At 38.6% G+C, this 115,343-nt stretch carries 108 protein-coding genes, 1 tRNA gene and 1 pseudogene (2 of these 110 only partly in view); 54 read left to right on the top strand and 56 right to left on the bottom strand.

Translation table 11 applies throughout. From position 1 onward, the window contains the following. The 3 genes from secDF to ACY2A0_RS01140 form a co-directional block, all read right to left on the bottom strand. A protein-coding gene (gene secDF, locus ACY2A0_RS01150; RefSeq protein WP_461787806.1) for a protein translocase subunit SecDF crosses the window boundary here: on the bottom strand, positions 1 to 944 show its 5' end (the start). Its footprint begins 2,014 nt before the window's first position; 944 of the gene's 2,958 nt are visible here — the first part of the coding sequence; it begins with the start codon at positions 942 to 944; its stop codon lies beyond the left edge, outside the window. Between the two features lie 183 nt (positions 945 to 1,127). Further along, positions 1,128 to 1,616, bottom strand: a complete 489-nt coding sequence (locus ACY2A0_RS01145) for a dihydrofolate reductase (protein ID WP_461787805.1) — start codon at positions 1,614 to 1,616, stop codon at positions 1,128 to 1,130. Between the two features lie 83 nt (positions 1,617 to 1,699). Next, complete coding sequence (locus ACY2A0_RS01140) at positions 1,700 to 2,494, bottom strand: thymidylate synthase (RefSeq protein ID WP_461787804.1); 795 nt, start codon at positions 2,492 to 2,494, stop codon at positions 1,700 to 1,702. 158 nt (positions 2,495 to 2,652) lie between these two features. Between ACY2A0_RS01140 and ACY2A0_RS01135 the strand changes: the two genes are divergently transcribed. From ACY2A0_RS01135 to ACY2A0_RS01120, 4 genes are all read left to right on the top strand, one after another. Further along, positions 2,653 to 3,243, top strand: coding sequence for a DUF1287 domain-containing protein (locus ACY2A0_RS01135; RefSeq protein WP_461787803.1), 591 nt, complete (start codon positions 2,653 to 2,655; stop codon positions 3,241 to 3,243). A gap of 158 nt (positions 3,244 to 3,401) precedes the next feature. Next, on the top strand, positions 3,402 to 4,205 hold the full coding sequence (ispE, locus tag ACY2A0_RS01130; RefSeq protein WP_461787802.1) for a 4-(cytidine 5'-diphospho)-2-C-methyl-D-erythritol kinase: 804 nt from the start codon (positions 3,402 to 3,404) through the stop codon (positions 4,203 to 4,205). Positions 4,206 to 4,270: 65 nt separating this feature from the next. Then, on the top strand, positions 4,271 to 4,690 hold the full coding sequence (locus ACY2A0_RS01125; protein WP_461787801.1) for an OsmC family protein: 420 nt from the start codon (positions 4,271 to 4,273) through the stop codon (positions 4,688 to 4,690). Between the two features lie 83 nt (positions 4,691 to 4,773). Then, positions 4,774 to 5,940 (top strand): O-succinylhomoserine sulfhydrylase, encoded by a 1,167-nt coding sequence (locus ACY2A0_RS01120; protein ID WP_461787800.1) that lies wholly within the window; start codon positions 4,774 to 4,776, stop codon positions 5,938 to 5,940. 412 nt (positions 5,941 to 6,352) lie between these two features. Here the strand turns inward: ACY2A0_RS01120 and ACY2A0_RS01115 are convergent, their stop codons facing one another. Then, a complete protein-coding gene (locus tag ACY2A0_RS01115; protein WP_461787799.1) occupies positions 6,353 to 7,180 on the bottom strand; it encodes a CvfB family protein in 828 nt (275 codons plus the stop codon). Positions 7,181 to 7,304: 124 nt separating this feature from the next. Between ACY2A0_RS01115 and ACY2A0_RS01110 the strand changes: the two genes are divergently transcribed. From ACY2A0_RS01110 to ACY2A0_RS01080, 7 genes are all read left to right on the top strand, one after another. After that, complete coding sequence (locus ACY2A0_RS01110) at positions 7,305 to 7,850, top strand: RNA polymerase sigma-70 factor (protein WP_461787798.1); 546 nt, start codon at positions 7,305 to 7,307, stop codon at positions 7,848 to 7,850. Positions 7,851 to 7,916: 66 nt separating this feature from the next. Further along, positions 7,917 to 9,065 (top strand): FecR family protein, encoded by a 1,149-nt coding sequence (locus ACY2A0_RS01105; RefSeq protein WP_461787797.1) that lies wholly within the window; start codon positions 7,917 to 7,919, stop codon positions 9,063 to 9,065. 145 nt (positions 9,066 to 9,210) lie between these two features. After that, entirely contained in the window at positions 9,211 to 12,471 is a 3,261-nt protein-coding gene (locus ACY2A0_RS01100; protein WP_461787796.1) for a SusC/RagA family TonB-linked outer membrane protein, read from the top strand. A 13-nt stretch (positions 12,472 to 12,484) separates the two neighbouring features. Next, positions 12,485 to 13,891 (top strand): RagB/SusD family nutrient uptake outer membrane protein, encoded by a 1,407-nt coding sequence (locus tag ACY2A0_RS01095; RefSeq protein WP_461787795.1) that lies wholly within the window; start codon positions 12,485 to 12,487, stop codon positions 13,889 to 13,891. 7 nt (positions 13,892 to 13,898) lie between these two features. Next, positions 13,899 to 14,366, top strand: coding sequence for a hypothetical protein (locus ACY2A0_RS01090; RefSeq protein WP_461787794.1), 468 nt, complete (start codon positions 13,899 to 13,901; stop codon positions 14,364 to 14,366). Between the two features lie 7 nt (positions 14,367 to 14,373). After that, positions 14,374 to 17,187, top strand: a complete 2,814-nt coding sequence (locus ACY2A0_RS01085; RefSeq protein WP_461787793.1) for a M16 family metallopeptidase — start codon at positions 14,374 to 14,376, stop codon at positions 17,185 to 17,187. A gap of 1 nt (position 17,188) precedes the next feature. After that, positions 17,189 to 18,955, top strand: a complete 1,767-nt coding sequence (locus tag ACY2A0_RS01080) for a Kelch repeat-containing protein (RefSeq protein ID WP_461787792.1) — start codon at positions 17,189 to 17,191, stop codon at positions 18,953 to 18,955. A gap of 66 nt (positions 18,956 to 19,021) precedes the next feature. Here the strand turns inward: ACY2A0_RS01080 and mgtE are convergent, their stop codons facing one another. Then, on the bottom strand, positions 19,022 to 20,395 hold the full coding sequence (mgtE, locus tag ACY2A0_RS01075; protein WP_461787791.1) for a magnesium transporter: 1,374 nt from the start codon (positions 20,393 to 20,395) through the stop codon (positions 19,022 to 19,024). 199 nt (positions 20,396 to 20,594) lie between these two features. Here mgtE and ACY2A0_RS01070 point away from each other — a divergent pair. Next, positions 20,595 to 20,666: transfer RNA gene (locus tag ACY2A0_RS01070), tRNA-Arg, on the top strand. Positions 20,667 to 20,702: 36 nt separating this feature from the next. On the opposite strand, the gene ACY2A0_RS01065 is transcribed toward ACY2A0_RS01070, so the two are convergent. The 9 genes from ACY2A0_RS01065 to ACY2A0_RS01025 all read right to left on the bottom strand — a co-directional run bounded on the left by ACY2A0_RS01065 (position 20,703) and on the right by ACY2A0_RS01025 (position 28,467). After that, positions 20,703 to 20,891 (bottom strand): hypothetical protein, encoded by a 189-nt coding sequence (locus ACY2A0_RS01065; protein ID WP_461787790.1) that lies wholly within the window; start codon positions 20,889 to 20,891, stop codon positions 20,703 to 20,705. 83 nt (positions 20,892 to 20,974) lie between these two features. Further along, positions 20,975 to 21,772: a tRNA pseudouridine synthase A gene (locus ACY2A0_RS01060; RefSeq protein ID WP_461787789.1), complete on the bottom strand. Its 798-nt coding sequence runs from the start codon at positions 21,770 to 21,772 to the stop codon at positions 20,975 to 20,977. A gap of 2 nt (positions 21,773 to 21,774) precedes the next feature. Further along, on the bottom strand, positions 21,775 to 22,236 hold the full coding sequence (locus tag ACY2A0_RS01055; protein ID WP_461787788.1) for a DinB family protein: 462 nt from the start codon (positions 22,234 to 22,236) through the stop codon (positions 21,775 to 21,777). A 38-nt stretch (positions 22,237 to 22,274) separates the two neighbouring features. Continuing rightward, positions 22,275 to 23,099, bottom strand: a complete 825-nt coding sequence (locus ACY2A0_RS01050) for a ThuA domain-containing protein (RefSeq protein ID WP_461787787.1) — start codon at positions 23,097 to 23,099, stop codon at positions 22,275 to 22,277. A gap of 64 nt (positions 23,100 to 23,163) precedes the next feature. Continuing rightward, positions 23,164 to 25,587, bottom strand: a complete 2,424-nt coding sequence (locus tag ACY2A0_RS01045; protein WP_461787786.1) for a S9 family peptidase — start codon at positions 25,585 to 25,587, stop codon at positions 23,164 to 23,166. Positions 25,588 to 25,716: 129 nt separating this feature from the next. Further along, a complete protein-coding gene (locus tag ACY2A0_RS01040; protein ID WP_461787785.1) occupies positions 25,717 to 26,010 on the bottom strand; it encodes a hypothetical protein in 294 nt (97 codons plus the stop codon). Between the two features lie 143 nt (positions 26,011 to 26,153). Then, the gene (locus ACY2A0_RS01035) at positions 26,154 to 26,561 is read right to left on the bottom strand and encodes a hypothetical protein (protein WP_461787784.1); all 408 of its coding nucleotides are present in this window, start codon (positions 26,559 to 26,561) and stop codon (positions 26,154 to 26,156) included. Then, complete coding sequence (locus tag ACY2A0_RS01030) at positions 26,558 to 27,916, bottom strand: hypothetical protein (protein WP_461787783.1); 1,359 nt, start codon at positions 27,914 to 27,916, stop codon at positions 26,558 to 26,560. The genes ACY2A0_RS01035 and ACY2A0_RS01030 overlap by 4 nt, the downstream gene beginning before the upstream one ends. Before the next feature lie 2 nt (positions 27,917 to 27,918). Continuing rightward, a complete protein-coding gene (locus ACY2A0_RS01025; protein ID WP_461787782.1) occupies positions 27,919 to 28,467 on the bottom strand; it encodes an RNA polymerase sigma factor in 549 nt (182 codons plus the stop codon). Positions 28,468 to 28,632: 165 nt separating this feature from the next. Here ACY2A0_RS01025 and ACY2A0_RS01020 point away from each other — a divergent pair, with 165 nt between their 5' ends. From ACY2A0_RS01020 to ACY2A0_RS01010, 3 genes are all read left to right on the top strand, one after another. Then, positions 28,633 to 29,943, top strand: coding sequence for a DEAD/DEAH box helicase (locus ACY2A0_RS01020; protein WP_461787781.1), 1,311 nt, complete (start codon positions 28,633 to 28,635; stop codon positions 29,941 to 29,943). A gap of 30 nt (positions 29,944 to 29,973) precedes the next feature. Then, the gene (locus tag ACY2A0_RS01015) at positions 29,974 to 30,177 is read left to right on the top strand and encodes a hypothetical protein (protein WP_461787780.1); all 204 of its coding nucleotides are present in this window, start codon (positions 29,974 to 29,976) and stop codon (positions 30,175 to 30,177) included. A 163-nt stretch (positions 30,178 to 30,340) separates the two neighbouring features. Continuing rightward, positions 30,341 to 30,535 carry a PIN domain-containing protein gene (locus ACY2A0_RS01010; protein ID WP_461787779.1) on the top strand — a complete coding sequence of 65 codons (195 nt, stop codon included), beginning with the start codon at positions 30,341 to 30,343 and terminating at the stop codon, positions 30,533 to 30,535. 15 nt (positions 30,536 to 30,550) lie between these two features. Here the strand turns inward: ACY2A0_RS01010 and ACY2A0_RS01005 are convergent, their stop codons facing one another. The 3 genes from ACY2A0_RS01005 to ACY2A0_RS00995 all read right to left on the bottom strand — a co-directional run bounded on the left by ACY2A0_RS01005 (position 30,551) and on the right by ACY2A0_RS00995 (position 32,512). Beyond that, positions 30,551 to 31,159, bottom strand: coding sequence for an alpha-ketoglutarate-dependent dioxygenase AlkB family protein (locus ACY2A0_RS01005; protein WP_461787778.1), 609 nt, complete (start codon positions 31,157 to 31,159; stop codon positions 30,551 to 30,553). 51 nt (positions 31,160 to 31,210) lie between these two features. Further along, positions 31,211 to 31,558 (bottom strand): four helix bundle protein, encoded by a 348-nt coding sequence (locus ACY2A0_RS01000; RefSeq protein WP_461787777.1) that lies wholly within the window; start codon positions 31,556 to 31,558, stop codon positions 31,211 to 31,213. A gap of 108 nt (positions 31,559 to 31,666) precedes the next feature. Beyond that, positions 31,667 to 32,512, bottom strand: a complete 846-nt coding sequence (locus ACY2A0_RS00995; RefSeq protein ID WP_461787776.1) for a bifunctional helix-turn-helix domain-containing protein/methylated-DNA--[protein]-cysteine S-methyltransferase — start codon at positions 32,510 to 32,512, stop codon at positions 31,667 to 31,669. 256 nt (positions 32,513 to 32,768) lie between these two features. On the opposite strand from ACY2A0_RS00995, the gene ACY2A0_RS00990 reads away from it, so the two are divergent. The 3 genes from ACY2A0_RS00990 (at position 32,769) to ACY2A0_RS00980 (ending at position 34,528) form a co-directional block, all read left to right on the top strand. After that, on the top strand, positions 32,769 to 33,323 hold the full coding sequence (locus tag ACY2A0_RS00990) for a hypothetical protein (protein WP_461787775.1): 555 nt from the start codon (positions 32,769 to 32,771) through the stop codon (positions 33,321 to 33,323). An 81-nt stretch (positions 33,324 to 33,404) separates the two neighbouring features. Beyond that, a complete protein-coding gene (locus ACY2A0_RS00985; protein ID WP_461787774.1) occupies positions 33,405 to 33,983 on the top strand; it encodes a nitroreductase family protein in 579 nt (192 codons plus the stop codon). A 101-nt stretch (positions 33,984 to 34,084) separates the two neighbouring features. Continuing rightward, positions 34,085 to 34,528 carry a 3-oxoacyl-ACP synthase gene (locus ACY2A0_RS00980; protein ID WP_461787773.1) on the top strand — a complete coding sequence of 148 codons (444 nt, stop codon included), beginning with the start codon at positions 34,085 to 34,087 and terminating at the stop codon, positions 34,526 to 34,528. Positions 34,529 to 34,571: 43 nt separating this feature from the next. On the opposite strand, the gene ACY2A0_RS00975 is transcribed toward ACY2A0_RS00980, so the two are convergent. Both ACY2A0_RS00975 and ACY2A0_RS00970 read right to left on the bottom strand, forming a co-directional pair. Next, the gene (locus tag ACY2A0_RS00975; protein ID WP_461787772.1) at positions 34,572 to 35,429 is read right to left on the bottom strand and encodes a polysaccharide deacetylase family protein; all 858 of its coding nucleotides are present in this window, start codon (positions 35,427 to 35,429) and stop codon (positions 34,572 to 34,574) included. Between the two features lie 6 nt (positions 35,430 to 35,435). Next, positions 35,436 to 36,323 (bottom strand): polysaccharide deacetylase family protein, encoded by an 888-nt coding sequence (locus ACY2A0_RS00970; protein ID WP_461787771.1) that lies wholly within the window; start codon positions 36,321 to 36,323, stop codon positions 35,436 to 35,438. A 198-nt stretch (positions 36,324 to 36,521) separates the two neighbouring features. Here ACY2A0_RS00970 and ACY2A0_RS00965 point away from each other — a divergent pair, with 198 nt between their 5' ends. Continuing rightward, a complete protein-coding gene (locus tag ACY2A0_RS00965) occupies positions 36,522 to 39,026 on the top strand; it encodes a S9 family peptidase (RefSeq protein ID WP_461787770.1) in 2,505 nt (834 codons plus the stop codon). Between the two features lie 184 nt (positions 39,027 to 39,210). On the opposite strand, the gene ACY2A0_RS00960 is transcribed toward ACY2A0_RS00965, so the two are convergent. The 5 genes from ACY2A0_RS00960 to ACY2A0_RS00940 form a co-directional block, all read right to left on the bottom strand. Beyond that, entirely contained in the window at positions 39,211 to 39,417 is a 207-nt protein-coding gene (locus ACY2A0_RS00960; RefSeq protein ID WP_461787769.1) for a hypothetical protein, read from the bottom strand. A gap of 644 nt (positions 39,418 to 40,061) precedes the next feature. Continuing rightward, positions 40,062 to 40,856, bottom strand: a complete 795-nt coding sequence (locus ACY2A0_RS00955; protein ID WP_461787768.1) for a hypothetical protein — start codon at positions 40,854 to 40,856, stop codon at positions 40,062 to 40,064. Positions 40,857 to 40,893: 37 nt separating this feature from the next. Further along, complete coding sequence (locus ACY2A0_RS00950) at positions 40,894 to 41,652, bottom strand: hypothetical protein (RefSeq protein ID WP_461787767.1); 759 nt, start codon at positions 41,650 to 41,652, stop codon at positions 40,894 to 40,896. 183 nt (positions 41,653 to 41,835) lie between these two features. After that, entirely contained in the window at positions 41,836 to 42,243 is a 408-nt protein-coding gene (locus ACY2A0_RS00945) for a hypothetical protein (RefSeq protein ID WP_461787766.1), read from the bottom strand. Positions 42,244 to 42,547: 304 nt separating this feature from the next. After that, positions 42,548 to 43,129, bottom strand: a complete 582-nt coding sequence (locus ACY2A0_RS00940; protein ID WP_461787765.1) for an MltR family transcriptional regulator — start codon at positions 43,127 to 43,129, stop codon at positions 42,548 to 42,550. A 223-nt stretch (positions 43,130 to 43,352) separates the two neighbouring features. On the opposite strand from ACY2A0_RS00940, the gene ACY2A0_RS00935 reads away from it, so the two are divergent. Beyond that, positions 43,353 to 44,423, top strand: a complete 1,071-nt coding sequence (locus ACY2A0_RS00935) for an IS110 family RNA-guided transposase (protein WP_461791193.1) — start codon at positions 43,353 to 43,355, stop codon at positions 44,421 to 44,423. A 324-nt stretch (positions 44,424 to 44,747) separates the two neighbouring features. On the opposite strand, the gene ACY2A0_RS00930 is transcribed toward ACY2A0_RS00935, so the two are convergent. From ACY2A0_RS00930 to ACY2A0_RS00870, 13 genes are all read right to left on the bottom strand, one after another. Then, entirely contained in the window at positions 44,748 to 45,761 is a 1,014-nt protein-coding gene (locus tag ACY2A0_RS00930; protein WP_461787764.1) for a hypothetical protein, read from the bottom strand. 954 nt (positions 45,762 to 46,715) lie between these two features. Continuing rightward, positions 46,716 to 47,195: a hypothetical protein gene (locus ACY2A0_RS00925; RefSeq protein WP_461787763.1), complete on the bottom strand. Its 480-nt coding sequence runs from the start codon at positions 47,193 to 47,195 to the stop codon at positions 46,716 to 46,718. 2,645 nt (positions 47,196 to 49,840) lie between these two features. Beyond that, positions 49,841 to 50,581: a hypothetical protein gene (locus tag ACY2A0_RS00920; protein WP_461791206.1), complete on the bottom strand. Its 741-nt coding sequence runs from the start codon at positions 50,579 to 50,581 to the stop codon at positions 49,841 to 49,843. 223 nt (positions 50,582 to 50,804) lie between these two features. Then, complete coding sequence (locus ACY2A0_RS00915; RefSeq protein WP_461791205.1) at positions 50,805 to 51,965, bottom strand: tetratricopeptide repeat protein; 1,161 nt, start codon at positions 51,963 to 51,965, stop codon at positions 50,805 to 50,807. A 77-nt stretch (positions 51,966 to 52,042) separates the two neighbouring features. After that, positions 52,043 to 52,624, bottom strand: coding sequence for a hypothetical protein (locus tag ACY2A0_RS00910; protein WP_461787760.1), 582 nt, complete (start codon positions 52,622 to 52,624; stop codon positions 52,043 to 52,045). Between the two features lie 196 nt (positions 52,625 to 52,820). Further along, positions 52,821 to 53,261: a hypothetical protein gene (locus tag ACY2A0_RS00905; protein ID WP_461791204.1), complete on the bottom strand. Its 441-nt coding sequence runs from the start codon at positions 53,259 to 53,261 to the stop codon at positions 52,821 to 52,823. A gap of 53 nt (positions 53,262 to 53,314) precedes the next feature. Next, complete coding sequence (locus ACY2A0_RS00900; protein WP_461791203.1) at positions 53,315 to 54,091, bottom strand: DUF6624 domain-containing protein; 777 nt, start codon at positions 54,089 to 54,091, stop codon at positions 53,315 to 53,317. 94 nt (positions 54,092 to 54,185) lie between these two features. Further along, on the bottom strand, positions 54,186 to 54,701 hold the full coding sequence (locus ACY2A0_RS00895; protein WP_461787758.1) for a WapI family immunity protein: 516 nt from the start codon (positions 54,699 to 54,701) through the stop codon (positions 54,186 to 54,188). 170 nt (positions 54,702 to 54,871) lie between these two features. Beyond that, positions 54,872 to 55,540, bottom strand: a complete 669-nt coding sequence (locus ACY2A0_RS00890) for a hypothetical protein (protein WP_461787757.1) — start codon at positions 55,538 to 55,540, stop codon at positions 54,872 to 54,874. A 225-nt stretch (positions 55,541 to 55,765) separates the two neighbouring features. Next, positions 55,766 to 56,371 carry a hypothetical protein gene (locus tag ACY2A0_RS00885; RefSeq protein WP_461787756.1) on the bottom strand — a complete coding sequence of 202 codons (606 nt, stop codon included), beginning with the start codon at positions 56,369 to 56,371 and terminating at the stop codon, positions 55,766 to 55,768. 63 nt (positions 56,372 to 56,434) lie between these two features. After that, complete coding sequence (locus ACY2A0_RS00880; RefSeq protein ID WP_461787755.1) at positions 56,435 to 57,025, bottom strand: hypothetical protein; 591 nt, start codon at positions 57,023 to 57,025, stop codon at positions 56,435 to 56,437. A gap of 146 nt (positions 57,026 to 57,171) precedes the next feature. Further along, positions 57,172 to 57,858 (bottom strand): DUF6843 domain-containing protein, encoded by a 687-nt coding sequence (locus ACY2A0_RS00875; protein WP_461787754.1) that lies wholly within the window; start codon positions 57,856 to 57,858, stop codon positions 57,172 to 57,174. Between the two features lie 290 nt (positions 57,859 to 58,148). Then, on the bottom strand, positions 58,149 to 58,478 hold the full coding sequence (locus ACY2A0_RS00870) for a winged helix-turn-helix transcriptional regulator (RefSeq protein ID WP_461787753.1): 330 nt from the start codon (positions 58,476 to 58,478) through the stop codon (positions 58,149 to 58,151). Between the two features lie 131 nt (positions 58,479 to 58,609). On the opposite strand from ACY2A0_RS00870, the gene ACY2A0_RS00865 reads away from it, so the two are divergent. After that, positions 58,610 to 58,972, top strand: coding sequence for a DoxX family protein (locus ACY2A0_RS00865; protein WP_461787752.1), 363 nt, complete (start codon positions 58,610 to 58,612; stop codon positions 58,970 to 58,972). Between the two features lie 90 nt (positions 58,973 to 59,062). Here the strand turns inward: ACY2A0_RS00865 and ACY2A0_RS00860 are convergent, their stop codons facing one another. Both ACY2A0_RS00860 and ACY2A0_RS00855 read right to left on the bottom strand, forming a co-directional pair. Beyond that, entirely contained in the window at positions 59,063 to 60,220 is a 1,158-nt protein-coding gene (locus ACY2A0_RS00860) for an alpha/beta hydrolase-fold protein (protein ID WP_461787751.1), read from the bottom strand. A gap of 291 nt (positions 60,221 to 60,511) precedes the next feature. Continuing rightward, positions 60,512 to 61,450 carry a manganese catalase family protein gene (locus ACY2A0_RS00855; RefSeq protein ID WP_461787750.1) on the bottom strand — a complete coding sequence of 313 codons (939 nt, stop codon included), beginning with the start codon at positions 61,448 to 61,450 and terminating at the stop codon, positions 60,512 to 60,514. Positions 61,451 to 61,726: 276 nt separating this feature from the next. Here ACY2A0_RS00855 and ACY2A0_RS00850 point away from each other — a divergent pair, with 276 nt between their 5' ends. After that, positions 61,727 to 62,878, top strand: a complete 1,152-nt coding sequence (locus ACY2A0_RS00850; RefSeq protein ID WP_461787749.1) for a zinc-dependent alcohol dehydrogenase — start codon at positions 61,727 to 61,729, stop codon at positions 62,876 to 62,878. A 4-nt stretch (positions 62,879 to 62,882) separates the two neighbouring features. Next, positions 62,883 to 63,368, top strand: a complete 486-nt coding sequence (locus ACY2A0_RS00845) for a hypothetical protein (RefSeq protein ID WP_461787748.1) — start codon at positions 62,883 to 62,885, stop codon at positions 63,366 to 63,368. A gap of 223 nt (positions 63,369 to 63,591) precedes the next feature. Here the strand turns inward: ACY2A0_RS00845 and ACY2A0_RS00840 are convergent, their stop codons facing one another. After that, complete coding sequence (locus ACY2A0_RS00840) at positions 63,592 to 65,022, bottom strand: amino acid permease (protein WP_461787747.1); 1,431 nt, start codon at positions 65,020 to 65,022, stop codon at positions 63,592 to 63,594. Positions 65,023 to 65,141: 119 nt separating this feature from the next. Next, entirely contained in the window at positions 65,142 to 67,385 is a 2,244-nt protein-coding gene (locus ACY2A0_RS00835; protein ID WP_461791202.1) for a sodium-translocating pyrophosphatase, read from the bottom strand. A gap of 235 nt (positions 67,386 to 67,620) precedes the next feature. Between ACY2A0_RS00835 and ACY2A0_RS00830 the strand changes: the two genes are divergently transcribed. The 5 genes and pseudogenes from ACY2A0_RS00830 (at position 67,621) to ACY2A0_RS00810 (ending at position 73,955) form a co-directional block, all read left to right on the top strand. Continuing rightward, on the top strand, positions 67,621 to 69,063 hold the full coding sequence (locus tag ACY2A0_RS00830; RefSeq protein WP_461787745.1) for an APC family permease: 1,443 nt from the start codon (positions 67,621 to 67,623) through the stop codon (positions 69,061 to 69,063). 279 nt (positions 69,064 to 69,342) lie between these two features. After that, a complete protein-coding gene (gene mnmL / locus ACY2A0_RS00825; RefSeq protein ID WP_461787744.1) occupies positions 69,343 to 70,290 on the top strand; it encodes a tRNA modification radical SAM protein MnmL/YtqA in 948 nt (315 codons plus the stop codon). A 343-nt stretch (positions 70,291 to 70,633) separates the two neighbouring features. After that, positions 70,634 to 71,987 (top strand): annotated as a pseudogene (locus ACY2A0_RS00820) (ammonium transporter). A gap of 265 nt (positions 71,988 to 72,252) precedes the next feature. Then, entirely contained in the window at positions 72,253 to 73,296 is a 1,044-nt protein-coding gene (locus tag ACY2A0_RS00815; protein ID WP_461787743.1) for an outer membrane beta-barrel protein, read from the top strand. Between the two features lie 80 nt (positions 73,297 to 73,376). Then, positions 73,377 to 73,955 carry a DUF4468 domain-containing protein gene (locus tag ACY2A0_RS00810; RefSeq protein WP_461787742.1) on the top strand — a complete coding sequence of 193 codons (579 nt, stop codon included), beginning with the start codon at positions 73,377 to 73,379 and terminating at the stop codon, positions 73,953 to 73,955. 197 nt (positions 73,956 to 74,152) lie between these two features. Here the strand turns inward: ACY2A0_RS00810 and ACY2A0_RS00805 are convergent, their stop codons facing one another. Then, positions 74,153 to 74,626, bottom strand: coding sequence for a ribonuclease H-like YkuK family protein (locus ACY2A0_RS00805; protein ID WP_461787741.1), 474 nt, complete (start codon positions 74,624 to 74,626; stop codon positions 74,153 to 74,155). 217 nt (positions 74,627 to 74,843) lie between these two features. Here ACY2A0_RS00805 and ACY2A0_RS00800 point away from each other — a divergent pair, with 217 nt between their 5' ends. Continuing rightward, the gene (locus ACY2A0_RS00800) at positions 74,844 to 76,151 is read left to right on the top strand and encodes a DEAD/DEAH box helicase (protein ID WP_461787740.1); all 1,308 of its coding nucleotides are present in this window, start codon (positions 74,844 to 74,846) and stop codon (positions 76,149 to 76,151) included. A gap of 166 nt (positions 76,152 to 76,317) precedes the next feature. After that, positions 76,318 to 76,545 (top strand): DUF1456 family protein, encoded by a 228-nt coding sequence (locus ACY2A0_RS00795; protein ID WP_461787739.1) that lies wholly within the window; start codon positions 76,318 to 76,320, stop codon positions 76,543 to 76,545. On the opposite strand, the gene ACY2A0_RS00790 is transcribed toward ACY2A0_RS00795, so the two are convergent. The 4 genes from ACY2A0_RS00790 to clpB form a co-directional block, all read right to left on the bottom strand. Further along, on the bottom strand, positions 76,546 to 76,932 hold the full coding sequence (locus tag ACY2A0_RS00790) for a response regulator transcription factor (protein WP_461787738.1): 387 nt from the start codon (positions 76,930 to 76,932) through the stop codon (positions 76,546 to 76,548). A 249-nt stretch (positions 76,933 to 77,181) separates the two neighbouring features. Then, positions 77,182 to 77,541 carry a DUF2200 domain-containing protein gene (locus tag ACY2A0_RS00785; RefSeq protein ID WP_461787737.1) on the bottom strand — a complete coding sequence of 120 codons (360 nt, stop codon included), beginning with the start codon at positions 77,539 to 77,541 and terminating at the stop codon, positions 77,182 to 77,184. A gap of 227 nt (positions 77,542 to 77,768) precedes the next feature. Further along, positions 77,769 to 78,371 carry an outer membrane beta-barrel protein gene (locus tag ACY2A0_RS00780; RefSeq protein WP_461787736.1) on the bottom strand — a complete coding sequence of 201 codons (603 nt, stop codon included), beginning with the start codon at positions 78,369 to 78,371 and terminating at the stop codon, positions 77,769 to 77,771. A gap of 402 nt (positions 78,372 to 78,773) precedes the next feature. Next, on the bottom strand, positions 78,774 to 81,371 hold the full coding sequence (gene clpB / locus ACY2A0_RS00775) for an ATP-dependent chaperone ClpB (RefSeq protein WP_461787735.1): 2,598 nt from the start codon (positions 81,369 to 81,371) through the stop codon (positions 78,774 to 78,776). A gap of 276 nt (positions 81,372 to 81,647) precedes the next feature. Between clpB and ACY2A0_RS00770 the strand changes: the two genes are divergently transcribed. After that, positions 81,648 to 82,859 carry an MFS transporter gene (locus tag ACY2A0_RS00770; protein WP_461787734.1) on the top strand — a complete coding sequence of 404 codons (1,212 nt, stop codon included), beginning with the start codon at positions 81,648 to 81,650 and terminating at the stop codon, positions 82,857 to 82,859. Between the two features lie 253 nt (positions 82,860 to 83,112). Here ACY2A0_RS00770 and ACY2A0_RS00765 read toward each other — a convergent pair whose 3' ends face one another. Beyond that, a complete protein-coding gene (locus tag ACY2A0_RS00765; protein WP_461787733.1) occupies positions 83,113 to 83,511 on the bottom strand; it encodes an SRPBCC family protein in 399 nt (132 codons plus the stop codon). Between the two features lie 27 nt (positions 83,512 to 83,538). After that, on the bottom strand, positions 83,539 to 84,192 hold the full coding sequence (gene pyrE / locus ACY2A0_RS00760) for an orotate phosphoribosyltransferase (RefSeq protein WP_461787732.1): 654 nt from the start codon (positions 84,190 to 84,192) through the stop codon (positions 83,539 to 83,541). Between pyrE and ACY2A0_RS00755 the strand changes: the two genes are divergently transcribed. Next, the gene (locus tag ACY2A0_RS00755) at positions 84,191 to 84,802 is read left to right on the top strand and encodes an NUDIX hydrolase (protein WP_461787731.1); all 612 of its coding nucleotides are present in this window, start codon (positions 84,191 to 84,193) and stop codon (positions 84,800 to 84,802) included. The two genes, pyrE and ACY2A0_RS00755, sit on opposite strands and share 2 nt — an antisense overlap. Positions 84,803 to 84,805: 3 nt before the next feature. Continuing rightward, a complete protein-coding gene (locus ACY2A0_RS00750) occupies positions 84,806 to 85,234 on the top strand; it encodes a hypothetical protein (protein WP_461787730.1) in 429 nt (142 codons plus the stop codon). Here ACY2A0_RS00750 and coaD read toward each other — a convergent pair whose 3' ends face one another. From coaD to ACY2A0_RS00735, 3 genes are read right to left on the bottom strand one after another with little or no spacing between them, the layout of a single operon-like run. After that, complete coding sequence (coaD, locus tag ACY2A0_RS00745) at positions 85,235 to 85,696, bottom strand: pantetheine-phosphate adenylyltransferase (RefSeq protein ID WP_461787729.1); 462 nt, start codon at positions 85,694 to 85,696, stop codon at positions 85,235 to 85,237. 59 nt (positions 85,697 to 85,755) lie between these two features. Further along, positions 85,756 to 86,295, bottom strand: coding sequence for an RsmD family RNA methyltransferase (locus tag ACY2A0_RS00740; RefSeq protein ID WP_461787728.1), 540 nt, complete (start codon positions 86,293 to 86,295; stop codon positions 85,756 to 85,758). Next, positions 86,286 to 87,110 carry a DUF3822 family protein gene (locus ACY2A0_RS00735; protein ID WP_461787727.1) on the bottom strand — a complete coding sequence of 275 codons (825 nt, stop codon included), beginning with the start codon at positions 87,108 to 87,110 and terminating at the stop codon, positions 86,286 to 86,288. The genes ACY2A0_RS00740 and ACY2A0_RS00735 overlap by 10 nt, the downstream gene beginning before the upstream one ends. 149 nt (positions 87,111 to 87,259) lie before the next feature. Here ACY2A0_RS00735 and ACY2A0_RS00730 point away from each other — a divergent pair, with 149 nt between their 5' ends. After that, positions 87,260 to 88,708: an ATP-dependent DNA helicase gene (locus tag ACY2A0_RS00730; protein WP_461787726.1), complete on the top strand. Its 1,449-nt coding sequence runs from the start codon at positions 87,260 to 87,262 to the stop codon at positions 88,706 to 88,708. Positions 88,709 to 88,712: 4 nt separating this feature from the next. Here ACY2A0_RS00730 and ACY2A0_RS00725 read toward each other — a convergent pair whose 3' ends face one another. Both ACY2A0_RS00725 and ACY2A0_RS00720 read right to left on the bottom strand, forming a co-directional pair. Then, positions 88,713 to 89,456 carry a LytR/AlgR family response regulator transcription factor gene (locus ACY2A0_RS00725; protein ID WP_461787725.1) on the bottom strand — a complete coding sequence of 248 codons (744 nt, stop codon included), beginning with the start codon at positions 89,454 to 89,456 and terminating at the stop codon, positions 88,713 to 88,715. After that, the gene (locus ACY2A0_RS00720) at positions 89,453 to 90,520 is read right to left on the bottom strand and encodes a sensor histidine kinase (RefSeq protein WP_461787724.1); all 1,068 of its coding nucleotides are present in this window, start codon (positions 90,518 to 90,520) and stop codon (positions 89,453 to 89,455) included. The genes ACY2A0_RS00725 and ACY2A0_RS00720 overlap by 4 nt, the downstream gene beginning before the upstream one ends. A gap of 175 nt (positions 90,521 to 90,695) precedes the next feature. On the opposite strand from ACY2A0_RS00720, the gene ACY2A0_RS00715 reads away from it, so the two are divergent. From ACY2A0_RS00715 to ACY2A0_RS00675, 9 genes are all read left to right on the top strand, one after another. Continuing rightward, on the top strand, positions 90,696 to 91,205 hold the full coding sequence (locus ACY2A0_RS00715; RefSeq protein ID WP_461787723.1) for a very short patch repair endonuclease: 510 nt from the start codon (positions 90,696 to 90,698) through the stop codon (positions 91,203 to 91,205). Between the two features lie 183 nt (positions 91,206 to 91,388). Next, positions 91,389 to 91,826, top strand: coding sequence for an RrF2 family transcriptional regulator (locus tag ACY2A0_RS00710; RefSeq protein ID WP_461787722.1), 438 nt, complete (start codon positions 91,389 to 91,391; stop codon positions 91,824 to 91,826). A 270-nt stretch (positions 91,827 to 92,096) separates the two neighbouring features. Further along, positions 92,097 to 94,190 carry a HEPN domain-containing protein gene (locus ACY2A0_RS00705; RefSeq protein ID WP_461791201.1) on the top strand — a complete coding sequence of 698 codons (2,094 nt, stop codon included), beginning with the start codon at positions 92,097 to 92,099 and terminating at the stop codon, positions 94,188 to 94,190. Positions 94,191 to 94,386: 196 nt separating this feature from the next. After that, positions 94,387 to 95,154: a uroporphyrinogen-III C-methyltransferase gene (cobA, locus tag ACY2A0_RS00700; RefSeq protein WP_461787720.1), complete on the top strand. Its 768-nt coding sequence runs from the start codon at positions 94,387 to 94,389 to the stop codon at positions 95,152 to 95,154. Between the two features lie 13 nt (positions 95,155 to 95,167). Beyond that, positions 95,168 to 96,649, top strand: coding sequence for a TSUP family transporter (locus ACY2A0_RS00695; RefSeq protein WP_461787719.1), 1,482 nt, complete (start codon positions 95,168 to 95,170; stop codon positions 96,647 to 96,649). A gap of 4 nt (positions 96,650 to 96,653) precedes the next feature. Beyond that, positions 96,654 to 97,355 carry a phosphoadenylyl-sulfate reductase gene (locus tag ACY2A0_RS00690; protein ID WP_461787718.1) on the top strand — a complete coding sequence of 234 codons (702 nt, stop codon included), beginning with the start codon at positions 96,654 to 96,656 and terminating at the stop codon, positions 97,353 to 97,355. 564 nt (positions 97,356 to 97,919) lie between these two features. Then, positions 97,920 to 98,867, top strand: coding sequence for a sulfate adenylyltransferase subunit CysD (gene cysD, locus ACY2A0_RS00685; protein ID WP_461791022.1), 948 nt, complete (start codon positions 97,920 to 97,922; stop codon positions 98,865 to 98,867). 147 nt (positions 98,868 to 99,014) lie between these two features. Beyond that, positions 99,015 to 100,262, top strand: a complete 1,248-nt coding sequence (locus ACY2A0_RS00680) for a sulfate adenylyltransferase subunit 1 (RefSeq protein WP_461787717.1) — start codon at positions 99,015 to 99,017, stop codon at positions 100,260 to 100,262. 139 nt (positions 100,263 to 100,401) lie between these two features. After that, positions 100,402 to 100,626: a hypothetical protein gene (locus ACY2A0_RS00675; protein WP_461787716.1), complete on the top strand. Its 225-nt coding sequence runs from the start codon at positions 100,402 to 100,404 to the stop codon at positions 100,624 to 100,626. A gap of 58 nt (positions 100,627 to 100,684) precedes the next feature. Here ACY2A0_RS00675 and ACY2A0_RS00670 read toward each other — a convergent pair whose 3' ends face one another. The 3 genes from ACY2A0_RS00670 to ACY2A0_RS00660 all read right to left on the bottom strand — a co-directional run bounded on the left by ACY2A0_RS00670 (position 100,685) and on the right by ACY2A0_RS00660 (position 102,910). Continuing rightward, positions 100,685 to 101,110 (bottom strand): DUF983 domain-containing protein, encoded by a 426-nt coding sequence (locus ACY2A0_RS00670; protein ID WP_461787715.1) that lies wholly within the window; start codon positions 101,108 to 101,110, stop codon positions 100,685 to 100,687. Then, on the bottom strand, positions 101,097 to 101,987 hold the full coding sequence (locus ACY2A0_RS00665) for a helix-turn-helix transcriptional regulator (protein WP_461787714.1): 891 nt from the start codon (positions 101,985 to 101,987) through the stop codon (positions 101,097 to 101,099). Before ACY2A0_RS00665 ends, ACY2A0_RS00670 begins: the two co-directional genes overlap by 14 nt. A gap of 302 nt (positions 101,988 to 102,289) precedes the next feature. Beyond that, a complete protein-coding gene (locus ACY2A0_RS00660; RefSeq protein WP_461787713.1) occupies positions 102,290 to 102,910 on the bottom strand; it encodes a phosphatase PAP2 family protein in 621 nt (206 codons plus the stop codon). Positions 102,911 to 103,018: 108 nt separating this feature from the next. Between ACY2A0_RS00660 and ACY2A0_RS00655 the strand changes: the two genes are divergently transcribed. The 11 genes from ACY2A0_RS00655 to ACY2A0_RS00605 all read left to right on the top strand — a co-directional run. Beyond that, a complete protein-coding gene (locus ACY2A0_RS00655) occupies positions 103,019 to 103,822 on the top strand; it encodes a HipA family kinase (RefSeq protein ID WP_461787712.1) in 804 nt (267 codons plus the stop codon). After that, on the top strand, positions 103,800 to 104,183 hold the full coding sequence (locus ACY2A0_RS00650; RefSeq protein ID WP_461787711.1) for a DUF3037 domain-containing protein: 384 nt from the start codon (positions 103,800 to 103,802) through the stop codon (positions 104,181 to 104,183). The genes ACY2A0_RS00655 and ACY2A0_RS00650 overlap by 23 nt, the downstream gene beginning before the upstream one ends. A 477-nt stretch (positions 104,184 to 104,660) precedes the next feature. Continuing rightward, a complete protein-coding gene (locus ACY2A0_RS00645; protein ID WP_461787710.1) occupies positions 104,661 to 106,232 on the top strand; it encodes a sodium:solute symporter family protein in 1,572 nt (523 codons plus the stop codon). A 28-nt stretch (positions 106,233 to 106,260) separates the two neighbouring features. After that, positions 106,261 to 107,199 carry a dihydrodipicolinate synthase family protein gene (locus tag ACY2A0_RS00640; protein ID WP_461787709.1) on the top strand — a complete coding sequence of 313 codons (939 nt, stop codon included), beginning with the start codon at positions 106,261 to 106,263 and terminating at the stop codon, positions 107,197 to 107,199. 81 nt (positions 107,200 to 107,280) lie between these two features. Next, positions 107,281 to 109,248: an FG-GAP repeat domain-containing protein gene (locus ACY2A0_RS00635; RefSeq protein ID WP_461787708.1), complete on the top strand. Its 1,968-nt coding sequence runs from the start codon at positions 107,281 to 107,283 to the stop codon at positions 109,246 to 109,248. Between the two features lie 144 nt (positions 109,249 to 109,392). Then, positions 109,393 to 110,070, top strand: coding sequence for a hypothetical protein (locus ACY2A0_RS00630; protein ID WP_461787707.1), 678 nt, complete (start codon positions 109,393 to 109,395; stop codon positions 110,068 to 110,070). A 28-nt stretch (positions 110,071 to 110,098) separates the two neighbouring features. After that, positions 110,099 to 111,964, top strand: coding sequence for a T9SS type A sorting domain-containing protein (locus ACY2A0_RS00625; protein ID WP_461787706.1), 1,866 nt, complete (start codon positions 110,099 to 110,101; stop codon positions 111,962 to 111,964). Positions 111,965 to 112,062: 98 nt separating this feature from the next. After that, the gene (locus ACY2A0_RS00620; RefSeq protein ID WP_461787705.1) at positions 112,063 to 112,422 is read left to right on the top strand and encodes a hypothetical protein; all 360 of its coding nucleotides are present in this window, start codon (positions 112,063 to 112,065) and stop codon (positions 112,420 to 112,422) included. 260 nt (positions 112,423 to 112,682) lie between these two features. Continuing rightward, a complete protein-coding gene (locus tag ACY2A0_RS00615; RefSeq protein ID WP_461787704.1) occupies positions 112,683 to 114,119 on the top strand; it encodes a sialate O-acetylesterase in 1,437 nt (478 codons plus the stop codon). A 24-nt stretch (positions 114,120 to 114,143) separates the two neighbouring features. After that, positions 114,144 to 115,010, top strand: a complete 867-nt coding sequence (locus tag ACY2A0_RS00610) for an alpha/beta hydrolase fold domain-containing protein (RefSeq protein WP_461787703.1) — start codon at positions 114,144 to 114,146, stop codon at positions 115,008 to 115,010. 29 nt (positions 115,011 to 115,039) lie between these two features. Beyond that, a protein-coding gene (locus ACY2A0_RS00605) for an FG-GAP repeat domain-containing protein (RefSeq protein ID WP_461787702.1) crosses the window boundary here: on the top strand, positions 115,040 to 115,343 show its 5' end (the start). 1,700 nt of this gene lie beyond the right edge of the window; only the first 304 of its 2,004 coding nucleotides appear in the window; it begins with the start codon at positions 115,040 to 115,042; its stop codon lies beyond the right edge, outside the window.

The following is a 115,343-nucleotide window of genomic DNA, read 5'->3' as shown; positions in this document are numbered from 1 at the left end:
TCCATGCCAACTGGTAAACCTAAAACAGCAAATAAAGGATTATTTTTTTGCGCCTCAGCAGCTTTTGCATCTTTAGAAGTGTCGGCAGGTTTAGCTGTAGTACCTTTTGTTAAACCAGCTAATTTACCGCCTTTAGCAGTTGTATCAGTCACTGCCGCTTTAGCAACAGTATCTTTTAAAGTTGAAGCAAGGGTTTTATTGATGTTATCCAACACAGGATAAACTTCCTGAGATTGGTAAACTTGCCAAAATTGCAATTCAGCAGAACCTTGTAATAATTTACGAACACGTTCTTTATCCTGAATACCTGGCATCTCGATGAAGATCCTGTTAGAACCTTCTTGTTTCTGCATGTTAGGACTCACAACACCAAAACCATCAATACGACTACGTAAGATGATGAAAGATCTGTCGATGGCGCTAGTAGCCTCTTTGCTTAAATAAGATTTAACTTCAGAGTTGCTTGCAGTTGCTTTTAACTGTGCCGAGTTATCCTGATTAGCGAAGAAATCAGCCAACTTTCCATTAGGAACAAGTTTTTCATATTCGTTTACAAACAATGAGATGAAATCTTTTCCACCTGCATTCATTTGCGTTTGCGCATTTGACAAGGCTTTATTGAAATTCTCGTCAGAAGTATTGTTAGCTAATGATTTAGTCAACTCCGCCAAAGAAATTTCCATGGTAACGTTCATACCACCTTTAAGGTCAAGACCTAAATTGATTTCTTTGCCTTTTACTTGCTGATAGGTAAGGCCCAAAAGAGGATATACCTTTTCGGTAGCCATCGAGTCTAAGTATGCTTTTTCTTTAGCTTCATCGCCTTTTGCAAATTCCTTAGCCTTTTTCTCTACGTTGTAAGTAATGATGTTGAAAGAAAGTGAATACAGACAGACAATACCCAAAAGTATCGCCATAAATTTTATAAAACCTTTACCTTGCATTGTTTGTTTAAATCTATTTTATAATAAGCTGTTTTTTAACAAGTCGGCAAATCTAATTATTTTTTTAAATAATAGAACTGCTAAATGTAATTTTATTGGGATGTGGAAATTATATTAAGCCACAGGGGCACAAATGATTTTAATTGCAGTGCCTATAGTTCATCTCATGTATTTGCGGCAACCTTAGCGCCGCTCCAAAGTTGAAAAAGTATAAGCGAATTTGTTTTTTTCGTCGGGCAAATGATCTTCTTTCCATATTTCTACCCAAGTTTCGTTGTCCAATTCTGGGAAAAAAGCATCTGCGTCAAATTCTTGGTGTACACGGGTCAATTCAATTTTATCGCAAAGCGAGGTAGCTTGCCTGTAAATCTCAGCTCCACCAATAATGAATGCCTGTTCTTCGTTTTGGCACAATTCCAATGCTTGATCTAAAGAGTTCACCACTTCCACGCCATCCAATTTTAAGTCTGTTTGTCTGGTGATAACGATGTTTCTTCTGTTTGGCAATGGTTTTCCAATAGAATCGTAAGTTTTACGTCCCATGATGATGGTATGCCCAGAAGTAATATTTTTGAAATGCTTTAAATCGGCAGGTAAGTGCCAAAGTAACTGGTTATCCTTGCCAATGGCGTTATTTTCTGCTATGGCGACAACTATGGTGGTTTGGTTCATTCTTTCAGAGTTGCGTCATTGCGAGGCACGAAGCAATCTTAAAGCGCAAGAGATTGCTTCGTGCCTCGCAATGACGATATAATTTATACCGCTACTATCCCTTTAATATGTGGATGCGCTTCGTAGTTTAACAATTCGAAATCTTCAAATTTGAAATCGAAAATATCTTTCACCTCAGGATTGATTTTCATGGTTGGCAATGGTTTAGGATCTCTGCTCAACTGTAATTTTACCTGCTCTAAATGGTTGTTATAAATGTGGGCGTCGCCAAAAGTGTGAATGAAATCGCCAGCTTCTAAGCCACAAACCTGTGCCACCATCATCGTTAACAAAGCATAAGAAGCAATATTAAAAGGTACGCCTAAAAATATATCCGCACTGCGTTGGTACAGCTGGCAGCTTAACTTGCCATCGGCTACGTAAAACTGAAAAAAGGCATGACATGGAGGGAGTGCCATGTTCTCAATTTCAGCTACGTTCCAAGCAGACACGATAATTCTCCTAGAATCCGGATTATTTTTAATGGTGTTGATGATTTGAGTAATTTGGTCAATATGGCCACCATTTGGGGTTGGCCAGCTGCGCCATTGCGAGCCGTATACAGGTCCCAAATTTCCATTTTCATCGGCCCATTCATCCCAGATACGAACGCCGTTATCTTTTAGGTACTTAATGTTGGTATCGCCCTGCAAAAACCAGATCAACTCATGGATGATAGATTTCAAATGCAGTTTTTTAGTGGTCACCATCGGGAAACCCTCTTGCAAATTGAAACGCATTTGATAACCAAATACGCTGATGGTACCCGTTCCCGTTCTATCGTGTTTTTGTGTGCCGTTATCAAGCACATGTTGCATCAAATCTAAATACTGTTTCATAACCCCAAACCCCTAAAGGGGCTTTTAAAAAGTGAAACACAAATCTAGCTATTAAAAATCAACCTCGTATTTATGTTTTTCAACAGTGTTGATGATTGTTAGAATTCTATGATCAAAATCGAGATTTTATCTTCAAAATCAACTAGATTTGCTAAACCATGATGTTCAGAAAAATAGTACGTTTCGTTGTTTTAAGTAGTTTGTTTTTCACGGCAAGCTTTGCTCAAACTGTTACGCCACAAAAGCTTTCGGATGCAGGTATTGCAATTGTTAACCCAGCTATAGTTTACGATCCAGCTTATGTAAAATTGAAGTATCCTGGAGGAGATGTGCCTGCAAATACTGGCGTTTGCACCGATGTAGTGATACGTGCTTACCGTAAATTAGGTGTCGATTTACAGCAAGAAGTACACGAAGATATGAAGGCTAATTTTGGTTTGTATCCAAAAAACTGGGGACGCAAAACTACAGATAAAAACATAGACCACAGACGGGTACCTAATTTAATGGTTTTCTTTAAGCGCAAAGGCAAAGTAAAACCGATTACTAAAAATGCAGCAGATTACCAACCGGGAGATATCGTATGTTGGGATTTAAACGGCAGGCAGTTGCACATTGGTTTGGTGGTTGACAAAAAATCTAGTGATGGCAAGCGTTATCTTCTTGTGCATAATATTGGAGGAGGGCAGGTTGCTGAAGATATTTTATTCGCTTGGAAAATTATTGGGCACTATAGTTATAGGTTATAGTGATTTACGAGTCACGATTTTAGATTTGTAAGTCTGAAAGTTTGGTGCTCTTCGTATCTTCGTTGCCATAGACATAAAAATTCAAAACTTAATGCTCTTTGTGTCTTTGTGTTTAAATTAAATCTAAAATCGTACTTCTACAATCTAAAATCAAAAAGATGTTAACATTTGCAAATGCAAAAATAAATCTGGGCTTATTCCTTACAGAAAAACGTGCTGACGGTTATCACAACTTGCAGACTGTTTTTTATCCCATCAGGATTAATGATGTGGTAGAGTTGGTAGATGCAGAGGAAACTTCGATGTTGATTAAAGGTGTTGATATTCCAGGTGATGCTGGTGATAATATCTGTATCAAGGCATTTAAAATCCTACAGAAAGAATTTGATTTGCCTAACCAACAAATTGTACTGCTTAAAAATATACCAGTTGGTGCAGGTTTAGGAGGTGGAAGTTCGGACGCTGCTTTTTTGGTCAAACTCGTTAATCAGAAATTCAATTTAGGTTTATCCGCAGAACAAATGGAAGCCTATGTAAGGCCTCTTGGTGCTGATTGCGCATTTTTTGTGAAAAACAAACCTACTTATGCTTTTGCCAAAGGCGATGAATTTGAAGAGCTATCCGTTGACTTATCGGCGTATTACTTGGTGTTGGTTAAGCCGCCTGTACATGTTTCTACTGCACAGGCTTACAGCAAAGTAAATGTAAAGCAACCTTCTACTTCTTTAAAAGATTTGATACATTTGCCCTTACAAGATTGGCAAGCTCATATTTTCAATGATTTCGAGCCATCAGTGTTCCAACAATATCCACAAATTGAACAAATAAAGACAAAGCTTTACCAAGCAGGAGCTAAATTTGCGCTGATGAGTGGGAGCGGATCATCTGTTTTTGGAATTTTTGAGAATGAGGTGAAATTGCCGGAATTAGAAAAAGATAATTTAGTTTTTTATAATTTATAAGGTATTGGACATGAGATTTAGGGCATAAGGTCTCACATCTCACATCTCAATACCCAATACTAGATATGGAAATCAACCTAATCCGCAAAAGCGGGAAATTTAATTTTGAAGCTACAAATAGTGGAGGTTTTTCGGTAGAAATAGACGCCAACCCTGCCATCGGCGGAACCGGAAAGGGTTTTAGACCTATGGAAACCCTTCTTGTTGGCTTAGGCGGTTGCAGCGGCATTGATATGGTAAATATCCTTACTAAGCAAAAGGAAGATTTAAAAGACATCAAAATCAATATCAAAGCCACACGAAGAGAAGATGAAACTCCAGCAATTTTCGAAAATATTGATATTCAATTCAACCTTTTTGGCGACTTAAGCGTAGCGAAGGTTGAACGTGCTTTACAAATGACTTTTGATAAATACTGCTCTGTTTCTAATATTTTGGGCAGATCAGCAACTATAAAATTTACATATACTATTAGTAACAAGTAATAAGTATCGAGTATCAAGATTAAAAACTTGTACTCGTTATACTGTCTTAATAATCAATACTTAAATCTAGATACTTCAATATAATGTCTGATAATTTCGAAACCATCGCTATACGCACTCAAACCGAAAGGAGTTTACATAAAGAACACTCTGCACCAATTTATTTAACTTCTAGTTATAAGTTTGATGATGCGGAAGAGATGCGTGCTTTATTTGCCAACGAAAAGGAAGGCAATGTCTACAGCCGTTATTCTAATCCAAATACTTCGGAATTTATTGAGAAGATGGCACTATTGGAAGGTGCGGAAGATGGATTTGCTACTGCAACAGGTATGGCTGCAATTTTTACCACTTTTGCGGCCTTTCTAAAAAATGGCGATCATATCGTTTCTAGTCGCTCAGTTTTTGGCTCAACTCACCAATTGCTTACCAATGTATTTGCTAAGTGGGGAGTAACCTTTGATTATGCAGATTTGGATAAGCCACAGGACTGGGAAGCGTTAATAAAATCGAACACTAAGATCATTTTCGTTGAAACGCCGTCAAATCCTGGTATTGATATTATTGACTTAGCGTTTTTAGCCGGATTAGCAAAAAAACACAATGCTTTGCTGGTGGTAGATAATTGCTTTGCTACACCTTATTTGCAGCAACCAATTAGGTTAGGTGCTGATATCTCTATCCATTCAGCTACAAAATACATTGATGGACAAGGACGTGCACTTGGAGGCATGATTTTAGGAAGCAAGGCATTAATTGCTGAAGTGGTTGCTTTTGCCCGCCACAGCGGTCCGGCACTTTCTCCTTTTAATGCTTGGATTTTATCGAAGAGCTTGGAAACTTTGGCTGTACGTATGGATCGCCATTGTGAAAACGCCCTTAAAGTGGCCGAATATTTAGAGAAACATCCTAAAATTAAATTGGTGAAGTATCCATTTTTAGCTTCGCATCCACAGCATGAAATTGCCAAAAAGCAAATGAAACAAGGTGGAGGTATCGTTACGATTGTAGTTGAAGGTGGGGTAGAAGGTGCAAGAAAATTTATGGATGGCTTGAAGATGTTCTCTATTTCTGCGAATTTAGCCGATACTAGATCTATCGCAACACATCCTGCTACAAGTACACACAGTAAACTTACCGAAGAAGAACGAAATATTGTAGGTATTGAACAGGGTTCTATCCGTTTGTCAATTGGTTTAGAACATATTGATGATATTTTGAAAGATATTGAGCAGGCGTTAGGCAGCTAACGGTTTTCAGTAGGCAGTTTTCAGTTAACAGTTTTCAGTTTTCGATTAACAGTTTTCAGTTAACAGTTGGCATTAAGTGAAAAAAAAAGGAGCGGATCAGAATTTGCTCCTTTTTATTTTGCAGGCCTCGTCATTGCTAGGCTCGAAGCAATCTAAGTTATTTCTAATTTCATAATAACCCGAGTTAGATTATTAAATGATTGCTAATTAGCTTTAAATACTTATAATGATCGCGAACATTCGGGACAGTATGACGAAACGCCAATTCGCCGTCACCCTGTCCCGAACCTTCGGGATCAGGGTCAGTTAGCTAGAAAATAATTTATAGTATTGTAAATCAAATAGATAATAATCGAACTCAGGTTAATAGATTGTTTCATACTCGCAGCAACAACGTGCAATGACCGGTTTGCTATTTCACCAACTTAATCTGATAATCAGAAAGAGTAATTAAACGCTCTTTATACAAGCCGCCAATGGCTTTTTTAAATGCGCTTTTGCTCACTTGAAATCGGTTATATATTTCATCAGGAGAGCTCTTATCACCTAAGTTGATTTCGCCAACTACTTTTAGTTCTTCTAAAATGTAATCTTTAGTTTCTAAGATGTGGCCAAAACCCGATGGCTGCAAGGTTAAATCTATTTTACCGTCAACTCTAATTGTTTTGATCCAACCAGTAGTTCTTTGTCCAGGTTCAATATTTGAGAAAACCTCATTATGATAAAGTAAGCCAATAAACTCATTGTTGATGATGGCATTATAACCTAAATCAGATTTGTCTATAATTAATAAATCAACAGCATCACCTTCTTCAAAATCAAAGTTTTGGTGGTCCACAAACTGATCTACTTTTGACGACGCTAAAAGCTTGTTGGAAAATTCATCTAAATAAACAAATACTACATAACTCTCTCCAAGTTCCATTGGTTTTTTTTGCTCTCTTTTTGGAACGAAAATATCTTTGTCTGTACCAATGTCCAAAAAAGCACCGTCATCATTTACAGCTACTACTTGTAAATAAGCAAACTCATCCGCCGTAGCAAACACCTCTTTCAAAGTTGCGATGGTATTACCGTCTTTGTTAAGGTAAATAAAGGCATCCACTTCATCTCCCAAAGCCAAATCATTGCTTAACTCTTGAATTGGAAGTAATACTTCTGTAGTGCCATCAGTTAAGCTTAAACCCTGACTATTTTTTGCTGCCACCCGTAATTGATTGTATTTGCCTATTGCTATCATTTTATTTTGCTAATAATGCACAAAGATAGAAAGATTAAAATAAGTGGCTATGCATTACAACCTATTGTTTTACTGACGGATTAACTTTAAATTTGAATTTGAATCTGCTGTAAGATAAAATTTCTTGATAAAATTAGTAGAAGGCCAAGTTACATTTGAGCAGTTGTTTAAAGACAATTATGCTAAACTATGTTATTTTGCGACACAGCTATTAAATGATGCTGTAGTTGCTAATGATGTGGTGCAGGAAACTTTTATCATGTACTGGAACCTTAAAGAAGAAGAGAAACAAAAAGTTGGTTCGGTTAAAGGATTTTTGTATCAAAGCGTTAAAAATGGCTGTTTAAATAAGCTCAGAAGGGAAAAAATTGAGCAGGCGTATTTACAGTTGCAACAAACAGAACCGATTGAAGAAGCAGTAGCACTTAATTTAATGATCAAATCGGAAGTGCTGTCAGAAATCAATAAAATCTTATCTTCTTTGCCGAAAGGCTGCCAACAGGTATTTAAAATGGGCTATCTTGATGGCTTAAAAAATCAAGAAATTGCCGATGTTTTAGGAATTAGCATCAATACGGTAAAAACACAAAAGAAACGAGGTTTACAATTGTTAAGAACGAGATTGAACCCTGATTTTTTTGCCATTACTTTAATGTTTTTATTGAAATAATATAAATTTTTAAAAAAAATCCAATTTCTCGTCACCCCTTTTTCTGTTTGAAGTTTCTTTAAGGATATGACACCTCAAAAAGACTTCGAATATATTGCATCGCTGATTGTGAAATTTTTGAAAAATGAAATCAACGATCAGGAAAATAATGAGTTGCAAGCTTGGCTAGCAGAAAGCGATGCTAACAAATCCCTTCTAGAGAGTTTTAGAGATACGCAAAATATTCAAGTAGGAATTAACTCGTTAAATCAGGTAGATGTAAATGCACAATGGAAGAACTTTCAACAGCTTACGCAGGTTAAAACAAAATCTTTGTTTAGGCTGTGGCTGCCTTACGCCGCTGCGGTTATAGTTAGTTTTTCTTTCTTGGGGGTCTATCTTTATCAGCGCAATTATCACACAATTTCTGATCAGGAAACCGCCTACGACGTAGCTCCTGGAGATAAAAAAGCCATTCTTGAACTTTCAGACGGACTTATAGTTCATTTAGATGGTAAGTCGATTGCCGAACGTGAAGCGGGTAACTTTGATGTTAAGCAGGGAACAATCTACTTCAATGCTAAGCGTAAAAAGTTGCACGAAAATGGCGTCAATTCGCTCCGTACACCAAGAGCGGGAGAATACCAAATAGTACTGCCTGATGGCACTAAGGTTTGGTTAAATGCTTCCTCATATCTTCGCTTTCCGGAGAATTTTGATGGAGATGAACGACGAGTTGAGTTAAAAGGCGAAGCTTATTTTGAGGTGGCTCACTTACCTGCCAAACCGTTTATTGTGGCGTTTAATGATACACAGGTTAAGGTTTTTGGTACGCATTTTAACATCAATACTTATGGTAAAACCAGCACCACTACATTGATTGAAGGATCGGTTAGCGTTACAGATGGCAAAGGTGAAAAATTCCTGAAACCTGGTCAGGAGGCATTCGTTAATGCAGGGGAAATTTCCATACAGCAAACAGAAGTATATAAATCAATTGCTTGGAAAGAAGGCGTTTTCTATTTCAAGGAAGATCAAATTAAAGACGTACTAGACCAAATCGCCAGATGGTACGACGTCCAAATTGCCTATGAAGGCCATGTTAGCGCTCAAAGTATAACAGGAAGCATCCGCAGGCAAGCCACTTTAAATCAGGTGCTGGAAATGCTGAGCACCGTAACCCACGCTAAATTTAACCTAAAAGATAAAATCGTAACTGTAAACTTTAACCAATAGCTATGTAACCAAACACTAACACCAAACAAAAAATAGCCATAAAAAAATCCGAAAGCACGCCAATGCTTCCGGATCATCGCATGGTTATTAACACCTTGATGAGCTCAGAATTCATTCAAAATTTAAAACCAATACATACAAACATATGAAACAATTCCTTCCCGACAAAAGTTCGGGAACAAGCAAACTATTTAATAGAAAAATACTATTAATTATGAGATTAACTGTATGCCTAATTATACTTTGCGTATTTGGCGTAAAAGCGGCTGGTTATGCGCAAAAAGTAAGCATAAACGCTAAAAATGAAAGTTTAGCGCAGGTATCGGAAATCATTAAAAAACAAACTGGCTTTTTCTTCCTATACGATGCTAATGAAGCATTGAAACGTGGAAAAATTACGGTGAGTGCGAAAGATAAGGACTTGAAAGACGTCCTTCAAGAAATTTCTGATCAGCTGCATTTAAGCTACAAAATTATTGACAAAACCATCATTTTATCCGAAACAAAAGTTAATGCCAATCAGGAAGAGATTACCGTCAAAGGACAAGTGAAGTCTGGTGAGGGTATCGGAAAAGATCCACAGCCGCTTCCTGGTGTGGTTATCAGAGTTAAAGGAACCAGTAAGGCTGTAAATTCTGATGCGGATGGATATTACACTATCAAAGTGCCTTCAAATGGCACGCTCGTATTTTCTATTATTGGCTACGGAACAAAAGAAGTTGCGGTTGCGGGTAATAAAATGATAGATGTAGTTTTAACAGAAACTGCCAGCAATTTACAGGAAGTAATTATTACTGCTTACGGAACCAAAGAAACTAAAGAGAGTCAGGTAGGTAGTGCACAACAATTAACAGCAAGGCAAATTGAGCGTAGGCCGTTAAATCGTATTGATCAATTGCTTGACGGTGTGGTGCCGGGCGTTATGGTGCAAATGCAAGATCAAACCACTGCAAGTGCAAGGCCACGTTATCAAACACGCATCAGAGGCGAGGGGTCTATCGGAGCATCTGCAGATCCGTTGTGGGTAATTGATGGAATTCCAATGAACACCGGTGACCAAAATAATTCAATGACTGGCAGAAATACAAGCATTAGCCCTCTGAGCTTTCTCAATCCGAATGATATCGAAACAATCACGATTTTAAAAGATGCTACTGCAACCTCAATCTATGGTGCAAATGGTTCAAATGGGGTGGTACTTATTACTACTTTCAGAGGAAAAGACGAAAAAAGCAGGGTGAACTATGGTTTCAGATCGGGTGTTAACTTGTTGAATGATAATAAATTCAAAGTATTATCGGTATCAGAGTATAAAACGTTACTTGCTGAAGCCAAGGCGAATAATCCATCGGCAACATATCCAGCGCCGAACGGAAGCGAAACTGATTGGTATAATGTTTTTTTCAGAAATGGAATAACCTCGCAACATGATTTATCTTTCACTGGAGGTACATCCAAAACTAAATTTTACGTTTCCGGCTCCTATTTCAACGAAAAGCCAATCATGTTGGCCAATCAAACTCAGCGTTTTACGAGCAGAATCAATTTAGACCAAAATATCAATAAAAGCATCGACCTGTTTTTTAGAATGGGCAATTCATACGTAATCGACAAACTTTTCAATCCAGGCGATGATTATTATACTAACCGCCCAATTGATGGCCCGTATGCTGCCGATGGAAGTTTTATCCTTAAGCCGTACAACTCATTGGCCGAGGCGAAGTTGAACGACGACATGCAAAAAAATATGGCCATGTACGCCAACTTGGGCGGAACGGTTAAAATTTTGCCGGGACTAAGCTACACTACTACAAACGGTATCGAATACATTTCTACTAACGAAGTTTCTTATGCTTCTATGTTTACGTTTAGTGGAAGCTTAAATCCAGATGGCGGTGGTGCAGCCTATCGAAGCGGTAGTAACGATTTTACCTGGAACTCTCAGCACAGATTTAATTACGAGAAGGATTTTGGAAAACATTCTGTATCTGCGCTACTTGGTGGCGAAGCAATGGATAAAAACAGGCGTTCGGTAAGTGCTACAGGCTGGGGCTTTGCTAATGATAAAATTAAAGAAGTAAGTTACGCCGTAAACATCAACGGAGCAAGTTCAGCTGCTGAGCAAAGCTCATTGTCTTATTACGGACAGGCCAAATACTCTTGGGACAGAAAGTACCACGTGGTGGGGAGCTTCCGCAGAGATGCCAATTCAGATTTTGGTACCGATGTACGTTGGGCCACATTTAGTTCTATAGGTGCCTCTTGGACCATCAGCAACGAAGCTTTTTGGAAAGTAAAAGCCATTGATTTTGCTAAACTTAAATTCAGCTTTGGTACTAATGGTAACTCACGTATTGGCGCTTATAAATCAAAAGGCGTGTACGGTTTTAATACCGAGTATCGCTATAATGGATCGGCAGGCGCAATCATGGTTTCAGGTGAAAATCCGCTATTATCTTGGGAAACTACCTATTTGTATAATGCCGGGATTAGCTTAGGCTTGTTTAAGCGTATTTCTATCGACGTGGAGGCTTACTATAATAAAACCGTAGATGCACTGGATGACGTTTACTCTACTAGTACCACAGGGTTTGAAAAAATTACTCAAAACATAGGGAAATTGCGAAATAGGGGACTAGAAATTGCCTTAAAAACTCAGAATATCCTTCGCAGAGATTTCTCATGGACAACCAACTTGAATTTTGCTATCAATAGAAACAAAGTACTTGAGCTTTACAATAATACCGAAACTCGTTATGACACTAGGATACTTAAAGTAGGAGAGGACGTAAGAACCAATTACTTAATTAGATGGGCAGGCGTTGATCCAAGAGATGGCGGGCCGCTATGGTATGATGCAAGAGGTAATTTAACTAAAACCTTCAGTTTAGATAACCGAGTGATAATGGGAAGCCAAAATCCCGATTTTTTTGGAGGCATGACCAATACCGTGGAGTACAAAAACTTTGCACTTAATGTGCTTTTTCAGTACACGGTAGGAGGATATCTATTTAGCAATTTACAAAGAGCTGCCGAATCTGACGGAAGGAACTTAGCTGCCGAAAATCAGTCTAGAAATCAATTAGACAGGTGGCGGGAGCCCGGTGACTTAACACTAACACCTAAGCTTATGTTAAATGAAAATGCCGACAATGGTCGTAACTCTACTAGATTTTTACATAACAGATCAGCATTTAGGATTTCAAACGTGAGTTTAAATTACAGGTTTTCACCAGAGTTGAGCAAGAAACTGTCATTACAAAATGTCAATGTATATGCTCAAGCAGATAACGTTGCATTTTGGACACCTTACAAAACTAAGAAAGGTTTTAATGGATATAGAAACTCTTTTAACCCTTATCCTCAGCCGCTGATACTTTCTTTAGGTCTTAATGTTAGTTTTTAATTAGAGAATAGAAATGAAAAAAATAAAATATATCCTTCTCATGATATTGGCCATAACGCTTGGGTCATGTAAGAAATTTTTGGAAAAGGAACCTATTGGCAGAGTTGGCAAACAAGTGTTGTTTGAAGATATTCAAGGTGCTAGGGTAGGGCTTACTGGAGCATACACTAGTATGTTAACTTACTATAGAAATGAGTTTGGCATGTTTGGCGATGTAGCTTCGGACAACGTAATTAATGTTCCAGCAACGGGAGATAATTCGGTAATGTTAGAAGTGTTTAATTTTACAGCAACACCCGATGATATTTTAGTAACTCCAAGAAAAATTTGGGTGTCAATTTTCGAAACGCTTAACAACGTAAATAATTTATTAAATGCTATTCCAGCGTTAAAGGATAAGTTTCCTGGCAATTTAGCGGAAATAGAACGAATTGAAGGTCAGGCATTAGTGCTAAGGGCGCTTTGCCACTTTGATTTAAGTAGGGTGTATGCGCAGCCTTATAACTTTACTGCTGACGCCTCTCACTTAGGCGTACCAGTATTAACTAAAACTCCGGCACCAGCTACTGCAGTACCACGAGCTACCATGAAGCAAACCTACGATCAGATACTGGCCGATTTAAACAATGCACTGCCTTATTTGAGCAAGTACAACAACGCAACAGATCAAGCATTAATCAGTTACCAGGCAGCCCTTGGCTTACTTTCTCGAGTATATCTCTATAAAGGCGATTGGGCAAATTGTGTAAAATCTGCAGACCTTGTGATAGCCGATACTCGATATCAGTTGGCTTCAGCCGCAGAGTATCCAAATGTATTTGTCAATTATCCGGATAAAGATGCTGCGGTAAAAAAGGAATTATTGTTCTTTCTTAATGGTGCCGGAACAAAACTTTCTGGCTCTAGAGAAATCTTAAACGTGTTTTCTGGCGGAAATGTTCAATATGTAAGATCTCCGAAATTAACAAATAAGCTTGATGATAATGACGTTAGAAAAACGAGTACATTTTCTAACGGGATTACTAAGAAATACAGTAGCAATCTAACTATCAAAGTTATTCGTTTAGCCGAAGTTTATTTGAACAGAGCTGAAGCCAATTGGAACCTACAAAAGTATAACGAAGCCAAAGCTGACATCGAAGTAATTTCTAGTCGTGCACATGCTGCACCAGTGACCATCACTTACACTGATCCAACTGATTTGTATGAAAAAATTGCGGATGAGAGAAATAGGGAGCTTTGTTTCGAAGGCCATCGTTTTTTCGATATCGTAAGGAGGAAAGAAAATCTGCAAAGAGGAACTGGTTGTAACTCCGTTGTTTGCGGAATCAATTATCCTGATTACAGGTTTGCACTTCCTATCAGTACAAGAGAATTGGATGCCAATCCAGCAATGCAGCAAAACCCAGGATATAAATAGTAAAGAAATGAAAAGGAACTTAAAATATATAGGAATCGTATCAGTATTAATAATGATTGCGATATTTTCGGCTTGTAAAGATGAGTTCGAGCCTTATGATCATCCGTTTTTTCACATCAATGTTGGAAATAGCTCCAGCGTTGTAGTTGCTACCGACAGAAACGATCAGGTTGACTACAAAGTGTTCTTCAGTACAAAACTGCAATTTGAGCCAGTAGAGCTTAAATACGAAGTAATTATTGGCGATGGCCTACAATCGGGTCGTGATTTTTTGCTAATTACCCAAGGTAATACGTTAAACTTTGCTAACGGTATTTTTGAGCGACCAATCACAATTAAATGGATTGCAGCCCCAGTTGATCCCACCAAAAATAACACGATTATCATACGTTTATTGAGTAACAGTAAAAATTATACGATAGGCTTGCCGGGACCAGATCAGTTGCAGAAGGAATTAATAATTACCAAAAAATAATAGCGTAATGAAAATAATAAGAATAAGTACGGCTGCCATTTTAATGACTTTTTGTTATTTAATAAGTTTTGGTCAGCCACTTAAGCAAAGTCCTAAATTGGTGAAAGGCCAGCTTAGCAACGGCTTTACGTATTACATATATCAAAGTGATAAAGATCCAGGCACTTCAACTTTAAGGTTGTTTTTAAACGCCGGTTCTTTACAAGAAGAAGAGAGTCAGCTTGGCTTAGCGCATTTTATAGAGCACATGGCTTTTAACGGCACTAAACATTATTCAAAAAATGATGTAATTACTTTCTTAGAATCTAAAGGTGTAAAGTTTGGCGCTGATTTAAATGCACATACCAGTTTTGACGAAACCATATACAAAATTAGTATCAATACTAAAGATGAAAAAAATCTAGAGAAGTCGATCGATATCATGGCTGATTGGGCTTTTGGAGTGACATTTGACCAAGCAGAGATTGACAAGGAAAGAGGTGTGGTAATCGAAGAGTGGCGCAGCAAACAAGGCGCTGAAAACAGATTGAGAGATCAATATTTGCCCGTTTTGTTTAACAAATCAAGGTACGCTGATCGATTACCTATTGGTAAAGTAGATGTCCTGAAGAACTTTAAGCGACAAACTATTGTAGATTTTTACGAAAAGTGGTATCGACCAGATCTCATGGCCATTGCCATCGTAACGGATATTGATCCTAAAAAAGTGGAGCAGTATATCAAGACCGAATTCAACCAATATAAAGCAAAAAGCAAAGCACCGCGTGTATTTTACGATTTGCCGTCGCACCGAGATACGCTTTTCTCTATTCTTACTGATAAGGAAGCCAGATCCATTGACTTCAGTTTTTACCACAAAATTAAATCATCTGGCGGTGTAAAAACAGAACAAGATTTCCAGCAACAGCAAATTAGAAGCTTTTTCAATGGATTAGCTAAAAATAGGTTCAGCCGCGTAGCCCAATTGCAGGATAATTACAAAGAGGGTAGTTTTTCTATAAGTAATATCGTGTTAAAAAACGCTATGCTAGCCGGCGGTGCGTCGTTATATCATGATCAAGTTACTGAAGGTATTGAAAGTTATCTGGTTGAACTTCAGCGTATTTTGCGCTATGGGTTTACTGCAGAGGAAATTAAAAAATACAAAGCAGAATATGTTGCAGCAATTAAGCGTGGTGCTAAAGAAGAAAAAAGCCAAGCAGAAACTTACCTGAATGAAATGTACGGTGATTTCTACCAAGGCAGTGTGATGATGGAAAAAAGCCAGCGTAATACTTTGGCTTTGAAATATGCACAGCGTATAGACTCAGTTACGCTACATCAGTTTTTAAAGTCAAAACTAACACCTAATAACATGGTGGTTTTGCTCACTGCGCCTGAAAAGGATAAGGCATTGTTGCCTAGCGAAAGCCAAGTTAAAGCCATGTTTGCCAGTGTTGCTAAGAAGCAAATTTCACCGTGGACTGATGCCGTTGAAATACCTAACAAGTTATTGGAGAAAGAGCCTATGACCGGTAAAGTTATCAGCGAAGAACAATTAGCAGCAATTGGGGTAACTAAATGGAATTTATCCAATGGTACTACCGTATACCTTAAGCAAACCAAGGAAAAGAAAGATTATCTGACGATTTCTGGCTTTAGGGCAGGTGGAATGTATGCTTTAGATTCAACCCAATACGTAACTGCACAATTTGTGAAAGCGGTTACAGGTTTAAGCGGAGCAGGCAAATTCAGTAGAAAAGCACTTACAGAATACCTTACAGGAAATTCTGCTTCAGCGGTATTGGTGCTTTCTAATAATAGGGAGGGTGTAGTAACCAATGCTGATTGGAAAGATGCAAAAACTATGTTTCAATTGATGTATTTAAAGTGGATGTTTCCTAATGCGGATAAAGTGACATTTGATCAAGCGAAGCGCAAGGCGTTGGAAAGTATCGAGAATGCTAAACTTTCACCTAGTTACGCTTACAATCAGGCAATTTCAGAGTTGTTAAAGGGAGAAGAAGACTTTAGTTCATCCATCACCGCGGAGAGGATTAACAAGGAATTGAGCTTTGATGATATTATTCCAGTATTTAAAAGCCGCTTCGGATCCGCCAAAGATTTTCAGTTTGTAGTAGTGGGAGATTTTAATTTGGACAGCATTAAACCAATGATAGCCCAATACATTGGGGGTTTACCAGGCGGAAACTATTCGAAGGAATTTAAGTATAATGGTCCTAACGGAGGTGATAAAGCCAAAGACATTCTAATGTATGCCGGCAAGGCGCCTAAAAGCACTGTAAATATTTTTTATCAAAGTAATGATGTTACTTACGATTACCCTGATATCATCCTGCAAACCTTGCTACAGGAAGTGCTAAAAGTAAAGTTAAGGCTTAATCTTCGCGAAGAAAACTCAGGTGTGTACGGTGTTGGTGTTTCTGTTTCAGCAACTAAAATTCCATCTCCTTTAATTCGTTCGCGTATTAGTTTTAGCTGCGCTCCCGAAGCTGCCGACTTTCTAACTAAACAAGTTCAAATAGAACTGGATAAAGTAGCTAATAATCCAAACTATTTCCTTGATGATTTGAATAATATCAAGCTGCAACAGATAGATGCGTACAAAAAGCAATACGACAAAAATTTGTTTTGGAGTTCCGCACTTCGCAACCAGTTTTATTTTGGCTTTAAAGATTTTAGCTATTTCAATCGTTACGAAGAAATGGTGAATGGCATTACTCCTGCTCAAATAGCAGCGTATGCAAGAAAATACATTATTAATCAACCTGGCATAAAAGCGGTATTGATGCCAGAAAATTTTAAGACTTTAAATAAATAACATGAATACTGTTTTTAACAAATTAGGTGCATGTTTACTACTAATTGTAGTGACTCTTGCCAATTGTAAAAAAGATCCGGTAATGTATAGCAAAGGTATCGAGTCTTTTGCATTCAACATAGAAAACGCCCAAGGAGTTCCGCAAAGTTTTGAGGGAGTAATTGATAACGGAACGATTACGGTTACTGTACCAACCGATGTTGATGTGACCAATTTGAAAGCTATTTTTAAAACGGATAACGCTAGAACAATAGTTCAGGTTGGACAGGAAGTGCAGGAATCTGGTATTTCGGTGCAAGATTTTACCAGTTCAAAAAAATACACTGTTAAGGCTGAGGATAAGACGACTAAAACTTACACCGTAACTGTAATTAAAAAAATAACCATACTAAGTTTTGGATTTTTTAAAGAAGATAACCCATCTCTTCCAGCGGATTATATCGGTGTAATTAAAGGCTTTAACATTGAAGTTGCTCTACCGGAGTCAGTTTCTTTTTTAGGACTTAAGGCTATGTTTGTAACTACGAATGGTGCAACGCTCAAAGTAGCTGGCGTAGATCAGCAAAGCAAGGTTACACCAAATAATTTTGATAGCCAAGTTATATACACCTTGAATGAGCCATCCCTAACTACACCTTATGAGTTTAAAGTGAATGTTTCATTTTTAGGTAAACAATGGGAACTTTTCGGTGATAACCTCACTGTCCCAACAGCAGCTGCTCCTAAAATGGCCATTAACCCATTAAATAGTAACCCTTATTTTGTTTACCAACGTACAGGTAAAGATGAAAGCGGTGCAACAATCGCTACCGATAATAGAAAAGTAGCCGTAATGGGATACGTTAGCGGACAGTGGCAAAATTTAGGCGATAAACTTGGAGTGTCGGATTTTAGAGCAGATGTGCAAAGTATTGCGTTTAACAATGCTGGAGAATTATACATCGGTTACAAAGATTACTTCAATGCAGACCAAAGAGCTACTGTTAAAAAATATAGCGGTAGTGCCTGGACAAGCGTTAGTGCAGACAGATTTACGCCAATGAAGATTGATTATTTCAACATGGTGATTGCCGATGACAATACACCAATGATTGCTATGGCCAAACAAAGCAATAGCAACGAATATGCTTCTATACCACAGCGAGGTGTTTTTGTGATGGGTTATAAAAATAACGCTTGGAGTGATGTTACGGGAACCTTAACGGGTAAAACGATGTTCCAAAATCATATTGTTAAAGGTTTAGATGGAAATATTTATTTAGGCTTGATGGAAAGAACAACAGGTTCAAACAGACCATCGCTTTATAAATTAGTTAACAACACATGGACTGCCGTTGGGCCAACTTCATTTTCAGCACCTGATGGTTTGGTGGGCTTCCAATCAGTTTCTGTAGCAGTTGATAGAACTGGACAGGCTTATTTGGCTTTCCAAGTGGGTTCAGGAGCTAATAGAATGAACCATGTGATGAAATACAATGCGACGGCTAACGCCTGGCAAGAAATAGGGAACGGAGTGCTTAGCGGGGCAGTATCTGACACCTTTGCTCTAACCATCGATAAAGATGATAATTTGTATTTCGCTTATGCAAATGCAACTTCTTTGGTAATCAAAAGCTTGAATAAGCAAACCAACAATTGGAATACCGAACGTAAAATCATCAACGAAAAAATTTCCGCTTTTGACATCCAGTCGGCACCGAATGGAAAAATATATGTAGTGGCAAGTTTAAGTTCGAGTCTTAAAACAGTGGTTTACAAATACGAATAGTTAATAATTAGCGCAATATCGGAGGTCAGTAGCAATACTGGCCTTTTTTATTTTAACGTTAGAAAATTACAATAGCACGCCTCTCAAAAATAGCAATGCAAAAGAGAAATAAATGATGAGTCCAGTTACATCTACAAGGGTTGCAACAAAGGGCGTAGATGAAGCGGCCGGGTCAGCACCTAAGCGCTTAAGTAACAAAGGTAGCATAGAGCCCATTAGTGTGCCCCACAATACCACTCCAATTAACGAGCAGCCTACTACTAAACCGATAAGCACGTAATGTTCGCTAAATCCAGGCATTAAAATGTGCCAAGCACCAATTACGCAGAAACTCAGCAAACATAGGGTTGTACCCAAAAATATACCCGAAAAAATTTCTCGTCTCATCACGTTCCACCAATCTTTAATGGTAACCTCGCCAAGTGCCATCGCCTGAATAATTAGCGTTGCAGCCTGTGAACCGCTGTTTCCTCCACTAGATATAATCAGTGGAATAAAGGTGGCCAAAATAACCACTTTAGCAATTTGACTTTCGAAGTTGGACATGGCGGTGATCGTGAGCAGCTCGCCAAAAAACAGCACAATTAGCCAAACAACACGCTTTTTATAAAGTTCGAAAACAGGAACATCCAGGTAAGGTTCATCAAGTGCTTGCGTACCACCCATTTTGTGCATGTCTTCGGTGTATTCTTCATGGGCAATCCACAAAATATCATCTACGGTTACAATGCCTAAAAGGATATTTTTATCATCAACTACAGGTAAAGCCACGCGATTGTTCATTTTGAAAACGTTAATTGCTTCCTCCTGCGGGTCGGTAACATTCAAAGAAATCAGTCGGTTATCTGTTAAATCACCAATTTTTGCCTCGGGGTCAGAAAGAAGAATTTCTCTTATTCTGATGTCATCCAAAAGCACGCCATCTTTGTCAATAACGTAAATCACGTCAATGGTTTCTGAGTTTTTTCCGTATCTTCTGATGTGATTAAGTACCCGGCCAACTGTCCAGTCTGTTTTTACCGCAATGAAATCTGGGGTCATCATCCTACCTACGCTATCTTCTGCGTAACCCAATAAATTCAAAGCCTCTATACGATCGTTATCGGGTAGCAGTACCAGTAATTTCTTTACTGCATCGCCCTTTAATTCCCCAAAAAGTGCTGTTCTATCATCAGGCGGTAGTTGCCTAATAATTTCAGTAAGTTTATTTGCTTGCAGCTTTTTAATGATACGTTCTTGAGTAGGAAAATCAAGAATTCGAAATACGTTAACTGCACGTTTGCTCGATAAGGTTTCTATGAATTTAACTGCATATTGGGGAAGTTCATCAATTAGCTCTTCCACGTCCGAAATGTTAAGCTCATTGAGGTAGGCTTTCAGCTGCCTATCATTTTCGTTTTCCAACAAATCTAATACTTCTTCTACCTGCAGTTCTTCCATAAGCCTCGGTTTTGTACGTTATACTTCGTGGGCGTGTAAAGTTGCGTTTTTTATTTTAAAACTTTGGTGTTTTACACAAATTAGCTGCTGTTTAATCAAGTTTTTATAGTTATTTAATTGTTGCTTAGCTGCTCAGCCCACTAAGTTTAAACTATTGCCTTTGTCAAACGATAGGAATAACTATATTTGCCGATATTTTGTTTCCGTAGTTCAATGGATAGAATGTCAGATTCCGGTTCTGATGATGTGGGTTCGACTCCCGCCGGGAACACAAAAAAGCCTTGGATCTATCTTCAAGGCTTTTTATTTATTGATCTTTTGGAGCTTTTTTAATGGGGTGAACCGGTTGTTCGCTTTGTTCGCGTTGCTTGGCCGGATTTTTGGATTTCACCTGTTTAATTTTCCCTTTTTCAATATCGTCTTTTACGCTATTTACGGGCTTACTTCCTTTATCAGTGTCCTTGTCGTTTCCTTTTGTAGTTCCAGTGATGTTCATTTCGTTAGATTTTGGTATAATACATCAACAAAAGAACTAGGCTTTAGGTTCTTCAGAAGCTAACATTTTTTATAAATCGACCTTTAAATTTCAATCCAGCTACTTTTTGCAAAGTTGTTGAATTCAGTTCGGCAAGGTAAATTAAGATAAGGGTAAGTTACTTTTGATAGGTATAAACCAATGCCAGAAGCGGCGTGGAAATCTCGCGGTATTTCTTTAGAGATCAAATGATGTTCAAATTCATCTACACTCATTTGATGTGTGCCAATTCGCAATATATTTCCCATCAATAGCCTGATCATCTTGCTTAAGAAGCGATTAGACGAAATGTGGAAGCGAAAATGCTCTTCGTTGGCAGCGCAGTATAATTTTGCATCCATCACGTTGCATATCGTATGTTCATTCTTATCCGGGGTAGTACAAAATGCTCTGTAATCTTTATATTTTGGCAGTAAAGCTACTGCCTTTTTCATTTCGAGCAAGTCTAGTTTATCCACTTGATGGAAAGAACTTAGTTGACCTAAGAATGGATTTTTATAGGTATGCCAAAAATAATCATATTGTCGTTGGACTGCGTCAAAACGAGCATGTTGTTTGCCGTCCATTGGTATTACGTCAAAAATGGCGATGTTGTGCGGCAATACTTTGTTAAGGATGAAAATAAGATCATCACGAAGCGGTACGTCAATATCCGCATGAAAAAAGTACTGACTTGCGTGCACCTTACTATCCGTACGACCGCAACCTACTATACCAGTTGGAGTTTTTAGCAGTCCGCTTAAGCTAGTCTCAATAATTTCTTGAACGCTATTTGCTTTCGGATGTCGCTGCCAGCCTCCGTAAGTGTGGCCGTTGTAACCGATGTGAAAAAAATATCGCAATGTTAAACGAATTTTTTCATCATTAAACTACAGCCATAATGCAAGCCATCATGAGAAACGATGAACTTTATAGCGTCTTCCACTTTTTCTAACCTGTAACCTTTGTAGGTGCTGATAGTGTAAGGCGTATAATTGTTAAATTTTTGCGCAGCTAAATCTTCCTCCAACTGATCGATGGTGCTTAAAAGATAGCCTTTAATTTGATCAATTTCCTCTGCGGTAATGAAGCTCTCAGGTTTTGAGCCATTTTTATATTTGTCGATCAAGCTTGGATCAATTACAAAATCATTATTGGATAATTTGTAGCAGAGAACTTGCTGGCTTACGACCAAATGCCCCATTTGCCAAGCTAAATTGTTGTTAAAGCCTGTAGGTATTTTGTTCATTTGCTCGGTAGTTAAATTTTCAACCAAACTTAGCAATGCCTTGCGACTAGCTCTTATTACTTCAAATATTTTATCCATAGGTGCAAATATACTTTTCTCAACGTTTATAGCACTAGTTATTTTTTAGTCTTACCTAGCCACAACAGCGCATTAATAATCAGTTGATTTTGGATGTCATTTTCGAACGTTTTGGATAGTGAATTAACAGCTTTACCGTATTTGTGTTCATAATCCATGTCATTATGACCCATGTTCACATAAACCATTTTGTAGTTTCTGTTTGTCCATACCACTGGATAAAATCCGCTATGCCAAATTTCATGCGCTTTTGGTCCAGTGCCCAAAGGGAAACTTGTGCTGTCTATACTTAAAAGGATTTCAATATCAGGATTTTTGCGTAAGTCTCGTTCCCATCGGTACCATTCGTTTGGTTGCGATGTAAAGATTTTTGGAAGCTTTTTAGTTACTGGATGTTCACCATTTATCCTTAATGCCGCTGATGTTGGTCGCCAAGTGTTGCTGGCATATTGTCCAGACCCCAAGAACTCATTATGGTACCAATCCCAATTTTGTGGGAAAGAAGAGGGGCTGAGTGCAAAAGCAGAGAAGTGAAAGCCCATCCAAGCACCTCCGTTTTTCATGTAATTTTCAAAAGCAATACGTTGCTCGGCTTTTTCAGGTCTGGTATCAAGAAACAAAACTACTTGATATTTAGCAAGGTAAGCGGCGTTTAAATTATTCCAGTTACTAGTAGTATCATACGTAAAATGATATTGCTTAGCGGCAGTTGGCAACCAGGTGTTAGCTTCCTCTACGTAAGAAATATGAGCCAAATCACTTTTTTCGGTAAAAAAAGCGATAACGCTGAATTTACTTTTTTGAGCATACGCACTACACGTAAAAAGAAGTAATGCGATAAAAACGATTGGTTTTTTGAGCATGGTAATAGGGTAGAAGGTAGATCACATAATAAAGGGCAATGGAAACATTGCCCTTTAAAGTTAATTATTTGCTTGCCATTGGTTTGGCGTTTTTAACATAAGTATCTAGCCATTTGTTGGTTTCCCAAAGCATGTGCAAAATGTTCTCTTTTGCACGGTAGCCGTGTGCTTCGTAAGGTAGGTAAACAAAACGGGTAGTACCTCCGTGGCCTTTAATAGCATTAAATAAGCGTTCGCTATTGATTGGGAACGTCCCTTGGTTATCATCCATCTCGCCGTGGATCAATAATATAGGCGTCTTAATTTTATCAGCATAGCTAAACGGGCTCATTTCATAGTAAAGTTGTGGTGCTTGCCAGTAAGTGCGGTCTTCGTTTTGGAAACCGAAAGGTGTTAACGTTCGGTTGTAAGCGCCGCTACGAGCAACACCTGCTTTAAATAAATTGGTGTGTGCCAATAAATTTGCGGTCATGAAAGCTCCATAACTGTGGCCGCCTACAGCCATTCTGTTTTTATCACCAACGCCCATTTCACTAAGTTTGTTGATGGCCGCTTCAGCATTTAATTTCAATTGTTCTACAAAAGAGTCGTTCGGGCGTTTGCCATCTTTAGCTACAATAGGCATTTCCGCGTTATCTAACACAGCATATCCTTGAGTTACATAAAACACCGGGCCGCCTGAGCTAATCGTGATAAATTTATTTTCAGAACCTCTGATTTGAGCAGCATCACTTGCCGAATTGAATTCGCGTGGATAAGCCCATATCAAAGTAGGAAGCGGACCGTCTTTATCTTTATTGTAGCCTTTTGGTAGATACAGATCGCCGGTTAAATCAATTCCATCCGCACGTTTGTAGGTGATTTTCTGTTTTGTTACGCCTTCTAAAGCACTGTATGGATTGCTGAAATTAGTGATTTGCTTATCTGCAACACGTAGCACTAGATTTTTAACGAAGTAATTTGGCACCTCGGTTTTGCTCTCTCTGCGAGTTAAAAGCACTAATTTTTGAGGATCTAATACATCGGTTACCACTTCAAAAGTTCCTTCTGGACAACGCCATAAAATTTCGTTCTTTTTGGTGTTCAGGTCAAACTTAGCAATAAATGGCAAATCGCCTTTTGGAGAAGCACCTGTGGTATTGTTCAATAGCAGTTTAGTGCCATTATCAGTTGTCAAAATTACTTGGCGGCCAAATTTATTTTTCTCGGTAACGGGATTGCCCGGATTGTTGTAAGCATCGGTAGTATTCAACTCATAAAGCGTTTCCATTGCACCGGTGCTTGGATTGAGTTTGCTTACCTTGCTAGTTTGTTTAATTCTCGACATCTCTCTCACCAAGGCCAAGTTGGCATTACCCCAACTAATTCCAGCAAAACGAGTTTTCGTTTTCAATAGCTCTTTTTCTGTACCTGTGAAAGGTGCTTTCAGTTCATAAACAGCATCATGAAACTCAACATTTTTTTTAATCAAACCACTGTCTAACGGTTTGGCCCAAACAATGGTTGCAGCTTCATCATCTCTCCAATCAAAACCACGCGGAACGTTTTGTACATTGTCATATCCAGATGGGCGAACTTCGCTAGAAGGCAATTCAGCCAATACTTTAATTGTTTTTCCTGCTCTGTCAATAATCTTTACGGTAGAAGGAAAACCATAAGCTGCAACTAAGTACGAAAATGGTTTTTTAATGGTACGAACCATCAAATAGTTTTTATCTGGAGATAAACTCACGCTGCTATAAATGGCTGGACCACCTATAGGCGTTTCTACGCCACCTTTATTTTGTACAAGTTGTGAGGTAGCAAAAAACTCAAAAAGCTGTTCATCGTAAGGTGATTTGATTAAATCTTGGATGGTAGCACTAGGTGCAACTTTGCCTAAGTTTTCTTGTACTGTTGGCCCTTTAGGTGCCAATGGACGTTTCGGTGCTGAAGTAGCAGGTTTCGTTGCTACCTGATAGATAAGTGTTTGATCATCAACCCACATTAAGCTACTACCTAAAATAGCGTTTAAAGGCTGTTTATTCATTTTTGTTGCCTTTGCAGTTGCAACATCGATAACATATAAATCAACTCTATCCTGCGAAGTTTGGGTAAATGCAATTTTGGTTTCGCTTGGGTTCCAACGCATATTTCCAGCATAAAGCACTGTTGGTAGCCCTGTTATTGCGCTAGTTTTACCAGTTTTAATGTTTTTTAGGCTGAAGTTGTTTACGTACGTTTGTCGGCTAGGAGAATAGTTGTTAGGATTAATCCGCATTCCGGCAATCTTATATTCAGGCATTGCCAGCTCCTCGATTGATGGGTAAGGGTTACGGTCACTGAACAAAATCCATTCTGCTTTGCTATCTATGCTAACTCCTGGAGTTGGCTTAGCTAATAACAAATCAGCCATTATTTTGGGAGGAGTTTGATAGGTTACCGCATCTTGCGCTAAAGCATATCCTCCAAAACCCACGAATAATAAGTTGAGTATAACTTTTTTCATTTTTGATATGTAAGTTTAATGATGTTATAAACTTACATATAGTAAATGACTTTAGGTTTTTTGTATCAAAAATTTTGGATTACTTCACGAAGTTTTAAAGTAAAAAGAAAGTGGGTCTTTAAAATTCAACTAAATGATCTCTTTTATTTCAATAATGCTATCATAATTGAATTTTAGGTCGCATGCTGGCGTACTTAATCCGGCACAGCCTTCTAATACTTCATAAGAAACACTGATTGATTGCCCACTAGCATATGACGATATTATAGATTGATTGCAAACGTAGTAGTACTTGTTGTCAATTTTTAAGTAGGTACCAGTGCAGTTTTTTTCAACTACAGCATCAACTTGCAAAAAGTCTTTAGAGCAAGAAATAAAGAATATAAAGGAAAACGTTAAAAAAAGGAAAAATAACTTTCTCATCAGCTTAGTTTATCTAATTTCAAATTCAGTATCGTTAATAGCTGTAGTTGTAACGAATAAAATCTGCTAATGTTTTCGCCTTTCAAAAAAAGGACTATTTCAAATAGTTGTGATTGATTGAAAAACAACAGTAAAAGATAGTTTTACAGTTTTTTTAAATTGATAATTACACTTAATTTTCCTGTTGATCCTAGAGGCTTTACCGCTGTTAGGGTTACCTCGTAAGTTACACCGTTAAGTGTCACTTTTTCTTTGGTCGGCAGCTGGTTGCACATTCCTGTACAAACTTTAATTGTGATTTGTCCTTCGTTAGTTTTAAAGGCTACATCAGTAGCTCCAAAACCCTGCGAAACACAAAGTGCATTAGGCGGGCATAAGGTACTTATAATATTCAAAACGCCTATTTTAACGGGCATTTTCCGTTTTGATACTGTAATTGGCGCTTCCTCGGTTAATTGATAATCTCCAGCTATGTTATACGGATCTTCCTTTCTACAAGAGACAATTACGCAAAGCCCAATAGAAAGTATCAATAACGTTAATTTTTTCATTTTTTATTGCTGCCGTTAAAGTTAAATTTCAAGTTAATTCCGGCCGAGCTAATCCGCAAGTTTTTATTGCCCATTGTATTTAAGGCAGGTTTATAATAGGGTTCGAAAATTAAAATGTTTTTGCCTAAAGTTTGATTAAAACCCACGGCAATAATGGCATTGTTTGCAAAATCGAATCCTCCTAAGTTACTTTCTTCGGTTTGTTGTTTAGCCTGAGCCGCACCGTTTTGTATCCCGAAATTACTCAGATTATAATTGTAGGTATACTTTTGAGATAAATATGTACTTGAGTTGATCCCGGTGGAGATATAAAAATCTTGTCTTTTTGTAGGAAAAAATTTAAAAGCAATCGGCAAATCAATGCTTAAAAGCCGCCCATTGAAGTTCACATCGTTAGTTGCGGTTGCAGAATAAGGAGCGTTGGATGGTGCCAAGCTCAAAGCAACGTCCCTAGCAGCAAACATAGACTGTGTAACTTCTGCAGGAACTTTGTTTTCGTAGCTCACCTTATTTTGGCTAATGCCTGCACCTACACTAAGCACCAAATTTTTTGCTACTTCGATATTGGCGTTTAAACCTAATCCAGCACTTAGCTTGGCCTCATTGTTATCATGATAATTGAAAAAAGTGCCAGTAAAAACCTCGAATGTAGTTTTTGATTGATTTTTTTTATCCTTATTCTTTTCGTTATGCGCTAAAAGCTTGCTCTGATCCTTTAAGAATTCTTCAGTTGATTTTTTTTCAGATGGCGGCACAGTTGTAGTATAATTGATTGCTGCTTTGCTTTTTTCGATGACAACAGAATCTTGCGTAGTTGAATTAACAGCTAAAAGTCCCGACTGGTCATCGGTATTTTTAATTGGCGACACCGGATCTATATGTTGAGCGGTAGCATTATTAATCATAGTTTTTGGCACAGCGCCGCTGCTCTTTAAAGTTGAATTTTTAGCCAAATAAGTCGACCTAGCAATGCTGTTTTTGATAGTAGGCGTATTCTTTCTTGAAGCAGGAATATCACTGCCTAAAGTATTTTTCTCATTTTTATGTGGCTTCGACTTGGCATATGCCTCTTCCTGCTTAGCTGCGGTCACATCAGCATCTTTCCTAGTTTTGCCTTTAACTTGCTGTACTTTTAATTTTACATGTTGTTTTTCGAAAGTATCATTAAAGTATAAACCCACCACAATTAGCAACGTAGCGGCAACGCCCGTAAGCCACCAAATTGGAAGTAACTTGCGTTCTTTTTCGGGATATTTTTTGCGTAGCTCTGCCCAACCATGGTCGGCAAAACCATCATTATAATCCTCAAAAACGGATTTAGTATGTTGTATCAATTCTTCTTCACTCGTTTTCATATCTATTTGCTATAAATGGAGTGGGTGGTTAATAATTGTTGTAATGCTTGTTTTGCCCGTGTTAAATACGTTCTTGATGAACTTTCTGGGATGTTAAGCATATTACCTATTTCTTTATGAGAGTAGCCGTCAATTTCGTAAAGGTTAAAAACTGCTCGCTGCATGTCGTTTAAGTGTTTCATAAGCGATAAAATATCCTGAGCGCTAAGTTTATCGATGGCACAACTATGAGTTGTTTGAGCTACGGTGTCGGTTAATTCAAGCGCCTCACTAAATCGCATTGCTTTTCTGCGATAGTCGAGCGAAGTGTTAATTAAAATACGTCTGAACCAAGGCTTAAAATTGTTTTCATCATTAAAGCTTGCAATCGACTTGAACACTTTGATGAAACTATCATTGGCTGCTTCTAAAGCATCTTCTTTATTGTTGAGATAACGAATACAAACCCCCAAAGCGTAGCCATAGAACTGTTTGTACAGTAACTCCTGTTGACGTAAATCGCCCTTTTTACAAGCACTAATGAGCTTACTTAAGCTCTCGTTATCTGACATACGTTATCTCTTCAATTCAATAACGTTAAAACTGTTCTCTAGCAACCGACATTTGAAACCCTATACGGCAGGTACATTAAAAACGCTACAAAAAATTTAAAAATAATGGTTTTAGCCCATTCTTTTTTATTTCTGTAAATTTGCAGTTCATATAATCAATACAAGGTGTCGTTAGAACAATTAAAATTAAGTAAACCTTTGGTAGCTGCAATGAGTGCTTTAGGGCATTTATCAGCCAAAGAAATCCAGTTAAAAACCATGTCACGTATTTTAGGCGGACAGGACGTGATAGCCATTGGCCCCGAGGGAAGCGGTAAAACTACCACCTACGTATTGGCTACCTTAATGCGCTTAAAAACTGGCGGAGGCGATGCTCCAAGAGCTTTAATTTTAGTGCCTAACAAAGAGAAAGTATTGGAAGTACTAGCTTGTTTTAATCAGCTAAACAGAAATAGCACCTTTAAAATTGTAGGTATCCACGCTGATGAACCTATTGACGAACAAGTTGAAGAGCTCACTTCGGGTGTGGATATTATTGTTGCTGTTCCAACTAGAGCCAGAGCAATTTATTTGAAACTTGGGCTTAATACCAATAAAATACAGATGTTGGTGTTGGATGATGCCGCAGATTTGGTAAAGCAAGGGTTGCAATTGCCTGTCAATGAGTTGGCAAACAGTATTCAAAAATGTCAACACTTGGTATTTACCGATGTAATGCATGAGAGGCTTGAGAAAATGATTGCTGATTTTATGTTCATACCTGCAACCATTGAGGTTGATGAAGTAATGGATGCAAAAGTAGAGACTTATACTCAGCTGGTTTATCATGTTCCTAATTTTCGTACCAAACTGAACTTGCTTAATTTGTTGTTGGCAGATACGGAAGTTTTTGATAAAGTGGTGGTTTTTGTAAACACCCGATTAACAGCACAAACTTTGTCTAAAGATTTGTTCGACGGTAAGGCGGACGACATATTTGTTCATAAACCATTGTTTTTTGACGAAGCTGGCTTTGAAAGTTTAGATGCTTTTAAAGTGAACGAAAAGGCCAGAGTGCTCATTGTGGCTAATGAGAATTTTGAGGAATCAAGTTTGAGCGGTATTCCGTTTGTTTTTCACTTTGAGCTGCCGGAAGATAGGATGTTGTACATTAACCGAGTGCTTAAAAAAGATGAGGTGGATTTTGTAGCGCTTAATTTTATTGCTGATTTAGAACTTTCAGAATTAAGAAAGATAGAACAAGCGATAGGGCAAAAGATGCAGGAAGCTGATTTGCCTGATGGTTTACTTGTAGAAGATACCAGCAAAACGGCTAAGGTTAAAACTAAAAATGCAAAGGAATTAGAGCGGCAGCAGGCAGAAGAGGAAGCGTTTAGAAATGCTGCGTTTCAGCCTAAAAAAGAAAGCAATGCAAAAACAACTAACTACAGCAGCGGTGAAAAAGCTAAGATGAACAAGCAAAAAAAGCATGGCTAGGATTTGGAATAAAAATTGTTAAATTTGGTTATGGAGACTTTGATTATAAACGTTCCCGACGAGAAAAGTGCTTTAATTAAGGAAATATTGAAACAATTTGGTGTTTCATTTAAGAAAAGTGATTCGTTACCAAAAAAGCCATCTGATTATGTCGGTGCCATTCCGTCGAAAACAGCGAAAGAGCTTTTAAAAAGCGTTGTTGAGAGTAGAGAAAAATGGGAAAGAGATATTTAATTGATACCAATATACTGATTGAATATGTCGGTGGCCTATTGCCGAAAAGTGCTGCTATTAAAATCAGTAATATTATTGATGAGGAATTCAATATTTCATTTGTCAATAGAATTGAAAATTAGGTCACCCCAGCGTTTTACCAAGCTTAATCGCTTTCATAGATATGGTAACGGTTGTGTATGTAGATGCCAACATCGTTGAGAATACCATTTCTATCAGGAAATCTAAAAAAATCAAATTGCCAGATGAGCTACTAGCTGCCACGGTTCTAGTCGGTGGATATGTCTTACTAACTAGAAATGTGGAAGATTTTAAGGGGATTGCTAACCTAGAAATTGAAAATCCTTGGGAATGGTAGTAGTTGTTAGGCACATCACCCCACAATCGTTCTAAATGTCAAATTGATTCTCGGTTTGCTTACCAACTTGGTAGGCGGTAACCTGTGAAGCCAATGCGTTTGTGTCGTGCCTTTCATGATCAGTAAGCTACCGTGTTCCAAAAACAGCGAAACGGTTGTTTTATCTTCTTTGTGCTTAAGGGCAAATTTTCTTTCCGCTCCAAAGCTTAAAGAGGCAATAGCGCCGTCTTTTTTCAAATCTTTTTCTGCATCGCTGTGCCAAGCCATGCCTTCGCTGCCGTTGTGGTAAAGGTTTAGTAAGCAGGAGTTGAAAGTTTCCCCAGAAAGTTCTTCAGCCTTATTTTTTAAGGCTAGTAGCTCTTCTGTCCAAGGTAGTGCGGTTTTAGTGATGTTGGAATAGGTGTATTGAAAAGGCTTTTCGCCGTACCAAGCCACTTTACGTTTGGTGATAATCAATTTGCCGAAAATCACCGCCTGATCGTTTTCCCAAGCAATTTCCTCTAACAATTTTTTATAGTAAATATCAGCTTCAGCTTTGCTGAAAATTGTGCCGTAGTAATTTACAACACCGTCTTTAGGAAGAAAGTTTTTTGAAGCGTCTTGGATATTGGTGAATAAGGTCATTTTTTAGGGTTAGGGGTTAGGTATTAGTGGTTAGGTGTTAGGTGTTAGGTATCAGGCAATCGATTTGATAAGTCCGTTGGTTATTTTTGAAATTTCCTGTGCTTGAGAAAGCAAAGTTATAAAAGTGATCTCATCAACATAATTTAACCTTTTGGCAAGGTACAACATTGATTTTACTTCACTTGTCGAAGCCAAACTGATATACAAAAATCGCTTAAACTCCGGTTTTGTGCCTCTGTCAAACCCTTCTGCAATATTGTTGGAAATCGAAACTGACGCTCTACATATTTGACTTCGGAAATCCCAATCTTTTAAATTTCCAAAACTCTTGTAAATAAATACAGAAAAGTCTTGTGCCTTTTGCCAAGCCACAATATCTTCAAAACATTTTATAGCCATAGGTTAATGCTGATTTCCAAATTTAAAAAATAATCCTTCTACTGAACATCGATATCTAGGTACTGATCACCGATCACTGACTCCTGACTCCTGACCCCTGATTCCTGTTCACTGATTACCAACCACCGCCTGCTCCCAGCCAATAATCGCTGTTTTGCGTGTATTGCCCCACATGTAACCTCCAAAATTACCACTACTTTGGATCACCCTGTGGCAAGGAATTAAAAAAGCAACCGGGTTACTCCCAATAGCTGTTCCAACCGCCCTTGATGCATTCACATTGCCAATTTCATGTGCTAGTTTGCCGTAGGTTGCCAACTGTCCCATCGGAATTTTAAGCAGCGCCTCCCAAACCTTCAATTGAAAATCCGTTCCTTTTAAGTGTAATTTAATTTCAGGCAGGTTACTCCAATCTTCCTTGAATATTAACATCGCATTCTGCTGCAAATCATCTATTTTAAGGTGAAAGTGTGCTTTAGGAAATTTTGCTTTTAGCAGGTTAATTGCTGTGGTTTCATCTTCATAAAACGCCATGTAGCAAACACCTTTTGGAGTGGCAGCCGTTAATAAATTACCAAATTTTGTGGCATTCAAGCTAAAGTTGATGTCAAGTTCGGAACCGCCATTCTTATACTCTGCAGGTGTCATTCCCTCAATGTTCACAAATAAATCGTGTAGGCGACTGGTGCCCGATAATCCGGTTTCGAAGGCAGTGTCAAATAAGGTTGCCTTTTGCGTTGTTAGCAGTTGCTTAGCATAATTTACACTCACATATTGCAAAAATTTCTTCGGACTAGTGCCAGCCCATTCCGTAAATAAGCGTTGGAAATGGAACGGACTTAAATTTACATGCTCTGCCACATCATCCAAGTTGGGTTGATCTTTAAAATGCGTTTTTATATACTCAATTGCTTTGGCAATTCTTGCATAATTCAGCTCTTCTTGCGTATTCATCAGCCTTAAATTTAAGCAAAAATCTCACAAACCGGGGTAACTTAAAATCCGAAACTTGCTTTGTTTTGAAAATGAATTCAAGCAGTACTTGGCTAGTTCAGTCCCGCTTTCACTCTTAGCCGCCCCAAGCGCTACCTCGGCATGCGGGCTAACCGTTCAATCGGGTTTATTTAACTCCAGTTACTGCAACCAAACCCCAAGCAAAAAGAAACTCGCTAAGCAATTATTATCGGTAAAATGCTAATTTTAAAAAGCAATGAAAGAGCAACTATTAACGGACATCAAAAACACCCTGCAAAAAACAAAAGTACATTTGTTGGCTGAGCTGGCATCGTCGCAGGCCGATGCCATTAAGGATGTAATCGATCTCACATTCCATCCGGAGGAGCAAATAGGATTCAGGGCCGCGTGGATTTTAGAAAATATCTACGTAAATCATCCGCAAAATTTCGTGCCATATCTAGCGTATTTTTCAGACCGTTTTTCGTCACAAAACAACCTTTCTGCTCGTAGGCATTTCGGGAAAATATTGGCATTGCTCACCAAGAAAAATGCACCACAGCAGGTAAAAGATTTTTTAGCCAGTTACGATACAACTCATTTAGTAGAAACCACTTTCGCTTGGTTAATTGACGATGATGTGCCAGTTGCCATCAAATCTCATTGTTTAAATATATTAGCCAATTTTTGTCCTAAACATCCTTGGGTAAAAGAAGAATTAATTGCCACCATGGAGTATTTGGTGGATAAAGAAAGCATTGCATTTTTTGCCAAGGTGAAGCAAATTAGGAAGCAGCTAAAAATCAAGTAAACTGAGCTGCATCATTGGTTGATCACTCAATTTTACAAGCACGAAACATAAAGCAACAATTAAAATCTTACTTTTGGCGCTATGAATGAAAAGGCAACAATTTTATCAGAAATTATCAAAAGCAGAAGAAGCGTATTTCCTGAAAGTTACATCCAAAAGGAGATTCCTAGGGAGCTAATCGATGAGATTTTAGAGAGTGCCAACTATGCGCCAACCCATAAATTAACGCAGCCTTGGCGTTTCAAGGTAATTGCCAAAGGTGCCAAAGCAAAGTTAGGAGCGGAGCTTGGTAAGATTTACCAACAAACCGTACCTGCTGATAAATTTTTGCAGAAAAAGTTCGATAGTTTCGCTCAAAAAACCGCTCAAGCAGATGTCATTGTTGCCATATGTATTCAGTTTAATGAAGATAAGTTGCCCGCTTGGGAGGAAATAGCCGCTGTTGCCTGTGCAGTACAAAACATGGCGCTAACAGCCGAGGCGCTAAATATTGGTGCTTATTGGAGTTCACCACCGTTAATTGCTCATTTGGATAATTTCCTAGGTTTGGCCGAAAACGAAAAATGTTACGGTCTGTTTTACATGGGTTATCACAATGCCGAACCAAGAGCTGCCAACCGTACACCGATGAGCGAGAAAGTGCAGTGGATGGAAAGTTAACAGTTGCAGTTTTCAGTTAGGAACTGTGATTGCTTACGCTGTCAACACGTGGATATACCAACTATCAATTAATCTGAAATACCAATCTAACAATCATCAGTTTGAAAAATCAACTCTACGAACTTTGCTTGAAGTTTATTGATCAACGTATTGCCAACGCAACTGAAGCTTTGCAACAAGCTCAAGAAGCCAGTAACGACGATACCAAAAGTAGTGCTGGCGATAAATTTGAGACCGGTAGGGAAATGGCTCAACAAGACATCAACAGGAACAAACAGCTTTTGGCAGATGCGCAACAGCAGAAGTCGGTGCTTTTAAGCCTGGCGGATGTTGCCGAAACAGCAAAAGTTAGGGCGGGTAGTTTGGTGTTTACTAATAATGGGAACTTTTATATCAGCATCAGTGCTGGGCAACTTACGCTGAACAATCAAACTTACTTCGCGGTTTCCGCTGCCTCACCCATAGGAAAATTGCTGATTGGTAAAGCTAAAGGCGAGGCGTTTGACTTTAACGGAAAGAAATATACGATAGATAGTATTTCTTGATTGCTTTAGTAAGATTTTCTACGTTATCGTTCGCAAACAAATCTTACTTGAAACTCTTCTTAATACTGTGCATCAAATTTCTTGCGGTATAATGCCCAGGGTCAATAATTCTTCTGATGGTATACAGTGGATAATTTTCATCTCTTTTAGTAGAGAGGATAAATGCCGCTTTAAAGCCATGCTCTTTCAACTTTGGCAGCAAGCTGGCTTTGTAAACTCCATACGGATAGGCAAAGTACGCCACTTTTTTTCCGGTAATTTTTTCCAGCTTTTTGGTAGGTTCATCAATTTGTGTTTTCCAATCTTCCTCTGTAAACTTGGCGAAGTTTTTATGGTCGTAGGTATGACTTGCAATGACGTTTCCATTGTCCGAAAGCTCCTTAATTTGTTGGGCGTTCATGTACGAAATACGTCCCTTTTTACCAATAGCAACAGTCATAATGAAATAAACACCCTTAAAGCCATATTGCCTTAGTGTAGGGTAGGCCACCTCAAATTGATCTAAATCCGTATCATCAAAAGTGAACATGATGGGTTTGGTTGGCAACGGCTTATTGTAAACCAAATAATCGTAAAGCTGATCAGGTAAAATCGAGTGGTAACCACTATCGGCTAGCATTTTCACATGCTCTTTAAACCTAGCTGGTGCAATGATATCATCTTTAGCCCGGTTTCCATCACTGGATAACCATTCTCTAATTTGATGGTAGCAAAGTACTGGAACTTCTTTTTTAGCTAAGATTTCAACAGCAGTATTGGCTTTAATCACCGAATCTGTTACACTTGGTGTTTTTGCGCTGCTATCAACATGAACTGCCGTTTTGTTGGTATCGCCTGAGCTAGGTTGGCAGCCATAAAATATAAAGGGGCAAATTAACGCCCCTAAACAAAACTTTTTCATTGTGTATTAAAAACTTCTTACGATGTTGTTGTGTAAAGTTTTAGGACTCCAAAATCCGCTGGCAATAATTCTTCTTACGCACATTAAGGGGTCATTTTCATTGCGTTTATCTGCTAAAGCAAATGCCATTTTAAATCCTCTTTTTTTCAATTCAGGGAAACCTTCTTTGTTCCATAAACCAAAAGGATAAGCGAAGTATTCAATTTTCTTTCCAGTAATTTCTTCTAATTTTTTGGTTGGCTTATCTAGCTGTTCTTCCCAATCTTTACCTGCGTATTTTTTGAAGTTTTTGTGATCGTAAGTGTGGCTGCCAATGGTGTTACCTTCATCTGAAAGCTCCTTGATTTGTTCCGCACTCATATAGTTCACAAACTTGCCTTTTTTGCCAATAGAAACCGTCATGATAAAATAAGCGGCTTTGAAACCATATTTCTTCAAGGTTGGATTTACCACTGTGTACTGATCTAAAACCGTATCATCAAAAGTTAACATGATTGGTTTTTTAGGAAGCGCTTTACCTTCGTTAAGGTAGGCATATAGCTGATCTGGCAAAATGGTATGGTAACCGCTATCGGCCAACATTTTCATTTGATCTTTAAAGTTCTGTATCTCTACCGTATAATCCTTGCCCATCTGCCCATCGGTTGAGCGCCAGTTGCGCACTTGGTGGTAGCATAAAATTGGCACTTGCGGTCTAGCTAAAATGGTTTTCGCATCTGCCACTTTAATATTTTTAGTGTCAATTGGCGCACTTTCAGCCTCGTTGTTAACTACAGCAGTTCCATCGGTAGCGGTGCTATCGTTTGCTGCCGCATTTGAAGGTTGCGACTTAGATTGGCAGCCAAAATTTAAGGCTAATGCTAAAACAAATAGGGGTAAGAATATTGGTTTCATTAAAGTAAATTAATTTGTGAACAAAACTAAGCAATAACACTAGTATTGCCGCTATTGTTGAAAAAATAATGATCAGCAAAGTATCGATGTAGATATCTGCTTAATCACTCATTTATTACATAAAAAACAAGGTTGTGAACTGAATTTTGATTTAAATTAGCTCCATTAAATATCCAACAATTAACTAACCTATTTATAATGAAGAAAATTTACTTTCTTTCTTTGTTGAGCTTAATTTCGGGAGCTGCGGTAATGGCACAAACTAAAACCATTACTACTACCGAAGTTGTACAAGCGCCACAAAAAGCAAATTATCAGCAGGCAGCAAGGTTTTCGCCTAGCAAACTTCGCAAAATGATTTATTCTACATCGGTTGATCCGCATTGGTTAAAGCAAAGCAACCAATTTTGGTACGATTATGAAACGCCAAACGGCAAAAACTGGTACTTGGTAGATCCCGGTGCTAGAAGCAAAAAGATGTTGTTTGATCCAGCTAAACTCGCTGCTGAAATTACTTTGATCATTCGTGATCCGTTTGATGGACAACATTTGCCATTGGAAAACTTAAAGTTTAGCAATGATGAGAAAAGCATCACCTTCGAAATTAAAAGTACCATTGACGAGGTAAAGCCCGACAGGAAAGACAAGAAGGCAGCCGACTCGATGCAGAAGAAAATCTTCAAGTTCAAATATGAACTGGCTGCACAAAAGTTAAGCGAAATTAAAGACTTTAAACGTGCTAAAGCTAAGCCAAATTGGGGAGCCGTAGCGCCAGATTCGTCGGCGATTATCTTTACCCGCAACTACAATTTGTATTGGATGGATAAATCCAATTACCAAAAAGCGCTTAAAAACGAAGATGACAGTACCATTGTAGAACATCAATTAACTAAAGATGGCGTAAAGTACTATGCTTTTGGAAGTGACGGCAGTGGCGAAAACAATGAGGAAGTGCTTAAAAATGATAAAAAGCGTCGCAGGGCTTTTGTACTATGGTCGCCAAATTCCAAATATTTTGTGATCCAACGTTCTGATAGCCGCAAGGTGAAAGATTTGTGGGTAATCAATAGCGTTGCTGCTGGTCGCCCTACGTTGGAAACCTACAAATACCAAATGCCTGGCGAAGCCGAAGCACCACAAGATGAAATTTGGTTATTCGATTTTGCAGCCAAAGCAGGTAAAAAATTAAATGTATCAGCGTTTAAAGATCAAAGCTTAAATGTGTATAGCAAGCCAGCTTTAAATGTAGATCGAGATAATGAATTCCGTCCGGCGGTTTGGTTGGGCGATGATCGTAAGTTTTACATGGGCCGCACCAGCCGTGATTTGAAACGCATTGATATTTGTGCCGTTGACGTAGCCAGCGGTAGTATCAAACCTTTAATCGAGGAGCGTTTCAACACCTACGTGGAAGTACAACGCCCGGGCCTGGTTAACGGCGGAAAAGAATTGATTCATTGGAGTGAGCGTGATGGTTGGGGACATTTTTACCTGTTCGACGAAAATGGTAAATTGAAAAATCAGATCACCAAAGGTGCTTTCCATTGCGAAGATATTGTGAATATCGACGAGAAAGCTCGAGTGCTTTATTTCACCGCCAACGGGAGGGAAGCCAAAGAAGATCCTTACTATTACCACCTATACCGTGTTAATTTCGATGGTTCAGGTTTGAAATTGTTAAACGCAGGCGATTTTGACCATGCTAGCAGCATGAACGATGCTGGTCGTTACTTTGTAGACAACTATTCAAGGGTGAATACGGTGCCAAAATCAACACTTTACGATAACAACGGAAACAAAGTGATGGAATTGGAAACTACAGATCTATCCTTATTGATGGCGGCAGGTTATAAATTTCCTGAACCTTTTAAAGTGAAGGCTGATGATGGCGTTACCGATTTATATGGCGTAATGTACAAGCCGTTCAACTTTGATCCTACTAGAAAATATCCGATAATTGAGTACGTGTATCCAGGTCCGCAAACAGAGGCAGTAAACAAATCATTTGGCCGTAGCATGGATAGGATGGATCGTTTGGCGCAGCTAGGTTACATTGTGGTAACGGTAGGTAATAGGGGAGGTCACCCTGCGAGATCAAAATGGTACCACACCTATGGTTATGGCAACTTGCGTGATTATGGTTTGGCAGATAAAAAAGCAACTATTGAGCAGCTAGCCGATAGATATTCATACATTGATGCAAATAAAGTGGGTATCACTGGACACTCTGGAGGTGGTTTCATGTCAACGGCGGCAATGTTGGTGTATCCTGATTTCTTTAAAGTGGCCGTATCTGCTGCGGGTAACCATGATAATAGCATTTACAACCGTTGGTGGAGCGAAAAACATCATGGCGTAAAGGAGATTGTTTCCCTAAAAGGCGATACTTCATTCAAATATTCGATTGATAAAAATCCTGATTTAGCGAAGAACTTGAAAGGTCACTTGTTATTAATGCATGGCGATATCGATAATAACGTACACCCGGCGGGAAGCATCAGAGTGGCTAATGCGTTAATTAAAGCAGGCAAACGCTTCGATTTTATCATTGTTCCTGGTCAGCGCCACGGCTTTGGTGATATGACGGAATACATGTTTTGGCGTTTAGCGGATTATTTTAACAATTACCTGTTAGATGATTTTTCTCAATCCACCAATGTGAATATGACGGAGATGGATAGAGAGATAGAACGAAAGAATTAGATTTGATGACTTGTACAAATCCCCAATGGTGTTAAAACTGTTGGGGATTTTTTTGTGGTTTTATTGATCATAAAATTTGTCGCGAGCCCATTTCGCAGGATTCTTGATGATATATTCAGCTATATTTTGATACGATCGTTCATCGCGAATGATGTGTTCGTAATAATTGCGTTGCCATAATTTGTCATCCAATCCCAATAACCCCAATTGTTTGGTAACGGCCGAATTCATCGCACACCATTTTACCACCAACCACATCGCCGAATCTATGTATTCTATTTTGGCAACAGATGGTGATAAAATACAATCCTGCTTGTGCGTAATCGTACCCTTTTAATCTGATGGATCTGCGATAGTGAATTTGTGGATTAAATTTTGGTTGATTGTTCATTTTGTTTTTCTATTTTTTGGTAAATGTGATGCTCCCTCACCTTAATTTACTGTCGGCAATTTCGAAGATAACAACTCGTTCAATTACCTTAGTTTTAATCATCTTAAAGGAAATACTTTATATGAATGTAAGAAACTATTTACTTGTCAGTCTGAGCTTGTCGAAGACTACCTATTAAAGAACGGTTCGACTAGCTCAACATGACACCTGTATGTTAATCAACAGCAATTTAAGTAGTTTCTAAGTGTTGGCTGCTATAAAATTCTTTCAGAATCGAATAAACTTCGGCTTCAGTAAATTAAGGGTATTTAGTATTTTTTGAAGCGCAAAGCTCGTGCTACTATTTCCCAATGGTCCCGCTTTCCGCTGCAATATTTTTGTTCGCGGTACTACCCACATTTGTCATGTTGAGCTTGTCGAAACATCTTTCACAACACCAACTATTTGCCGAATAAAACCAACAAAAAGTATTTCCGCTGCAATCTGGGCTGAAAACTTAAGCCTTTGCTGCAAACATAGCAGCGGGGTCTAGTGTTTAAATCATCTATCCAAGCATATATTGCCGAAACCGATTTTATACTAATTACTCCTGTTTCCTTTGATGCTTAAACCAAGTTCAGGCCCTTTCAATAATTTCGCTCTTTCTACTTTTTTTCAGGTTGCTTTTCGCCATGTATCCAAGTCCAACCACCGTCTGATTTGAATGGCGTACTGATACTTTTTGAGTTGTCGATGCCTATTTTTGTAAAGTAGGATTTGTAATACCATGCAAAAAAGACTGCGCCCAACGTAGGTTTATCGGTTTCCTGATAGTTCAACCAAATTTCTCTCGGATTTCCCACGTTGAAACCGCGGAACTTCCCCTGAAAATAGCTTTCGTCTTTCAGCACTTTTGTTCCTTTTGGGTCAATGGTATAAATAAATTCGCCGCCGTAAACTGCCACATTATTGGTTTGAAAAGCTGGCAAAATCCATACGGAAAGTGTTTTATCGTCATTTTCTTTGATGTACTGATTAAATCTAATGTTAACAGTGTCTTTGAGCAGCTTAATCTGGCCAGTTGCAGTTTGTAATGCTCTCGAATAACGATGAAGCAAGGTCGTATCAACAGGTTGGTTTGTTTTACTTACTTGGCCTTTATCGACCGTAAAATGAAAAACAAGGTCAAATTGATGGTTTTCATATTTTCCGTAAATGGCGTGCCAAGTATCACCCTTTTTGAAGCAAAACCAGTCACTTCCCAACCTGGCCAAGTCTTTCTTGTTTTGGACCATTACGCTGTCCGAAGTTCTCCAAGCAATCATGTCATATTCATACAACCATTCCGCAACAGCCATCTTTTTATTGAAGTCTACAATATCAAATTTTATTGGGGCTGCTTGTTGGCCATAAGTTAAAGCTGCCATGCCTATAAAAAGTAGAGTGAGAAGTTTTTTCATTTGTTTACAGGGCTAAGTTTTGGTGTAGAGAACTTGGTTAATAATATTCGTAGTTGCTATAATGGAATTCCTGAGTTCGCCTCAAATAAAAATTGTCTGTGATCAAGCTGTCTAGTTCGTCAACAATTTTATTTAGTTTTTTCGTTCGCTCAACTTTTTTCTGTCCTATTGTTTCAAAATCAATTTTGCTTTCGTCTGCTATAAGTTGTCTTAACGATTTTATATAAAGTTCTTTTTGTTTAGTGATATCATAAGTTTTTTCAAGTTCATTTTTCTCTTTAGGGTAAAGGAAAATTGAATATTCTGTATAGCCTAAAATTCTCATTTGTTGGTGTCCAAAGTATGTTCCTCCATATTGGAGATTTTCGAATAAGGCGTTTATTCTTGAATATATTTCGATAAGGTTGTGTCGTTGTTTAGCATACTTTGTGATGCCGTTTTTTTGTTTTAAAAAGTAAGCATATAAGGCATAATAAATGTCTTGTCCTTGTTCGCTCCCAAAGTCTAGACCATTTACAAAGCGATAATAGAGCTTGTCGGGGTGTGCCGGAAATTCTTGAAATAGTTCAGGATGTTCATCCACAATTTTATTAAAGTCTTGTTTGGCAAATCTCAAAGTATCACCAATTTCGGTGGCTATTAAAATTGTGTCTTGTTGTGTGTAATATTTTGAATTGTTAGCTTCAATGGTTTTAGTAGCTGTAATAGCAAGCGTGTTTTTGTCAACTTGCTTCGGTTGCGCATTACAACTTAAAAGCCCAATTATAATTGTCAGTAGGTAAGGTGTTTGTTTCACGGTGGTATAAAGGTAGCACTAAAGTTTCAAGTATTCCCGTTCGGGCGGTTTTTGGAGCATTTACTTTCAACCAGCAGTGAACCCCGAAAGCTTTCGGGGCACAAATTTCCAAGTTTGCATAGCCTGTCCCGCCAAATCGGGATCAGTCTGCTTGAGGCAAAACCTCTGTTAGCAGTCGTTTTTCTATCTGTCAATATATTCAAACCAACCATTTGTCAAAAGTTTAAAGTTCTTGTTATTTGAATATTTGTTTCTTAAACTGTCATTAAAGGTCATTACAAATTGCTCTGAAAGTCCGTCACGGTATGAAAATGAAACTTTGTTTGTTTTATCAACCTTTATGTGTCCGAATTTAAACTTTCTACTCAAATCAATAAACCTTTGCATAACAATTTTATTTCCCGTTGTATCTATATTGTATTTGTTTATTGCGGCTGTTTTGTCTGAATTTTGGTTTGTCAAGTCGTTGATTTTAAATATGTCTTTAACATTTCCAGAGTTGTCTAACGTATACCAAATCATAAATTTTCCGTTGTCAAAAAAAATGTTCCCACGTCTATAAGCAAAAATGCCGTCTGGCAATGTTTTCAATGAGTCGACATTGACGTTATACTTTTCGATATGGTTTTCTTCTTTACAGCCGAAACTGAAAACTGTCAGAAGAAGAATAATTATTAATGTCCGTATTTCTTTGAATATTGTCATTTGTTTCTGCCGTCCTTAAAATGCCTGCTAACTTTTTGCAGCTGCCCAAAGGTGGCGATTTCGAAGGGCTTTACTGTCAACCAAGCGCTGAACTCCCGAAGCTTTCGGGGGCACAAAGTTACAATTTTGCATAGCCTGTCCCGCCAAATCGGGATCAGCCTGCCTGACGCGATCCCGTGTTACCTGCAGTTTATTCTGGACTGTAATAATCTTGATTATACACCCATTCAGCAGTAGCCGGTTCTAATTGATTAATATATTCTGATTTTAAAGTTGACAAAAGCATTGAAGCAAACATTATGAAATCACCTTTATAGCCAGAGGGAAAACAGTCGTTTCTAATTCCCTCAAATCGTTCAATGAACTTTGATGAAGTTTTAAGTTTCTCTATTGAGTTTATTACTTCTGTATCGTCAAAACTACATTCGTCAATATTATGAGCAAAGGAGTTTCTGATATCTCGAAGGGTATGTAAATCAGATTTTAGATGGTTGCTAACGATCCCAAGCCTGTATGCCATATTTATTTTCGCAGAAAATGTTGACAAAGGAGAATTCGCATCGTCAAAAATGTCATCATTTACATTTTCAATGTGAACTAAAAACGATTTAATTTTTGCTTTTAAAGCTATGTCAAAAAGTGAACACGCAAGAATAACAGAACCTCTGTCTGATTCGGCATTTAATTCTTTAACTAAAAAGTCGTCCCAATAATTTGTGTCATTATCAACAAACTTTTTAAATATTTCTTGTCTTTTTTTTGATTTACTCATAGTGAATCAGTCATTTAAATTGAAGGTGACGGTTTAGGACTTTTCGTTCGGGCGGGTTTTGAAGCACAGAACTGTCAACCAGCACTGGACTTGAATAGAAGCACAAAGCTCCAAGTTTGCACGTCACCCCGCCTGACGCAAAGCACCCATGTAAAAGCAGCAATCCTGTTCCATCCAAAAAAGATGTAGTCTAACGTTAATTAGCTACCAAAACAATTGAAATATGGCAACAGAAATTACTGCTTTACCGAAGTTATACATTGGTATCGACATTCACAAGAAAAGCTGGTCGGTTCATATCCGAAGTGATATTAGCGACCACAAAAGTTTCACCGTTCCGGCAGACCCTTCAGTGGTTTATGATTACGTTGAGCGGAACTTTCCCGGTTACGATATAGCGCTCACCTACGAGGCTGGTTGTTGTGGTTTTAGTGCGGCACGTTATTTTATGCAGATGGGCTGGGATGTAACGGTTGTAAACCCAGCAGATGTGCCCACCAGCAACAAGCAATATTACCAGAAGACCGATAAACTTGATTGCCGTAACCTGAGCAGGCAACTATCGTTGGGCGAACTGAAGGCTATTCATATTCCAACTGATTGGGAAGACGAACTAAAAAGTCTTTTAAGGCATCGGGCTGCCATTACCCGCCAGCTTCGGTCGGCTAAAACACACATCAAGAGCTTGCTGCTTTATCAGGGCATAAAAATTCCCGAGGCCCATGACAATCCCAATTGGACCAAGTCGTTTATCGAATGGCTTAAGCACATCGAATGGCGTTCTGCTACAGGCCAGCAATGCCTAAACAGTAAGTTGCGTGTTTACGAGTTTATCTATGGCGAATATCTGGAACTGGCCAACCAGCTACGTTCACATTGCCGTAAACACCATAAACAGGATTATTATCTGCTTAAAAGTATTCCGGGTATTGGCGGTTATTTGGCCAGTGCCTTAATTGCCGAACTGGGCGATATTAGGCGGTTTGGCAACGAGGCAAGTTTTGCGAGCTACATTGGACTGGTACCGATGATGCGCAATAGCGGAGGTACAGAGAATGTGTTTGGGGTAACCCCACGTTGCCGAGGTTTGCTACGTAGTTATATTATAGAAGCTGCTTGGGTTGCCCTGCGGCTAGATCCACAGATGCAGTCCTATTACCGTACACATATTGGCAAGAACCCAAAAAGTATTGTAGTTAAGATTGCCAGAAAATTATTGAACCGTATCCTGTCGGTTATCAAAACAGGGAAACCTTATCAGATCAATCACCAAAAACCACAGGCTATGGCATAAAAAGGATATATATATAGAAAACATAATTGTTAAAAGCTCATCAAAAAACAAAATCCAGACTACAAAACATGGGTTGTGAAGCTTGATGCTTTCACACCGCAAAGCAGGTAGCTGTATTTAAAATCAATACAACCATACGGGTGCAGGTGGTGTTTCCGCGTAGAAGCAGCCACACATAGGAGCCTGAGCTTAATGATTATCGAGGTGTTTGAGGAGCATTAATTTAGTCCCCAAATGTCAATTTATTGGAATATTTAAAAGGAATGATTAACTTGGTTCTAGGAAAACTGCTTTACATAGGAACCCGTGTTACCAGCCGTTTTTTTATACTCCAAGTGCTTGTTCGATTTCTGTCCTAATGTTATTCAATGGTGAAGCAATTGCATTAATGTATTGAAAGTTTCCATTGCGATTATTATTAATTGCAAGTTGTATTCCACTGGCTTCACTTTGAATTGAATTAACTTTAAAACTGTTTGTCTCATTGTCATAAACAACGTATGGGGCACCAGATGAACCAAACCTAAAATAACCTTTGATTAAATATCTTGTCCCGTCCATAATATAGTTTCCTCCCATTGGGTCGCCAAAAATATTCCAATGGTCTAACAAGCCTTCGATTCTTGCATCGTTTAAAAGTCTCCCTAGGTTGTCAACTGGTGCACTTTGTAAACAATAATAATTTTCAGTGCTACTATCAAGCAAAGTATAGTCAGGAGAAATACTTGGTAATCGATTTATTATGGCTTGGTCAGTATTAGTAATTCTGTATATAGCTGAGTCATTGCTGTAAAAGGCATTCACTAATTCTACCTCGATCAGAAACGTATGTCGATTAAGTTGCGGTTCAAAAAAGTATCTGTTGCCATTAAATAGTGCTGTTAATGCAGGGTCAGAATAAAATTGGTTTGTTCTGAATTGCACAATTAAAAACGGTTTGCAAATATTTCTTTGCGTTAGAGTAACCCATCGAGTGTCGTAATTAATTCTCTTAAGTTCGTTGATTAATATTTGAGCATCTGCTTCGGTTATTTGGGTTATATAGCGTTTATTGGTAGCTGCGTCAAATAAATAACTATTATTGAATAATTGTCTTAGATTCGGAGCAACATTTGCAATAATATTTGCTTGAAAGGAAGCTTCGTCTATTGATTTGAAAGCAGTAGCTTCAGTTCTTAAATTATGAGCTACGCTTAATAATACTCCATTGCCGATATGAAATGCACTAATGTTATTGTCAAAGTGTATTCGGGCAGGCTCATCAACATTATGAATCCACATTAGTCTAAACAGAGGAGATGTCTGTTCATTGATTAGACTTAGTTTTTCTGTTATCATGTCTGTCTTTTTAAAATGGCTGGTAACTTACTGATACCCCTTATAAAATGGCGCAAATACACCCAAAGTGTCAAGCTTTGCGCAACTAAAATAGCTCAATTATATTTTAATAAAATCTTTCGGAAAACCTTTTGAGAGAGAAGACCGAACGTTAATTAACTCGAAACTAATAGATTAATTCAGTTTTTACAAAACAACTTTTCCACAATTAAAAGGAGTAGACGTAAAAAAGCGCTTCAATTGCTTTAAGATGCTGAACTAAATTCAGCATGACGGTGAGGAACGGTTTTTAGCGCTGTATTCGGTTGCTTCTAGCACAACGCTACTTAACTACAGGCTTCTGCAAAAAGGTCTTTTAATCACTTTTAGAGATACTGAACTCAATTCTGCATGACGTACTCGACGGAATCTTTTAACTATTGCCGTCATCCCGAATTTATTTCGGGATCTGTTGGGTTATCCTATTATTAATACTGGTGCTTAAAGATGCTGAACTAAATTCAGCATGACGGAAGGAGCGCTGCAAAATAATTCAGCATGACGGCGATGAGCGTTGCAAAATAAATTCAACATGACGGTGAGTAGCGTTGCTCCTGTGTAAAGGAAATTGCTTGTCAAACTAGCATTATTGCTTCTCTAACAAGCATTATTGCTAGTAAAAGCGTCAACCAAGCAGCTTTGAGCAGCATCGTTGCTTCTCCGAGAACCAAACTTTCCTTATCGGACAAGCAAATTGCTTCTCTAAGCATCCAACTTGCTTGTTTTAGAAGCATCCATGCTACTCGGAGTAGCAAACTTTGCTTGTTGGGACACCAAATTGCTTCTCCGACAAACACAACCGAACCTTGGAGTAGCAATTGGCTAGCTCATACAAGCAATGTAGTAGCGCTTACTAGCATCTTGGAACAAAGATGAGGCATAAAAAAGGGTCGAGAACGCTCGACCCTTTGGTTTTTATTCCGAAGGCAGGTTATCTCTTCTTTTGCCCGGGAAACGAACTTTTAAATCATCCGCTATGGCCTGCGAACCTGCAATGTTAGACCTAGCAGCCCCTTTAACGGAGTTATAGAAAATCAGTGCGGCATCGTAAGCTTCGCTGCCTGCCACCATTTCGGCATCTTCAATGGCTCTTAACAGCAATGAAACCCTTTGCCTAATGGCTTGCAAGCCTGCTGCCAGTTCGTAGTCTTTTTTTGCTTCTGTTAAATCCAAAAATGCTGGACACAACGCCTCATTTTGTGTGGCATACTCCAATGCCTTTTGTACAAAAGCTAAGGTTTTATCGCCCATTTTTAACATATGCGATCGGTCGTCGGCTGTAAGGTTAATGATTAGCGCATCTTTAAGGGTTTGGGTGATGCTGTCAATGTTTTTCATCACGTCGGTAGACTGTGCAGCGGTAATTGCCGCCGAAATTTGATTTTTTTTAGACATAGTGTAAATGATTTAAATGAATAAAAATCAAATTAAGAAATAAGAATAACTTGCTGAAATTAAGTTAATTCCTAAAAGTTTTGGACAGTCAACTTTGTTGGAGTAGAAGAGTGTGGGTAGTTTGCTCACCTAGCTCGTAGTAAAGAGGTAGGATAGAAGTTACCTACCGCTGGTTGCTAATTAACGTGACTTCGAGATAACATAATTATGCTATGTGCTCGCGATAGCGCATCAAATTTTCGTTCAGCTAATTTTCGGTCTCTTATTTTCTAACAAGTTTTCATTTGTTTTAATGGTGTTAAAGGGTGCTTTGCGATATTTAGGGCTGCACTAGTAGCCTGATCTAATTTCTTTTTCTTGTCTTAGCGCTCTTCAAAACTTTGCGGTTAAAAAAACTCTTGTTTTAGGCAAGCTTACACGCTGTTTGGCTACTCGGGAAAGGTGCTGCTTCGGTATTTGTTTTTTACGTCCTTTTGGCTTGAACCAAAAGAACCAAAAGTTCAAGGCTGCTTGGCCTCGTTTTGCTCCAGCTCAATTGAGGCTCTTTAGCGCAAAATGAGCCGTTTCACTTCTCCATTTTGCTTGTTGGTGCAAGTACTTGGCAAATGCTACGCCCCAATCGGCTTGCGCTTCACGATGCCAAAAGGCCATTTAGCGTGCTTAGGAAAGGTATTTCTTGATTGTAAGTTTGTTTGCCAGCTACTCTTCTTAATTCCTTTCTACATCTAATTTCTTTTTCTTTCTTAGCGTTCTTCAAAACTTTGCGGTTAAAAAAACTCTTGTTGAAGTTGTTTTTTACGTTCTTTTGGCTTGAACCAAAAGAACCAAAAGTTCAAGGCTGCTTGGCCTCGTTTTGCTCCAGCTCAATTGAGGCTCTTTAGCGCAAAATGAGCCGTTTCACTTCTCCATTTTGCTTGTTGGTGCAAGTCTTTTGCAAATGCTACGCCCCAATCGGCTTGCGCTTCACGATGCCAAAAGGCCATTTAGCGTGCTTAGGAAAGGTATTTCTTGATCTTACGTTTCTTTGCCAGCTAAGTCGTTTAACTAACTACGTATACATCTAACAACTTCCTAAATCTCGGCGATCTTCAAAACTTTGCGGTTGAAAAAACTCTTGTTGAAGTTGTTTTTTACGTTCTTTTGGCTTGAACCAAAAGAACCAAAAGTTCAAGGCTGCTTGGCCTCGTTTTGCTCCAGCTCAATTGTGGCTCTTTAGCGCAAAATGAGCCGTTTCACTTCTCCATTTTGCTTGTTGGTGCAAATCCTTCGCAAATGCTACGCCTCAATCGGCTTGCGCTTCACGATGCCAAAAGGCCGTTTAGCGTGCTTAGGAAAGGCATTGCTTGATGGTAAGTTTGTTCGCCTGCTACTCTTCTTAATTCCTTTCTACATCTAATTTCTTTTTCTTGTCTTAGCGCTCTTCAAAACTTTGCGGTTAAAAAAAACTCTTGTTTTAGGCAAGCTTACACGCTGTTTGGCGTACTCGGGAAAGGTGCTGCTTCGGTATTTGTTTTTTACGTTCTTTTGGCTTGAACCAAAAGAACCAAAAGTTCAAGGCTGCTTGGCCTCGTTTTGCTCCAGCTCAATTGAGGCTCTTTAGCGCAAAATGAGCCGTTTCACTTCTCCATTTTGCTTGTTGGTGCAATTACTTGGCAAATGCTACGCCCCAATTGGCTTGCGCTTCACGATGCCAAAAGGCCGTTTAGCGTGCTTAGGAAAGGCATTGCTTGATGGTAAGTTTGTTCGCCTGCTACTCTTCTTAATTCCTTTCTACATCTAATTTCTTTTTCTTGTCTTAGCGCTCTTCAAAACTTTGCGGTTAAAAAAAACTCTTGTTTTAGGCAAGCTTACACGCTGTTTGGCGTACTCGGGAAAGGTGCTGCTTCGGCATTTGTTTTTTACGTCCTTTTGGCTTGAACCAAAAGAACCAAAAGTTCAAGGCTGCTTGGCCTCGTTTTGCTCCAGCTCAATTGAGGCTCTTTAGCGCAAAATGAGCCGTTTCACTTCTCCATTTTGCTTGTTGGTGCAAGTCCTTGGCAAATGCTACGCCCCAATCGGCTTGCGCTTCACGATGCAAAAAGGCCGCTTGGCGTACTTGGGAAAGGTATTTCTTGATCTTACGTTTCTTTGCCAGCTAAGTCGTTTAACTAACTACGTATATAGCTAACAACTTCCTAAATCTTGGCGATCTTCAAAACTTTGCGGTTCGATTATCATTTATTGATTTACAATAATATACAATATTTTTTCTATAACTGACCCTGACCCCGAACGTTCGGGATCAGTATTAGTTTTGAAAGCTAATTAACGATGAATTAATAATCGAACTCGGGTTAAAAAGCCAAAGTAATTTCTTTGAAAGAAACCTGCGAAGCAAGCATTAAAACAATTGAAAACAAATGACGCTGAATAAATAAGCAACCGAGAGTTTATCAGCAAAGCTGATGAGCTCCGTAAGCTTCGGTTTTGTTAATTTTGCGGTCAAACCTGAGCATAGCGAAAGCTTGAACGCCAAAAACAATAAACAATCATGAAAAAAGTAAGAGCCCAGCGGCGGCGAGCTAAAAAAATAAATTTAATGCAGCTTTTAAAGAATTTGTAAAAATACTTAACCCGAACTCAAGTTAATTAATTAAGTGTAGCCATCACTTTTTAAGTCGTTTCCAATCTTTATCAAATAATATTTTGAGTTTGTTCTTAAAGCTTTCCGGAAAAATTTCTTGTGGCACGGAATCTTTGTCCAACGTAAACTCAAACGTGGTAATTTCATCAGTTTTATCGAACATCGCGTTTCCATCACTGTCTTTGGAAACCGTCATGATCACCTTGTTGGAGCGTTTAACGAATTCCCAATTGTTCACGTTGTAGTTTGCTGGCGAAATTTGTTTGAAATTATTGCCAAATCTATCGGAAATGAAAAGGTATTGAGGGTCTTCGTCGGTCAGTTTGTTGTCTTTGTTAAAATCATCGGTACGCACCGTATAAAAAATAGGCTTTTTATCGGTCGAAATGTTGTTTTTGCCATCACTGCCATAATTTTGGCTATAGCTGCCGATGAGTATTTTTCGCTCAGTCAATAGATGATAGGTTTTGGTGACAGAATTGTAGAAAGCGATGTTCCAATAGGTGTTGTCTGAAATGCGTTTATAGGAAAGACCACTATCTTCTGCCTCTGTTTCGCCCATCGATAGCGGAAACATCAACACTCCAGAACTGTCAACCTCGCTGAACTCGTTCATTTGGATGTTCAAGTGGTTTTTTGGGTCGTTCAATACGGCAGCACTATCCGATTTTCCGTTTGGCTGTACTTGCTGCGGGTTGTTGTTTCGGCCACAAGAAATGAATATGGCTACTGTTGAAAGGTATAATAAATGTTTTGTTGTCATTGTAGTTTTTTTGTGGTTAGAGCTTAATAAGTTAAGGTTTTTTCTATTGTTTCAAAAGTCAATTTGTAGTTCATCTGTTCTCTCGTTTTCTCATTTAGCAGTTGTATTGCCATTTTCGTCAATGTCGGCATCAGCGAGATGGTTTTCGTGCAGATGGCTGTTATTAGGAAATTAAGTCGAATAACTTGGCAATCTTTTACGCCTGTTGTTTAGCATCAGCTCGTTATTCATTAGCCTTAGTCTCACAAAATTCTTTTACTGCTTCTTTAACCATTTTTCCTTTATCACCTAAGAATATTGCCTGTTTCAGATCATTACAGATGATGCTTAAATCGTTTGCTGGAATTGCAGGATTATCTTTAGAGGCGACTACCGTAACTCCGTTGCTTTCTGATAATTTTCTGCCGCTTCCCAGCTGATATTTTCTAATTCTTGCAAATGCTCGATTTGATAATGCTCTTTCAAAATAAGGCTCAAACTTCAGGGCTTCGTTAAAATCTAGAACTGCTTCGTCAAACTGAAAGTCATTTAGTTTCACAGTTCCTCTCGCAAAATAAGCTTCGGCATTGTTGCTGTCGAGCGCTATGGCCTTTGAATAGCTTTTAATGGCTGCTTTATAGTCGCCCTCTCTACTGCTAGCATGTCCATTATTCATGGCTTGGTTGATCTTCTCAAGGCGTTTGTCTGGTGTTGCTTTTCCATTTTTTATTGTTTCCACCGCTAGGATTTTTCCTGTTGAGTAATAAACCGTTGTTTCGCCTTCCATGGTGCCATTCTTGAAAGTGCTACGCTGTTTTACCTGACCATTAGGAAAATACATTTCCCAGATTCCTTCCTCTTTACCGTTAAGAAACTCTCCTTTTTGTTTAAGCGTACCGTCTTCATAGTATTCTTTCGCTAAACCATTTCCAATGCCGTTGGAATAAGTCCTTTCCATCGACAACTTTCCATTATGATAATACATTGTCCTAAGTCCATGTACTTTCCCGTTTAGTAAGGTGCCTTCTCCTTGTTTTCTACCACTGTAATAATAGTCTATGAATTTGCCATTATATACCTTGCCACGGAAATACCATACGCCGTCTTTTCGTTCCATTTGTTTTGATGATGGAATTTGCTTCAGTTCTTCTGATCTTTTGCGATATTCTTTGGTGAATATGAAAATGGCTCCATCCATTTTGTCGTAGCCCAAAAGTTTTAGGGAGTCTTTGTTTTTGACTATGGTGACATCTGCAATGTCTGCCTCTAAGATTTCGTCACCTTCCTCGGGATCGTCTTTTACCAGTATAGAGTCTACCACATAAATGACTTTTTCATTGGTTTGTGCAACGGAGTGCAGGCTTAAAAGCATTAGTCCGAGTAGCGTAAGTAAGATTTTATTCATGATGGTTTGTTGATTTAGCGTAGTCGTTAATTTTTGATATTGCGTTGGGGTAGACTTGCTGCGGATTTAGCGATTGGTTATTTTTTTTTTTTTTTTTCTCTCAAGTATTTTCTAAATGTAGTCGAATAACGATCACCGAATTTAACAATGCTTATTGTGCTAAATTTAATTGATTTAGGCTCTTCATCCAATTGTCCATCTGGGTTGTAATTGTGTATACTGACGGTTTTATCTGTAACCTTGATGATTTCGCCAATGGAGAAATCAAGATAATCCTTGTTTAGGTTTTCAATGATTACATGAAAATCGTAATTCTTAAGTGTATTAAAAATGTCTTTCCAATTCGTTAAAGGTAATGGCTTGCCAAAACCATAAGCTTTTTCTAACAGCCCTTCGGCTTTAAATATCTTTCTTTGGGTTCTTTCATAACTGGAGTGGCGTATACGGTCAAAATCATACTTTTCTATTATCGCATATCCATCAAGCATAAAGTCATAATCCGTCTGCATAAACATAAAGTCGTTTGACATTCCTAATAAAAATCCAGACACATTTTCTTCTTTGTCACATACGGTCCTGAAAATTTTAATAAAAGATTTATTGTCAATGTACTTTTTTAACATTAAATCATATTTCAATATTTTTTCCTGCTCTTTCATATTTAGATTCCTTTTTTTTAAAATAAACGCTAAAAGTGTCAGGTTTTACCACAAATGTTGATGGGGGAGAACCATGTCTTATTAACCGTAAAATGCGCTGCCTAGCAATTCAGTTTTAAAATTGGTGCTAACGTGTTGTGGCTTGGTTGGGTTTCGGAGCACAAAGTTTCAATTATGCTAAAGTTCAATTGAAGCATTAGTTAAGCTGTTTATTCATAGTAAGCCATCTCGGGTCATTATAAAGTATTTTAAATGAGGATTGTTGTTTCAATTGTTTTTTGTTAATACTTCTCCTAAGAAATAGTAAATCTAAAAAATCCAGAGCTATACTTTTGTATTTTTCATCCTTGTTTTCCAAGGCGATTTTTGAAAAAATAGTCGCTGCTTCAAAATTTTCTGCATTACTCATGCCACCTAAAAAGGTTGAGGCATTATTATAAAAGTCATAGGTTTTCTGAAACTCTTTTTTTGTGTAGTAATATTTTGCACTGTCTAAAAGCGACAGCACTTGTGCCCTATAATCAGCTTCTTTTTTATTGGATTGCTCTATGCTTATTGAATGATAAGCAAAACCATAGGTAAGTGCGTAGATTTTTAAAGGTTGCAATCCAATTTTTTGTCTTAGTTCATCGGTCAAATATTCTTTTACAATAGGTCTAAATCCAGAAGCTTTGCCATTATTAGTCCATTCTACCTGCGTACCGTATAGTTGTTATAATTGAGGTTGCACTGAACCCTGTCATATAGAAAAGCGAAGTTTTCCATACTAATTTCATTCGTTCCTTGTAGCTTTTGCATAGCTTTTAGGGCTGTTTGTTGAAATAGAACATCTTGGTCAGCATGTTGTACAATAAGCCATAAGTTGTTTTGCCCATCTTTTCCTATCTGTGATATTTTGAGCCACCCGTATTGCTTGATAATTTCTTTTGCACGGTTCATGTTGCTCCAATCTGATTCCCTAATTTGTTTATTGATACTTTTTCTTATGCTATCATTCTTTGTTTGAATTTTCTGATATCTCAGCTTTTGGTCATTCAATGTCATTAAATTAATTTCTTTGCGTATGATAGGCAATTGTAAACGCTTCTCATACTGGCTTTCTGCCAATAAAGCCTCTTCTGTAATGTGCTTCCATTTTTCAGGGTAAACATTTCTCAAATAATCAAAGTAAGGGTCGAACGATAGCCAATCGGCTTCAGTCCATCCGGTTTCTATTGATAGTTGCAGATATTGAAAAGCTTTGTGGGCATTACTGTCTAACGAATACATACCTGCTGCTTTGTAAGCAGTTAATGCATCAGGTTTTTGTAGTTGAAATGCTTCTTCGTAATAGGGGATAGCATTTTTATAATTCTTCTGAAGATGCAGTAAACTAGCTTTTGCTATCAAGGTTTGATAAATACTGTCTGATTGAGCATTTGAAACAGTTGAAAGAAAGCTACAACAAATAATTAAGAATAATTTCATAGTAATGTGTCTTGATAAAATGGCATGCAACGTTTTGGCGCTTGGCGTTCGGGCGGGGCTTTCAAAGCACCATCTGTCAAGCTACCTCTAATGTTTATTCGGAGCCGAAAATTTTCTTCCACCACGAATGCCCCGCTTTTGGAAAGGTGCTGTTATGGGCTGGCTTTCTCTCCGGATATTTTTCCAATTCATTTTTTAGCTCTGTCGAAAGTCTTTTTAATTCATTACTGTCTGCAATGAGGTCAACGAAATATTCCTTGTCGTCTTTAGCAGATTGCGGTCGAGATTCAAGGTCGAATTTTATCCTGACTGTTGTCTTGTCGGAATTAAAGTCGTTCAGAACTTCAAATGACAAATTTGGCTCAGTAAAACTGATGTCTGTGTCTTCTGGTCCTAAGTTTTTAGAAAGAGTGTCGAACCAGTTAATCAATCTCTGAACATCCCAAGTTGTCAAGGATGGGTCAACTGTCTGCCAATGTCCGACTTTGCTTTTCACATTTAGATAAATATTTAACCAATTTCCGTCCCAATCGCCATCATTAATGTCTGGATATTGGTAGTTGATTATTTTTAACTCAACGGTTTGGCCGTCTATTCCATTAAATGTCATTTATTGTCGTCTTTAAGCTTGCCCATAACTCATTTATATACGTAATTCCATTGCATTAATACACCGAAAAATTGATGGATTTGCGCAACATCAGCGTTTTTTATTTTAATAAGATCTTCGGATAAAGTGGATTAACCCTATTATTCGCCAGACTTTCTTGGTTTGTCAATTTACTCGCCATATTCTTCTGCGTCTAATTCAATGTCCAATCGTTCAATTGTTGCCTTAAATATTTTCACCGCTTTTTCGTGTTCGTCAAAATAGTCTTCCCAAAATGAATGCTCAACTGCGGCATATGTCTTATCTACAAATTCCATTGGGTCAAGTTGTAGAGCGTTGTCCGCAACCGTAATTGAATAGTTTGGAGGTATTATTTTGTCCTTAATTTCAAAGAGTTCTGCTGGTATAACATAGGGAGTTGTCTCGCTGTAAAAAGGGTCGAATATTTGAAAGCAAATTTGATTTGCTGATTTTTTCAAGTCAACAGAAATTCCCAAAATGTAATATTCCCTACCAACTTGTAGTTGCCAATTCCGTTCGCTTTTTCCGTCATAGTCAAGCCCTGTTGTCTTAATACAAGTTGCTTTTAGCACTTTCTGATTTGTTCTGATATGGTTTTTAAATTCTTTTTTTAGTTTTTGGTTTAATTTTTCAAAAACTGATTTTTTAACCTGCTTAATTGTCAACCCTGAATAATTTTCACTAATGATTTCAAGATACGATTTGTCACCAACGCAACTTTCGAAGTCAACACTATTTGAACCATAAATCCATTGTTCAAATGTTGACTTGTCTTTCTCTTTCCAAAGTAGGTAAAATAATTCATCTTTAAAGTTCATTGTTTTTTTATGTTGGTTGTCGTAAAAGCTTTGCGGGTAACGGTTAAAGATTTGTGTTCGGGCGGGTTTCGAAGTCCCGCACCTGCGGGATCAACCAGCATTGAACCCCGAAAGCTTTCGGGACATAAAGCTCCAAGTTTGCTCAGCCTGTCCTGCCAAAGCGGATCACTCGGTCTGACGCAAAAACCCGTGTTAGCTGCCGTATTTTTTGTCTAGGTGTTTGAGTTAATAAATTGTCTCCGTTTCAAGTTTTGATTTTAGTTCGTCTGTTATCGAATAAGTTCCGTCATTAAATATTTGAATTTTGTTGTCATTTAAACCGGATAGAATTTCGTCAGCAAACGGCTTGAGTTGTCTATGATAAAATTCAAAGTCGTCAAAACAACGTTTGTATTCTTTTTCCCAGTTATCTCCATAGTTCGTTTTCAAATAGCCTTCGTCGACCCAGTATAAATAATTAAGTCCAAGATTTGACAAGAATTTATATTGATATTTCCGTTGTCCATTATCTTGGTAAATGCCGCAGTATAAATGATAAAGTTTGTCGAGATACTTATGAATGTTATTAAAGTCTGCCAAGAAAGCATATAAAAGCGATTTTAACTTCCATGTTTCAAATTCTCCTTCCGGAGCAATGTGTTGAAAAATGAATTGTCTTAGTTGGTAGCTTGAATTTTTGTCATTGAAGTTAAAATTGATTAGCTCCAAATAGATATCTTTATTAAGTTGCTGTTCTAAATCTGTCTCCGTATAAACAAACGTTTCCATTTCCAAAAGGCTGGTGTCACCGTTCAGAAATTTGTAAAACTCAATTATGTTCTCGTTTGTCATGGTTGTTATAATATGGCAGCTAACGTTTCGCCAAACCTGTGTTAGCGGTAGTGGTTCTTGTTATTAATGCATGCGAAATTTGTTCCACGTTAGCCTATGTTTCTTTTCTATTGTTAATGTCGTGTCTATTAGATTTGGTTTGCTGTCGATGTAAAAATTTGTCTTAATTTTTATTGAAAAGTCGCTAATGCTTTCAAGGTCAATAACATTCCTAAAGAAAACATACTTCTTTTGGTCGTAATTGTCAGAATGTGTGATTTCGTAGTGGTCAATATTAAATGCTTCTTCTTTGCTTCCATTGTCCGAAAATAAATATGAGTTTTTGATTTTAATTTTCGAATTGCTTTTGTCAAACAACGTTTGTGAAAAATCTTTTACAGTCAGGATATATGTCCCGTTAGCAGAAGAAAACCAAAAATCAAAGCATTGGTCGTTTTCAGGAAATTCAGTAGGAACTTCGATTTTAACAAGTGCTTTGTCAGTTTGCATTAAAACATATCCGTTTGCAAGTGTCTGGTTTGTCCCAGCAACATAATAATCCGTTTCAATCCAAGGAATTAATGGGAGTTGAGCAAAAAGTCCAATAATCCAAATTACTAACAAGCAAATGATTGTCAGAAAAGTCTTGAATAATATTTTGTGTATTCGTTTCATACCACTACTGCTAACGTTTTCGGGCTTTGCGTTTGGGAGGGTTTCGGATTACCGCACTTGCGGGATTAACCAGCATTGAACCCCGAAAGCTTTCGGGACACAAAGCTCGAAGTTTGCACTTCGGCCCGCCTGACGCAAAGCTCTTGTTAGTGGCTGCCATATTTTTGTCTGCATTGGTTTACGATTGCTGTTGTCAATGAGTCAAATTTTTGTTGGCTCTTAAAGTCATTTCTGTCAACAGTGTCTTTATTGTAAATGTAAAAGTCCGAATAGGTTATTCCCTTTTCTTCGTGATTCGTTGAGTTGACTTCTATCGTCTGTCCAATTGTCCCCGAACCACAAACTAAAACACAAGGTCGTTTTTGAATTCTGTCTTTATAGTGAAGTATTTGCGAAATTTTTGTTCTGTTGCCCAATTCGTCAACTAAATAATAGTTGTAATTAATGTGTCTGTCAAAATCTTCGTTTAAAACCAATATTCCATTTTCGGGGAAAGTCAATGTTTTTATACCATTCGTCTTGTCATAATTACGCCCACAATTTTCTTCGTATACAACTCGTAAATTTCCTTCAAAGTTTTTCGGAATTAAAATTGTCTTTGGTGTCGAATAATTGTAAGCATACAAGAATAAAAAACTTGAAGGAACGTATAAAATTAGCGGAATCAATGTCGTAAGTAATTTTGTCTTAATATTCTGCTTGGAAAGAAAAATCAAAATTGCTCCAATTATGAATGTTGGGATTCCAAAAACTAAAAGATAGAAACTTACAACACAAGCAGTGAAGCTAATGGCAATTAAAGTCAGTCCGATATAATATGCTGTTTGTTTCAATTTGTATCTTTGTTGGTATGTCGTTTTACGGTTGCCGCCAACTTAATTATTCCCCCCCCCCCCCCCATTAAATGGCGTTAATACACCGAAAAATTGATGGCTTTGCGCAATACCAACGTTTTTTATTTTAATAAAATCTTCGGAAATCTGCAGGGTGAACCGAACGCTAATTGTACCTAAGCTAGTAGATTACTTTAACGTTTGCAAATTAAATTGTTGGCGGCCAAAGGAGTTGTATGTTGTGGTTCTTCAAATGTTTAGCTGTATGCTTCCTAATGCACAGCCTTCATTTACTTGCCAATTATTTTCTTCCTGTGGTTTTGTCCCCAATCACGTAAAGCTTTCATCACTTCATATAAAGTTTCTGCATGTGCTGTAACTTGGTATTGCACTGTCGGTGGAAAGGTGTCGTAAACGGTACGGCACACCAGATGATTGGCTTCTAGGTCTTTTAGTTCTTTTGATAGCATTTTGTCACTGATTCCTTCTACCTCTCTCGCAATTTCTTTGAAACGTTTTGCACCACCCGATAACGAAAATAGAATAGGGAGTTTCCAACTGCCGTTCAATGTCTCCATTGCATCTTTAATGGCACGAATGCCTGTCGGATCACATATCATTGTCTTTGTCATAACCGAACAAAATTACATTACTAACCTGAATGTAAGTGCTAACTGTTGGGTTAGCGCTTACCGTTGGTTAGCGAATATAGGTAGTTTTGTAACGTCAAATGAAAAAATTAAAGTAAAACATGAACAAAGACAAAAAAATCTACTGGATAGTAACCATTATTGCAATGGCGTTGATTGTGCTACCTTCATATTTCGCACCACGCGAATATCTAGAGGAAACCATGCGCAGAATGCAATTTCCTAGTTATTTCGGGTTAGAACTGGATATTTTAAAAGTTGTTGGTGCCATAATTATTCTAATTCCTGTAATTCCAACCATGTTCAAAGAATGGTCGTATGTTGGCTTCGGGATATTGCTGCTTTCAGCAAGTTTAGCCCATTTTATTATTGATGGCTGGGCAAAAGGTATTGCACCGTTGGTACCATTTGCAATTCTTTCTGTGTCTTACTATTATTTCAGGAAACTGAATGATGTAAAGTAAAATTCACGATTGTGTTGCCACGATACCATCAGCAATCCAGCATAAACTTTAGATGCAAAAGGTGTCCAGATTGTCGTCTGGACATAGTTACTATTTAACTAGCTCTTGCAGCTCAGCATTTAAATCCTTCTTTTGTTTTTCCGTGTAAAATGCTGAGTTTGCTAATGAGTTTTTAAACGCTTTAATGGTTTCGTCATAGCGCTGTTTTAGCTGTATTTGCGACTGTACGACATATAAATAAGCTTCTGAAAAATTAGGATAGGCCTTTAATAAAATTTTCCAAGCTTCAATAGCTTTATCATATTTCTTGTTGTTAAAGAAATACCAACCTTTCCCGTTTAAAATGCCGAGTGAAAAGTTAAGTTTTGCGCCATAATGAGATAAAATATCTTTGTCGAGTGCTGGTTTAATACTCAAATCTGTTTGATTATTCGAAATGTATTTCGACTGTATGAAGGACCATCTCTCGAATATTTCGTAAAGCGCCGTTTGTATAATTAAACCAGGCGTCGAATTATGGTCTGCTTCTTTAAAATGATATCCCTTCATGTCAAAAAGGGGATTTTGATTGCGCTTTTCAACAGCTTCCATTTTTGCGAAATCATCAGGATAATCATTTCCAATCCCAAAACGGTAGTATTTTTGGTTTGGTAAGGTCATGCCGTTTAGTTTACTTACCGAATCTGTTAGCTCAACATTTTTCTGAGAGAAAAAAGGGCTCATGGAAATAATTCCACTCCAATCGGCTAACCGTGAGTGCACAAGGGAGCTGGTGAAATAACCGTATCTGGAATGTCCAATTAGCAATCGAAATTTAGCAGCTTTGTATTTTCTTTCGGCTAACGGAACCAACTCTTCGAAAATGAATTTTTCATTCTCTAGCGCCTTTCCACCTGAGTCGGAGATTTGATATAGTGTTTCGATGTAGCGGTATTTCTGCTCTGATTCCACACTGATGATAATCGATGAAGGCATTTGTTCGTTGCTGGTCAAATAATCGATGGTTTGCAGGATGTAACTGTTGCTTCGCTTGTTTTGTTTATCAAATACAATAATCAATGGAAATTGATTGCTGGTTTGTTCTTGGAATTCTATGGGAACCAGTATGGAGAGTTTTTTATCAAAACCGAGATGGCTTGACCTGATGGTGGTATCTGTTAATTTTTTATATCGCTCGTAGTTTTGTGCAAATAGGGAAGATGTTGTTAAAACGATGGCTAGAAGAGAGGCTAAATATTTTTTTATCATTGTTTTGGTCTAAATTAACTAAGCCATGTGCTTACGCTAAGCAATATTCTAAAGGAAGGATTGCGCATTAAACATAGCTTGTTTGTTAAGTTGAGAAGTTTTGGATACCATCCAAATGCTGATAGCTAAATTAGGGGATAGCTTTAAGGTATGCAAATCAATTCTTCTAACAATATCGGTTATTAGCTTAATAGCTAATGGTTGTTAATTGAGGATTTGCCTAATCATCAGTTTTTAAAAAAAAGCCGAAAAGCAATTTGCTTCCCGGCTTCTTCATCAATCTATCTGCTACTATTTCTTTTGGTATTTGCTCCATTGCGCTACACCGTCAGGTTCTGCTTTTCTCACTTCTTCGCTTTTGATTTTGCTCATCTCCGCATCAATTTCCTTAGTTTCAGATAGCTCCGCATCTTTTTTCTTATCTGCTTTGCTTAGCCCTTTGGTTTTGCTCACATGGGCTATTGGATCTTCAATGTATTCCCATTCCTTGCCCATGTTTGGCATTTCGCCTTCATTCCATGGCCCCTTAACGCTCTCAGGAGAGGATAGGTTAAAGTATTGCTGTGTAAACCTTGGATCGGCTTGTAAAACTCCCGGAGGGAAATTTGGTTCAACGGTAGATAAAGCGGCTTCAAACATTTTGTAATGCGCTACTTCCCGAGTCATCAAAAAGGAAAGGGTGTCTTTCACATAAGGGTCGTCGGTAAATTTCATCAAATGCTCGTACACCAGTTTCGCTCTCGATTCAGAGGCTAAGTTACTTCTAAGGTCAACCGTTAAATCGCCGTTAGAATGGATGTAAGAGGCACACCACGGAATGCCTTGACTGTTGGCTAGTCGCGGGCCACCAGCACTTAGGATATCAAAATGAGGGTTTGCTTGTAAAGCTTCGTGAATCAACGAATCTCTAGTGCCACGCCCATCCATAGAAGCCATGATTTCTGATTGGTCGGCAGCGTCTTTCAGCTCTCCATTTACGCCTTTCAGCAGCATTTGGATGGTGGCGCCAACAATTTCGAGGTGGCTAAACTCTTCCGTAGCAATATCCATTAGCATGTCATACTTGTCAGGATGTGGCATTTTAGCATTAAAGGCTTGGGTGAAATACTGCATTGCAGCAGCTAATTCTCCGTTTTCGCCTCCAAATTGTTCTAAAAGGATGTTCGCAAAGCGAGGATCTGGCTTAGAAACCCTGGCATTAAATTGTAGATCTTTTACGTGATAAAACATAGTAATTAATTTTATGATTGGTCAAATTGGTTGTGACTTTTGTTTTTCATCATACTATTGGTAGGTGATTAAAAAAGTAACTCGGGGCATGCTTTGTTTCTATTTTCCGCAAAACAGGTATTGTGCATCATAATGTTTCTTGTTTTCGGGGAAACTACCTTTTGTTGTTGCGTGCTATGCGGGTTTTGCCTAAACACCGCCGTGTTCTTAAACAAAAATTGATACCTATTGTATGAAAAGGGTAACTATTGTTTCTGTTCACTTAAAACTTAAATTATGCTAGCAATGGAATACCGCGGCCCATATAGGGTGCGCACAGTGGAAAAGCCCATGCCCAAAATACTGCATCCCGAAGATGCGATTGTAAGAGTAACCCGCACTTGCATTTGCGGTTCAGATTTGCACTTGTACCATGGGATGGTTCCTGATACTCGAGTTGGATCGACCTTTGGACATGAGTTTGTAGGTGTAGTTGAAGAGGTAGGGCCTTTAGTACAAAAGTTGAAAGTGGGCGACCAAGTCTTGGTGCCATTTAACATCGCCTGTGGTAAATGCAACTTTTGTAAGCAAGGCTTGTTCGGTAACTGCCACGAATCTAACCCCATGGCAACTGCAGTTGGCGGTATTTTTGGTTATTCGCACACGGCTGGTGGTTACGATGGCGGTCAGGCAGAGTATGTTCGTGTGCCTTATGCAGATGTGGGTCCAACGGTAATACCACCAGACATGGATCCTGATGATGCGGTGTTGTTAACAGATGTGGTTCCTACAGGTTATCAAGCTGCTGAAATGGGTGGTATTAAGCAAGGTGATACCGTAGTAATTTTTGGTGCTGGTCCCATTGGGATTATGGCCGCCAGATGCGCATGGTTTTTTGGCCCATCAAGGGTGATTATTATTGATCATGTAGATTATCGTTTGGAATTTGCTCGTAATTACGCCTACTGTGAGGCTTATAACTTCAAAGAGATGGATGATCCAGTAGTGTTTTTGAAAAAGACTACGGATTGGTACGGTGCCGATGTATGTATTGACTGTGTGGGTTGCGAAGCAGAAGGTAATACTTTACAGACCTTTAGCGGTCGCATAGCGATGATGCAGGCTGGTGCTGGAACTGCCTTACAATGGGCCATCAATTCCGTTAAAAAAGGAGGGATTGTTTCTATAGTAGGGGTGTACGGACCACCATTTAATTTAATTCCAATTGGTAACGTGCTCAACAAAGGAATTACGATTAGAGCTAATCAGGCTTCGGTAAAACGATTGTTGCCTAAACTAATTGAGCATGTACAACAAGGACGATTAAACCCCAGAGGCTTGATTACGCACAAGGTTCCATTGGAAGAAGTGGCTGACGCCTACCGTCTGTTTTCTTCAAAACTGGATAATTGTATTAAAACCGTTTTAATTCCATCAACTAAAGCTTAACAATATGAAACTTTACGAAAATTATAAAGATATACCGGGTTGGGGGATAGATGCAGATCCAGAAAATGAACCCACTTACCCAATGAAACATTACACCGGAGATGACCATCATCGTTCGGATTACCCAAAATCAGCTCCTCAGCCTAAAGATGTGGAAATATTAATGTCTACAGAACGGCCAAAAATTAGTGCTGTATTTGGTAATACGGTACCACCTAGTGGTTTGAGTGGAAAAATTCGTCGTTATGCTTTTAGCCATAGCGAAGATAGGTATCGGCATTGGTTGCCCTTAATTTTTGCAGATCGAGTTAATGCGGTAGAAGGTATTATCAGCGATATTAAAAAAGGGCATTTTCCCAATATGTTCGCAGAGCGAGGTTGGAAAATGGAATTGAAATACAATACTAAGAACTTTGCCCTAAAAGCGGCCACTACAGCTGCTTTGGGACTCGCTGTATATTGGTTGCTCTGCGGCAAAAAGCGTAAGTAACTGATGTTTTATAGATCAAATAGATTCCTAATGCTCAGGGTCGTCATCCCGGGCTAAGCGACGGATCTACAACTTAGGTAATGTTATGTTAGAAAACTAAATAGATTCCTACTCGAAATTTCGGTCAGATTATCCTCGGATCCACAGCATGGAGAACAATCAAACAGTCGCTTTATAAAAGCAAAAACCCCGAGTGAAGCTCGGGGTTTTGTATGATTAAAGGTTATTGTTCACCTCTGTGTTTTCTGCCAAGAACTGAATTGCCTTTTCCGTAGAAAAAGTAAACGGCAATACCTAATCCCATCCAAAGTGCTAACCTGATCCAAGCTTCAATTGGTAATGAAGACATCAAGTAAACGCATACAACAATACCTAAAATTGGTACCAAAGGTACTAAAGGAGTTCTGAAAGGACGCTCTCTATTAGGATCGGTTTTACGTAAAATCATTACACCAATACAAACTAATGAGAAAGCTAATAACGTACCGATAGATACCATGTGGCCTAAATCTGTTACTGGAACAAAGCCTGCGAATAAACTCACAAACACCATGAAGAACAAGTTAGTTTTCCAAGGTGTTCTGTATTTTGCGTGAATACTTCCAAAGAATTTAGGTAACAAACCATCTTTAGACATCGTATAGAAAACCCTTGATTGGCCCATCAACATTACTAAGATTACTGAGGTGTAACCAGCTAAAATTGCAATGATTAAGCCCATCTGTAGGAAGCTATATCCTGTTACTTTAAATGCTGTTGCTGCTGGAGAAGCATCACCTTTGAAAACTTGGAAAGGTACTAAGCCAGTCATTACGTGAGCAAATAAAATGTATAGCACTGTACAAACTGCTAATGAACCTAAAATACCAATTGGCATTCCTTTTTGAGGATTTTTAGCTTCCTGTGCTGCAGTTGATACAGCATCGAACCCGATAAATGCGAAGAATACCAATGCTGCACCTGAGGCAATACCAGAAATACCAAACTGACCACGTACACCTGTATTTTCAGGGATGTAAGGGTGATGGTAAGCTGGATTGATGAATTTCCATCCTAAGCCGATGAACAACAATACTACCGCTACTTTCACTACTACTAGGAAGTTGTTTAAGCTTGCTGATTCCTTTGTACCACGCATTAACAATAGGGAAAGTAATGATACAATTACTACCGCTGGTAAATTGATACCACCGCCTTCGCCTTCTGCAAAAGTTTTGCTCAGATAGCTAGGCAGTTCAAGTCCGAACTCATGTAGTAACTTGTTGAAATAACCAGACCAAGATACTCCAACTGTGGCAGCACCTAGTGCATATTCTAATACTAAATCCCAGCCAATTACCCAAGCCATAAACTCGCCCATGGTAGCATAAGAATAAGTGTAAGCACTTCCTGCTACAGGAATCATCGAGGCAAATTCGGCGTAACATAATCCTGCGAATGCGCAACCTACAGCTGCTAAAATAAACGATAAAGTTACCGCTGGACCTGCGTGTTCTGCTGCTGCGATACCAGTTAATGAGAATAAACCAGCACCAATAATTGCTCCAATACCCAGTGCTACTAAACTCGTGCTACTTAAAGTACGTTTGAGCGTGCCTTCACCACTTTCTGCCGATTCGGCAACAAGTAAATCAATAGGCTTTTTTAAATTCATAAAATGATTAATTAGTTAGTTAGTCTGTTTTGTTGATTAAAATAACGCACCAAACCTAAAAAAAAATATCTACAATTGAAAAAGGGATTTTTTGCAAAATCCCTTTCCGAAGTAACAATTTAGTGTTTTTCCATTAAGCATGAGCGTTTAACGCTACAACAGCCGTTTTTCTTGGCAACTATTTGATGTTTTCCAAGTTGGTTTAAAGCTGAAGTAGATTGCTCTGCATTGATAGAAATATAAGGTGCGATTACCAACGATACAATAGACATCAACTTAATTAGAATGTTCATCGACGGGCCAGAAGTATCTTTAAATGGATCTCCAACGGTATCACCAGTTACAGATGATTTATGCGGTTCCGATTTTTTGTAATACATCTCACCATTAATTTCTACACCTTTTTCAAATGATTTTTTCGCATTATCCCAAGCGCCACCAGCGTTCGATTGGAAAATTCCCATCAATACGCCTGATACCGTTACGCCTGCTAGCAAACCACCTAATACCTCAGGGCCAAAAATAAAGCCTACAATTACTGGTGTGATCAAAGCAATGGCTCCCGGCAACAGCATTTCGCGAATAGAGGCTTGCGTAGAAATAGCGACACATTTTTCGTATTCTGGTTTGGCTTTGTATTCCATAATGCCAGGAATTTCTCTGAACTGGCGACGTACCTCCTGAACCATGTCCATTGCTGCTTTTCCAACTGCTTGAATACATAGTGCAGAGAATACGAAAGGAATCATTCCGCCCACAAATAATCCAGCTAAAACTGGTGCTTTATAAATGTCAATGGCAGAAATACCTGCTATACCCACAAAGGCAGCAAATAAAGCCAATGAAGTTAAGGCTGCAGATGCGATAGCGAAGCCTTTTCCGGTAGCCGCAGTGGTGTTACCAACCGCATCCAAATTGTCTGTACGCTCACGAACTTCTGGAGGTAATTGACTCATCTCCGCAATACCGCCAGCGTTATCCGCAATTGGACCAAAAGCATCAATCGCTAATTGCATCGCTGTAGTGGCCATCATTCCGGCAGCTGCAATAGCAACACCATATAAGCCCGCAAAATAATACGAAGCCATAATTCCACCAGCTAACACCAAAATAGGAATTACGGTAGATTTCATCCCAACTGAAAGTCCGGCAATAATGTTAGTGGCATGTCCTGTAGACGATTGTTGAATGATAGAATTTACCGGGCCTTTGCCCATTGCAGTGTAATATTCAGTCACGATACTCATAATGGCACCAACTACTAAGCCTACAATAATGGCGTAAAACACATTGATGCTCGAAAATTCGTAACCGCGTAAGCTTAAGTTTTCAGGAAGCATCCATTTTACTAACACAAAAGAAACTACCGCAGTGATGATAATTGACGACCAGTTGCCTAAGTTCAATGCGTTTTGTACGTTAGATTTTTCATCCTTAATGGTTACAAACCAAGTTCCAATAATAGAAGCAATAATGCCTAATCCGCAAATTACCATTGGCAATAAGATAGGCGACATACCACCGAAATTATCAGTAACTACAATTTCTTGTCCCAATACCATAGTTGCTAATATCGTAGCTACATATGATCCGAATAAATCTGCGCCCATTCCTGCTACGTCGCCTACGTTATCACCTACGTTATCACCTACGTTATCTGCAATGGTTGCAGGGTTGCGTACATCATCTTCAGGGATACCAGCCTCAACTTTTCCCACTAAATCAGCTCCTACGTCGGCCGCTTTGGTGTAAATACCGCCGCCCACACGGGCAAATAAAGCAATAGATTCAGCTCCTAATGAAAATCCGGTAAGAACCTCAATCGCAGTTCTCATTTCGTTGCTGTTGGCGTTGATTACGTTGAAATACTTTAAAAATACGATGAACAAGCCGCCCAAGCCTAAAACTGCTAAGCCAGCCACGCCCAAGCCCATCACCGTACCGCCAGTGAAACTCACTTTAAGGGCTTGTTTCAAGCTAGTTCTTGCCGCTTGTGTGGTTCTTACATTGGCTTTAGTAGCTGATTTCATGCCGATATATCCTGCTGTTGCAGAAAACACAGCACCAATAATGAAGGAAATAGAGATGATCCAGCTAGAGTGTATCTCTTTACCATTTACTTCGGTTACCGTACCCGAGTATGCTAGTAGGGCTGCGGCTAAAACGGCGAATATGCCTAAGATTTTCCATTCTGCTTTTAGGAAAGCCATAGCGCCATCTGCAATGTACCCGGCCAGTTCTTGCATATTGGCGTCGCCGGCATCCTGTTTGTTAACCCAGGCGCTTTTTACGGCCATCACCAAAATACCTACCAAGCCAAGTAGGGGAATTACATAAATAAGATTGTTTTGTAAAAAATCCATAGTTCAAATTTATATTTAGTGTTTAGTTGATATTCAACCTACAAGGTAGTAAAAAAGATATTTGATTGTCAAGATATTTTATCAGCTAAAAAATAAAATTGTAACAAATGCGTAGTCAAGTACGGCATATACTCCCGCTGCCACTTCAAAACCCGTTATCGCATCTTTTGAACTTCAATTATTCATCTCTTTTTTTATCTTAGCTAACGATAAACTCAACTAACTCAAACTAAGAATGGAAAATCAACAAGAGGTAAACTCTTCTAAGCGTAAACTGGGACTTTTTGATGGCGTAATGCTTGTAATGGGGTCGATGATAGGTAGCGGTATATTTATCGTAAGTGCCGATATCATGAGGAACCTCGGTTCTGGCTATTGGTTAATTGTAGTGTGGCTCATCACCGCAGTAATGACGGTAGCTGCTGCCATATCCTATGGTGAACTTTCCTCGATGTTTCCAAAAGCAGGTGGGCAATACACTTATTTGAAGGAGATTTTCGGTAGAATGATGGGGTTTTTGTATGGTTGGGGCTTATTTGCGGTAATACAGACCGGTACTATTGCTGCTGTGGCGGTCGCGTTCGGAAAATTTACGGCCTACTTAATTCCTGCTTTAAATGATGCCGACCCGATTTTCCAGAGTGGTGGTTATAAAATTACATGGATACAGATTTTGGCCATTGCCGTCATATTGCTTCTGACATTTATCAATACTAAAGGTGTAGAAGGAGGTAAATTATTGCAAAATGTATTTACAGGTTCAAAAATTGTAGCCTTAATTGGTTTAATCTTGTTAGGCTTTATCTTAGTTAAGCGTAATTTTTGGGCTGATAATATGAGTTTCGGTTGGGGCGCTTTTAAAAATCTAAGTACTGATACCAGCGGCAACTTTCTAAAATCAGGTTGGGAGTCCATTTCTGGTATGGCCATCATGGGCGGTATTGCTGCGGCAATGGTTGGTTCGGTGTTTTCAAGTGTAGCTTGGGAAAATGTAACATTCGTTTCGGGAGAGATAGAAAACCCAAAGAAAAATGTGGTGCGTTCCATGGTGTTGGGTACAAGTGCAGTAATGGTATTGTACTTATTGGTGAATTTCGTATACCTTAATGCGCTTGATAGAGATGCGATTGCATTTGCTGCTAACGACAGGGTAGCGGTTGCAGCCTCCGAGAAGATTTTCGGTAGTGGCGTAGGAACTTATGTAATAGCTATTTTAGTAATGATTTCAACTTTTGGTTGTGTAAACGGTATTGTGTTGGCTGGTGCTAGGGTTTTTCAAACCATGGCTCAAGATGGTATGTTTTTCAAAGCTGCAATACAAAACAATAAAAATGGTGTTCCTGAAAAATCACTTTGGATGCAAGGTATTTGGGCTTCAGTTTTGTGTTTAAGCGGACAATATGGAAATCTGCTGGACATGATTTCTTTTGTAATTGTGCTGTTCTACATGATTACCGTGTTTGGCGTTATTTACCTGCGATTTAAAAAACCGAATTTGGAACGTCCGTACAAAACTTGGTTATATCCCATTACGCCAATTGTTTACCTTTTAATTGGTACCGCATTTTGTGTGCTATTACTTATCTATAAACAACAATATACTTGGCCTGGCCTAATCATTGTACTGCTTGGCTTGCCTATATATTTATTAATCAATAAAAAGCAAGTCGTAGAATAAACCTGCTGCAAACAATATTTAAAGGCGATTGGGTTTGAAACTCAGTCGCCTTTTTTATTGAAAAGCAGTTTCGTTGGTTCTTGTTCTAGACTTTTTGTCATCCATAGCACTGCGAAGGGTCTATTTTACATGTTAGTAGAATTCTTAAGCTCGGAATGAAAAGTCGGCTAGTTAGGCTTAAAATAGTTGCTACTTTTCTAAATCATCTTTATTCGAACTGATTTACTACTGTTTGTTGAAAACTGACTACTGCCAACTTTTTTTCTTATTTTTGCGGCAATGGCTACAGCACTTGATTGGGGAATTAGAGGTTATAACAACTACGGCGCTTATTTGCGCAAACATTACGATGGACAGCGTGTATTTAAAGTAATTGTTGATGGTGGTTTTACTTGCCCTAACCGTGATGGAAGCAAGGGTTACGGCGGTTGTACTTATTGTAATGTAGATTCTTTTACGCCTGAGCTTTCTAGAAAATTGCCTACCATACGCGAACAATTGGTTCAAGGTATGGAACGAGCCGAAAAAAACTACGCTGCCGATAAGTTTATCGTTTATTTTCAGCCCAATACCAATACTTACGCCCCAACGCATTATTTAAAGATGATGTATGATGACGCTTTATCCATCAATAGCGATAAAGTAGTTGGTTTTGCTGTGGGAACTCGCCCCGACTGTATTGACGCAGAAAAGGTGGCGCTATTGGAAAGCTACGCCGATAGGTATGATGTGGATTTGGAAATGGGCATGGAATCTATATATGATGAGACTTTAGAACAAATCAATAGAGGTTGCAGTCACGGAGAATTTGTAGAAGCGGTAAAACTGTTAGATAATACTAAACTTAATCTTTGCGTCCATACCATTTTTGGATTCCCTTGGGAAACTAGAGAGATGATGCATGGCTATATCCACGAAATTAATCGCTTTCCTCAAATCAAATTCGTTAAATTCCACCACCTGCACATTGTTGAGGGCTCAATTATGGGTGTAAAGTATAAAAGGGAGCCTTTCAAGCTATTTAGCTTAGAAGAATACACTGATTTGCTTTGCGAGTTGATTCCTTTGTTACGTCCAGATATCGTCATACAACGACTTTTTGGTATTTCTGATTACGATTTGTTAATTGCTCCAAACTGGGGTAAAAATAAGTCATCTATACAAACCTACATTGATAAGGAAATTGAGCGTAGGGGTATAATTCAAGGGTCGGCTTACAAAGCTTAATTTTTTCTTACGTATAACTGATATTACTGCTTTCTGCGGATAATTTTGATTTATATATCGTTTTTTTTCAACTTTCGGTGAAAATTTAAATGTAACTCAGTATTTTTCTGATTTATCTTGTCTTGAATCTCACTTTTTTAATTTTTGTTAGTGTTATTTTGTTTTTTGTGTAGTATTGATGTTATTTTTTGTTTTGTTTTTTATTTTATATTGTATTTTATTGCTTATTTGTTGATTTATTTTATCAAAAAATAAAAAATTATCAAAGAATTGTTAAAATTATGATGAAAATTTAAATATTATTTGTAATTTAGGTTTAAAATCAAACACTAAAATTTAAATTATGAGTAAAGTTTTATTTAAACAGTGGGCTCCCTTCGCGATTTTAATCGCTTTTGCGGTGGCTGCATTATTTATTCCTTTAACAGCCAACTTTGATGATGGAAAGTACAGCGGTCCTGACGTTGCTTTCATTTTAGTTGCTACCGCCTTGGTATTTTTAATGACACCAGGATTAGCTTTCTTTTATGGAGGTATGGTACATCGTAAAAATGTATTGTCAACCATGATCAAAAGTGTGGTGGCTGCAGGAGTAATTTCTGTGCTATGGGTAGTTCTTTAGTTTGGCCTTCGGCGAATCCATTAACGGTTTAATTGGTAGCCCTAAAACATTTTTCTTCTTTCAAGGAGTAAATTCAGGACCAGCATGGGGCACTATTCCTTTATCGCTATTCGCGATTTTCCAATGTATGTTTGCCATCATTACGCCAGGATTGGTAGTTGGTGCAGTTGCGGAACGTATCCGTTTTACAGCATACATTCTGTTTATCGTGTTATTTGCCATTTTTGTTTATTCGCCTTTGGCGCACTGGACTTGGCATGCAGATGGTATTTTGTTCAAAATGGGTGTTTTAGACTTTGCTGGAGGTACTGTAGTGCATATTTCAGCTGGTATGGCTGCGTTAGCAGGTGCTTTGGTATTGAAACGCAGAAGATCGCACTTGGAACACAAAGAGGTTCCTCCTGCTAATATTCCTTACGTATTAATTGGTACTGGCTTACTTTGGTTCGGTTGGTTCGGTTTCAACGCAGGTTCAGCATTAGGTGCAAATGCCTTAGCAGTATCAGCTTTTGTAACTACTAATGTAGCAGCAGGTTCAGCTGGTTTATCTTGGATGTTTTTTGATGCGGCTAGAGGTAAAAAGCCTTCTGTGCTCGGTTTTTGTATCGGTGCAGTTGTAGGTTTGGTAGCGATTACTCCGGGTGCTGGCTTTGTAAGTATTCCATCCAGTATTTTCATAGGTGTGTTTGCAGCTATTGTATCTAACTTAGTGGTTTCTTGGAAACAAAAAACAGCATTGGATGATACTTTAGACGTGTTCCCTTGTCACGGCGTTGGCGGTATAGTTGGTATGTTGTTAACGGGTGTATTTGCTACAAAAACTGTAAATGGAGCTGGCGTTGATGGCTTGCTTTATGGAAATCCTGAGTTTTTCCTAATACAGTTGAAAGGTATGCTACTTGTAGTAGTATTCAGCTTCGTAGTTTCCTTCGCTATCTTTAAAGTAATTAACCTTATTCTTCCAATTCGCGTAAGCGCTGATGAAGAGGAGGAAGGTTTGGACGCAAGTCAACACAACGAAAAGTACACTCAAGGTACTTTGATCGTATCTGGACAAGAAGTTCCAAATATATAGTCTATACTTTCGCTTAGGCCAAGTTAAAATCATGATGTTAAATTGTTTTGATATATAAATCATCCTCTCTGGTAATTCAACTACCAGAGAGGTGATTAAATGGTTGAGCTCGGATGGGTTGAGCCAGTATCATCAATTTTTTGAATACAGCTTCAGGTGAGAAGCTGGGTGGGTTTGCTTTGATTAAATTTTGCGCTATGCTATATGGTTTTCCTTGTTGGAAAGCTCAATAAATCAATTATTTAACTTTTAATTCTTTGAAAAAATGAAAAATAATATAGCTGCACTATCCCTTCTTTTATTAAGCGCCGCAACAGTTGCCGTTGCACAAGAAAAAGCATCTCCACTTGAAATCTCAGGTTCGGTAGATACCTATTTTAAATATGATTTTAACAAGTCAGAAAATATCAAAACCTATTTTGCCGGGGAACAAAACTCGGTTTCTTTAGGTATGATTGATTTAGCACTCAAAAAAACAACAGGAAAGGCTTCTTTCGTAGGAGAGCTTTCGTTCGGACCAAGAGGTCAATATGAATCTATCCCTGATGCTGCTGGTGGTTATGACGCTACCGCCAATGGTTTCAATATCCAAAATCTATACATTAACTACGCATTTTCAGATAAATTTAGCATGGCAGCAGGATATATGGGCACCTTTGTGGGGTACGAAGTAATTTCTCCAGCTGCAAACTTCAACTATTCAACTTCATACTTATTTGGTTCTGGTCCTTTTCAAAATGCAGGGATCAAAGGGACTTACAGTTTTTCCGATAAAGTTAGTTTGATGTTGGGTTTATTTAACGAATGGAACCAATACCGAGCTTCTAGGGGAGTTTCAAGTTTAGGTGGCCAGTTAATGGTTTCGCCGGTTAAAGGTTGGACTGCTTACATCAATGGTTTGCATGGCTTAGATGGTTACGGCAATTACAGCACCATCTTCGATTTAACCACCGCTTACCAAATTACTGACAAGGTGAAAATTGGCTTAAATGCTGCCGATTTGGACGCAGGTAAAGACAAATTCGGTTATTCTGGTGTTGCACTATATCCTCAATACGCTTTTACGCCGGCAGTAGCTTTGGGTTTAAGGGCCGAGTATTTCACCTATAAAGCAGTAGGCGGAGCACCTAGTGCTAGTGTAACATCGTTTACATTCTCAGGAAACATCAAATCAGGTGGATTAACTTTCATTCCAGAAATTCGCTTTGATAACGATAAAGATTTTAGTCAGGGCTTCTTGAAGAGCAACGGAACTACATTAACAAAGTCTGCTTCTCAGTTTTCATTAGCGGCAGTTTACAGCTTTTAGTACTTGCTTCGGACAAGCAGCTAATCACAACCGCAGGCGCCTCTTTTTTAGGGGCGCCTCATTTTTAAAACCTAATTTTTATGAGGTCACTCAAAATTTTATTAATACTGGTTTCTGTTAGCTTTCAACTCAGAGCGCAAAAAGCTATTGAATTATTAAAGGATGAAACTGGAAAATACACTTATTATGAAGTGGTGGTAACTCAGGTATCTGGTGATAGTTTAATGTTGAGGATGGCAGATTTCGTTGCTAAAAATGGAAAAGAACTACGCATGCAAAGTAGGTCAGCTATCGGAATGGTTGCTTATGGAAAAATGGTGATCCATAAAAGCTTGGCTATCGCTTCGCATCCTACCGGAGAAATCAAATACAATTTCAATTTTGAACATACGACAGGTAAATGTCGTTTTTGGCTAACTGATTTTCAGGTGATCCCATATGCAAAAGACAGGTATGGAAACTTTGTGCCAAGCACTACAATTGCTACTCCACTGGAAAAGGAAGTTGGCAAATCGGGGAAGGAACAATGGGAAGATTATAAGCAGCAAGTAGTTAGTTACGCGACTGACTTTGCTGAACGACTGAAGCTACACTTAGCAAGCTCAGGTAAGGTACTGCCAAAAGTGGAGGAGAAGAAAGTGATTTCTAAGACTTGGTAGGTGATAGGGGTCAGGTATTAGGTATTAGGGGTCAGGTATCAGTTTGTCGCAAGTTTTTAGTAGTAATATTCTATTTGCAAGTCGTGATTGGTGTTTTAAGTTAGTGAGTGCTTAAAGCAACCAAACTGAATACTGATTCCTGTTCACTGATAACTAATCCCTAATCCCTAGAACCTAATTCCTAAATCCTAATCCCTTCAATGCACCATCTTATCCGCACAGGTTGAACTTGCGAAAGCTTCGGGTTTGGCTTTAAAAATAAATCCCATGCTTAAAATATAGCCCATTGCCTCGTTTAATGCTTTATTGGATTTAAACGATGGGTTAGTATTGATATCTGCATGCACCTCCAAGTCAACGTCGTAAATGTCTAATAAATCGCAAATGGAATAGGCCGTTTCAATTGATTTTTGCACTTCCAACAGCATGCGCTCTTTGATGCCCATTTGTTGAGTGGTTTTTTCTTGTGCAATGTACATGAAACCACCATGATGTTCTCTAAGCAACACAATTACAGTAGCAAAATCGATATGGCTTGCTTTAACTTGAGAATCAGTACCGATACAAACTTTAAGTTTAAAGCCGTTTTCAGTTTCACGTAAAATGGCTTTTTCTACTTCTTCTAAAATTGACGAATGAATAACTTCGCCACTAAATTTTTTCCAGGTCATAAGTTATTGATATTAAGAGATAAGTAACCTTAAAGAGGTTGAATAAATTTAACGCCTTATTGTTAAACTTTTGTGAAGTATGTGTTGTTTATTTGCTAACATTAGCTTGTTTATCAACAAGTTGTCTATCCGTTTTGTGTCAGTTCTTGACAAGAGATTGTTTTTTGTATTCGTTTACATCAATTCATAATCCTTAAATAAAAACTACCTTTGTAGTATGGAAGTGCAAAAACTGCTCTCAAACCTTCGCATTAATCAATTAAATGATTTACAAGCTGAAGTAATTGAAAAAGCGAAACTCAAGAAAGACCTGCTTGTATTAGCGCCTACGGGTTCGGGCAAAACTTTGGCTTTTTTGATACCCGTGTTGCAAAAATTGCAGAATAATCAAAAAGGGGTTCAGTGTTTGATTTTGGTGCCTTCCAGGGAGTTGGGACTTCAAATTGAGCAAGTTTTTAAACAAATGGGCTCTGGCTTTAAGGTAACCTGCTGCTATGGCGGGCACTCGGTAAAGCTGGAGCGGCAAAGTCTTACAGAAGCCCCAGCTGTTTTAATCGGAACACCAGGTAGGATTGCCTTCCACATACGTGAATATAACTTTGACCTTAATTCCATTGCTTATTTAGTATTGGACGAATTCGATAAATCCTTGGAATTTGGCTTTGAAGAGGACATGTCGTTTATTATAGGAAGTTTAAAACACTTGAAGCAGCGCTTTCTTATTTCGGCAACTGAAATGCAGCAAATACCTCAGTTTACAGGCTTAAAGGATGAGATTAAAATCAGTTTTTTGTCTGCAGTTGATGTTGTGCCGGATTTAAAATTGATGCGTGTAGATACTGCCGCAGAAGATAAGTTGGAAACACTTTTTAAGTTGATTTGCAGAATAGGCGATCAATCGATGCTCATTTTCTGTAACCACAGGGAGGCGGTAGAGCGCATAAGTGATTTGTTGATAGAAAAAGATTTAGTACACGATATTTTTCACGGTGGGATGGAGCAGGAGGATAGGGAGCGAGCTTTACTGAAATTCAGGAATGGAAGCATCAAAATATTAATCACTACCGATTTGGCTGCGAGAGGCTTGGATATTCCAGAAGTTGGCTACATCATCCACTATCAGTTGCCGCACACCAAAGATGCGTTTGTACACCGTAATGGAAGAACGGCCAGAATGAAGGCTGCCGGCACCGCATATTTGATATTTTCGGAAGGAGAGAAGTTTGCCTATTTAGAAGATACAATAGATACAGAGGAGTTGGGCGATAATTACGCCATACCGCCAGATAGCGAATGGCAAACCATTTATTTAGCTGCAGGTAAAAAAGATAAGGTGAATAAAATAGATATTGTAGGGTTTTTACTAAAGGTAGGTGGCCTAGCAAAAGATGATGTGGGATTAATTGAAGTGAAAGATGTAAGCGCATACGCTGCGGTAAAACGTAAATTAGCACCTCAGTTAGTTAAGCAACTATCAGGACAAAAAATTAAAGGAAGAAAAGTAAAGGTAGAAATAGCGAGTTAGGGATTAGGTATCAGGGATTAGGTATCAGGTATCAGGGATTAGGAGTTAGGTATTAGTTTTAATGACCAATTATCAAATTCCAATTACCATTAACTAAAAACCAAACAACTAAACAACCAAACAACCAACAACCAAAAAACTAAACAACTAAACAACCAATTAAAATATGAGCAATAACGAAATAATGAAAAAATTGAGGGTAGCGCTTTCGCTAACTACCGACGATATAATCGAAATATGTAAACTGGTTAATTTCTCCGTAACTAAAAGCGAGTTGGGCGATATCTTTAGAAAGGAAGACCACCCAAACTTTAAAAAATGCGGCGACCAGATTTTAAGAAATTTCTTAAATGGATTAGTAATCTACAAACGCGGTCCTAGAGAAGAAAAATAGTTAGTTGATGTTATGCCTAATGGTCTTCTGATTGATCAACTTTTCGATTTTTTCTAACAACACATCCATTTTAAATGGCTTTGGCATGAAATCATCTGGTGGCGTGTCCAGAGTATTAATTTCTTCTGCTTTGTAAAGTCCAGACATCATTAACACTGGAATATGTTTGGTTTTACTGTTAGACTTAATTTCCTTGCAAATTACACGGCCATCAATTTTTCCTAATACAATGTCAAGTATAATTAAATCAGGATTAAAATTTTGGATGTGTTCATGAATGTTTTCTGCATCTGCCAAAGGCTCAACTTCGTAACCACCAATTTCTAGAACCAATTCTATGGTATCTAACACTTCCTCATCATCATCTACTACTATAATTCGTTTCATGTGTGCAAATATAATATTGTTGAACTATTTACCTAACAACCAAGTGTGCTTAGGGTTTAAACAATTTTAACATTTAACTAAAAATAACGTTTTGTTTGGCCAGATGCTGGGTTAATGGGTCATAGTAACACTGTCTTAAGTATAATAAACCTTGGCGAAGCGGTTATAGCAAACGCAGTGCAGCTATTTGAGCAAAGCAAAGGGCTCAATTTGCCGAATGTGCTGCTATTGCTTTCCTAACATCTTTTTTTAGCTACGTAAGATTTTTTCCATTGCTTTTCCTTTGGCAAGCTCGTCAATTAATTTGTCCAGATAACGCACCTGCTGAATTACTTTGTCGTCGATTTCCTCCACCCGGTAACCACAAATTACTCCTGTTATTTTAGATGCATTGGGGTTTATCTTTGGAGCGTTAGCGAAGAAAGTTTCAAAATCAGTTTTATCGTGTAAAACTCGCTGCAATTCTTCTTCGTTGTAACCTGTTAGCCAAAAAATAATTTGATCAACTTCTTGTTTAGTGCGCTGCTTTTTCTCTGCTTTAGTGATATAGTGCGGATACACGCTTGCGAAGAACATGCGATAAACCCGTTCGTTATTTTTGGCGTTCATTAAGTTTTTTTAAATTAGTTGTTGCAAATTAACATTTTAGTATAAACAAAAAAAGTCACCCTATTGGATGACTTTTTTAAGACTATTTAAGAAGCTGTTTAAATTTCTGTCAATAACATACAGGTGTCATGTTGAGCTTGTCGAAACATTCTTTAACAAGTAGTCTTCGACAAGCTCAGACTGACAAGTAAAAAGTTTAACAGAAATTTAAACAGTTTCTAAGTTAACTAGAAATAAAACTGAACCCCTAATTTTGGAGCAAAAGTATTTGCATCTAATCCAAAACTATTGGTTTTTACTTTAGCACCTGTAACTTCAGCTTTTGTGGTGAAGTTTTCGTAACCTAAGCCATTAACCGAAAACTCAATACCAACTTTTTTGTTAGGGAAGAAAGCGAAGCCAGGAGCCACGTTAACACCAATTGATGTAGTTGTTCCTAATTTAGCACCAGTGTCGCCGTTTGCGTTTACATCTTTAACGGTACCAAAAGCCAAAGGTACTGATAATTGTCCAAAGAATTTAAATTGATCAGTTAAGTTGACGTAGTAACGACCAAAAGGAGCTACTTCAAACGCTTCATTCTGGTTACGAGTGCTTACTGATTTGTTATAGTTGTAACCTACGCCAGTACCAACTGCAAAGTTATTGCCTACAAAGAAACCTACGCTTGGAACTACGCTAAAATTTACATCGGCTTTAGCTGCGCCATCAACTTTTGTGCTGTTGAAACCAACGTTACCACCTAAAATTATTTTTCCTTTTTCTGTTTGTGCATTTGCTCCGAAAGTAATGGCTGCTACAGCCACTAACGATAATAAAAGTTTTTTCATTGTTTTTTAAATTGTTTTTAATCTGTAATGAAGCTATCCGATAACTCGGATGGTTTCATTTTTTTTAATTATTTATGTGTTGTGTCAATGATCTTATTTGACCATTTGACAGCTGAAGTTCAAATGCTGTTCCGAATTGAAAATTTGTCAGGTGTGCCAAAAACGCTGTTTTTTGTTTAATCAATTGATTAATAATTGATTTGTTTTTTTGGATGTTTTTTGAAATTATACTGTTTTGACAAAACCTCTTGTTAGTGGCATTTTAGTGATTTTTTGATGGTTTTATAACTTGTCGATTTGGCATTTTTTGTCAGTTGTTGGCATAAAAAAGAGACAGCTTTTGGGGCTGCCTCTTTGATATATGATAGCGTCGAATATTGTATCAGCTAGTTGTAATGCCGATTACTTATCTTCATTTAAAAATACAAACTGGTGATCGAACATATCAAGTTTGATTTTGCTGTCTTTATCTACTTTTCCTGCTAGTATTTCTTTAGATAACTCGTTAAGGATACGTTTTTGGATAACACGTTTTAATGGACGTGCTCCAAATTGCGGATCGTAACCTAACTCAGCTAGCCAATCCAACGCTTCGGTACTTGCTTCCATGGTGATGCCCATTTCTGCTAAAGTCTGTTGCACTTGTTTAAACTGTAAAGCCACGATATCTCTAATCTCGGTTCTATTTAGCGGTGTGAACATAATCAGTTCATCAATCCTATTCAAAAACTCTGGACGAATAGTTTGCTTCAACAACTCGAATAGCTCATTTTTAGTTTTCGCAATTACACTGTCTCTGTTGTCATCATCCAAGTTTTTGAAATTATCCTGAATCAAATGCGATCCAATGTTGGAAGTCATGATGATGATGGTGTTTTTGAAATTCACCACACGACCCTTGTTATCGGTTAGCCTACCATCGTCTAATACTTGTAACAAGATATTGAAAACATCAGGATGTGCTTTTTCAATCTCATCTAGCAACACTACCGAATAAGGTTTTCTGCGTACCGCCTCCGTTAACTGACCACCTTCATCGTAGCCTACATATCCTGGAGGCGCACCAATTAAGCGTGACACGGCATGACGTTCCTGATATTCGCTCATGTCAATTCTGGTCATTGCGTTTTCGTCGTTAAATAGAAACTCTGCCAAAGCTTTCGCTAGTTCCGTTTTACCAACGCCGGTAGTTCCCAAAAAGATGAACGAACCAATAGGTTTGCGTTTGTCCTGTAGGCCTGCTCTTGAACGACGGATCGCATCAGAAATTGCTTCAATAGCTTCTTCCTGCCCAGCAACACGCTTGTGCAATTCTTCTTCCAAATGCAAAAGCTTTTCTCGCTCACTGGATACCAACTTAGTTACAGGAATGCCGGTCCAACGACCAACAACGCCAGCAATATCATCAGCAGTAACCTCTTCTTTGAGCATTCTGCTTTCGTTCTGCCTACTTGCCAAATCCGCTTTGAGTTTTTCAACTTTGTCCTGAGCTTCTTTGATTTTACCGTAACGGAGCTCGGCAACCTTTCCATAATCACCAGCACGCTCTGCTTGTTCAGCTTCTAATTTATAGGCTTCAATTTGCTCTAATTCCGTGTTGATTCCATCTACCAAATCTTTTTCACCTTGCCATTTTGCTTTAAATTCATCACGTTCGGCCGCTAAATTGGCAATCTGCTCACTCAATTCTTTCACCTTGGCATCATCTTTTTCACGTTTGATAGCTTCGCGTTCAATTTCCAAGCGCATAATTTCACGTTCAAGCGCATCCACATTTTCTGGTACGCTATCCATTTCCATGCGTAATTTTGATGCGGCCTCGTCCATTAAGTCGATTGCCTTATCCGGTAAAAATCTATCGGAAATGTAGCGCTGACTCATTTCTACCGCTGCAATAATGGCTTCATCTTTAATGCGAACTTTATGGTGCGTTTCATAACGTTCTTTCAAACCACGCAAAATAGAAATCGCATCTTGTGTGTCAGGCTCATCCACCATCACTTTCTGGAAACGGCGTTCCAAAGCTTTATCTTTTTCTAAATATTTCTGATACTCATCTAGCGTAGTCGCTCCGATGGCTCTCAGTTCGCCACGTGCCAATGCTGGCTTTAAAATGTTTGCTGCATCCATTGCGCCTTCGCCACCGCCAGCGCCTACCAGCGTATGGATTTCATCTATAAATAAAATGATGTCGCCATCGCTCTGCGTAACCTCTTTTACAACGGCTTTTAATCGTTCTTCAAACTCACCTTTGTATTTCGCACCAGCAATGAGCGCTCCCATATCTAACGAATAAACCACCTTTGATTTTAGGTTTTCAGGAACATCTCCTTTGATGATTCTAAAGGCAATACCTTCCGCAATAGCAGTTTTACCTACCCCGGGTTCACCAATTAAGATAGGATTGTTTTTAGTACGGCGAGATAAGATTTGGATCACACGTCTAATTTCTTCATCACGACCAATCACCGGATCTAGCTTTCCGCTTTCGGCATATTCATTTAAGTTGCGGGCATACTTGCCTAATGCTTGATAAGTAGCTTCTGCATTTTGGTCCGTTACACGACTATCGCCACGTAATTCGGTGATGGCTTTCTTAAGGTCTTTCTCGTTAACACCTTGATCTTTTAATAATTTAGATGTAGCATCGTTCGTAGCTAAAATACCTAAAAGTACATGCTCAACCGAGATGAATTCGTCCTTAAATTCCTTTAGGTAAGTTTGTGCCTTTTGCAATGCATTATTAGCGTTCGAAGATAAATAGATATTGCTTCCGCTTACCTTTGGAAACTTGGCGATGTCTTCGTCTAGTTTTTGGTTAAGCGTATTTAAGTTGACATTTAATTTTTTCAGCACGTATGAAATCACATTCTCATCCACTGTAAGTAAGCCTTTAAGTAAATGAGCGGTTTCTATAGCCTGTTGCTGATTGCCCTGTGCAATTTCAGAGGCTTTTTGCACAGCCTCTTGGGCTTTTATGGTAAAGTTGTTGAAATTCATAATATTGTTTTCTTGTATGTTTTAACTACAAAATCATCACATTTTCGTATTTGTAGTTGTTAGCGTGACTTCAAAACAAATGCCACCGATAGAATGATTTTAAAATCGGAAATTTTGTCCTATTGAAACTAAATTTTATGAATAAATGTCTGATTTTTAATATGTTGTATGAAATAATGACAGTTTTTATGGTTGTGTTTAGATATGGTCCGAACTAATAAGCTGCATTAGAAGAAAATAAATCAATAAACTATCTTTGCGGCTCTTCTGTTAGCAATGAGAACGCATATCAAAAACTATTTAAAAGTATACCAAGGATTATCTACTTCGGCGTGGATGCTTGCATTAGTTATGTTAGTGAATAGAAGCGGCGCAATGGTGGTGCCCTTTCTTGGAGTTTACATGGTGAAGCATTTAGGCTTTTCTTTAGAAAATGCTGGTCTATTGCTAAGTTGCTTTGGTATTGGATCGGTGATTGGATCAACTATTGGTGGCTGGCTTACTGATAAATTTGGGCACTTTAAGGTACAGCTGTTTAGTTTATCAGGTGTGGTTCCGTTATTTTTATTGCTGCCTAAGCTAACCACGATGTTGCCTTTAGCCGCGGGCATTCTCGCTTTAAGTACAGTAAGCGATATTCTACGCCCCGCCAATTCGGTGTCGTTGGCCTATTATTCCAAACCGGAAAATGTAGTACGTAGCTTTACACTTAACAGAATGGCATTAAACTTAGGCTTTTCTATTGGACCTGCGTTGGGTGGTTTTTTGGCTGCTATTTCTTATAAATGGCTGTTTTATGGCAATGCATTTGCGGCCTTATTGGCAGCCATCATCTTTTTAGTGTATTTCAGAAGCAAAAAAGGACATAAAAAAGAAAACATAGCTGCAGAAAAGGAGCTGGTTCCATATCAATCTCCTTATAAAGATGTACCCTTTTTGATGTTCACTTTGTTGAGCATTCTTTTTGCGATTTGTTTTTTCCAATTGTTAAGCACCTTGCCGTTGTATTATCGGCAGGTATATCAGTTATCTGAAAAGAATATTGGAATTATTTTGGCATATAGTGGCGTGGTTGTTTTTAGTTTGGAGATGTTAATTGTCCATATTGCAGAACGGAGATGGACTGCAGGAAATGCTATTGCTTTTGGAGTCCTTTGCTGCGGTATTGCATTTGCTTCGCTTTTACTCACTAAAGGCTTGTGGTTGTTGTACGTTTCCATGTTTATTCTTTGCGTTTCGGAAATGCTGGCAATGCCATTTATGGCTACGGTTACCTTGCAGCGTTCAAACTCAAAAAATAGAGGTGCTTACATGGGGCTAAACTCATTGTCCTTATCGGCAGGCTTAATATTTGCACCATATTTAGGGACTAAAATTGCTGATAGCTTTGGCTTTAATACACTTTGGGCCGGTACTGGTGTTTTGATGTTAATTACTGCGTTAGGCTTTAGGATATTAATGGCTCGTATGATGCTGAACAAAAGTTAAAAAAATTAAAATTTGTTAAAAGTATATAAATTAAGTCAGGCTGATTAAACCTTTCATCGGCTACTTAGTTTATAACAATATGAACCTAATTAGCCGTTTTTTTGGAATAATTTTTACTCTTTTTGCGCTGATGTATTTTTTTATGTCGAATTTCTTTAAGAAAGAAGAGGTTTAGCTTCTGTTAGATTTTACTGATGTTAAGACACTACGCTAAAAGCATAAAAAAAAGGAAGTCTTTTGAACTTCCTTTTTTTTATCCTAAAATCTCTTTTAGTTTTTGTGTTTGATGATCGGCCAATTTTTGTAACGGGCCTGACGCCAGCATTTTCATCATCATATTCAAATCGGCTGAGATGGTGTGCGTTGCGGTTGTGGTTCCATCGCCGTTATCGCTAACTGACCACTGGAGTGAAAGATCGAAAGGCGGCTTCTCCGTAGGAATAGCGACCAGTTTTTCATTTTCTACCCTTTCAGCAATATGGATCGCTAATTTAGCCATGTTCTGAATAGTGAAACTAGCCGCATCAGTTGTGGACGACCAATTATAGATATTATCGGGCATTAAAGCTTGATGATTATTCAAATCAGCAAGAAATTGGTATACCTGTGCCACAGGTAAATTAATTACAGCGTTACTTTCAATGATAGTCATTTTTTTAGGTTATTGTGTGTTAGCTTTTTAAACCGCTGCGCCTTGTCCCCATTCTGACGGGTTTTCACGCCATTTGTTTAAAAACTCGATATCTGATTTTGCAATAATGCTATGTTCTGCTGCATAGTCAATAAGCGCTTTGTAGTTAGAAAGTGTAGAGTATCTGCATTTTGCAGCAGCAAAGTTATCGTCAGCTTGTTGGAAGCCATAAGTAAAAATTGCTACCAAGCCAGCTACAGATAAGCCGGCATTTCTTAACGCATCTACGGCTTGCAGGCTACTTTTTCCTGTCGAAATCAAATCTTCGATAACTACTACTCTTTGTCCCTCTATCACTTCGCCTTCAATTAAACTTCCGGTGCCATGTTCTTTAGCTTTTGACCTTACATAAATAAAGGGTAAACCTAACTCTTGAGCTACCAAAACACCTTGAGGGATACCTGCGGTTGCAACACCTGCAATTACATCAACGGCACCGTATTCTTCTTGGATTAACTGAGCCAATTTCTGACGAATGTAAGTTCTAACCGAAGGGTGGGATAAGGTTACTCTATTATCGCAATAAATTGGGGATTTCCAACCCGAAGCCCACGTAAATGGATTAGCAGGTTGTAATTTAATTGCTTTAATTTGTAACAAAAATTCAGCTACCTTTAATTCAATATCACTTTTATTGTACATGGCGCAAAAATACAGAATTTATATTAACGATAACACTTTGTTTATAACTCACGAAGTCCCACTTCAGGTAGAAAAGATACAACAAATTGAAGTAGAGGGTTTTGGTTTCGAAAATTTCTATAGAAACCTCAAAAACAGCAAGAAGAAAAATTATCTGCTGCTATGCAAAAATCCAGAGGCTGTATTTAAAAAGATGAAAAAAGAGTTAACGGTGATTAAAGCTGCCGGTGGTTTGGTAACTAATGCTAAAAATGAATTTTTATTTATTTTTAGAAATAAGAAATGGGATTTGCCGAAGGGAAAAGTAGATAAAGGAGAAAAAGTTAAAGATGCAGCAGTGAGAGAGGTGGAAGAGGAATGCGGTGTTAAAATTGATAAGCGTGGTGATCGGGTATGTAAAACTTATCACGTATACGAAATGAACAATGAAGTTATTTTAAAAAGAACCAGTTGGTACCACATGACCGTTAAAGGGAGTCCAAAATTGATACCACAAACAGAAGAGGGGATTACGGATGCCGTATGGATAGCGCCACACGAAATAAAAGCAAAAATTAAAAATACTTATCCATTGATCACCGACGTTTTAAAAAGTGAGCAATTGCTTTAAATTATGATAGCATTAAAAAGATTCGCAGCATTAGCACTTATTTTATTTGTTTTCGCTTGTAAAAAGGACGAAAGCGAAGAGATTATCGATGTGTTAACTTCAAAAACTTGGAAGTTTGGTTTAAAAGATTTGAATACTGCAACCAATCCTAGCGGTACGAGCAGCTACTACGCGGTACCAGAATGTGAACAGGATGATACCTTTTTGTTCAAATCAGACGGTAGTTTAGTGATTACTTACGGTACAAAAAAGTGTGATGGAAATACAACCACTACAAAAACGGTAAATTATACGTTTAATAAGCAAGCTAGGGAGATTACCATTGACGGTCAGAAATTTTCCGTTACCGAGGAAAACAAGACCCAATTCAAATACATTAAAGTGGTGCCCGGTACAAGTGGTACTAGCAATGTGATTTATCTATTGCAGTAACTATAAAAAGTGCAAAGCTTCTTTTGGAATAAACTGGCTTACATCACCGTTATTTCTCAGGATGTCCCTTACAATAGTGGAGCTGATTGCCGAATATTCTGGTCTGCTTAACAGAAGTATAGTTTCGGCTTCCGGCATCATGCTTTTGTTGATTTGTGCAATGGCTCTTTCGTATTCGAAATCAGCAGCAGATCGTATGCCTCTTACCATGTAATTGGCTCCTATTTTTTTCGCAAAGTCTATCGTTAAACCCTGATAGGTTTGCACTTCTATATTGGGGTTTGCTAAAAAAACACTTTTCACAATTTCTTCCCTTTTCTCCGCAGAAAGAAAATTCTGCTTAGAGCTATTTAGCCCAATGCCAACTACAATTTTATCAAATAAAGGAAGGGAACGCATTACGATATCTACATGAGCTATAGTGATTGGGTCAAATGAGCCCGGAAATAAAGCGATTTTCATGATTAAAATTGGTTAATGTTCATTGGTTGTTTAGCTGGTAACTAACTATTAGCGGCGTATTACTCTGAAAAAGTAAAGAAACTGAAAGAAGAATAGCCGTATTTCCTAGTTTCCACATAGCCTGGTTGTTGATTTAATTTTAACATGGATGGATGTTCTACCACTAAAACTCCTCCGTTATTCAACAAGGCATATTGTGCAACAAGTTGCGGTAGCAAAGGAATATTGGGAAGGTCATAAGGTGGATCAGCAAATATGATGTCAAATTTTTCGTTGGTTTGTGCTAAGAATTTGAAAACATCCGCTTTGCGAATATCGATACTATTTAATTGATGCTTCTCTTTTACTGATTTAAGCCATGCAGTGCAAGCAGGGTGTTTATCAACAGCAACGATGTTTCCAGCCTCCCTTGATGCGAATTCGATACTGATATTGCCAGTGCCAGTAAATAAATCTAGTATGCTACATTCCTCAAAATCATAAGTGTTAAGTAAAATATTGAAGAGGGCTTCTTTGGCCATGTCTGTAGTTGGCCTAACTGGCAATTTTGCTGGAGCTTGGAATTGCAAGCCTTTTAAACGTCCACCAACTATCCGCATTGTTGTAAGGCAAGTAAGCTGGTGTAGTAATGAGCAGGCATATCATCCAATATATTGGTGTCAAAAGGTGTTGGAACTACCAAGAAATCGATTCGATTAAAATGTTGCGCTAAAAGGTTCCATTGATCATCCCCTTTGTGAATAATGCCACAAACTTTTAATGACGTTTGTTTCGTATGAATGCCCAATTGACTAATTATCAACAAAAAGTAATAGGTGAGTTCATCGATACCGTCGAACTGATAATTTTGTGCGAAGTTCAGCTGCTTTCCTTTAAAGTATAGCAATTGAAACGACCCAACTGTAAAATCAATAATGACATTACTGTCGTCAGTTGCAGGTGCGTTTTCCAACAGTCCAGCATCATAAGGTAATAGGGTTACATTTTCCCAATTTGTCGTTAGCAGCTTATCGGTAGCGCTGGAAATGCCGAAAATATAGACGAATTCCTTTTGTTCGCTACTTTGAACATATATGTTCTGCAAATCGGTATCAACAAAAAACTGCGTATACAACTTTATTTGTTGTTTGTCAAATAGTGCTTTGGGAACAAAAACTAAGTTTGGCGTATAAATGGCCGCTTTAACAGATTGATAAGGTAGTTTTAAGTAAGCATCTGTTTTTAGTCGTTCTTTAAACTTTTCCACGCCATCTTCGCATTCTTGCTCATCATAAACTGCATGGATCAGTTCTTTTTCTTCATCAGCAATGCTATACGAAAAAGTATCAACACCAATTTTTATAAGCAAATTTAAATTAGAACTGTTGGCCGGTTCAAAGTTTGGATCAATTAATAAAATGCTGTTCTTATTCATCTATCACAAAAATAACAAATTTTTACTTTGCTTCGGTGGTTTACTTGTTCAATAGTTAATGCTAACGATTGAGCAAAGGTTAATCTCTGCTTATTCTGATATAAAACTTACCTCAACCTCCAACCGAAATGGTTTGTTATCTTTGCATCATGACCAAAGCCAGCGTAATTGCCCAAGCTTATCCTTTTACACCTACTCAACAACAGCTGGAATTTTGCGAAAAGGTAGCAGAATTTCTAAGCAAACCCAATCAAGACGCTTGTTTTGTGCTTAGAGGTTATGCGGGTACGGGTAAAACTACTTCTGTAGCGGCATTGGTAAAAGCACTGCCAAAGTTCGGCTTAAAATCGGAGCTGTTGGCACCTACCGGTAGGGCTGCCAAGGTGATGAGTAACTATACACAGAAAAAGGCGCTCACCATACACAAAAGAATTTACCGTAAAAAGAATGCAGTAAGCCTAGATATGGTATTTCAACTGGCGCCTAACCTTTCAAAAAATACGGTGTTTATTGTTGATGAGGCTTCCATGATTGCAGATGAATGGAACTCTCAAAGTGGCACAACTTTTTTGGGAGATTTACTTGAATTTGTTTTTCAGCCCGCTCCAGATGGTTCCGATAAGAATTGTTTTTTGCTGTTTGTGGGTGATACTGCGCAGTTGCCGCCAGTGGGAAGTACAGATAGTCCCGCTTTAAATCCTGAGTATTTACAAAGTAATTTTCAGCTCGATGTAGCTACTGTAGAGTTGACCGAAGTGGTTCGTCAAGAAAAAAAATCAGGTATTTTGGCTAATGCTACCATGTTAAGGCAGTTAGTAAATACTTACGATGAGGAACCTGAATGGCCAAAATTCATTACCAAAGGCTTTAAAGATATTTTCCGTATGACCGGATTGAAGTTTGTGGAGGGCCTAGAATACGCCTATGGAAAGTATGGCTTAGAAAATACATTGGTGGTTTGCAGGTCTAATAAATCGGCAAATATTTATAACAATCAAATAAGGTCGAGATTACTTTACAGAGATGAAGAGCTGAGCGGTGGCGATTACATTATGGTGGTGCGTAACAACTACTTTTGGTTGCCAGATGATAATGAAACTGCTTTTATTGCCAATGGCGATATGGCCAGAATTATTAGAGTAAGGAGGGAAGAGGAACGTTATGGCTTTAGGTTTGCGGAGGTTCAATTGGAATTGGTAGATTTTCCAGATGTAGGTGCCATTACTTGCAAGGTACTTTTAGATACGCTTCAAATTGAAAGCCCAAATTTACCTTACGAAGCTAACAAACGATTGTACGAAGGGCTGTTGTTAGACTATGAGCATATTGTAAATAGAAAAGAACGTCAACTGGCTATTAAGCAAGATCCTTACTACAATGCCTTACAAATCAAATTTGCTTACGCCGTGACCTGCCACAAAGCACAGGGCGGCCAATGGGAAGCCGTATTTGTTGATCAAGGTTTTTTAACAGAAGATATGGTTGACCTTGATTTCATGCGGTGGCTTTATACTGCCGTTACACGTGCTAAAAAGGAATTATTTCTAGTTAATTTTAGTAAAGATTTATTTGCCGAAAAGGTTTTTGATGAAGATTAGTTTGCTAGATTTCAAATCTTTCTCTTAAGCTTTCGCTGTTTGATCTGCTTGACGTTACTTTCGCTCCATTACTCATTACAAATATCAATGCTCCATTAAATCCCCTTCTAATTTCTGTAATATGGTTGGTGTTAATGATGTCGCTTCTATGAATACGGAGAAAATCTTCGGGAAGCTTCTCCTCTAAATTCGAGAGGGTGTAATCCGTCAAGTGCTTTTTGCCATCCGCAGTGTGCAGGAACACATACTTATCCTCTGCTTGCGCATGAATGATATCTTCCAGCTTTATCAATAAAATTCTGTCACCTAGCTTTACCGTAAGCGTTTTTAAATTGGTTTTTCCTTTAATTTTCTGAAGTAGATCTTCTATCGCGATAGCTGGTTTAGCTAAATTAGTTTGTTTTAATTTGAAGATGGTTTTGTCCAATCGTTCTAACTCAATAGGTTTTAGCAAATAATCAATAGAGCCTTCCTCAAAAGCTTTAATTGCATATTGATCGTAAGCTGTAGTAAATACTATTTTAGGTAGATTTTCTGTTAGTTTAGCCAACATTTCAAAGCCATTAAGCACTGGCATCTCAATATCCAAAAATACCAAATCAGGTTGTAAGGATTCAATAAGCTGTAGGCCCAACTGTCCATTTTCAGCTTCTCCGATAATTTCAATTTCACTATAGTTGTTCAGCAGTCGTTTGAGGCGTTGGCGTGCTAACTGTTCGTCTTCAATGATAATGGTTTTCCAGGTCATGCGCTTAAAGGAATGGTTATTTTAATTTGTTTGATGGGTTCGTTGCTCATTTCAATTTCATGGCTGTTAGGATAAAGCAGCGTTAGCTTATCAAAGGTACTTTGCAGTCCGTAACCTGCGATTAGTTCTGCAGGAAAAGGAGAACCATTATCCCTTACGAAAATATGTGCTTGATTATCTTCTTTAATTACCTTAACCGCTAGAAGTCCATTTTCGGCAGTATCTTTTAAGCCATGTTTTAGTGCATTTTCAACAAGTGGTTGTAGTAAAAACCGTGGAAACTGCATATGTGAAAGTACATCATCGGTGTTGATATCAAAATTGATCCTATCTCCAAAACGTACTTTCTCAATAGCGAGATAAGTGTTTAGGATATCAATTTCCTCTTGTAAACTACAAAAATTTTCATGTTGGGAGTTGATGCTGTATCTGAAAAGTTTGGAAAGTTTAATCGTCATATCCTCCGCCTTATCTGGGTCTTCGTGAATGAGGCTGGTGATAGCATTCAATGCATTGTACAAAAAATGTGGGTTAATCTTCGATTGAAGTGCCTGCAATTCGGCCTCGGTTTTTAACTGATTGATTTTAATTAAATCGGCTTCTTTGGCTTTCAGCGCATTTTCCGCATTGCGTTTTTGTAAATGGTAAAGCAACATAATGGTGCCCACAATTAGTACGATGACTGAAATTGAACGATAATCTTGCAGATGGTTAAAAGCTTCGTATTTGATATTGTAAAAAAGCGAAATGATGAAGTAGCAAATTTCTATGCCAACGATCATTCCGAGGATATTACATAGATAGTACAGCAATATCAGCTGCCAAAAATTACGTGTAAGTTTACTGCTGTAACATTGGAAAATTGAAAATATATTGGATATGCCCAAACTGATAAAAATGCTGAACAGTATATTGAAAAATACTTGTCGGGCTGCGATACCCTTACTATTTAACCCAGCAATCAGCAAACTTAAACTAACTCCCACTAAAACTCCTACACCAATATATTTGATGTTTTGTTGAACAATTCGATGTCGGAGGATTTTCTTTAACGTAAGTGCCATTTCAATGCAAGTAAAAATACAATATCAAAACAATAAGTAGTAGTAGATTTGTTGTAAAGATGTGAATTGTAATTGCATTAACGTTGGTTTAAAGGATGGTTAGCATATTTTGAAACCTTAATAGTGTTTTTAAAGCGACGAGTGGTGATAGCGAAATAATTAATTTAGTGACATAATGAAAAAACAGCCCAGATTTTATTTGCCGTTAGAACAAGATGCCATTAAAGTCCCTCGCTTTGAGGAAAGCGCAGGCTTTTACACCACTAAGCAACGCAGCAAAACCATGGCTAAGATTAAGGGTAGCAACAGTAAGCCCGAGCTTTTGCTGAGAAAAGCGCTGTGGAAAGAAAATATTCGCTTCCGTATACATCGTAACGATTTGGTAGGTAAGCCTGATTTGGTAATTGATAAGTATCACTTAGCAATTTTTATTGACGGAGACTTTTGGCATGGCTATCAATGGAAGGAGCGCAAACCTAAAAGCAACCAACAGTTTTGGATCCCCAAAATTGAACGTAACATGCAGCGAGATGAATTTGTGAACATGAGTTTGCAAGCAATGGGCTACGTAGTTATGCGATTTTGGGAACATGACGTTAAAGGAAATTTGGCAGCCTGCATTAATCAAATCAAATTGTATATTGAAGCCGCAAAGCAACAGCGCATTCCTGAGAATTACGAATAGGAAGGGATAATAACGAAGGGTCAATAACCAATAACCAATAACCAATAACCAATAATCAATAACCAATAATCAATAACCAATAATCAACTTCCAAACAACTAAAAAACCAAACAACAAACCAACCAACCAACCAACTAAACAACCAATCAACCAACTAACCTAAAAATTATTACCTTTGCAGTCATGCTTTCTAAAAAGACCAAATATGCCATTAAGGCACTAGTAGCGCTGGGCAAAAACCTTGACTTGCCGCCAATGCAAATCTCGAAGATTGCAGAGGAGGAGCGTATTCCCAAAAAGTTTTTAGAGCAAATTCTTTTAGATTTAAGAAATGCTGGATTTTTGTATAGTAAAAAAGGTGCCGGAGGCGGTTATAGCCTTAACAAAAAACCAGAGGAAATTTTCTTAGTTCAAATTTTACGCCTTACTGATGGTCCGGTAGCGATGCTACCATGCGCAAGCTTAAACTTTTATCACAAATGTGATGAATGTACTGACGAGGTGACCTGCGGCATTAGAAGTGCTTTCATTGATGTGAGGGATGCTACCCTTAAAATTTTAGGCGAAACCAGCATTGCAGATGTAATTGCTAGGGAAGACAAATTAAAGCTAGGCCTATAATTCTGACAAGCTATTGTATTCCAATAGGATAACGAACTAAAAACTGTCGTTATTAAAAAATCTTTAAAAATAATTACTACTATTCCTATATACTTTATATATTTGACGGATGAAGTTGATATTTAAATACTGTCTGATGCCACAATCAACCATGAGCCACTGTTGTAAAACAAGGTAAAAGAAGTACGTATATCATTTTTTAAAAAGAAATTGAACATAGATGCTTCTCCGAAAAGAGAGGCATTTTTTGAATAAAGCACAACAGCATCCATGCAAAGTTTTAGAACAGAACTCGAAAATCCAATTGTAGAACAAGACATCATCGACTTAGAGCGTAAGATAAAAGCTTTTCGAGAGGGAACAATCCACGAAGAAAAATTTAGAAGTTTACGTTTGGCGAGAGGGGTATATGGCCAACGTCAGCCGGGGGTGCAAATGGTGCGTATCAAATTGCCTTTTGGTAAAGTCACCTTTAAGCAGCTGTTACGCATAGCCGATGTAGCCGATGAATACGGCAGCGGGAATTTTCATTTAACTACACGTCAGGATATTCAAATCCACTATGTGAGTTTGGATAGAACGCCGGAATTGTGGGCTGAATTGGAGCGAGATGACATCACTTTACGGGAAGCTTGCGGTAATACCGTTCGAAATGTGACTTCGTCGCCAAATGCTGGCATTGATCCAGAAGAACCATTTGACGTTTCCCCTTATGCCCATGCAGTTTTCGCTTATTTTCTGCGTAATCCTATCTGTCAGGAAATGGGGCGCAAAATTAAAATTTCCTTCTCTTCAAGTGATAAAGATACAGCCTATAGCTACATCCATGATTTGGGTTTTATTCCAAAAGTAAACGAAAAAGGAGAACGAGGTTTTAAAGTGATGTTTGCCGGCGGGTTGGGAGCGCAACCATTTTTAGCCAATGCTGTGCAAGAGTTTTTACCCGAAGATCAGCTTATTCCTTATACAGAAGCAGTATTAAGAGTATTTGATCGATATGGTGAGAGAAACAACCGTAATAAAGCCCGCTTGAAATATTTGGTGCAAAAACTCGGTTTGGATGAAGTGATCCGATTAGTGGAAGAGGAAAAAATCGCTAACAAAGTAAAAAGTTTCAAAGTAGATATTACTGCAGTGCCGCAACCAGTGGCTCCATTTGAGCAGGCTTTTGAAACGGTAGCGATCGCCGATGAAAATCACTATCAGCTATGGTTGGCAACAAATGTGATTCCTCAAAAGCAGGAAGGTTTTTATGCGGTTTACGTGAAGGTTACGGTAGGTGATATCAAAACTGATTTAGCCAGGGCATTTGTAGCTGCGGTTAAGCCGTTTATTGCAGATGAAATTAGAATTACGCAAAATCAAGGTTTGCTGCTCAAGTTTGTACGTAAAGAGGCATTGCCATCATTATATGTTGCGCTTAATAACTTAGGTTTTGCTAAAGCAGGTTTTGGAAGTTTAGCTGATATTACCACTTGCCCAGGAACTGATACCTGCAATTTGGGTATTTCCAACAGCATGACCTTGGCTGAAGTTTTAGAGGAAGTGGTTTACCATGATTTTCCGGAATTTGTGTACCATAAAAACCTCAATATTAAAATTAGTGGTTGCATGAACTCTTGCGGTCAACACGGCTTGGCCGAAATTGGTTTCCACGGAAGTTCTGTGAAAGCGGATGGCAAAGTAGTACCGGCAGTACAAGTAATGTTGGGCGGTGGTACGGTTGGCAATGGCGAAGGTCGAGTGGCGGAGCGAGTAATCAAAGTTCCATCTAAACGTGCTACCGGCGTTTTGCATTATTTGCTTAATGACTTTAAGGCCAATGGAAATGCAGAGGAAAACTTTCATCAATATTATGACAGGCAAGGCAAGGATCACTTTTATCAGTTGTTAAAGCCATTGGCAGATTTAACCAATTTACAGGCTGAGGAATTTGTGGATTGGGGGCATGAAGAAACCTTTGCAACGGCAATTGGTGTAGGCGAATGTGCTGGTGTGGTGATTGATTTGGTAGCTACTTTATTGCTCGAAGCCGATGAGAAGTTCGGTTGGGCTAAAGCTTCACTTCATAATGGCGCCTATGCTGATGCAATTTATCATACTTATGCAGCGATGGTAAGTGCCGCAAAATCTTTACTGTTGGATAAAGGGGTAAACGCAAGTACGCAAGCTGGTGTAATCAAAGAGTTTGACAACCAATATGTGGAAAGTGGCGAATTCAATTTAGGGCGAAGTTTTGCAGATTTAGTACTTCAAATTAATAAAAACGAACCATCAGCAGAATTTGCTAACGCTTATTACGCACAGGCTGAAGCGTTTTTAAGTGAAATAAAAGCAAAACGCACTATTCAATTAGCTAATTAGATGATATAATAATTGAAATGGCCATTGACTAATAATAAAATGATGAAATAGTGAAATGATAAAGTTATAAAATGATAAAATGATAAAGTGAGTTGCAATTAGCTGAACAGTGCAATTTATTCATTCACTCATTTAGTCATTTATTCATTCACTCATTTGGTCATTCACTCATTTATTCATTCAAAATTTTAACAAAATGAACAAACATATCGAACCTAAAATAACTTTGTTAGGCGCAGGTCCAGGTGATCCGGAGCTGTTAACGTTGAAAGGTGTGAAAGCTTTACAAACCGCAGATGTGGTATTGTACGATGCTTTAACTAATGAGGCGTTGCTGGCACACGCTCCTGAAGCTGCCATCAAAGTTTATGTAGGTAAACGTTCTGGAGAGCATTCACATTCGCAAGGAGCAATTAACCAGCTTATGATTGATTATGCCTTGAATTACGGCCATGTGGTACGCCTAAAAGGAGGTGATCCATTTGTGTTTGGTAGGGGATATGAAGAACTGGACTTTGCTGCCTCTTACGCTGTTCCTGTAACTGTTATTCCAGGTATTTCAAGTTCCATAGGTGTGCCTGCTTTGCAGCAAATCCCGGTTACGCACCGCGGTTTGAGCGAAAGTTTTTGGGTAATTACCGGCACCACTACCAACGGACAAATTTCCGACGACATTTATCAGGCAGCAAATTCTAATGCTACGGTAGTCATTTTAATGGGCCTGAAGAAATTGGCACAAATTGTAAGCGTTTTTAAAGCCGCTGGCAAAGCACAATTACCTGCTGCGGTGGTGCAAAATGGTTCTACTGAGAATGAAAAACTAGTGGTTGCCACCGTTGAACAGTTGCAGGCTAAGGTAGAGGAAGCGCAAATTGAAGCGCCAGCACTGCTGATATTCGGCGAAGTAGTTTCCTTACATCCATCATTTAAAAATATCATCAAGCAATATGCCGCTATCTCCTAAAAGCAATAACACAGTGGATTTATTGCCAAAGGATAACCATGGCAACCAGCTTTTTCCGGCTTTTATCAAGCTGAATGAGCTGCGTACACTTTTGGTTGGTGCTGGCAAGGTGGGTTTGGAGAAAATTACCGCTATTGTGAACAATTGTAAGGAGGCACAGGTAACCGTAGTTGCTAAAGACATACATCCCGATTTTTATGAGCTGGCAAAAGTAAACGAAGGCATAAAAATAAAACAAAAGGACTTCTCCGCGGATGATTTGGAAGAAGTCGATATTGTGTTTGCTGCCACAAACGATAACCTTTTTAATGCACAGCTGAAAGATTTGGCCCATGCAAAAGGCTTGTTGATTAACGTTGCTGATAAGCCAGATCTGTGCGATTTTTATTTGGGTGCGGTGGTGCAAAAGGGAGATTTAAAAATTGCAATTTCTACCAATGGTAAGTCGCCAACTATAGCAAAGCGATTAAAAGAAATTTTAAACGAAGGAATTCCGAACGAGCTTGACCAAACGTTGCAGAACATGAGCGCCCTGAGGCAAAATTTAAATGGAGATTTTGCATCGAAGGTTAAAAAACTCAATAAAGTAACAGAGCGTTTGGTAAATCCGCAAAAAAGCTTTGCCGAGCGTAATATCAAATGGCTCATTTGGCTGGTGGCGGTGGCTTTTATTGCTGCTGTTGGTATCACTTTGTGGGAAACAGAGCCAGAGTTTCAATCGTTTTTAACGCATATTGATCCATTGTTTTACTGGTTTTTAGGTGCAGGATTTGTATTCGCCATGATTGACGGCGCCATTGGGATGTCGTATGGCGTAACCTCTGCATCTTTTTCATTGGCAATGGGTTTACCACCTGCATCTGCAAGTATGGCCATCCATATTTCGGAAGTAATGAGCAACGGCATTGCGGGCTGGATGCACTACAAAATGGGAAACGTAAACTGGAAGTTGTTCAAGATACTGATCATCCCAGCTATCGTAGGAGCAGTATTAGGTGCTTATATTCTTTCTTCGTTGGAACATTACAGCGCTTACGTGAAGCCAATTGTAGGCGTTTACACTTTGTTTTTAGGGGCGGTGATTTTGTTAAAAGCATTTAACCTGAAAAGAAAAAAGAACAAAGGAAAAATTAAAAACATCGGTCCTTTGGGGTTCGTTGGCGGTTTTATTGATGCTGCGTTTGGTGGAGGTTGGGGTTCTATCGTGCTTTCAAGTTTGATTGCTGGCGGCAGACATCCCTTGTTTTCGTTGGGTACCGTAAAAATTAGTCGATTTTTTATTGCCACTTTGAGCTCCTTGACGTTTTTTACCATGCTTGGTGGCAAATATTGGGAAGCCGTTTTAGGACTAATCATCGGAAGTGCTCTAGCTGCGCCTATAGCCGCCAAAGTTTCCAATAAAATATCGGCCAAAACAATTATGGTGGCCGTAGGCATTATTGTAATGCTGGTAAGTTTACGCAGCGTAACCTTATTTATTTTAAAGTTGATTTAGGAAGATGAAAGATTTGATAGCACTTAAGCAGCAACTTAACGGACTAAATACCATTGAAAAGTTGCGGTATTTAGCCGAAACATATAAAGATAGGATTGTTTTTTCTACCAGCTTCGGTTGGGAAGATCAAGTAGTTACACATTTGATATTCGCTAATCAAATCCCTATTAAAGTGTTCACTTTGGAAACTGGACGACTTTTTCCGGAAACTTATTATGTGTGGAACAGGACATTGGAAATATACCAGCAGCCCATTCATGCTTATTTTCCGCAAAGCGATTTGCTGCAAAATATGGTAAATGCAAAGGGGCCTAACAGCTTTTACGAAAGTGTGGAGAACAGAAAAGAATGTTGTTTTATCAGGAAAATTGAACCGCTAAAAAGGGCGTTGGCTGGTAATGAGATTTGGATTACCGGTATTAGGGCCGAACAAAGCGCCAACCGTGAGCACATGGAAGATTTGGAGTGGGACGAAGCAAACCAACTCATTAAGTTTCATCCAATTTTTGATTGGACGCTTGCTGAAGTGAAAGACTTTGTGAAGGCGAATAACATCGTATACAACACATTACATGATAAAGGTTTTCCGAGCATTGGTTGTGCGCCATGTACCAGAGCAGTAAGAGAGGGCGAAGATTTTAGAGCCGGCAGATGGTGGTGGGAAGATCAAAGTAAGAAAGAATGTGGGTTGCATGCTACTTCTTAGGGATTAGGCATTAGGGATTAGTGGTCAGGGATTAGGAGTTAGGGATCAGGGATTAGTTTATAGGTTGTCCGTCCTGTCATCCCGATGAACTCCCTGTCATTCCGAGGCGCTCCTTGTCATCCCGAGGCACGAGGGATCTATTGAACGCTTGAATAGATTCTTCACTGCGTTCAGAATGACAGGACGCCTAGAAGAAGACGCCAAGGGAAAAGAGGGCTTACACTCCCTGTCATCCCGAGGAACGAGGGATCTGTTGAACGGTTGACTAGATTCTTCACTGCATTCAGAATGACAGGACGCCTAGAAGAAGATGCCAAGGGAAAAGAGGGCTTTACGCTCCTTGTCATCCCGAGGAGCTCCCTGTCATCCCGAGGCACGAGGGGTCTGTTGCACGGTTGACTAGATTCTTCACTGCGTTCAGAATGACAGGATGTCCAAAAGAAGGATGCCAAGGGCAAAGAAAATTGAAAACTAAACCCGATAGTAGTGAAATGTTTGTCAGTTTGAGCTTGTCGAAAACACAAACTTGAAACGAATAGCGGGACTAATGATACCGAAAAGTGACTGACCTCGCTTTTCAAATATAAAAAGGGAACAAAGCAAAAGATGAGTAAATACAATTTTGATTATTTAGATGAGCTTGAAGCGGAGGCTATCCACATTTTGAGAGAAGTGGCTGGACAGTTTGAGAAACCTGCGCTGCTATTTTCGGGTGGGAAGGACTCTATCACTTTAGTACGCTTGGCAGAGAAAGCTTTTAGGCCGGGTAAATTTCCATTTCCGTTGGTGCATATTGATACTGGTCACAACTTTCAGGAAACTATCGATTATCGTGACGAAATGGTGGAGCGTTTAGGGGAACGGCTCATCGTTGGCTCGGTGCAGCAATCCATAGACGAAGGAAAGGTAGTTGAGCAAAAGGGTAAAAATGCCAGTAGAAACGCCCTGCAGACGGTTACTTTACTAGATACCATTGAGCAATATCAATTTGATGCTTGCATTGGCGGCGCTAGAAGAGACGAGGAAAAGGCTCGAGCAAAAGAGCGTATATTTTCGGTACGAGATGAATTTGGTCAGTGGGATCCCAAGCGCCAACGCCCTGAGTTGTGGAATATTTACAATGGCAAAATCCATAAAGGAGAGAACGTACGTGTATTCCCAATCAGTAATTGGACGGAACTTGATGTTTGGAACTATATCCGCAGAGAAAACATTGCATTACCAAGCATTTATTTTGCTCACGAAAGAGATGTGATTACCCGTAATGGGCAGCTGATGGCTGCATCGCCATACTTAAATATGGATGATGAGGATGTTGTGGAGCGTAAAAAGGTGCGTTTTAGAACCGTTGGCGATATTTCTTGTACGGCTGCAATTGCATCAGAAGCTGATCAGATAGACGATATCATTGCAGAAATTAGCCAATCGAAAATTTCGGAACGTGGTGCACGTATGGATGATAAGGTTTCGGAAGCAGCAATGGAAGACAGGAAAAAGGGGGGATATTTTTAAAGAGTATTTAGTAGTTAGCTTTTAGTAGTTAGACAAATTGTTCTGTTATCTATGTTAACTGCTTACATCAAAATTTACATTATAATCATGTAGTTGGACAGATGTATTGGCTATCTAAATACTAACTACTAATATCAAAATACTATAATGAACATACTTAAATTTTTTACGGCGGGCAGTGTAGATGATGGCAAAAGCACATTGATTGGTCGCTTACTTTACGATACAGATTCTATTTTAGCTGACCAGTTGGAGGCAATTCAAAATGCGAATCGAAAAAACGATGATGGAACAGTAGACTTGGCTATTTTAACGGATGGCTTACGTGCTGAACGGGAACAGGGAATTACCATTGACGTCGCCTACAAGTACTTTCAAACCGCGAAGCGCAAATTTATCATCGCTGATACGCCTGGACACATTCAGTATACGCGAAATATGGTTACCGGAGCATCTACTGCTAACTTGGCCATCATTTTAATTGACGCAAGAAATGGCGTAGTGGAGCAAACTATAAGGCATTCTTATCTGGTTTCATTGCTAGGCATTAAGCAAGTAGTTGTAGCCATTAATAAAATGGATATGGTGGATTACAGCGAAACAGTTTTTGACGCCATCACACAAAAATATAAATCACTGGCTGAGGAATTGAAACTTGATCAGGTTACTTATATCCCTGTGAGCGCCTTAAAAGGTGATAACATTGTTCATTCATCTGAACGTATGCACTGGTACCAAGGTGCTAGCTTACTGCAATTTTTAGAAACGGTTGATACTACCGTACAACAACAATCGGATAAAGCTCGTATGCCTGTACAGTGGGTAATTAGGCCGCAAACTGATGAATTGCATGATTATCGTGGCTACGCCGGACGGATTGCCAGTGGTACTTTTAAGGTAGGCGATCAAATTACCGTGCTGCCTTCGGGTGCAAGCTCAACCATAAGTAAGATCGAGTTTTTCGACAAGGAGCTGAGCGAAGCAACTAGCGGTCAATCGGTAACGGTGCATTTAGCTACAGATGTTGATATTAGCCGTGGTGATACGCTAGTAAATTCATCGGCTATGCCGCAAGAGAGCAAGCTGATTGAGGCTGATTTATGTTGGATGGACACTAAAGCTTTAGATACTTCCATTACTTATTTGCTGCAACACAACAGTAAACTTACTAAATGTAAAGTGGCCGAAGTGATTTACAAAGTAGATATCAATAATTTGGAAAAACAGTCTGCGGATGAATTTAAATTGAATGATATTGGTAGGGTGGTACTAAAAACTGCTGATCAGCTACCTTTTGATTTTTACGACGAGAACAAAGCCAATGGATCGGCCATTTTAATTGATAGCAGAACTAATTTAACCGTTGGAGCAACGATGTTCAGGGCAATAGGCTAAATTTCTGGCTTATTAGCACTGTTTTTAATTGCTTGGCCGTTCGCTGAGCAATTTTTTTTGCTTTTTAGCGAAGTAGTTAAAACATTTTGCGTCAGCTACTGTTTATTGATTGATAAAAATCTAAAAAAAACTTACGACAATGGCTGATAATTCTATTTTACTTCTTGACGAAACTAACCAAATGCATTTGAACAGTAGCGCTACCGACAGGAGTTACACTTCGACCGTAGCTAAAGATTATGTTAATCAGCGTAAGGAAAAAGCGCAAAAACAAGCTCATGACGAAAAAAATGGCCTCTCAAAAGCGAAATTATCTGAGCACAAATGGGATGAAATGGTAAGTTACAAATACGCTATTTTTTAGCGATTTGGATATCTGAAATGAAATTGGGCTTGTAGCATAAAGTTACAAGCCCAATTTTTTATTTATGCTTGGGCGCACTGCGGTCTGGCTCGTAGTGTAAACCTGGAGAAAGCCAGTACAGCAAAACCATTCTGGAATACCTGTAATTGAAAGGCGAAAACAGCAATGTAGTTACAAACAACACTGCAATAAAATACCATAGGTTTTCGTATTCCAACTCTAAACCAAAAATGTACGCAGCTACGGATGCCGTAACCATTTCCGCCACATTCATGGCATAGCTTACAAACATGGCAACATAAAAATAGCCTGGTTCACGTTCGAAACGTAAACCACAATGAGGGCAATATTCGTTCATTTTCTGGACTTTAAACCCGTAGGTAGTTCCCGTAAACGCATCGCCAACTCTACAACGGGGACATTTAGCGTGTGAAAACCCATGCCATTGCGAAATGTAGTAAGGGTGTTTTTTATTTGGTTCCATAAGGATCTGAGATATATTGTTTTCTAAATTTATCGGGTGTAACACCCTCATATTTTTTGAAGAACTTCACGAAATATGATTGATCTTCAAAGTTCAGTTTAAAAGCCACTTCTGCTACCCTTAAATCAAGGTTGACAAGCAATCTTTTGGCTTCTAAAATAATTCTATTTCTAATTAGCTTACCCGCCGACATGCCCAAAAACTCGTTGCAAAGTGCATTTAAGTGATTAGGTGTAATGTATAATAGTTCTGCGTATTGCTTAGGCAGCTTTAACGTAGTGTAATTTTGCTCAATAAGCTGTTGGAAATTTCTCAAAATAGTATCATTGTAATTGTTTTTGGGTAGATGTTGGTCTCCATTTACCGACCTCTCTATTTCAATGAATAACTGCAACAATAAAACTTTCACCAAATCATCGCTCCAAGGTTGTTGGATTTTACCTTCTTTTAAAATGTCCTCAAAAATACCAAACACCTTGCTGCTTGTGGGTTCATCCAAATCTAGCACTTGCTGGTTAGTGATGCCACTGAAAAAGCTGAATTTTCCTAAGTAATCCTGTTTCAGCAAGAGCGAACTAAAATAAGCAGCTGAAAAGTTGATGATGTAGCCGTCAGGTTCGCTAGTGAAATTCCAACTATGCACTTGCCCGGGTATCATAAAATAAATCAAATTTGGCCTAACTTCAAACGTGTCAAAATCAATTTGATGTTTGCCTGCGCCCTTGGTAAACAACACTAAATGATAAAAACTATGCCGGTGTGCAGTATGTAAATGTTGATGCTGCTTCGCATAAGTTCCAAACCTGCTTACCAGTATTCCATCGTTTTTATACGCTGAAAAATATTTGATGTCGTAAACAGGAATATTTTTCTTCATTCTAGTGAAAATTAATTGTCACAAATGTATCAAAATTGTACATATGCTTTATGGTGTTTTATTTTTAATAAATGGTATTTTTTACTTATTTAATGTTAGTTATTTGTATTATTTTAGTTTTTTTATGGATAAAAATACTTTTTTGAGTTTTTGCGAAGAAGAGCTGTTTTAGGAGGTGATAACTTTTTTTAAAAAAAAATGTAGAAATATTTTGCATTATCAAAATCTGCCGTATATTTGTCCTCGAGAGCGTTAATTTAGATGATGGGGGTAGGACTTCGGTTCTATCTCCATTTCTTTTTTTAAGGCCTTTTGTAATACCATATCAGCTGTTGCAAGTACAGTAAACCGATAAGTAAACCTCCAATAATATCGGTTAGCCAATGCGCTCCTAAATAGATTCTTGATATTGGTCCAACCACGCACATGAAGTAAGCTAACATAGTTACGCCCATACGCCAATATTGTGGTAAAGATGTTAACTGTTTCATTAAGAAAATCAGAAAGCCAAAAAATACAATATAGGATAGCGTATGTCCGCTTGGAAAGCTGTTGTTTTGATAGCGATCAATTAAAGTCACTAAATCAGCGGTTGGTCGAGGACGATCAAATACCCGTTTTAACACAAAGGTGATAATTCCTGTAAAGACAATGCAGCTCACGAAAACTGCTTCGCGTTTAAGTTTGTTGGCTATTAATATTCCAGCGGTGATGATTAGACTTGCCAATGCAATACTGAGGTTGCCAAATGCGCTAATCACTATCATTACTTGGTCTAACACGGGTGTTCTGAATTGTTGCACAAATTGTGAAACGCTGGTATCAATTTTATTAATGGGATGCTGCAGTACCAAATAGGCAAGCATTGAAAATAACAGCAGTAGAATTGAACTGATCAGTAGGTGTTTTCTTAATGGCATCATTGGTGATTTTTTAAACAGCTTTTCTCAAATATCTGTTTTATCAAGCAACTATTAATTAGTGTGATGATTTTTTTTGGTTAGGTGATCTTTAGTGTACCTTTGGTGTTTATGGGAACTACAAACGAAAATAGCTTGTATCTGCGAACGGTTAATGTTACCCGCTATGTTACGCCTTTACGCGAAGGCGGCTCGATGCCTGCTATTGCAGAGGCCGACGACGGATTTTTATATGTATTGAAGTTTAGAGGAGCGGGGCAGGGACACAAAGCATTGATTTCGGAAATTATTGGTGGTGAAATTGCCAGAGCCTTAGGTTTAAAGATGCCTGAACTTGTTTTTGCAAATTTAGATGAAGCCTTCGGACGAACAGAACCTGATGAGGAAATTCAAGATTTGTTGAAAGCCAGTGTTGGCTTAAACTTAGCCCTGCATTATTTGTCTGGAGCCATTACTTACGACCCAACCATCACTAAAATTGAGCCAGTTTTAGCATCTAAAATTGTTTGGATGGATTGCTTGCTGACCAACATGGATCGTACTGCCAGAAATACGAACATGCTGTATTGGCACAAGGAGTTGTGGTTGATAGATCACGGGGCGTCTTTGTATTTTCATCACACTTGGCAAAACTGGGAGGAGCAAGCTAAACGACCTTTTGTGTTGGTTAAAGATCACGTGCTTTTGCCGCAAGCTAGCGAATTGAGTGCAATAGATGATGAAATGAAGGCATTGCTCACACCTCAACTTATTCACGATATTTTAGCGCTAATTCCCGAAGCGTGGTTAGATGAGCGTAGCTTTGAAACTGCTGAGCAGCAGCGTGAGGCTTATGCCCAATTTTTAAATACCCGTATCCAAAATTCTTCTGTTTTTGTAAATGAAGCCGAAAATGCAAGACAAGCACTTATTTGAGTATGCAGTAATTCGGGTGATGCCAAGGGTAGAACGCGAAGAATTTATTAATGTGGGGATTATCATTTATTGTGCAAAATTGAAATATCTTAATGCCGCATTTAAAGTATTTCCTGAGCGTTTAGTAGCCCTAAATTGTCAACTGGAATTAGATACCATTGAACGTAATTTAGATGCCATAGTAACGATTTGCAAAGGCGGAAAAGCTGCTGGTCCAATTGGAATGTTAGATTTAGCTGGTCGCTTTAGATGGTTAACCGCTACAAGAAGTACCGTGGTGCAGTGTTCCAAAGTTCATCCGGGTTTTTGTGTAGATGCGGAAGAAACTTTGAATAAATTGATGGCAGAATTGGTGTTATAAGATAAATGCGGCTTCCATCCGGATAACCGCATTATCAAACTAAACCTAAATTTAAGCTTTACAAACTTGCTTTTACTTCACCGCAAGTCAACATATTTTTTGGATAGTAAGGATTTTCAATTTCCTTACTATCGCTTAACCAAATTTCACCTGTCATAGGACAAACTTGTTGGTATAATGTGCCTGAGGTTGCGCACTCGCTTCATCATTCAGTTTGACAGTGGCAAGGTCTTTTTAGCTACCATACAGATCATCTAATTTCTACGCATAACTTGCTTTAAATTTATATCGTTAACCCCTGTCTTTTTAAGATGATACCCTGATTTTGACGAAATTGAATGCTTTTTCGTGATATGATGTCAATATCGTACATAAGCTTGTGAAGATTTTATAAATAAGCGAGCGCTAAATCATTTAAGTTTGCTTTCGCTTGATGGCTATTGAGCCTATTGTTAACCTAACCAAATACAAACATTCATGAACAACCTTCCTATTTTGGACATCGTCATTATCGTGCTTTACTTACTAGCAATGGTACTGGTGGGGGTTTATTTTTCACGTAAAAACAAAAGTGCTGAACAGTTCACCAAAGCATCGGGTAAAATTCCGGGTTGGGCAATTGGTCTTTCTATCTATGCCACGTTTTTAAGTAGCAACACTTTTTTGGGTGTTCCCGGTAAAGCATTTGGAGGTAATTGGAACGCATTTGTCTTCAGCATTTCAATGCCATTAGCCGCTTGGATAGCTTCAAAATATTTTGTGCCTTTTTACAGAAGCATCGGAGGGATATCAGCTTATTCGCACCTTGAGCATCGTTTTGGTCCATGGGCAAGAACTTATGCGGTAATCTGTTTCTTACTTACGCAATTGGCCCGTATGGGGTCTATCTTTTTCGGAATTGCATTGAGTTTGCAAGCACTTACAGGCTACAGTATGTCAACGGTAATGATTGTAATGGGAATCAGCATCATCATTTACACGGTAATGGGAGGGATGGAAGCCGTGATATGGACTGAAGTAGTGCAAGGCGTCATCAAAACTTTAGGTGCCCTGCTCATCATTTATTTAATCGTTGCAGATATGCCCGGAGGAGTTTCAAAAATCATCGATATCGGCGTAGAAAACAACAAGTTCAGCTTGGGCAGCTTTTCTCCAAACCTAACCGAATCCACTTTTTGGGTGGTGTTGTTTTACGGATTCTTTATCAACCTAAATAACTTCGGTATGGATCAAAATTACGTACAACGCTACCATACTGCTAGTACCGAGCAAGAAGCTCGTAAGTCTGTTTGGTTATGCGTTTGGTTGTACGTTCCTGCTTCATTGCTGTTTTTTATCATTGGTGTTTGTTTGTTTGCTTACTATCAGCTGCATCCTGAATTTACGGATGTCATTAAAATGCAGGTTGCTGCGGAAAGGCTACCTTCGTCTGCAACTTCAGCACAACTGGCTGATATGGCAGCGTCATTAAAGGCTTCCGATTATGGCGATAAGGTGATGCCGCACTTTATGGTAAATAAAATCCCAGCAGGTTTAGTGGGCTTAATTGTATCGGCTATTTTATCGGCGGCAATGAGTACCATCAGCTCGGGCATGAATGCATCCGCTACGGTTTTTACGGTAGATATTTACAAGAGATATTTCAAGCCTAATTTAACTGATAAGCAAAACTTGAAGTCGTTACACGTAACTACGGTGTTGTTTGGGCTAATGGGCATGGCAACTGGTTTGGCTATGATTGGCGTTAAAAGTTTGCTCGATATTTGGTGGGAACTTTCTGGAATTTTTGCAGGTGGTATGCTGGGTTTATTCCTATTGGGGATGATTAGTAAAAAGGCAAAAAATGCAGAAGCTTTTACGGCAACAATTATTGGTATTGTGGTAATCCTTTGGATGACTTTCTCTAGCCTAATTCCTGAAAAATATGAGTTTCTCAGAAGTCCATTTCACAAAAATATGATTATCGTAGTCGGCACACTTACCATTTTCTTGGCCGGAATCATCATTAGTAAAATAAAAAGTAATAAGCAGCAGGCGGTACAAGCCTAATATTTACGTTAGAAATTAAGAAGATCACATGAATACGAAAAAAGGATTTATCCCGGTTATGCTAACTCCGTTTAAGGATAATGGTGCGGTGGATTTTGATGGTTTAACCAAGCTTACCTATTTATACCTTGATGCTGGTGCAGCTGGCTTATTTGCAAATTGCTTGTCGAGCGAAATGTTTGAACTTTCAGAAGAAGAGAGGATTGCCGTAGTTAAACACGTTGTAAAGTTAGCGAAGGATAAAGTACCGGTAGTGGCAACCGGAACTTTTGGTGGTGCAATAAGCAAGCAGGCTGATTTTGTTAAAAGTATTTATGATACAGGCGTTGATGCCGTGATTGGAATTACAGGCTTGCTGGCTAATGCAAATGATAGTGATGCTGTTTTTGAAGCCAATGTGCATCAGCTTTTACAACTTACACCTGGTGTGCCGATCGGTTTTTATGAATGTCCTGTACCTTACAAAAGATTAATATCTCCACAACAATTAGGTGATTTGGTAGCTACTGGAAGAATAACTTACCACAAGGATACTTGTTTAGATATCAATCAGATCAAGGAAAAAATTGCGTTAACCAAACACGTGCAGAATTTTGGCCTGTATGATGCCTATATGGCGCATGCTGTAGAGACTTTAAAAGCCGGATCAGCTGGCTTGTCGTGTATACAAGGCAACTACTTTCCAGAATTAATTGTGTGGTTGTGCAATAACTATAATAACTCTTCGCTTAGTGCAGAGGTAGCTTTAGTACAGCAATTTTTTATCGATCAGATGGATGTAATGCATGATGTATATCCAACCGTAGCAAAATATTACCTTCAAAAACGTGGATTGGACATTAGCACTTTTACCAGACGAACTGGAATTGGACAATTTGATGCGATGGTGAAGGCAAAAATTGATCAGCTTTTTGAGGATTACATTGTGGTGAAAGAGCGCATTAATTTGGAGAATGTGCTGGTATAAAAATAAAAATGGTCTGTAATGGATTATTATTTTTGGTTTGACCCCGAACTAGCTTCGGGGTTTTTTGTAAAATGAAATGTTATGAGAACTAAAACTGTCTTATTGGCTTTGATTGTGGTGTGGCAAACGTTGGTGCATGCACAGGTAAAATTGCCGATGCTCGTAAGTGGCGAGGCTATTCCCAATGGCAACCCTACAGGCTACGGTAGGTTGTCGGTGCCATTTTATAATGGGCATAACATGGGATTTGCAGCTGTTGCTTCCAGCACTCAAAAGGATTTGTTTTTACAGGGAACCGATGGCCACGGTAGAGGAACCTATCTTTATTTGTATAAAGGATTATCGCCTGATGGCATTCCAATTTTTGCTGAGCCTATTAAAATTAAAGTACCGTTTGAAGATAAGGGAGATAATAGGGGGATTATCATACAAGACAAAAACGGGCAGATTTACGGCGTTTGGGCCTTTGGTGCAACACTTCGTTATGCAAAATTCAATAAAAAAGATTATAGCTTTTCCGAATTGAAACGTATCAATATCAAAGGGCAGCCTAGAGGTTACTCCAACTTTGGAATTGTGCCGTTAAAAGACGGTACATGGCAGTTTTTCTTTGTTGTGGGAGAGGATGGCGTATTCAGTAACAACAAAGAGTTTCCGAAAATGATTACTTACAATGCGGAAGGTTTTTGGCCTTATGATTTACGGAAGATGGGCATTTTTGGTGGTGCTGCATATAGTTTGGATGTTGCTCAAGTAAATATTGAACAATTAACTGAACTTAATCAGGCGCTTTTTACCATTGATGGTTTTGCGAAGTTGAACATCGGCAACACCAGTTATGTACTTTCGGGTACTCGTTTGGGTAATATCTTGTTTTATCAGTTAGATGAAAAGAAGGGAAAGCTATCGCCACGCAAATTTGCGGTTGGCACTGATGGCTTGTTGCTGCGTAATCCCGGCGTACATTCCTCACCAGCATATTTTTACGATAGTGATCAAAATCAAGGCTTAATTACTGTTGGCGAAGGAGGATTGTATTACTATAAAAACACCTCGAAAATTGATGCCAATGGCAATTTAATTATGGAGCAACCAAAGCATGTGCTGCAGCAAAACCCGAAGTTATACGGAGGTTCGTTGGTAATTCCTTCAATGGCCGATTGGGATGGCGATGGAAAATTGGATATCATCTCGGGAAATTCTATGGGATTTTTGTTCTTCTATAAAAACATTGGAACTAACGAGCAACCCGCTTTTATTGACCCAGAGCCTTTGGTAGCCGACGGCAAAATTATCCACGTGCAACCGGGTTACAAGGAAGATATTCAAGGTCCTGGAGAAGCTAGATGGGGCTATACTTCGCCTAATGTAATAGATTGGGATGGTGATGGTCTATTGGATATCATTACCGGTGATAGCAGAGGGAAGTTTATGGTATATCTCAATATCGGTACCAAAACAAAACCAAAACTAGATCGGGAACATACGCTTTATCTAGATGGTTTGGATATGTACGGCACTTGGCGCACCCGACCTGGGGTTGCAAAGTTGGGTGACCGAATGGCTTATATCACGCTTGATAAAGATGATGAATTTCATTTGTATTGGCAATTGGATAAATACAATTTGGAAGACGGTGGAAAGCTTAAAATGGGCGATAAAAATATCAGAGGCAACAAATTGGGCGGTGGTACCGTTGGCAGGGCCAAATTTGAAATCGTAGATTGGGATGGAGATGGTATCAAAGATTTGTTAGTAGGCACCTATGGAAAACAATCTATTCCTGATACGATAAGTGGGCTGCCAATTAATATGAAGCCAAAACGAGGATCCACTATCTTGTTCATGAAAAATAAAGGAACTGATGTTAATCCAAATTATGAATTTCCGAAGGTACTTAAATTTAAAGGGCAAAATATATCCTTGGGCGGACATGAAATTGGCGGATGTATTGCCGCTGTGGGAAATGGCAAAAATCCGATGAATTTGATAGTCGGTATTGAAACTGGGATATTTATGTTTTATGAGAGAAAAGATTTAAGCTGGTGATTAACGCATATTAACTTTCGGCTGTAAGTTATTCAACCGATTAAGAAAAACAATGTCAATATCGTACAAATATTAGCCAATAACAGGCAAAATTACAGTGCAGGAGCAAACTAACTTTAGTTTACTAAATATATCCTGTATTGTATGAAATTGAATTTAATGCTCCGGCATCTGCTGTCGGGTAAATCACTAGCTTTTGCTATCATCTTCTTTGTTTCTATTGGTTTTGTTAACATCGCCAATGCTCAATTATTAGCTTGGCAATTTGCTTTGCCTCAACCCAGCAAAGGCACAGAGCCTAGCATCAACGCAACCACCAACAACGAATTTTTAGAAATCGCACAACTCACCAGAGGTGGAGGAGTACAACCCAAACAAGGCAATAGCAGAGGTTTTAGCGGCAATTTCGGTGTCGATGAAAGTTATGAAGATGCCCAAAAATCGAACGCCTATTTTCAATTCGAAGTAAGCCCTAAAAAAGGGTACGAGGTGAGCTTAAACCGTTTAGATGCAACCTTGCGCCGACAGGAACAATCGGCTCACGTGTATCGTTGGGCTTACAGCTTAGATGGTAAGAACTTCGTTAAAATTGGCGATGCAGATGTAGACGTGACTTTCACAGGAAACAATGGAATAAAGCAACAAAGCATAGATCTTTCTAGTATCAAGGCCCTTCAAAAAGTAAGTAAGAAAATCACATTCAGGTTGTACGCTTGGGGCGCTCTAACTAATCAAGGTAAAGCAATTGCATTTGGTTTCGGAAAATCGGATTCCAAGGGAAGCAATGCATTGATTTTAGATGGTACCGTCACTAAGAAATAACACAAATTCATTAACCAAAAACAATCATATGAAAAAACTTTTACTACTCATTTTGCTAGGCTTCACTGCATTTTTTGCAGGGGCACAAGGAAAAATTGGCTACTTGTCATTTACCTCCGGCTCCTCCTCGGCCAATAATTTGAATCCTCAGGACAATCCAATAGAGGCGAACTATAAATTGGACGGTCTTACCAACATGACACTTTCAAGAGGCGTTGGATTAACTTACACCAATAACTCCACTTACAGTTACGTAGGCTTGCTTCCGGCTGGCGGCAACCGGGCGGATGCTATTACCAATAACGTTTATTACGAGTTGAGATTGAATGCTGCTAGCAAGTTTCTGCACTTAAAAAGTTTAGATTTTAGGTTACGAACCGCTGATGCTTGGACTGCGGCTGATGTTACTTATAGATGGTTTTATAGTATTGGCAACACCAATAACTTCGTAGAAATTGGTAATGCCGATGTACTTTTAGGATTTACAAATACCAATGGTGATGTGGAGCCTACCATTGATTTAAGTGGAATTGCCGCATTACAGCAAATTGCGCCTAATACCAATGTGTATTTTCGTATTTATGCCTGGGGTGCTAAAGCTAAGCAAAGCGATGGCATAACTGATGTTTCGGCTACTACTAGAGGTTTTGGCTTTGGTAAAAGTAGTGCCTCAACCACAGAATTAATCACCTTTAAGGGGTACGTAGCGGAAGGGCCACTAGCCGCTGCTTGGGATTTCTCTAGTATCAATGCAAGTACGTATGCTGCCGAGGTAGCGAGTAGTTTCCAGCAAAGTTGGTTGAGAAAATCTTCAACTGAAAATACGCTTTTAGTTGCAAGAGGTGCTGGTTTAGAAAAAGCATCTTTAAATAATGCTTATGCCGTTACCTATAAAAGTCAGGTGCTTAACGATATTCCTTTAAGTTTTAACGATGCCGTAGCCAAAGAAACATATTATAAAATAGATTTGACGGGAGATGCCGTGAACTATACCCAACTATTGGGATATAGAATGAAGTTTAGGAGTAACAATACTACTGCTACCAACGCAAGGTGGCAACTGGTTTTGGAAGATGGCAATAATGCAATTTCTTCTTCTAGTCCAACAGTAAATTTAGGTAATGATATTACAATAAATGCAGATGCCGATGGTATTTATTACAGTTTGGCATTAGCTAATACCGATCTGAGCGCTGTTATTCCGCCAGGAAAAAAAGCAGAGTTACGCCTATATGTATGGGGAGGCACTAGTACAACTGGTGTTTTTGGCTTAGGCCGATTAGCTAGCGAAACGCATTTGCAACTCTATGGGCAAACCCTAACGCCAGCCAATTATTTGCAGGTACTTCCGGTAAACTTAACCTATTTTAAAGCAGCAAAGCAGAATAGTTCGTCTCGTTTAACTTGGTCCACTAATAGCGAGCAAAATAATGCTCATTTCAATGTATTACGGGCTGGCGATGATCGGGTTTTCAAAAGTATTGGGCAAATCAACGGGGCGGGAAACGCAAGTGGCACTAAAACCTACAACTTTACAGATTTTCAGCCCCTTAACGGCAATAATTATTATCAGTTAACTCAATCTGATTTTGATGGTAAAACTAAGGAGATTGGTGAAGTGCAGCTGCTTAATTTCGATATCTCAAAAACATCGCTCACTATTTTAAACGGAAATCAAAATATTAGCGCATTATTGGCTGTCACCAAAAACGAAGGTGCCAAAGTATCACTTTATGGAATTTCAGGCAACTTAATTTACCAATCGGCGGTAAATTTAAATATCGGCGTTAACCAAATAGAACTTCCAGCAAATCTAAATAGTGGGTTGTATATTCTTCAAGTGAAATCTCAGTCAGGAGAAAGCTGGAATACAAAATTTACCAAATCATACTAGGTATTAATCCAATTTAGAAAATAACTTAAAATATTTATTCTTTGCTGATTTGGAAATCTCAAAAAATGAATATATTTAGTTCATAAAATATAAACGTGATGAAAAAATTATTACTTACGCTTTTTATAGCGTGCTTTACCGTGGTGTTTGCTAATGCACAGGATGCGCCAAAAAAACCAACCTCATTTGCTTGGAATAAGGCAGCCTTAACTGAAATAGGTTGCAATGCAGACCAAATCAAAAAAATCGCTACAATTAAAAAAGATGCTACTGAAAAAAGAGAGAAAATTGAAGCGGATGCTAATTTAGACGAGAAAGCGAAAAAGACAGCAATCAAAGCCGTTGTTAAAGAAAGAAACGAAGCAATGATGGCAGAATTGAACGATGAGCAAAAGAAAAAAGTAGAAGAAATTAACGCGAAATTGAAAGAAGAGGCAAAAGCCGCAGGCAATCAATAAACTCAATAACTTTTATGAAGAGGGATGGATAGTGTTAACTGTCTGTCCCTTTTTTATTTCCCTAACTTTCGGAAGTCTCGTGTACTCTTTTAAGAAGTAATCTCAAGCATCGGGCTTGCATTTGCTAATGATGCTAATATCCTATAAAAATTGGGAAATAAAAGTAATAGCAATACCGCAACATTGCGTTAAATTAGCTGCATACTAAATGGCAAACAAGAACTTTTCTACGAACTTGCCTGCGACCAAATATATTGAAAATGAACACTAAAATCTTTTTTGGCATCTTCGCCTTGTTTGTTCTCCAGTTAAAAGTAGCTAGTGCTAAAGTAGTACTACCATCATTTTTTTCCGATGGTATGGTGTTACAACAAAATTCACAAGCCGCAATATGGGGTAACTCAGATAAAAATACAGTAACCATCACCTCATCTTGGGATAAAAAGAGCTATAAAGCTTCGGTTGCTTCTGGCAGTTGGAAGGTAAAGTTGGCTACACCTGCGGCGGGTGGCCCGTATACGATAACAATTGATGACGGAGAAAAAATTACCTTGAAAGATGTCCTTATAGGTGAAGTTTGGGTAGCTTCTGGGCAATCAAATATGGAAATGCCACTCCGCGGTTTTAAAGATCAACCAGTAGCTAATGCTGATGAAATTATCAAGAACGCTAAAAATGATAAAATACGATTGTTTTTAGGTGAAAAAGTAACTTGGTCGAGACCATTAACCGATGTGAAAGGGCATTGGAAAGCGGCAAGCCCCGAAGTGGTTACCGAATTTAGTGCAATTGCCTACGGTTTTGCTAAAAACTTGCAAGCAAAATTAAAAGTGCCTATCGGGATTATTCAAGTGGCTTGGGGCGGTACGCTGGTACAAGCTTGGATGAGCGCCAAAAGTTTAAGTCCTTACCCAGATGTTACCATACCTCAAGACAATAATGCTGCGCTAGAAAATAAAAATGTAGCTACAGGATTATTCAACGGGATGGTTAATCCTCTTTTGGGCTATCAAATTAAGGGTGTAATCTGGTATCAGGGCGAGCAAAACCGACACGAACCAGAAAATTATTTAAAGATGTTTCCAGCGATGGTGGCCGATTGGAGGCAGCGTTGGAACGTAGGAGAATTCGCTTTTTATTATGTCCAAATCGCTCCTTACATTTCCAAAACGGAGAAATTATCCAAAGCGTCTTTGGAACTGCAGCCTAAAGTTCCTTTTTTAAGGGAAGCACAATTAAAAGCGGAGAAACTCGTACCCAACTCGGGGATGGCCGTAATAATGGATGTGGGTGCACAAAACACCATTCATCCGCCAGATAAACAAACCGTAAGCGACAGACTGACAGCAATGGCTTTAAACAAAAGCTATGGGTTTAAAAATACGCCTTATCAAGGTCCGGAGTTTGTAAGCCAGACTATTAAAGGAAGCAGCGTATGGTTAAAGTTCAATCATGCAGATGGTCTTTATTTCAAAAATGGGAATAGTAGCAACTTTGAGATAGCAGGCAAAGATCAGGTGTTTTATCCCGCCACTGCTAAAATAACTAAGGATGGAATAGAGGTTAGCGCCACGCAGGTGCAAAATCCAGTTTCGGTGCGTTACGCATTTAAAGCTTGGGCAATGGGCGATTTGTTCAATAAAAATGGCTTTCCAGCTTCCTCATTTCGTACAGATAATTGGGTGATACCAATGTAATTTCCATCAATTGATTAACCACAGATGAAAATCAAAGTCATTGTCGCTGTATTGCTAATGCCATTTTTGGCAGCCGCTCAAGCTAGCAAAACTACTAAGCTCTTTCTGCCCGAAAAATACGACCATTACCTAGAACTGCCTTATAAAAAAGTTGGAAATTGGGTAGGTGTGATGGATTTATTTATTCCACAACAGTCAAGCAGATCCACTCCACTGGTAATTTTTGTACATGGTGGCGGCTGGACTCAAGGCTCAAAGGGAACGGCTAACCAATTTAAAATGTTCTTTAACGAAGGTTACGCCGTGGCTACCATCGAGTACCGTTTAGCTAAGGACGCTCTTGCACCAGCTGCCGTGGAGGATGTACGATCAGCCTTGTGTTACCTACTCAACGAAAGCAAATACCATATCGACCCCAATAAAGTGGTATTAATGGGTGGTTCCGCAGGTGGTCATTTAGCGCTATTGGCCGGTTACATGCAAAACAATAAGCAGTTTGATAAAGATTGCAGCTTTCAAAAGCCCATCAAAATTACTGCGGTAATAGATAAATTTGGTATTACTGATGTTTGGGAATACGTGCATTCTAAAAGCGGAAGTCGCAACGCCATTTGGCTTGGCGATAAGGCCGAAGATATTTCTTTCGCAAAATTATTATCTCCACTGCAATATGTCAATCAGACTACGCCGCCAACTTTTATCGTTCATGGCACAGCTGATCCATCGGTAAATTACCAGCAATCTGTTAACCTAAAAAAATTGCTTGATGAGAATGGCGTAAAGAATCAAATGATAACCATTCCGGATGGACTTCACGGTAAATTTACTTCACAACAAAACGCCGAAATTAATACAGCAATCATCAAATTTTTAAAAGAATTAGGGATTTAAATTAAATCTCAAAGAGAAATCAATACAAAATGAAACAACTATTTATACTTTTTGCATCGCTGGTGACACTTGCTATTTTTTCTTTTACCTTCAAAAGTGGGAGCGTTTTAAAGCCTGCGGATAATCCGAAATTAAAGCTACTGAAATATAATAACCCAGGTTTAATGGTTGATTTAGGGGTTGGCCTTTGGGCTTGGCCAGTTCCGGTGGATTGGGATGGTGACGGTGACATGGATCTTTTAGTTTCCTGTCCTGATAAGCCATTCAACGGCCTTTGGTTATTTGAAAATAAATCTGGAGATAAAATTCCGGTATTTGAAAAGCCAGTTAAAC

It is taken from the genome of Pedobacter sp., from assembly GCF_965249885.1.
Lineage (GTDB): Bacteria > Bacteroidota > Bacteroidia > Sphingobacteriales > Sphingobacteriaceae > Pedobacter.
This window is presented reverse-complemented; position numbering and strand designations above follow the sequence as displayed.

Bases quoted from the DNA above. Each gene is read 5' to 3' on its own strand.
- ACY2A0_RS01145 (WP_461787805.1), bottom strand. From the start codon at position 1,616: ATGAACCAAACCACCATAGTTGTCGCCATAGCAGAAAATAACGCCATT.
- ACY2A0_RS01140 (WP_461787804.1), bottom strand. From the start codon at position 2,494: ATGAAACAGTATTTAGATTTGATGCAACATGTGCTTGATAACGGCACA.
- ACY2A0_RS01135 (WP_461787803.1), top strand. From the start codon at position 2,653: ATGATGTTCAGAAAAATAGTACGTTTCGTTGTTTTAAGTAGTTTGTTT.
- ispE (WP_461787802.1), top strand. From the start codon at position 3,402: ATGTTAACATTTGCAAATGCAAAAATAAATCTGGGCTTATTCCTTACA.
- ACY2A0_RS01125 (WP_461787801.1), top strand. From the start codon at position 4,271: ATGGAAATCAACCTAATCCGCAAAAGCGGGAAATTTAATTTTGAAGCT.
- ACY2A0_RS01120 (WP_461787800.1), top strand. From the start codon at position 4,774: ATGTCTGATAATTTCGAAACCATCGCTATACGCACTCAAACCGAAAGG.
- ACY2A0_RS01115 (WP_461787799.1), bottom strand. From the start codon at position 7,180: ATGATAGCAATAGGCAAATACAATCAATTACGGGTGGCAGCAAAAAAT.
- ACY2A0_RS01105 (WP_461787797.1), top strand. From the start codon at position 7,917: ATGACACCTCAAAAAGACTTCGAATATATTGCATCGCTGATTGTGAAA.
- ACY2A0_RS01100 (WP_461787796.1), top strand. From the start codon at position 9,211: ATGAAACAATTCCTTCCCGACAAAAGTTCGGGAACAAGCAAACTATTT.
- ACY2A0_RS01095 (WP_461787795.1), top strand. From the start codon at position 12,485: ATGAAAAAAATAAAATATATCCTTCTCATGATATTGGCCATAACGCTT.
- ACY2A0_RS01090 (WP_461787794.1), top strand. From the start codon at position 13,899: ATGAAAAGGAACTTAAAATATATAGGAATCGTATCAGTATTAATAATG.
- ACY2A0_RS01085 (WP_461787793.1), top strand. From the start codon at position 14,374: ATGAAAATAATAAGAATAAGTACGGCTGCCATTTTAATGACTTTTTGT.
- ACY2A0_RS01080 (WP_461787792.1), top strand. From the start codon at position 17,189: ATGAATACTGTTTTTAACAAATTAGGTGCATGTTTACTACTAATTGTA.
- mgtE (WP_461787791.1), bottom strand. From the start codon at position 20,395: ATGGAAGAACTGCAGGTAGAAGAAGTATTAGATTTGTTGGAAAACGAA.
- ACY2A0_RS01065 (WP_461787790.1), bottom strand. From the start codon at position 20,891: ATGAACATCACTGGAACTACAAAAGGAAACGACAAGGACACTGATAAA.
- ACY2A0_RS01055 (WP_461787788.1), bottom strand. From the start codon at position 22,236: ATGGATAAAATATTTGAAGTAATAAGAGCTAGTCGCAAGGCATTGCTA.
- ACY2A0_RS01050 (WP_461787787.1), bottom strand. From the start codon at position 23,099: ATGCTCAAAAAACCAATCGTTTTTATCGCATTACTTCTTTTTACGTGT.
- ACY2A0_RS01045 (WP_461787786.1), bottom strand. From the start codon at position 25,587: ATGAAAAAAGTTATACTCAACTTATTATTCGTGGGTTTTGGAGGATAT.
- ACY2A0_RS01040 (WP_461787785.1), bottom strand. From the start codon at position 26,010: ATGAGAAAGTTATTTTTCCTTTTTTTAACGTTTTCCTTTATATTCTTT.
- ACY2A0_RS01035 (WP_461787784.1), bottom strand. From the start codon at position 26,561: ATGAAAAAATTAACGTTATTGATACTTTCTATTGGGCTTTGCGTAATT.
- ACY2A0_RS01030 (WP_461787783.1), bottom strand. From the start codon at position 27,916: ATGAAAACGAGTGAAGAAGAATTGATACAACATACTAAATCCGTTTTT.
- ACY2A0_RS01025 (WP_461787782.1), bottom strand. From the start codon at position 28,467: ATGTCAGATAACGAGAGCTTAAGTAAGCTCATTAGTGCTTGTAAAAAG.
- ACY2A0_RS01015 (WP_461787780.1), top strand. From the start codon at position 29,974: ATGGAGACTTTGATTATAAACGTTCCCGACGAGAAAAGTGCTTTAATT.
- ACY2A0_RS01010 (WP_461787779.1), top strand. From the start codon at position 30,341: ATGGTAACGGTTGTGTATGTAGATGCCAACATCGTTGAGAATACCATT.
- ACY2A0_RS01005 (WP_461787778.1), bottom strand. From the start codon at position 31,159: ATGACCTTATTCACCAATATCCAAGACGCTTCAAAAAACTTTCTTCCT.
- ACY2A0_RS01000 (WP_461787777.1), bottom strand. From the start codon at position 31,558: ATGGCTATAAAATGTTTTGAAGATATTGTGGCTTGGCAAAAGGCACAA.
- ACY2A0_RS00995 (WP_461787776.1), bottom strand. From the start codon at position 32,512: ATGAATACGCAAGAAGAGCTGAATTATGCAAGAATTGCCAAAGCAATT.
- ACY2A0_RS00990 (WP_461787775.1), top strand. From the start codon at position 32,769: ATGAAAGAGCAACTATTAACGGACATCAAAAACACCCTGCAAAAAACA.
- ACY2A0_RS00985 (WP_461787774.1), top strand. From the start codon at position 33,405: ATGAATGAAAAGGCAACAATTTTATCAGAAATTATCAAAAGCAGAAGA.
- ACY2A0_RS00975 (WP_461787772.1), bottom strand. From the start codon at position 35,429: ATGAAAAAGTTTTGTTTAGGGGCGTTAATTTGCCCCTTTATATTTTAT.
- ACY2A0_RS00970 (WP_461787771.1), bottom strand. From the start codon at position 36,323: ATGAAACCAATATTCTTACCCCTATTTGTTTTAGCATTAGCCTTAAAT.
- ACY2A0_RS00965 (WP_461787770.1), top strand. From the start codon at position 36,522: ATGAAGAAAATTTACTTTCTTTCTTTGTTGAGCTTAATTTCGGGAGCT.
- ACY2A0_RS00960 (WP_461787769.1), bottom strand. From the start codon at position 39,417: ATGAACAATCAACCAAAATTTAATCCACAAATTCACTATCGCAGATCC.
- ACY2A0_RS00955 (WP_461787768.1), bottom strand. From the start codon at position 40,856: ATGAAAAAACTTCTCACTCTACTTTTTATAGGCATGGCAGCTTTAACT.
- ACY2A0_RS00940 (WP_461787765.1), bottom strand. From the start codon at position 43,129: ATGAGTAAATCAAAAAAAAGACAAGAAATATTTAAAAAGTTTGTTGAT.
- ACY2A0_RS00935 (WP_461791193.1), top strand. From the start codon at position 43,353: ATGGCAACAGAAATTACTGCTTTACCGAAGTTATACATTGGTATCGAC.
- ACY2A0_RS00930 (WP_461787764.1), bottom strand. From the start codon at position 45,761: ATGATAACAGAAAAACTAAGTCTAATCAATGAACAGACATCTCCTCTG.
- ACY2A0_RS00925 (WP_461787763.1), bottom strand. From the start codon at position 47,195: ATGTCTAAAAAAAATCAAATTTCGGCGGCAATTACCGCTGCACAGTCT.
- ACY2A0_RS00920 (WP_461791206.1), bottom strand. From the start codon at position 50,581: ATGACAACAAAACATTTATTATACCTTTCAACAGTAGCCATATTCATT.
- ACY2A0_RS00915 (WP_461791205.1), bottom strand. From the start codon at position 51,965: ATGAATAAAATCTTACTTACGCTACTCGGACTAATGCTTTTAAGCCTG.
- ACY2A0_RS00910 (WP_461787760.1), bottom strand. From the start codon at position 52,624: ATGAAAGAGCAGGAAAAAATATTGAAATATGATTTAATGTTAAAAAAG.
- ACY2A0_RS00900 (WP_461791203.1), bottom strand. From the start codon at position 54,091: ATGAAATTATTCTTAATTATTTGTTGTAGCTTTCTTTCAACTGTTTCA.
- ACY2A0_RS00895 (WP_461787758.1), bottom strand. From the start codon at position 54,701: ATGACATTTAATGGAATAGACGGCCAAACCGTTGAGTTAAAAATAATC.
- ACY2A0_RS00890 (WP_461787757.1), bottom strand. From the start codon at position 55,540: ATGAACTTTAAAGATGAATTATTTTACCTACTTTGGAAAGAGAAAGAC.
- ACY2A0_RS00885 (WP_461787756.1), bottom strand. From the start codon at position 56,371: ATGACAAACGAGAACATAATTGAGTTTTACAAATTTCTGAACGGTGAC.
- ACY2A0_RS00880 (WP_461787755.1), bottom strand. From the start codon at position 57,025: ATGAAACGAATACACAAAATATTATTCAAGACTTTTCTGACAATCATT.
- ACY2A0_RS00870 (WP_461787753.1), bottom strand. From the start codon at position 58,478: ATGATATGTGATCCGACAGGCATTCGTGCCATTAAAGATGCAATGGAG.
- ACY2A0_RS00865 (WP_461787752.1), top strand. From the start codon at position 58,610: ATGAACAAAGACAAAAAAATCTACTGGATAGTAACCATTATTGCAATG.
- ACY2A0_RS00860 (WP_461787751.1), bottom strand. From the start codon at position 60,220: ATGATAAAAAAATATTTAGCCTCTCTTCTAGCCATCGTTTTAACAACA.
- ACY2A0_RS00855 (WP_461787750.1), bottom strand. From the start codon at position 61,450: ATGTTTTATCACGTAAAAGATCTACAATTTAATGCCAGGGTTTCTAAG.
- ACY2A0_RS00850 (WP_461787749.1), top strand. From the start codon at position 61,727: ATGCTAGCAATGGAATACCGCGGCCCATATAGGGTGCGCACAGTGGAA.
- ACY2A0_RS00845 (WP_461787748.1), top strand. From the start codon at position 62,883: ATGAAACTTTACGAAAATTATAAAGATATACCGGGTTGGGGGATAGAT.
- ACY2A0_RS00840 (WP_461787747.1), bottom strand. From the start codon at position 65,022: ATGAATTTAAAAAAGCCTATTGATTTACTTGTTGCCGAATCGGCAGAA.
- ACY2A0_RS00835 (WP_461791202.1), bottom strand. From the start codon at position 67,385: ATGGATTTTTTACAAAACAATCTTATTTATGTAATTCCCCTACTTGGC.
- ACY2A0_RS00830 (WP_461787745.1), top strand. From the start codon at position 67,621: ATGGAAAATCAACAAGAGGTAAACTCTTCTAAGCGTAAACTGGGACTT.
- mnmL (WP_461787744.1), top strand. From the start codon at position 69,343: ATGGCTACAGCACTTGATTGGGGAATTAGAGGTTATAACAACTACGGC.
- ACY2A0_RS00815 (WP_461787743.1), top strand. From the start codon at position 72,253: ATGAAAAATAATATAGCTGCACTATCCCTTCTTTTATTAAGCGCCGCA.
- ACY2A0_RS00810 (WP_461787742.1), top strand. From the start codon at position 73,377: ATGAGGTCACTCAAAATTTTATTAATACTGGTTTCTGTTAGCTTTCAA.
- ACY2A0_RS00805 (WP_461787741.1), bottom strand. From the start codon at position 74,626: ATGACCTGGAAAAAATTTAGTGGCGAAGTTATTCATTCGTCAATTTTA.
- ACY2A0_RS00800 (WP_461787740.1), top strand. From the start codon at position 74,844: ATGGAAGTGCAAAAACTGCTCTCAAACCTTCGCATTAATCAATTAAAT.
- ACY2A0_RS00795 (WP_461787739.1), top strand. From the start codon at position 76,318: ATGAGCAATAACGAAATAATGAAAAAATTGAGGGTAGCGCTTTCGCTA.
- ACY2A0_RS00790 (WP_461787738.1), bottom strand. From the start codon at position 76,932: ATGAAACGAATTATAGTAGTAGATGATGATGAGGAAGTGTTAGATACC.
- ACY2A0_RS00785 (WP_461787737.1), bottom strand. From the start codon at position 77,541: ATGAACGCCAAAAATAACGAACGGGTTTATCGCATGTTCTTCGCAAGC.
- ACY2A0_RS00780 (WP_461787736.1), bottom strand. From the start codon at position 78,371: ATGAAAAAACTTTTATTATCGTTAGTGGCTGTAGCAGCCATTACTTTC.
- clpB (WP_461787735.1), bottom strand. From the start codon at position 81,371: ATGAATTTCAACAACTTTACCATAAAAGCCCAAGAGGCTGTGCAAAAA.
- ACY2A0_RS00770 (WP_461787734.1), top strand. From the start codon at position 81,648: ATGAGAACGCATATCAAAAACTATTTAAAAGTATACCAAGGATTATCT.
- ACY2A0_RS00765 (WP_461787733.1), bottom strand. From the start codon at position 83,511: ATGACTATCATTGAAAGTAACGCTGTAATTAATTTACCTGTGGCACAG.
- ACY2A0_RS00755 (WP_461787731.1), top strand. From the start codon at position 84,191: ATGGCGCAAAAATACAGAATTTATATTAACGATAACACTTTGTTTATA.
- pyrE (WP_461787732.1), bottom strand. From the start codon at position 84,192: ATGTACAATAAAAGTGATATTGAATTAAAGGTAGCTGAATTTTTGTTA.
- ACY2A0_RS00750 (WP_461787730.1), top strand. From the start codon at position 84,806: ATGATAGCATTAAAAAGATTCGCAGCATTAGCACTTATTTTATTTGTT.
- coaD (WP_461787729.1), bottom strand. From the start codon at position 85,696: ATGAAAATCGCTTTATTTCCGGGCTCATTTGACCCAATCACTATAGCT.
- ACY2A0_RS00740 (WP_461787728.1), bottom strand. From the start codon at position 86,295: ATGCGGATAGTTGGTGGACGTTTAAAAGGCTTGCAATTCCAAGCTCCA.
- ACY2A0_RS00735 (WP_461787727.1), bottom strand. From the start codon at position 87,110: ATGAATAAGAACAGCATTTTATTAATTGATCCAAACTTTGAACCGGCC.
- ACY2A0_RS00730 (WP_461787726.1), top strand. From the start codon at position 87,260: ATGACCAAAGCCAGCGTAATTGCCCAAGCTTATCCTTTTACACCTACT.
- ACY2A0_RS00725 (WP_461787725.1), bottom strand. From the start codon at position 89,456: ATGACCTGGAAAACCATTATCATTGAAGACGAACAGTTAGCACGCCAA.
- ACY2A0_RS00720 (WP_461787724.1), bottom strand. From the start codon at position 90,520: ATGGCACTTACGTTAAAGAAAATCCTCCGACATCGAATTGTTCAACAA.
- ACY2A0_RS00715 (WP_461787723.1), top strand. From the start codon at position 90,696: ATGAAAAAACAGCCCAGATTTTATTTGCCGTTAGAACAAGATGCCATT.
- ACY2A0_RS00710 (WP_461787722.1), top strand. From the start codon at position 91,389: ATGCTTTCTAAAAAGACCAAATATGCCATTAAGGCACTAGTAGCGCTG.
- ACY2A0_RS00705 (WP_461791201.1), top strand. From the start codon at position 92,097: ATGCAAAGTTTTAGAACAGAACTCGAAAATCCAATTGTAGAACAAGAC.
- cobA (WP_461787720.1), top strand. From the start codon at position 94,387: ATGAACAAACATATCGAACCTAAAATAACTTTGTTAGGCGCAGGTCCA.
- ACY2A0_RS00690 (WP_461787718.1), top strand. From the start codon at position 96,654: ATGAAAGATTTGATAGCACTTAAGCAGCAACTTAACGGACTAAATACC.
- ACY2A0_RS00680 (WP_461787717.1), top strand. From the start codon at position 99,015: ATGAACATACTTAAATTTTTTACGGCGGGCAGTGTAGATGATGGCAAA.
- ACY2A0_RS00675 (WP_461787716.1), top strand. From the start codon at position 100,402: ATGGCTGATAATTCTATTTTACTTCTTGACGAAACTAACCAAATGCAT.
- ACY2A0_RS00670 (WP_461787715.1), bottom strand. From the start codon at position 101,110: ATGGAACCAAATAAAAAACACCCTTACTACATTTCGCAATGGCATGGG.
- ACY2A0_RS00665 (WP_461787714.1), bottom strand. From the start codon at position 101,987: ATGAAGAAAAATATTCCTGTTTACGACATCAAATATTTTTCAGCGTAT.
- ACY2A0_RS00660 (WP_461787713.1), bottom strand. From the start codon at position 102,910: ATGATGCCATTAAGAAAACACCTACTGATCAGTTCAATTCTACTGCTG.
- ACY2A0_RS00655 (WP_461787712.1), top strand. From the start codon at position 103,019: ATGGGAACTACAAACGAAAATAGCTTGTATCTGCGAACGGTTAATGTT.
- ACY2A0_RS00650 (WP_461787711.1), top strand. From the start codon at position 103,800: ATGCAAGACAAGCACTTATTTGAGTATGCAGTAATTCGGGTGATGCCA.
- ACY2A0_RS00645 (WP_461787710.1), top strand. From the start codon at position 104,661: ATGAACAACCTTCCTATTTTGGACATCGTCATTATCGTGCTTTACTTA.
- ACY2A0_RS00640 (WP_461787709.1), top strand. From the start codon at position 106,261: ATGAATACGAAAAAAGGATTTATCCCGGTTATGCTAACTCCGTTTAAG.
- ACY2A0_RS00635 (WP_461787708.1), top strand. From the start codon at position 107,281: ATGAGAACTAAAACTGTCTTATTGGCTTTGATTGTGGTGTGGCAAACG.
- ACY2A0_RS00630 (WP_461787707.1), top strand. From the start codon at position 109,393: ATGAAATTGAATTTAATGCTCCGGCATCTGCTGTCGGGTAAATCACTA.
- ACY2A0_RS00625 (WP_461787706.1), top strand. From the start codon at position 110,099: ATGAAAAAACTTTTACTACTCATTTTGCTAGGCTTCACTGCATTTTTT.
- ACY2A0_RS00620 (WP_461787705.1), top strand. From the start codon at position 112,063: ATGAAAAAATTATTACTTACGCTTTTTATAGCGTGCTTTACCGTGGTG.
- ACY2A0_RS00615 (WP_461787704.1), top strand. From the start codon at position 112,683: ATGAACACTAAAATCTTTTTTGGCATCTTCGCCTTGTTTGTTCTCCAG.
- ACY2A0_RS00610 (WP_461787703.1), top strand. From the start codon at position 114,144: ATGAAAATCAAAGTCATTGTCGCTGTATTGCTAATGCCATTTTTGGCA.